The sequence below is a fragment of the Lysinibacillus odysseyi 34hs-1 = NBRC 100172 genome, assembly GCF_001591965.1.
GTDB classification, from domain to species: domain Bacteria; phylum Bacillota; class Bacilli; order Bacillales_A; family Planococcaceae; genus Lysinibacillus_B; species Lysinibacillus_B odysseyi.
The window spans coordinates 230,686-345,237 of the sequence record NZ_BCVX01000003.1 but is presented as its reverse complement, the minus strand read 5'-3'; the positions used below and the strand labels follow the sequence as shown (position 1 = coordinate 345,237).

The 114,552-nt window shown below is 41.4% G+C and carries 120 protein-coding genes, 1 pseudogene, 1 riboswitch and 1 other annotated feature (2 of these 123 cut by a window edge); of the genes and pseudogenes, 96 read left to right on the top strand and 25 right to left on the bottom strand.

The genetic code is table 11. The annotated features are described in order from the left end of the window. Positions 1 to 184, bottom strand: partial view of a DUF1189 family protein gene (locus BOD01S_RS06810; RefSeq protein ID WP_036157950.1) — the beginning only. It extends 323 nt beyond the left edge of the window; 184 of the gene's 507 nt are visible here — the first part of the coding sequence; it begins with the start codon at positions 182 to 184; the stop codon falls past the left edge of the window. 113 nt (positions 185 to 297) lie between these two features. Between BOD01S_RS06810 and BOD01S_RS06805 the strand changes: the two genes are divergently transcribed. After that, positions 298 to 777, top strand: a complete 480-nt coding sequence (locus BOD01S_RS06805; protein ID WP_036157952.1) for a DUF456 domain-containing protein — start codon at positions 298 to 300, stop codon at positions 775 to 777. 121 nt (positions 778 to 898) lie between these two features. Next, complete coding sequence (locus BOD01S_RS06800) at positions 899 to 1,504, top strand: superoxide dismutase (RefSeq protein ID WP_036157957.1); 606 nt, start codon at positions 899 to 901, stop codon at positions 1,502 to 1,504. A gap of 221 nt (positions 1,505 to 1,725) precedes the next feature. Here the strand turns inward: BOD01S_RS06800 and BOD01S_RS06795 are convergent, their stop codons facing one another. The 3 genes from BOD01S_RS06795 to crcB (BOD01S_RS06785) all read right to left on the bottom strand — a co-directional run bounded on the left by BOD01S_RS06795 (position 1,726) and on the right by crcB (BOD01S_RS06785) (position 3,764). Beyond that, positions 1,726 to 2,844, bottom strand: coding sequence for an S-layer homology domain-containing protein (locus BOD01S_RS06795; protein ID WP_036157961.1), 1,119 nt, complete (start codon positions 2,842 to 2,844; stop codon positions 1,726 to 1,728). Between the two features lie 222 nt (positions 2,845 to 3,066). Beyond that, positions 3,067 to 3,402, bottom strand: a complete 336-nt coding sequence (crcB, locus tag BOD01S_RS06790) for a fluoride efflux transporter CrcB (protein ID WP_036157964.1) — start codon at positions 3,400 to 3,402, stop codon at positions 3,067 to 3,069. Continuing rightward, the gene (gene crcB, locus BOD01S_RS06785; RefSeq protein WP_036157967.1) at positions 3,399 to 3,764 is read right to left on the bottom strand and encodes a fluoride efflux transporter CrcB; all 366 of its coding nucleotides are present in this window, start codon (positions 3,762 to 3,764) and stop codon (positions 3,399 to 3,401) included. The genes crcB (BOD01S_RS06790) and crcB (BOD01S_RS06785) overlap by 4 nt, the downstream gene beginning before the upstream one ends. Positions 3,765 to 3,962: 198 nt before the next feature. On the opposite strand from crcB (BOD01S_RS06785), the gene BOD01S_RS06780 reads away from it, so the two are divergent. Further along, positions 3,963 to 6,179 (top strand): peptidoglycan D,D-transpeptidase FtsI family protein, encoded by a 2,217-nt coding sequence (locus BOD01S_RS06780; RefSeq protein WP_036157972.1) that lies wholly within the window; start codon positions 3,963 to 3,965, stop codon positions 6,177 to 6,179. Between the two features lie 52 nt (positions 6,180 to 6,231). On the opposite strand, the gene BOD01S_RS06775 is transcribed toward BOD01S_RS06780, so the two are convergent. Continuing rightward, positions 6,232 to 7,020: a DeoR/GlpR family DNA-binding transcription regulator gene (locus BOD01S_RS06775; RefSeq protein WP_036157975.1), complete on the bottom strand. Its 789-nt coding sequence runs from the start codon at positions 7,018 to 7,020 to the stop codon at positions 6,232 to 6,234. A gap of 181 nt (positions 7,021 to 7,201) precedes the next feature. Between BOD01S_RS06775 and BOD01S_RS06770 the strand changes: the two genes are divergently transcribed. From BOD01S_RS06770 to rocF, 11 genes are all read left to right on the top strand, one after another. Continuing rightward, positions 7,202 to 7,954, top strand: a complete 753-nt coding sequence (locus BOD01S_RS06770) for an ABC transporter ATP-binding protein (protein ID WP_036157978.1) — start codon at positions 7,202 to 7,204, stop codon at positions 7,952 to 7,954. Then, entirely contained in the window at positions 7,947 to 9,656 is a 1,710-nt protein-coding gene (locus tag BOD01S_RS06765; protein ID WP_081978043.1) for an ABC transporter permease subunit, read from the top strand. The genes BOD01S_RS06770 and BOD01S_RS06765 overlap by 8 nt, the downstream gene beginning before the upstream one ends. Beyond that, positions 9,568 to 10,563: an extracellular solute-binding protein gene (locus BOD01S_RS06760; RefSeq protein WP_036157981.1), complete on the top strand. Its 996-nt coding sequence runs from the start codon at positions 9,568 to 9,570 to the stop codon at positions 10,561 to 10,563. The genes BOD01S_RS06765 and BOD01S_RS06760 overlap by 89 nt, the downstream gene beginning before the upstream one ends. A 1-nt stretch (position 10,564) precedes the next feature. After that, positions 10,565 to 11,656, top strand: coding sequence for a 2-aminoethylphosphonate--pyruvate transaminase (locus BOD01S_RS06755; protein ID WP_036157984.1), 1,092 nt, complete (start codon positions 10,565 to 10,567; stop codon positions 11,654 to 11,656). Further along, complete coding sequence (gene phnX, locus BOD01S_RS06750; protein WP_036157987.1) at positions 11,656 to 12,441, top strand: phosphonoacetaldehyde hydrolase; 786 nt, start codon at positions 11,656 to 11,658, stop codon at positions 12,439 to 12,441. Before BOD01S_RS06755 ends, phnX begins: the two co-directional genes overlap by 1 nt. Before the next feature lie 276 nt (positions 12,442 to 12,717). Further along, entirely contained in the window at positions 12,718 to 13,671 is a 954-nt protein-coding gene (locus BOD01S_RS06745; protein ID WP_036157990.1) for a PstS family phosphate ABC transporter substrate-binding protein, read from the top strand. Positions 13,672 to 13,730: 59 nt separating this feature from the next. After that, positions 13,731 to 14,657, top strand: coding sequence for a phosphate ABC transporter permease subunit PstC (pstC, locus tag BOD01S_RS06740; protein WP_036157992.1), 927 nt, complete (start codon positions 13,731 to 13,733; stop codon positions 14,655 to 14,657). A 28-nt stretch (positions 14,658 to 14,685) separates the two neighbouring features. Continuing rightward, positions 14,686 to 15,537 (top strand): phosphate ABC transporter permease PstA, encoded by an 852-nt coding sequence (gene pstA / locus BOD01S_RS06735; RefSeq protein WP_407655993.1) that lies wholly within the window; start codon positions 14,686 to 14,688, stop codon positions 15,535 to 15,537. Positions 15,538 to 15,549: 12 nt separating this feature from the next. Further along, complete coding sequence (pstB, locus tag BOD01S_RS06730; RefSeq protein ID WP_036158000.1) at positions 15,550 to 16,383, top strand: phosphate ABC transporter ATP-binding protein PstB; 834 nt, start codon at positions 15,550 to 15,552, stop codon at positions 16,381 to 16,383. Between the two features lie 16 nt (positions 16,384 to 16,399). Next, entirely contained in the window at positions 16,400 to 17,059 is a 660-nt protein-coding gene (gene phoU / locus BOD01S_RS06725) for a phosphate signaling complex protein PhoU (RefSeq protein ID WP_036158003.1), read from the top strand. A gap of 306 nt (positions 17,060 to 17,365) precedes the next feature. Beyond that, on the top strand, positions 17,366 to 18,253 hold the full coding sequence (gene rocF / locus BOD01S_RS06720; protein WP_036158007.1) for an arginase: 888 nt from the start codon (positions 17,366 to 17,368) through the stop codon (positions 18,251 to 18,253). Positions 18,254 to 18,290: 37 nt separating this feature from the next. Here rocF and BOD01S_RS06715 read toward each other — a convergent pair whose 3' ends face one another. Together BOD01S_RS06715 and BOD01S_RS06710 are read right to left on the bottom strand one after the other, a co-directional pair. Further along, positions 18,291 to 19,028, bottom strand: coding sequence for an alpha/beta fold hydrolase (locus BOD01S_RS06715; protein ID WP_036158009.1), 738 nt, complete (start codon positions 19,026 to 19,028; stop codon positions 18,291 to 18,293). 494 nt (positions 19,029 to 19,522) lie between these two features. After that, entirely contained in the window at positions 19,523 to 20,380 is an 858-nt protein-coding gene (locus BOD01S_RS06710; protein WP_052124973.1) for a DUF6612 family protein, read from the bottom strand. A gap of 194 nt (positions 20,381 to 20,574) precedes the next feature. On the opposite strand from BOD01S_RS06710, the gene BOD01S_RS06705 reads away from it, so the two are divergent. The 7 genes from BOD01S_RS06705 to BOD01S_RS06675 all read left to right on the top strand — a co-directional run bounded on the left by BOD01S_RS06705 (position 20,575) and on the right by BOD01S_RS06675 (position 26,062). After that, positions 20,575 to 20,766: a hypothetical protein gene (locus BOD01S_RS06705; protein WP_036158011.1), complete on the top strand. Its 192-nt coding sequence runs from the start codon at positions 20,575 to 20,577 to the stop codon at positions 20,764 to 20,766. A gap of 138 nt (positions 20,767 to 20,904) precedes the next feature. Beyond that, on the top strand, positions 20,905 to 21,672 hold the full coding sequence (locus BOD01S_RS06700; protein ID WP_036158014.1) for a hypothetical protein: 768 nt from the start codon (positions 20,905 to 20,907) through the stop codon (positions 21,670 to 21,672). A 146-nt stretch (positions 21,673 to 21,818) separates the two neighbouring features. Beyond that, positions 21,819 to 22,028 (top strand) — a binding site (T-box leader). Between the two features lie 49 nt (positions 22,029 to 22,077). Further along, a complete protein-coding gene (trpE, locus tag BOD01S_RS06695) occupies positions 22,078 to 23,463 on the top strand; it encodes an anthranilate synthase component I (RefSeq protein ID WP_036158017.1) in 1,386 nt (461 codons plus the stop codon). After that, positions 23,460 to 24,029 (top strand): anthranilate synthase component II, encoded by a 570-nt coding sequence (locus BOD01S_RS06690; RefSeq protein WP_036158020.1) that lies wholly within the window; start codon positions 23,460 to 23,462, stop codon positions 24,027 to 24,029. Before trpE ends, BOD01S_RS06690 begins: the two co-directional genes overlap by 4 nt. Positions 24,030 to 24,305: 276 nt before the next feature. Beyond that, positions 24,306 to 24,818, top strand: a complete 513-nt coding sequence (locus tag BOD01S_RS06685) for an RNA polymerase sigma factor (RefSeq protein WP_036158023.1) — start codon at positions 24,306 to 24,308, stop codon at positions 24,816 to 24,818. Continuing rightward, positions 24,802 to 25,653, top strand: a complete 852-nt coding sequence (locus tag BOD01S_RS06680) for a hypothetical protein (protein WP_036158026.1) — start codon at positions 24,802 to 24,804, stop codon at positions 25,651 to 25,653. The genes BOD01S_RS06685 and BOD01S_RS06680 overlap by 17 nt, the downstream gene beginning before the upstream one ends. Positions 25,654 to 25,675: 22 nt before the next feature. Further along, positions 25,676 to 26,062, top strand: a complete 387-nt coding sequence (locus BOD01S_RS06675) for a carboxymuconolactone decarboxylase family protein (protein WP_036158030.1) — start codon at positions 25,676 to 25,678, stop codon at positions 26,060 to 26,062. 218 nt (positions 26,063 to 26,280) lie between these two features. On the opposite strand, the gene BOD01S_RS06670 is transcribed toward BOD01S_RS06675, so the two are convergent. The 5 genes from BOD01S_RS06670 to BOD01S_RS06650 form a co-directional block, all read right to left on the bottom strand. After that, the gene (locus BOD01S_RS06670) at positions 26,281 to 26,751 is read right to left on the bottom strand and encodes a glutathione peroxidase (RefSeq protein ID WP_036158033.1); all 471 of its coding nucleotides are present in this window, start codon (positions 26,749 to 26,751) and stop codon (positions 26,281 to 26,283) included. Then, positions 26,748 to 27,191 carry a MarR family winged helix-turn-helix transcriptional regulator gene (locus tag BOD01S_RS06665; protein WP_052124974.1) on the bottom strand — a complete coding sequence of 148 codons (444 nt, stop codon included), beginning with the start codon at positions 27,189 to 27,191 and terminating at the stop codon, positions 26,748 to 26,750. Before BOD01S_RS06665 ends, BOD01S_RS06670 begins: the two co-directional genes overlap by 4 nt. Before the next feature lie 340 nt (positions 27,192 to 27,531). After that, the gene (locus tag BOD01S_RS06660) at positions 27,532 to 28,728 is read right to left on the bottom strand and encodes an MFS transporter (RefSeq protein WP_036158036.1); all 1,197 of its coding nucleotides are present in this window, start codon (positions 28,726 to 28,728) and stop codon (positions 27,532 to 27,534) included. Between the two features lie 169 nt (positions 28,729 to 28,897). Further along, positions 28,898 to 29,389 (bottom strand): MltG/YceG/YrrL family protein, encoded by a 492-nt coding sequence (locus tag BOD01S_RS06655; protein WP_036158039.1) that lies wholly within the window; start codon positions 29,387 to 29,389, stop codon positions 28,898 to 28,900. After that, positions 29,390 to 29,836, bottom strand: a complete 447-nt coding sequence (locus BOD01S_RS06650) for a hypothetical protein (RefSeq protein ID WP_036158042.1) — start codon at positions 29,834 to 29,836, stop codon at positions 29,390 to 29,392. A 157-nt stretch (positions 29,837 to 29,993) separates the two neighbouring features. Between BOD01S_RS06650 and rpmG the strand changes: the two genes are divergently transcribed. The 4 genes from rpmG (at position 29,994) to BOD01S_RS06635 (ending at position 33,206) form a co-directional block, all read left to right on the top strand. Beyond that, positions 29,994 to 30,143 carry a 50S ribosomal protein L33 gene (gene rpmG / locus BOD01S_RS22490; protein ID WP_008408521.1) on the top strand — a complete coding sequence of 50 codons (150 nt, stop codon included), beginning with the start codon at positions 29,994 to 29,996 and terminating at the stop codon, positions 30,141 to 30,143. A gap of 83 nt (positions 30,144 to 30,226) precedes the next feature. Next, the gene (locus BOD01S_RS06645) at positions 30,227 to 30,790 is read left to right on the top strand and encodes a 5-formyltetrahydrofolate cyclo-ligase (RefSeq protein ID WP_233153040.1); all 564 of its coding nucleotides are present in this window, start codon (positions 30,227 to 30,229) and stop codon (positions 30,788 to 30,790) included. 5 nt (positions 30,791 to 30,795) lie between these two features. Beyond that, positions 30,796 to 30,996: a YqgQ family protein gene (locus BOD01S_RS06640; RefSeq protein ID WP_036158048.1), complete on the top strand. Its 201-nt coding sequence runs from the start codon at positions 30,796 to 30,798 to the stop codon at positions 30,994 to 30,996. 305 nt (positions 30,997 to 31,301) lie between these two features. Further along, entirely contained in the window at positions 31,302 to 33,206 is a 1,905-nt protein-coding gene (locus BOD01S_RS06635) for an LTA synthase family protein (protein WP_036158050.1), read from the top strand. 119 nt (positions 33,207 to 33,325) lie between these two features. On the opposite strand, the gene BOD01S_RS06630 is transcribed toward BOD01S_RS06635, so the two are convergent. Then, complete coding sequence (locus BOD01S_RS06630; RefSeq protein ID WP_036158054.1) at positions 33,326 to 33,508, bottom strand: DUF2759 domain-containing protein; 183 nt, start codon at positions 33,506 to 33,508, stop codon at positions 33,326 to 33,328. A gap of 146 nt (positions 33,509 to 33,654) precedes the next feature. On the opposite strand from BOD01S_RS06630, the gene BOD01S_RS06625 reads away from it, so the two are divergent. Further along, on the top strand, positions 33,655 to 34,299 hold the full coding sequence (locus BOD01S_RS06625; protein ID WP_036158057.1) for an MBL fold metallo-hydrolase: 645 nt from the start codon (positions 33,655 to 33,657) through the stop codon (positions 34,297 to 34,299). Positions 34,300 to 34,379: 80 nt separating this feature from the next. Here the strand turns inward: BOD01S_RS06625 and BOD01S_RS06620 are convergent, their stop codons facing one another. Together BOD01S_RS06620 and BOD01S_RS06615 are read right to left on the bottom strand one after the other, a co-directional pair. Then, positions 34,380 to 34,622 (bottom strand): DUF2626 family protein, encoded by a 243-nt coding sequence (locus BOD01S_RS06620; RefSeq protein ID WP_036158060.1) that lies wholly within the window; start codon positions 34,620 to 34,622, stop codon positions 34,380 to 34,382. Positions 34,623 to 34,744: 122 nt separating this feature from the next. After that, positions 34,745 to 35,437: a helix-turn-helix transcriptional regulator gene (locus BOD01S_RS06615; RefSeq protein WP_036158064.1), complete on the bottom strand. Its 693-nt coding sequence runs from the start codon at positions 35,435 to 35,437 to the stop codon at positions 34,745 to 34,747. Positions 35,438 to 35,668: 231 nt separating this feature from the next. On the opposite strand from BOD01S_RS06615, the gene comGA reads away from it, so the two are divergent. From comGA to gcvPB, 10 genes are all read left to right on the top strand, one after another. Further along, a complete protein-coding gene (gene comGA, locus BOD01S_RS06610; RefSeq protein WP_036158067.1) occupies positions 35,669 to 36,664 on the top strand; it encodes a competence type IV pilus ATPase ComGA in 996 nt (331 codons plus the stop codon). Between the two features lie 4 nt (positions 36,665 to 36,668). After that, positions 36,669 to 37,718 carry a competence type IV pilus assembly protein ComGB gene (gene comGB, locus BOD01S_RS06605; RefSeq protein WP_036158070.1) on the top strand — a complete coding sequence of 350 codons (1,050 nt, stop codon included), beginning with the start codon at positions 36,669 to 36,671 and terminating at the stop codon, positions 37,716 to 37,718. A gap of 14 nt (positions 37,719 to 37,732) precedes the next feature. Beyond that, positions 37,733 to 38,047, top strand: coding sequence for a competence type IV pilus major pilin ComGC (gene comGC / locus BOD01S_RS06600; RefSeq protein ID WP_156117060.1), 315 nt, complete (start codon positions 37,733 to 37,735; stop codon positions 38,045 to 38,047). Beyond that, positions 38,038 to 38,475 (top strand): competence type IV pilus minor pilin ComGD, encoded by a 438-nt coding sequence (comGD, locus tag BOD01S_RS06595; RefSeq protein ID WP_143815015.1) that lies wholly within the window; start codon positions 38,038 to 38,040, stop codon positions 38,473 to 38,475. The genes comGC and comGD overlap by 10 nt, the downstream gene beginning before the upstream one ends. A 16-nt stretch (positions 38,476 to 38,491) precedes the next feature. Next, complete coding sequence (locus BOD01S_RS23225; RefSeq protein WP_143815016.1) at positions 38,492 to 38,791, top strand: hypothetical protein; 300 nt, start codon at positions 38,492 to 38,494, stop codon at positions 38,789 to 38,791. Beyond that, complete coding sequence (locus tag BOD01S_RS06585) at positions 38,788 to 39,195, top strand: competence type IV pilus minor pilin ComGF (protein WP_036158080.1); 408 nt, start codon at positions 38,788 to 38,790, stop codon at positions 39,193 to 39,195. The genes BOD01S_RS23225 and BOD01S_RS06585 overlap by 4 nt, the downstream gene beginning before the upstream one ends. A gap of 200 nt (positions 39,196 to 39,395) precedes the next feature. Continuing rightward, complete coding sequence (locus BOD01S_RS06580) at positions 39,396 to 39,908, top strand: shikimate kinase (protein WP_036158083.1); 513 nt, start codon at positions 39,396 to 39,398, stop codon at positions 39,906 to 39,908. Positions 39,909 to 40,036: 128 nt separating this feature from the next. Then, a riboswitch (glycine riboswitch) is annotated at positions 40,037 to 40,129 on the top strand. Between the two features lie 233 nt (positions 40,130 to 40,362). Then, positions 40,363 to 41,460: a glycine cleavage system aminomethyltransferase GcvT gene (gene gcvT, locus BOD01S_RS06575; protein WP_036158086.1), complete on the top strand. Its 1,098-nt coding sequence runs from the start codon at positions 40,363 to 40,365 to the stop codon at positions 41,458 to 41,460. A gap of 15 nt (positions 41,461 to 41,475) precedes the next feature. Then, positions 41,476 to 42,819, top strand: a complete 1,344-nt coding sequence (gene gcvPA / locus BOD01S_RS06570; RefSeq protein ID WP_036158088.1) for an aminomethyl-transferring glycine dehydrogenase subunit GcvPA — start codon at positions 41,476 to 41,478, stop codon at positions 42,817 to 42,819. Next, positions 42,816 to 44,282 carry an aminomethyl-transferring glycine dehydrogenase subunit GcvPB gene (gene gcvPB, locus BOD01S_RS06565; RefSeq protein ID WP_036158092.1) on the top strand — a complete coding sequence of 489 codons (1,467 nt, stop codon included), beginning with the start codon at positions 42,816 to 42,818 and terminating at the stop codon, positions 44,280 to 44,282. Before gcvPA ends, gcvPB begins: the two co-directional genes overlap by 4 nt. A 303-nt stretch (positions 44,283 to 44,585) precedes the next feature. Here gcvPB and BOD01S_RS06560 read toward each other — a convergent pair whose 3' ends face one another. Then, on the bottom strand, positions 44,586 to 44,969 hold the full coding sequence (locus tag BOD01S_RS06560; RefSeq protein WP_036158095.1) for a rhodanese-like domain-containing protein: 384 nt from the start codon (positions 44,967 to 44,969) through the stop codon (positions 44,586 to 44,588). Between the two features lie 94 nt (positions 44,970 to 45,063). Here BOD01S_RS06560 and BOD01S_RS06555 point away from each other — a divergent pair, with 94 nt between their 5' ends. Then, the gene (locus BOD01S_RS06555; RefSeq protein ID WP_036158098.1) at positions 45,064 to 45,894 is read left to right on the top strand and encodes a lipoate--protein ligase family protein; all 831 of its coding nucleotides are present in this window, start codon (positions 45,064 to 45,066) and stop codon (positions 45,892 to 45,894) included. A gap of 239 nt (positions 45,895 to 46,133) precedes the next feature. After that, positions 46,134 to 48,704 carry a vitamin B12-dependent ribonucleotide reductase gene (locus BOD01S_RS06550; protein ID WP_036158102.1) on the top strand — a complete coding sequence of 857 codons (2,571 nt, stop codon included), beginning with the start codon at positions 46,134 to 46,136 and terminating at the stop codon, positions 48,702 to 48,704. 191 nt (positions 48,705 to 48,895) lie between these two features. Here BOD01S_RS06550 and BOD01S_RS06545 read toward each other — a convergent pair whose 3' ends face one another. After that, complete coding sequence (locus tag BOD01S_RS06545) at positions 48,896 to 49,660, bottom strand: TSUP family transporter (protein ID WP_036158105.1); 765 nt, start codon at positions 49,658 to 49,660, stop codon at positions 48,896 to 48,898. A 220-nt stretch (positions 49,661 to 49,880) separates the two neighbouring features. On the opposite strand from BOD01S_RS06545, the gene BOD01S_RS06540 reads away from it, so the two are divergent. Continuing rightward, positions 49,881 to 50,255 carry a DUF4181 domain-containing protein gene (locus tag BOD01S_RS06540; protein WP_036158108.1) on the top strand — a complete coding sequence of 125 codons (375 nt, stop codon included), beginning with the start codon at positions 49,881 to 49,883 and terminating at the stop codon, positions 50,253 to 50,255. Between the two features lie 132 nt (positions 50,256 to 50,387). On the opposite strand, the gene BOD01S_RS06535 is transcribed toward BOD01S_RS06540, so the two are convergent. Then, a complete protein-coding gene (locus BOD01S_RS06535) occupies positions 50,388 to 51,326 on the bottom strand; it encodes a DUF1385 domain-containing protein (protein WP_036158111.1) in 939 nt (312 codons plus the stop codon). Between the two features lie 127 nt (positions 51,327 to 51,453). On the opposite strand from BOD01S_RS06535, the gene BOD01S_RS06530 reads away from it, so the two are divergent. Genes BOD01S_RS06530 through efp form a run of 4 tightly spaced genes read left to right on the top strand, consistent with a single transcriptional unit; the run spans position 51,454 to position 54,000 of the window. Beyond that, complete coding sequence (locus BOD01S_RS06530; RefSeq protein ID WP_036158115.1) at positions 51,454 to 51,891, top strand: hypothetical protein; 438 nt, start codon at positions 51,454 to 51,456, stop codon at positions 51,889 to 51,891. A 30-nt stretch (positions 51,892 to 51,921) separates the two neighbouring features. Continuing rightward, positions 51,922 to 52,353, top strand: a complete 432-nt coding sequence (gene aroQ / locus BOD01S_RS06525; protein ID WP_036158119.1) for a type II 3-dehydroquinate dehydratase — start codon at positions 51,922 to 51,924, stop codon at positions 52,351 to 52,353. Positions 52,354 to 52,366: 13 nt separating this feature from the next. Beyond that, positions 52,367 to 53,425, top strand: coding sequence for a M24 family metallopeptidase (locus tag BOD01S_RS06520; RefSeq protein WP_036158123.1), 1,059 nt, complete (start codon positions 52,367 to 52,369; stop codon positions 53,423 to 53,425). A gap of 17 nt (positions 53,426 to 53,442) precedes the next feature. Further along, positions 53,443 to 54,000 carry an elongation factor P gene (gene efp, locus BOD01S_RS06515; RefSeq protein ID WP_036158126.1) on the top strand — a complete coding sequence of 186 codons (558 nt, stop codon included), beginning with the start codon at positions 53,443 to 53,445 and terminating at the stop codon, positions 53,998 to 54,000. A gap of 476 nt (positions 54,001 to 54,476) precedes the next feature. On the opposite strand, the gene BOD01S_RS06510 is transcribed toward efp, so the two are convergent. Beyond that, the gene (locus BOD01S_RS06510; RefSeq protein WP_036158130.1) at positions 54,477 to 55,142 is read right to left on the bottom strand and encodes a vWA domain-containing protein; all 666 of its coding nucleotides are present in this window, start codon (positions 55,140 to 55,142) and stop codon (positions 54,477 to 54,479) included. Positions 55,143 to 55,508: 366 nt separating this feature from the next. Here BOD01S_RS06510 and BOD01S_RS06505 point away from each other — a divergent pair, with 366 nt between their 5' ends. The 27 genes and pseudogenes from BOD01S_RS06505 to BOD01S_RS06370 all read left to right on the top strand — a co-directional run bounded on the left by BOD01S_RS06505 (position 55,509) and on the right by BOD01S_RS06370 (position 80,354). After that, positions 55,509 to 55,718, top strand: a complete 210-nt coding sequence (locus tag BOD01S_RS06505) for an HAD family hydrolase (RefSeq protein ID WP_036158132.1) — start codon at positions 55,509 to 55,511, stop codon at positions 55,716 to 55,718. After that, positions 55,715 to 56,092: a hypothetical protein gene (locus tag BOD01S_RS06500; protein WP_036158135.1), complete on the top strand. Its 378-nt coding sequence runs from the start codon at positions 55,715 to 55,717 to the stop codon at positions 56,090 to 56,092. The genes BOD01S_RS06505 and BOD01S_RS06500 overlap by 4 nt, the downstream gene beginning before the upstream one ends. Before the next feature lie 9 nt (positions 56,093 to 56,101). Beyond that, the gene (locus tag BOD01S_RS06495; RefSeq protein WP_036158137.1) at positions 56,102 to 57,001 is read left to right on the top strand and encodes a stage III sporulation protein AE; all 900 of its coding nucleotides are present in this window, start codon (positions 56,102 to 56,104) and stop codon (positions 56,999 to 57,001) included. Beyond that, positions 56,998 to 57,159 carry a hypothetical protein gene (locus BOD01S_RS22880; RefSeq protein ID WP_156117061.1) on the top strand — a complete coding sequence of 54 codons (162 nt, stop codon included), beginning with the start codon at positions 56,998 to 57,000 and terminating at the stop codon, positions 57,157 to 57,159. Before BOD01S_RS06495 ends, BOD01S_RS22880 begins: the two co-directional genes overlap by 4 nt. Before the next feature lie 26 nt (positions 57,160 to 57,185). Continuing rightward, positions 57,186 to 57,560, top strand: coding sequence for a hypothetical protein (locus BOD01S_RS06490; protein WP_036158141.1), 375 nt, complete (start codon positions 57,186 to 57,188; stop codon positions 57,558 to 57,560). Next, the gene (locus BOD01S_RS06485) at positions 57,550 to 58,083 is read left to right on the top strand and encodes a SpoIIIAH-like family protein (RefSeq protein WP_036158144.1); all 534 of its coding nucleotides are present in this window, start codon (positions 57,550 to 57,552) and stop codon (positions 58,081 to 58,083) included. The genes BOD01S_RS06490 and BOD01S_RS06485 overlap by 11 nt, the downstream gene beginning before the upstream one ends. Positions 58,084 to 58,277: 194 nt before the next feature. Next, positions 58,278 to 58,772, top strand: a complete 495-nt coding sequence (gene accB, locus BOD01S_RS06480; protein ID WP_036158146.1) for an acetyl-CoA carboxylase biotin carboxyl carrier protein — start codon at positions 58,278 to 58,280, stop codon at positions 58,770 to 58,772. Between the two features lie 14 nt (positions 58,773 to 58,786). Next, the gene (accC, locus tag BOD01S_RS06475; protein ID WP_036158148.1) at positions 58,787 to 60,154 is read left to right on the top strand and encodes an acetyl-CoA carboxylase biotin carboxylase subunit; all 1,368 of its coding nucleotides are present in this window, start codon (positions 58,787 to 58,789) and stop codon (positions 60,152 to 60,154) included. A gap of 444 nt (positions 60,155 to 60,598) precedes the next feature. Further along, a complete protein-coding gene (locus BOD01S_RS06470; RefSeq protein WP_036158151.1) occupies positions 60,599 to 60,997 on the top strand; it encodes an Asp23/Gls24 family envelope stress response protein in 399 nt (132 codons plus the stop codon). A gap of 162 nt (positions 60,998 to 61,159) precedes the next feature. Further along, positions 61,160 to 62,788, top strand: a complete 1,629-nt coding sequence (locus tag BOD01S_RS06465) for a glycerol-3-phosphate dehydrogenase/oxidase (protein ID WP_036158154.1) — start codon at positions 61,160 to 61,162, stop codon at positions 62,786 to 62,788. Positions 62,789 to 62,816: 28 nt separating this feature from the next. Then, entirely contained in the window at positions 62,817 to 63,626 is an 810-nt protein-coding gene (locus BOD01S_RS06460) for an MIP/aquaporin family protein (RefSeq protein ID WP_036158158.1), read from the top strand. Continuing rightward, entirely contained in the window at positions 63,623 to 65,113 is a 1,491-nt protein-coding gene (glpK, locus tag BOD01S_RS06455) for a glycerol kinase GlpK (protein WP_036158161.1), read from the top strand. The genes BOD01S_RS06460 and glpK overlap by 4 nt, the downstream gene beginning before the upstream one ends. Positions 65,114 to 65,185: 72 nt before the next feature. Next, entirely contained in the window at positions 65,186 to 66,316 is a 1,131-nt protein-coding gene (locus BOD01S_RS06450; RefSeq protein WP_036158165.1) for a M20 family metallopeptidase, read from the top strand. Positions 66,317 to 66,631: 315 nt separating this feature from the next. Continuing rightward, positions 66,632 to 67,012, top strand: a complete 381-nt coding sequence (nusB, locus tag BOD01S_RS06445) for a transcription antitermination factor NusB (protein WP_036158169.1) — start codon at positions 66,632 to 66,634, stop codon at positions 67,010 to 67,012. A 33-nt stretch (positions 67,013 to 67,045) separates the two neighbouring features. Beyond that, positions 67,046 to 67,921 carry a bifunctional methylenetetrahydrofolate dehydrogenase/methenyltetrahydrofolate cyclohydrolase FolD gene (gene folD, locus BOD01S_RS06440; RefSeq protein WP_036158172.1) on the top strand — a complete coding sequence of 292 codons (876 nt, stop codon included), beginning with the start codon at positions 67,046 to 67,048 and terminating at the stop codon, positions 67,919 to 67,921. A 171-nt stretch (positions 67,922 to 68,092) separates the two neighbouring features. Continuing rightward, on the top strand, positions 68,093 to 69,436 hold the full coding sequence (gene xseA, locus BOD01S_RS06435; RefSeq protein ID WP_036158175.1) for an exodeoxyribonuclease VII large subunit: 1,344 nt from the start codon (positions 68,093 to 68,095) through the stop codon (positions 69,434 to 69,436). Next, on the top strand, positions 69,433 to 69,666 hold the full coding sequence (gene xseB / locus BOD01S_RS06430) for an exodeoxyribonuclease VII small subunit (RefSeq protein ID WP_174523067.1): 234 nt from the start codon (positions 69,433 to 69,435) through the stop codon (positions 69,664 to 69,666). The genes xseA and xseB overlap by 4 nt, the downstream gene beginning before the upstream one ends. A gap of 2 nt (positions 69,667 to 69,668) precedes the next feature. Beyond that, the gene (locus BOD01S_RS06425; RefSeq protein WP_036158182.1) at positions 69,669 to 70,553 is read left to right on the top strand and encodes a polyprenyl synthetase family protein; all 885 of its coding nucleotides are present in this window, start codon (positions 69,669 to 69,671) and stop codon (positions 70,551 to 70,553) included. A gap of 92 nt (positions 70,554 to 70,645) precedes the next feature. Beyond that, positions 70,646 to 72,535 (top strand): 1-deoxy-D-xylulose-5-phosphate synthase, encoded by a 1,890-nt coding sequence (dxs, locus tag BOD01S_RS06420; RefSeq protein ID WP_036158185.1) that lies wholly within the window; start codon positions 70,646 to 70,648, stop codon positions 72,533 to 72,535. Next, positions 72,532 to 73,350 (top strand): TlyA family RNA methyltransferase, encoded by an 819-nt coding sequence (locus tag BOD01S_RS06415; protein WP_036158189.1) that lies wholly within the window; start codon positions 72,532 to 72,534, stop codon positions 73,348 to 73,350. The genes dxs and BOD01S_RS06415 overlap by 4 nt, the downstream gene beginning before the upstream one ends. A gap of 252 nt (positions 73,351 to 73,602) precedes the next feature. Beyond that, entirely contained in the window at positions 73,603 to 74,052 is a 450-nt protein-coding gene (ahrC, locus tag BOD01S_RS06410) for a transcriptional regulator AhrC/ArgR (RefSeq protein ID WP_036158192.1), read from the top strand. A gap of 16 nt (positions 74,053 to 74,068) precedes the next feature. After that, positions 74,069 to 75,760: a DNA repair protein RecN gene (recN, locus tag BOD01S_RS06405; protein ID WP_036158195.1), complete on the top strand. Its 1,692-nt coding sequence runs from the start codon at positions 74,069 to 74,071 to the stop codon at positions 75,758 to 75,760. A gap of 91 nt (positions 75,761 to 75,851) precedes the next feature. Then, positions 75,852 to 76,787 carry a SpoIVB peptidase S55 domain-containing protein gene (locus tag BOD01S_RS06400; protein ID WP_036158198.1) on the top strand — a complete coding sequence of 312 codons (936 nt, stop codon included), beginning with the start codon at positions 75,852 to 75,854 and terminating at the stop codon, positions 76,785 to 76,787. A gap of 241 nt (positions 76,788 to 77,028) precedes the next feature. Then, positions 77,029 to 77,820, top strand: coding sequence for a sporulation transcription factor Spo0A (spo0A, locus tag BOD01S_RS06395; RefSeq protein WP_036158202.1), 792 nt, complete (start codon positions 77,029 to 77,031; stop codon positions 77,818 to 77,820). Positions 77,821 to 77,960: 140 nt separating this feature from the next. After that, the gene (locus BOD01S_RS06390; protein WP_052124975.1) at positions 77,961 to 78,299 is read left to right on the top strand and encodes a site-specific integrase; all 339 of its coding nucleotides are present in this window, start codon (positions 77,961 to 77,963) and stop codon (positions 78,297 to 78,299) included. Beyond that, a pseudogene (locus BOD01S_RS23665) lies at positions 78,292 to 78,930 on the top strand (tyrosine-type recombinase/integrase). Before BOD01S_RS06390 ends, BOD01S_RS23665 begins: the two are co-directional and overlap by 8 nt. 1,055 nt (positions 78,931 to 79,985) lie before the next feature. After that, positions 79,986 to 80,354: a hypothetical protein gene (locus BOD01S_RS06370; RefSeq protein WP_036158206.1), complete on the top strand. Its 369-nt coding sequence runs from the start codon at positions 79,986 to 79,988 to the stop codon at positions 80,352 to 80,354. Positions 80,355 to 80,635: 281 nt separating this feature from the next. Here the strand turns inward: BOD01S_RS06370 and BOD01S_RS23975 are convergent, their stop codons facing one another. Continuing rightward, positions 80,636 to 80,758, bottom strand: a complete 123-nt coding sequence (locus BOD01S_RS23975) for a helix-turn-helix domain-containing protein (RefSeq protein ID WP_143815018.1) — start codon at positions 80,756 to 80,758, stop codon at positions 80,636 to 80,638. A 1,164-nt stretch (positions 80,759 to 81,922) separates the two neighbouring features. Between BOD01S_RS23975 and BOD01S_RS06365 the strand changes: the two genes are divergently transcribed. The 3 genes from BOD01S_RS06365 (at position 81,923) to BOD01S_RS06355 (ending at position 84,846) form a co-directional block, all read left to right on the top strand. After that, entirely contained in the window at positions 81,923 to 82,159 is a 237-nt protein-coding gene (locus tag BOD01S_RS06365; protein WP_036158211.1) for a hypothetical protein, read from the top strand. Between the two features lie 384 nt (positions 82,160 to 82,543). Next, positions 82,544 to 84,109: a DUF342 domain-containing protein gene (locus BOD01S_RS06360; protein ID WP_036158214.1), complete on the top strand. Its 1,566-nt coding sequence runs from the start codon at positions 82,544 to 82,546 to the stop codon at positions 84,107 to 84,109. After that, entirely contained in the window at positions 84,109 to 84,846 is a 738-nt protein-coding gene (locus BOD01S_RS06355; protein ID WP_036158217.1) for a glycerophosphodiester phosphodiesterase, read from the top strand. The genes BOD01S_RS06360 and BOD01S_RS06355 overlap by 1 nt, the downstream gene beginning before the upstream one ends. A 12-nt stretch (positions 84,847 to 84,858) precedes the next feature. Here the strand turns inward: BOD01S_RS06355 and BOD01S_RS06350 are convergent, their stop codons facing one another. Further along, positions 84,859 to 85,128: a DUF2627 domain-containing protein gene (locus BOD01S_RS06350; RefSeq protein ID WP_036158221.1), complete on the bottom strand. Its 270-nt coding sequence runs from the start codon at positions 85,126 to 85,128 to the stop codon at positions 84,859 to 84,861. 284 nt (positions 85,129 to 85,412) lie between these two features. On the opposite strand from BOD01S_RS06350, the gene BOD01S_RS06345 reads away from it, so the two are divergent. The 10 genes from BOD01S_RS06345 (at position 85,413) to BOD01S_RS06300 (ending at position 98,125) form a co-directional block, all read left to right on the top strand. Next, on the top strand, positions 85,413 to 86,507 hold the full coding sequence (locus BOD01S_RS06345) for a Leu/Phe/Val dehydrogenase (protein WP_036158225.1): 1,095 nt from the start codon (positions 85,413 to 85,415) through the stop codon (positions 86,505 to 86,507). Between the two features lie 76 nt (positions 86,508 to 86,583). After that, complete coding sequence (gene lpdA, locus BOD01S_RS06340) at positions 86,584 to 87,999, top strand: dihydrolipoyl dehydrogenase (RefSeq protein WP_036158228.1); 1,416 nt, start codon at positions 86,584 to 86,586, stop codon at positions 87,997 to 87,999. 185 nt (positions 88,000 to 88,184) lie between these two features. After that, entirely contained in the window at positions 88,185 to 89,183 is a 999-nt protein-coding gene (locus BOD01S_RS06335; RefSeq protein ID WP_407655992.1) for a thiamine pyrophosphate-dependent dehydrogenase E1 component subunit alpha, read from the top strand. Continuing rightward, complete coding sequence (locus BOD01S_RS06330) at positions 89,183 to 90,166, top strand: alpha-ketoacid dehydrogenase subunit beta (RefSeq protein WP_036158234.1); 984 nt, start codon at positions 89,183 to 89,185, stop codon at positions 90,164 to 90,166. Before BOD01S_RS06335 ends, BOD01S_RS06330 begins: the two co-directional genes overlap by 1 nt. A gap of 12 nt (positions 90,167 to 90,178) precedes the next feature. Beyond that, on the top strand, positions 90,179 to 91,501 hold the full coding sequence (locus tag BOD01S_RS06325) for a dihydrolipoamide acetyltransferase family protein (protein WP_036158237.1): 1,323 nt from the start codon (positions 90,179 to 90,181) through the stop codon (positions 91,499 to 91,501). Between the two features lie 132 nt (positions 91,502 to 91,633). Continuing rightward, entirely contained in the window at positions 91,634 to 93,316 is a 1,683-nt protein-coding gene (locus BOD01S_RS06320; protein WP_244887286.1) for a methylmalonyl-CoA mutase family protein, read from the top strand. Further along, entirely contained in the window at positions 93,313 to 95,460 is a 2,148-nt protein-coding gene (gene scpA, locus BOD01S_RS06315) for a methylmalonyl-CoA mutase (RefSeq protein ID WP_036158245.1), read from the top strand. The genes BOD01S_RS06320 and scpA overlap by 4 nt, the downstream gene beginning before the upstream one ends. Continuing rightward, entirely contained in the window at positions 95,460 to 96,542 is a 1,083-nt protein-coding gene (meaB, locus tag BOD01S_RS06310; protein WP_036158248.1) for a methylmalonyl Co-A mutase-associated GTPase MeaB, read from the top strand. Before scpA ends, meaB begins: the two co-directional genes overlap by 1 nt. Before the next feature lie 124 nt (positions 96,543 to 96,666). Next, the gene (locus tag BOD01S_RS06305; RefSeq protein WP_036158251.1) at positions 96,667 to 97,107 is read left to right on the top strand and encodes a BrxA/BrxB family bacilliredoxin; all 441 of its coding nucleotides are present in this window, start codon (positions 96,667 to 96,669) and stop codon (positions 97,105 to 97,107) included. Positions 97,108 to 97,171: 64 nt separating this feature from the next. Continuing rightward, positions 97,172 to 98,125, top strand: a complete 954-nt coding sequence (locus BOD01S_RS06300; protein ID WP_036158253.1) for an aromatic acid exporter family protein — start codon at positions 97,172 to 97,174, stop codon at positions 98,123 to 98,125. 30 nt (positions 98,126 to 98,155) lie between these two features. Here the strand turns inward: BOD01S_RS06300 and prli42 are convergent, their stop codons facing one another. Next, entirely contained in the window at positions 98,156 to 98,251 is a 96-nt protein-coding gene (gene prli42, locus BOD01S_RS22870; protein ID WP_156117062.1) for a stressosome-associated protein Prli42, read from the bottom strand. 110 nt (positions 98,252 to 98,361) lie between these two features. Here prli42 and mce point away from each other — a divergent pair, with 110 nt between their 5' ends. From mce to BOD01S_RS06275, 5 genes are all read left to right on the top strand, one after another. Then, positions 98,362 to 98,778, top strand: a complete 417-nt coding sequence (gene mce, locus BOD01S_RS06295) for a methylmalonyl-CoA epimerase (protein ID WP_036158256.1) — start codon at positions 98,362 to 98,364, stop codon at positions 98,776 to 98,778. Further along, on the top strand, positions 98,778 to 100,337 hold the full coding sequence (locus BOD01S_RS06290; RefSeq protein ID WP_036158261.1) for an acyl-CoA carboxylase subunit beta: 1,560 nt from the start codon (positions 98,778 to 98,780) through the stop codon (positions 100,335 to 100,337). The genes mce and BOD01S_RS06290 overlap by 1 nt, the downstream gene beginning before the upstream one ends. A gap of 1,215 nt (positions 100,338 to 101,552) precedes the next feature. Next, positions 101,553 to 102,383 carry a hypothetical protein gene (locus BOD01S_RS06285; protein ID WP_143815019.1) on the top strand — a complete coding sequence of 277 codons (831 nt, stop codon included), beginning with the start codon at positions 101,553 to 101,555 and terminating at the stop codon, positions 102,381 to 102,383. 34 nt (positions 102,384 to 102,417) lie between these two features. Beyond that, positions 102,418 to 103,530 carry a M20/M25/M40 family metallo-hydrolase gene (locus BOD01S_RS06280; protein WP_036158265.1) on the top strand — a complete coding sequence of 371 codons (1,113 nt, stop codon included), beginning with the start codon at positions 102,418 to 102,420 and terminating at the stop codon, positions 103,528 to 103,530. Between the two features lie 15 nt (positions 103,531 to 103,545). Continuing rightward, positions 103,546 to 104,031, top strand: a complete 486-nt coding sequence (locus tag BOD01S_RS06275) for a chemotaxis protein CheW (RefSeq protein ID WP_036158268.1) — start codon at positions 103,546 to 103,548, stop codon at positions 104,029 to 104,031. 154 nt (positions 104,032 to 104,185) lie between these two features. On the opposite strand, the gene BOD01S_RS06270 is transcribed toward BOD01S_RS06275, so the two are convergent. Further along, positions 104,186 to 104,368, bottom strand: a complete 183-nt coding sequence (locus BOD01S_RS06270; RefSeq protein WP_143815020.1) for a hypothetical protein — start codon at positions 104,366 to 104,368, stop codon at positions 104,186 to 104,188. 216 nt (positions 104,369 to 104,584) lie between these two features. Here BOD01S_RS06270 and BOD01S_RS06265 point away from each other — a divergent pair, with 216 nt between their 5' ends. Next, positions 104,585 to 105,244 carry a reverse transcriptase-like protein gene (locus BOD01S_RS06265; protein ID WP_036158274.1) on the top strand — a complete coding sequence of 220 codons (660 nt, stop codon included), beginning with the start codon at positions 104,585 to 104,587 and terminating at the stop codon, positions 105,242 to 105,244. A 138-nt stretch (positions 105,245 to 105,382) separates the two neighbouring features. On the opposite strand, the gene BOD01S_RS06260 is transcribed toward BOD01S_RS06265, so the two are convergent. After that, positions 105,383 to 105,778: a hypothetical protein gene (locus BOD01S_RS06260; RefSeq protein ID WP_036158276.1), complete on the bottom strand. Its 396-nt coding sequence runs from the start codon at positions 105,776 to 105,778 to the stop codon at positions 105,383 to 105,385. A gap of 106 nt (positions 105,779 to 105,884) precedes the next feature. On the opposite strand from BOD01S_RS06260, the gene BOD01S_RS06255 reads away from it, so the two are divergent. The 4 genes from BOD01S_RS06255 to BOD01S_RS06240 all read left to right on the top strand — a co-directional run bounded on the left by BOD01S_RS06255 (position 105,885) and on the right by BOD01S_RS06240 (position 109,341). Further along, positions 105,885 to 106,805 (top strand): carbohydrate kinase family protein, encoded by a 921-nt coding sequence (locus tag BOD01S_RS06255; RefSeq protein ID WP_036158280.1) that lies wholly within the window; start codon positions 105,885 to 105,887, stop codon positions 106,803 to 106,805. A 15-nt stretch (positions 106,806 to 106,820) separates the two neighbouring features. Further along, positions 106,821 to 107,186 carry a DUF423 domain-containing protein gene (locus BOD01S_RS06250; protein ID WP_036158282.1) on the top strand — a complete coding sequence of 122 codons (366 nt, stop codon included), beginning with the start codon at positions 106,821 to 106,823 and terminating at the stop codon, positions 107,184 to 107,186. Positions 107,187 to 107,504: 318 nt separating this feature from the next. After that, the gene (gene lpdA / locus BOD01S_RS06245) at positions 107,505 to 108,842 is read left to right on the top strand and encodes a dihydrolipoyl dehydrogenase (protein ID WP_036158285.1); all 1,338 of its coding nucleotides are present in this window, start codon (positions 107,505 to 107,507) and stop codon (positions 108,840 to 108,842) included. 163 nt (positions 108,843 to 109,005) lie between these two features. Further along, on the top strand, positions 109,006 to 109,341 hold the full coding sequence (locus tag BOD01S_RS06240) for a hypothetical protein (protein WP_036158288.1): 336 nt from the start codon (positions 109,006 to 109,008) through the stop codon (positions 109,339 to 109,341). A 31-nt stretch (positions 109,342 to 109,372) separates the two neighbouring features. Here BOD01S_RS06240 and BOD01S_RS06235 read toward each other — a convergent pair whose 3' ends face one another. Beyond that, positions 109,373 to 109,900: a YdcF family protein gene (locus BOD01S_RS06235; RefSeq protein ID WP_052124979.1), complete on the bottom strand. Its 528-nt coding sequence runs from the start codon at positions 109,898 to 109,900 to the stop codon at positions 109,373 to 109,375. A gap of 160 nt (positions 109,901 to 110,060) precedes the next feature. Here BOD01S_RS06235 and BOD01S_RS06230 point away from each other — a divergent pair, with 160 nt between their 5' ends. The 3 genes from BOD01S_RS06230 to BOD01S_RS06220 form a co-directional block, all read left to right on the top strand. Continuing rightward, complete coding sequence (locus BOD01S_RS06230; protein ID WP_036158291.1) at positions 110,061 to 111,113, top strand: bifunctional glycosyltransferase family 2/GtrA family protein; 1,053 nt, start codon at positions 110,061 to 110,063, stop codon at positions 111,111 to 111,113. A gap of 349 nt (positions 111,114 to 111,462) precedes the next feature. Next, positions 111,463 to 114,249 (top strand): ATP-dependent DNA helicase DinG, encoded by a 2,787-nt coding sequence (gene dinG / locus BOD01S_RS06225; protein WP_036159605.1) that lies wholly within the window; start codon positions 111,463 to 111,465, stop codon positions 114,247 to 114,249. A gap of 75 nt (positions 114,250 to 114,324) precedes the next feature. Further along, positions 114,325 to 114,552, top strand: partial view of a cell wall elongation regulator TseB-like domain-containing protein gene (locus BOD01S_RS06220; RefSeq protein ID WP_036158294.1) — the 5' end (the start) only. The gene runs 255 nt beyond the window's last position; the window shows 228 of its 483 coding nt (coding positions 1–228); its start codon is at positions 114,325 to 114,327; its stop codon lies off the right edge, out of view.

Here is a 114,552-nt window from a genome sequence, read left to right as displayed (position 1 = left end):
CTATACCATCGATATTAAAAATGTCTTCAGAAAAGCCAGTCGTAAATTGTCCGAATGAAAATACAGTTACAACTGTAATAAGCAGGAAGACGTACTGAATGACCTTTCCAATCGGCATTATCCGGTAGGCCGCCAGCTTTTTAGGGTTGAATAAGCTATCAATAAATAACTGTGAATGTTTCATATCGTTTCTCCTCCAACCGAAAGTTTACCATGAAAAGGAGGGGAGGAAAATGGACATTGCTTGAAACCTTTTAGGAGATCAAAACGTAAATGGAGAGTTAGAAGGAGGTTATTATGGAGATTATTGCATGGACATTGATTGTTGTCCTTTTTATAGTTGCATTTATAGGATTAGTCTATCCTATTATTCCATCTGCTTTATTTATTTTAGGTGGATTTGTTGTCTATGGACTATTTTACAGCTTCAGCGATTTACCATGGTGGTTTTGGTTAATTGAAGTATTATTTGTTGCGCTGCTGTTCGGCGCGGATACTATTTCCAATCTTGTCGGCGTGAAAAGATTCGGCGGATCGAAGGCAGGAATATGGGGGAGCACTATCGGCCTCTTGATCGGCCCGTTCGTCATTCCGTTTGCTGGTATTCTCGTCGGCCCGTTTCTAGGGGCGGTAGCCGCCGAGCTGCTTGTGACAAAAACAACATGGCAGCAGGCGCTAAAGGCCGGGGTCGGCTCGCTTGTCGGTTTTTTAACGTCTATTGTGACGAAAGGAATTCTGCAGGCGCTCATGATTATACTTTTCTTTTTCGCGATTTAACCGGTTATTTTCCGCCAAAAGGCTGATTTGCCATATTCGGGGCTTTTTTAGTTGAATGCCCCAAAAATTTTTGATACTTTAGATATGGCATCATATTTATTTATCTCAAGGAGGAATTGTCATGGCTTACAAATTACCAGAATTAACTTATGCATACGATGCATTAGAACCACATATCGATGCACGTACAATGGAAATCCACCATTCAAAACACCACAACACGTATGTAACAAACTTGAACGCAGCAGTAGAAGGTACAGAATTCGCTGATAAAGATATCAACGAACTAATTGCTAACCTGGATGCACTTCCAGCAGACAAACAAACTGCAGTACGCAACAACGGTGGCGGTCACGCTAACCACACATTATTCTGGGAAGTAATCGCTCCAGGCGGTTCTAAAGAGCCTGTAGGGGAAGTGAAAGCTGCAATCGAAGCTAAATTCGGTTCATTCGATGCTTTCAAAGAAGAATTTGCAAAAGCTGCTACAACTCGCTTCGGTTCAGGTTGGGCTTGGTTAATCGTAGATGGTGATTCAGTTGCCATCACATCAACTCCAAACCAAGACTCTCCAGTAATGGAAGGGAAAACACCTATCCTTGGGTTAGACGTTTGGGAGCACGCTTACTACTTAAACTACCAAAACCGTCGTCCGGACTACATTGGAGCATTCTGGAATGTAGTAAACTGGGACGCAGTAGAGAAAAAGTTCCAAGAAGCTAAATAATAGCGAAATCTTTTTAGCATCTCATCTTTTACGGACAAAACTGCCGTACAGCAGAAATGCAAAGTAGTAAAAGCCCGCCTTGCGCGGGCTTTTATTATTTTTGTGAAAAAGAGAAGTACTGGATTTTCTCCATGCCCTTTTATAAAAAGAGAAAAACCAAGGGCCATTCGGATGATCCGATACAACCCATGGTTTTTCATGTAGGCATAGAACCATGTTTTTTAGATTGGATAGAGATCAAGTGTTGTTTCGAAATTCTCCACTGTCACGACTGCGGAGAAGGAGGCACTTGCTCCGCTCCCTGCTAATGTAACGATGTAATGACCAGGTGTATAAATGGCTAGTTCGAGACCATTTGCTGCACGGCCGATATAATAGCTGCCGGCAGGAGTTGTTTTCCCGTCTACTCCTTGTACTGTGACAGTTGTTGGAACAAAGCCGAGCTGTAAATCCCCAAATGTATAAAAATTAACATTATGAGTAAGTTCTTCAATCGGGTTTGTTTCTGTCATACTAATTTGCAGCACCCCATTAGTATTCTGGACCATTACTTTATATAGTGTATATTGCATTTGCTGCGTTGCCGAAAGCGAAGAGGGGCCAGCTATGAGCAGACGCGTGGAACCGGCTTTCTTAGCTAATAAATGAATTTCTCTTCCGGAGGAAACAACTTTGAGAACATCATTCTCTATCCCCCAATCTGTAATGGATGCCATCCCTATATTTTTCGAAGCTACCAATGTCCCTTTTTTTGGAGAGCTTTCTGCACGTGTGATAAACACTGCCAGTTGTCCTCTAGTCACATAGCCTCCAGGCGAAAAGGTAGCTGCTGTTGTCCCGGTTGTGATGGCATAGCTGTATAGCGCATTTACATGCCCAAATGTTTCAGAGTCTTCTGCGATGTCAGAGAACGGCAATGTGTGGAATACACCGGAAATACGAAAGGCATTTGTTAAGATTTTAGCCATTTGCGCACGAGTAATCGGGTTATTTGGCTTAAACGACCCATCAGCATAGCCATTCAGTATTTTTCGTTCGGCTAGTGCGGCAATCGCCCCGTAATGCTCATATGATTCATGTACATCTGAAAAATGGGCAGAAGCATTCTTTGTATCAAGTTTTAAGACACCGGCTAAAATCTTTGCTGCCTGTGCTCGTGTGACAACTTGGTTTGGACGATAAGTCCCGTCTGTATAACCGCTGATAACACCGCGGTCGACAAGATTAGTAACAGCTTTTCCTACCTCTGTGCCGGAAGGGACATCGCTGAATGTATCAGCTGCTACAGCTGGAAGTGGCGAGCTTACGATGAGAAACAGTGCTAGCAGCCATTTTTTCATAAAAATTCACTCCTTTTTAGGTCTTATCATAAGTTCGGGATGACAAACTCGTTTTTTACGAGTGGGTTGGAGTGGCGGCTGGGACTCTTCAGGGATGAGCACGTACGGAAAACCCAATGGTTTCGGGGGTTATTCCCAAAACCATTTAGCTGGAGCTGCGCCTCAGGGAAGCGTACACCTTAAGTGGAAATCACCCTCAGGGTACAGCTATGAACCTCCTTTTTACCATATAAAAGCTGCCATAAAGGCGGCGAAACCTAATACCAGGCTGCATGTAATATATAGACCGGCAGTAGAAAAGCGGCGTGCAAGCAGTAGCTGAAGTACTTCATAACTAAAGGTTGAAAAGGTCGTGAAAGCACCTAAAAAGCCAATGCCAATCAGCCTGTAGAAGGCAGTAGAAAGCTCGCTGTGAACGGCTAATCCAAGAAGAAAAGAGCCAAGAATGTTGACGGCAAGAGTGGAAACAGGAAAGCTGGTACTCCGCTGCGCGAGAATCTTTCCTATATAAAACCGGCTCATTGCACCGAAACATCCCCCTACCATAACAAAAATCATTGTCCACCTCCGTCTACCATTCTATAACCAGCATAGCTGCTTAATAAGCCACCGATGATGGATAGGCAGATATAGAGAAATGCCCATTTCAAAAATCCATTCTGAATGAGTGTAACCGTTTCGTAGCTGAAGGTAGAGAAGGTGGTAAAGGACCCAATTACCCCGGTTGTCAGTGCCAATTTTACATGAGGCTTTCCTTTTAAGATAGGCCCGCTTAAAAGAAGGCTTAACAAAAAGCAGCCCACGATATTGACAAGCAGGGTCGCGGCGGGAAATCCCGTATCATAGGAAATGAGGCTGCTCATATAAAAGCGAAGAAGGGCACCTACAGCTCCGCCTATTCCAACAGCGAAAAATTCCATTTTCTCCACCCCTTTTTGATGATATGTTTCTATTAAACAGGAAGAAGAAAAAAAATGAAACCTTTTACATGAAAATAGAGTCAAAGCTACGAAGAGTGATATAGCGCTGTACTTTTTTTAATGGGGTGATGGTGTTATACTAAAAGGCATGGGTTTTTAATAGTAAAAAGTAAATTCTTAAAGAAGGAAGGATATTAGATGCGAAAACCAATCCAAAACAAGCGCAATCAAAAACCGAAGGCGAAGCAGCGTGCAAGCCTGACATTCCGCATGAACGTCCTTTTCTTTTCCATATTCATGTTGTTTTCCGTGCTTGTTTTTCGACTCGGTTATTTGCAGATCGTAAAAGGGGAAGATTATGTACGGAAATTGGCGCTTACAGAGGAAGTAAGGGTGAATACGAGTGTTCCCCGCGGGCGTATTTACGACCGAAACGGTCGCATTTTAGTAGATAATGAGCCTGAAAACGCCATTACATATACGAAATTGCCGACAACGAAGACGGAAGATATGGTCAAGATTGCTAACAGCTTGGCTGCTCTAATTGATATGCCTACAGATCGGGTGACAGCTCGTGATAAAGAAGACTTCTGGATTTTGCTGCACGATAAGGAAGCAAAAGCCAAGGTAACAACAGAAGAAATGAATAAATTCCGTCAAGAGAACGAAGGAATTGAAGAAAAGGAAGTAAATAAGGAATACGATAAACGTATCCGGGAGCGCATTACAGAAGAAGAGCTAGCTTCATTAACAGAGCAGGACATGGAGGTACTGGCCATTTACCGCGAAATGACAAGCGGCTATAATCTTTCCCCGCAGATCATTAAAAGCGAGAATGTAACAGATCACGAATTCGCCCTCGTTTCAGAGCGGCTGTCCGAATTACCCGGTGTCAATACGACGACAGATTGGAAGCGTATCCGTCTAGCACCGGTAGCAGTACTCGGACGTACAACAACACCTAATAAAGGGATTCCAAAAAGTCAATTGGATCACTATCTGGCACGTGAATATTCCCGTAATGACCGGGTAGGGGAAAGTTATTTTGAAGCTCAGTATGAAGAGCTTCTGCAAGGTCAGAAATCAGTCGTTAAAAACATTACGAATAAAAAGGGCGAGGTAGTTGAAACGCTAACGACGTATGACGGGGAGCCTGGTAAAGACCTCGTGTCGACACTTGATATCGAGCTTCAGCAAAAAGCAGAGGAAATTGTAGAGAAATACTTGCTGCAGGCAAAAAGCGCTGGCAGTTCCTCGTTACTTGACCGGGCATTTTATGTAATGATGGATCCAAACACGGGAGAAATTCTAGCAATGGTCGGGAAGAAGATTGAATATGACGAAGAAACAGGGAAACGCTATCTTGCTGATTATTCATACGGGACATTTACGACAGCCTATGAAGCAGGATCTACTGTAAAGGCTGCAACAGTATTAACCGGATACAGTGAGGGCGCTATTACGCCAGGAACTGTACTGGTCGACCAGCCGATTACCGTAGCGGGTACACAGGCGAAGAGCTCTGTATTCAACCGTTCCGGTGCGATTCCTATGAATGATTTACGAGCACTCGAGCAGTCATCAAACTCCTATATGTTCCAAGTGGCAATGAAAATTGGGGGCCTAAATTATAAATATAATATAGGGCTTCGCTTGAAGGAAGGAACATTACAAACAATGCGTAATGGGTATGCCCAATTTGGCCTCGGTGTACAAACAGGGGTTGATTTACCAGGCGAGACAGCCGGTTTCCAAGGCTTTATGGATACACAGGCGAAAATTCTCGACTTGGCAATCGGGCAATTTGATACGTATACACCACTGCAACTGGCTCAATATATTTCTACTGTTGCTAACGGCGGTTACCGTATTCAGCCGCACTTGCTGAAAGAAATCCGCAATCCTTCTTCAGATGGCGAAACATTAGGGTCTCTAGTTGAGGAAATCCAGCCGAAAATTTTGAACCGTATCTCAAACTCAGAGCAGGAAATAGATCATGTAAAAGAAGGGCTTCGCCGAGTGTATATTGGTGCCCATGGTTCTGCAGCGAGATATTTCCGTAATACGCCATATACAGCTGCAGGTAAGACTGGTACAGCGGAAGTAAGATATTATAACCCTGAAAAAGGAATCAAAGGAATTGATGCATTGAATCTCGTCCATGTAGGCTTTGCTCCATATGAAAATCCAGAAGTGGCATATGCGGTAGTTCTTCCTTGGGCGACAACAAATTTCAATAGCTATCAATCATATAACAATATGATTGCACGTGATGTCCTTGATGCTTACTTTGAGCTGAAAAAAAATCGGACAGGTACGGAAATTTCTTCAAACACGGTTAATCAGAAAATTTTACCGGCCTTGTCGGAGGAAGTACTGAACGAGGATGAAGAAGAAAAAACAGTAAATGAATAATTAAGTAAAGAGCGGTTTCAGCAGGTAAAAACCTGTAGAAACCGCTCTTTTTTCAATCGAAAAAGGAGACTTCACTTTTTTCTGCAATATAAATTTCCACACCTTTTGTCCGATATTTAGCCGCTAGGGCCGGCAGTATTTGCCCATCCGTTACTATGCCGTCAATATCCTCTAGGCCACAAACTTTTACCGCAACATCTTTTTCAAATTTCGTATGATCTGTTACGGCAAAAATAGTTTTTGCTCGCTGAATAATCTGCTGACGCGTTTGAACTTCCTCCATGTTGTAGTCAGATAGACCGCTCTCAATCGATACCCCGCTTGTACAGATAAATGCCTTTGTTATATTTAGACGGTCAAAGTTAAATAAAAAGTTCAAGGAAGTAATGGAATTTTCAGATTGGCGTAATTTGCCGCCAATGATAATGACATTGAGGTCCGTATCCAGCAGCTCCAATAAAACAGGAATAGAGTTCGTCACTACGGTGATATGCTTAAACTTTTTAAGGTGTTTGGCAATATGAAGAGTAGTGGTGCCGCTGTCGATGAAAACTGTATCTCTTTCTTCGATTAAGTCTGCGCATAATAGACCAATTTCCTCTTTATGCGAGCGGTTTTCACTCATGCGGACTGATAATGATGTCTCTCTTATTGATGCTTCTCCTGCCAATTTAATACCACCATAAAACTTTGTAATTAGACCCTGCTGTGCCAATACATGAATATCTCTTCGAATTGTTTCCATCGATACGCCTAATCGGGTACTCAATAAATTAATCTTTGCTATTTTTTCCTCTGCTAATATTTCAAGAATTTTATTTTGTCGTTCAATCGGATACATTTCCCGTCCCTCTTTCTTTAATAGCTATTTATTAGACAGATTTTCCCTCTATTGATTTTCAGTATACTAAAACCACAACAGTTATACAAAAGGTGGTCATAATTTATTTATAATTTACAAAACAAGCAATCGATATTTACAATCAATTTCTATAATAAGTCTATAAAGGTGAGGTGAAAGTATGTTACTTGTTGAAAACATCTGTAAGAGTTTTGGTGGTAAAGAGGTACTGAAAGACATTAACTTTCAAATTGGAGAGGGGGAAATCCTTTCATTACTTGGTCCGAGCGGGTGTGGGAAAACGACACTATTAAATATCATTCTAGGACTAACAGAGCAATCAGAGGGCCAGGTGATTTACAAAGGTGAAGAAATAAGCCATATTCCAATGAATAAGCGGGGTTTTAATATCGTCTTTCAGGATTTCGCATTATTTCCACACTTAACAGCTTATGAAAATATTGTTTACGGTTTAAAAAACCGAAACGCAAAAGTCCAAAAGAAAGATGTCCAGGAGTATATAGACTTTCTAGAGCTTGAACCCCATCTGCATAAGCAGATCAATCAGCTATCGGGCGGTCAAAAGCAGCGAGTGTCGATTGCAAGGACGCTTGTTATGCAGCCGAAAATTTTATTACTTGATGAACCATTAAGCGCGCTTGATGGTGTGATTAAAGAATCTATTAAAAGCCGTATCCAGCAAATAGCCCAGGATTTTGGCCTTACGATAATTATTGTTACCCATGATCCAGAAGAAGCGCTGACAATCTCTAATAAGGTGCTCATCATAAATGAGGGAAAAGTGGCTCAATTTGGAACCCCGCAGCAAATAATGGCACAGCCTGCAGATCCCTTTATCGAAACGTTCATTTTAAAGCAGCTGCATATTAAACGAAAAAACATTTACCGATTATTTGGTGAGCGGCATGCTTAAAACGACAAAAACGATGCGTATTTTGTATGTATCTCTGCTGGCTATTTTCATCATCTTTCTTATTGTGCCGCTGATTTATATGATGTGGCTTTCATTTGATGATAAAGGTGCTTTGTCGGGAAGGCACTATCAGGAGGTTTGGCAATCCAGGGAGCTGCTAGCATCTGTCCTAAATAGTTTTCGGGTTTCATTCATAAGTGCTGCAATTACTACAATATTAGCGTTCATTATAGCTTACACAATATATTTCACGACCATTTCAGTGAATACAAAGAAGGTATTTCGTTTAGTCGTGACACTGCCAATGCTATTACCGACGATTACATATGGCTTTATTTTAATTTATGTATTCGGCAATCAAGGCTACATCACCCGGTTTATAGGAGAGCCATTGTTTTCTATCTATGGATTTAATGGACTACTTATCGGATATGTCATTTATACACTCCCGGCTGCTTTTTTACTTATTGCCAACGGAATGGAATATGTTGATCAGCGCTATGTACTTGTTTCTGTTTTAATGAAGGACCGACCGATGCGCAGGTTCTATCATACTGTACTGCGTCCGCTGTATGGAGCTATAGCGGGAGCCTTCATTTTATCATTCATTCTAAGCTTTACGGACTACGGAATCCCGGCATCAATTGGAGGGCAGTATCAAGTCATCGCAACTACGCTCTATCAGACAATGCTTGGGTCCATTCCTGACTTCTCCAAGGGAGCAGTCATAGCAATTATGATGCTGTTGCCGGCTATAATAGCCGGACTGCTTTTGCGGAAATTTGAGCGCTACACTGTCTCCTACCGTAGTACAGGAGACTACGAAACGGTTTCGTCAGCCATCAAAAATAGGACGTTTATGGTCTTATGCAGTATAATCGCGTTCTTTATCGTCGGTATCTTCTCGATATTGATTATTGTTCCATTTACATCTGCCTATCCATACGATATGAGCTTTACGTGGAAGCATGTTCAAAATGTGCTTGGGATGGGCGAGCTGATGCGGGTCTATCAGAACTCATTGCTGGTTGCATTTTTGAGTGCCGCAATTGGCATTACCATTTCCTTTACGGCAGCTATTATCAGTGTGAGGACAAGTATTACAAGCAGAGGCCTCATCCAGTGGATTTCGATTTTAACGAATACGGTACCAGGAATGGTGCTCGGTCTGGCGTATTTACTGCTATTTAATGGCAGCTCATTAAAAGGTACATTTCTTATCCTTATTATTTGCAATCTCGTCCATTTCTTCACTACTCCTTATTTAATGATGAAGAATGCACTTGAAAAAATGGATATGTCATGGGAGGTAACAGGGGCTCTGCTGGAGGATACCTGGCTGAAGACAGTTTGGCGAGTCATTATACCGAATATACGGAAAACAATTATCCATGTTTTTTCTTATTATTTTACAAATGCATTGGTAACAGTCAGCGGGGTCGTCTTCCTTGTCAGCACTAACACATCTTTGCTTTCCACAAAAATTAAGGAACTGCAGCATTACTCGAAATTTAATGAAATTTTTATTTTATCACTGCTTATTTTAATGATGAACCTCGTAGTTATGACGGGGGGGTATGTCTTAAATAAACCGAAAAAAAGGAGTGTTATCAATGAGAAAAAAATTTATTACAGTACTGGCAATGGGAAGCTTGTCTCTATTGTTAGCCGCATGTGGAGATGGAAAAACGAAAGCGGATGAGCAGGTCATTATTTATTCAAATGCTGATGATGAGGCTATCGCAGTAATCGAAGATATATTGGAAGACAGTAAATATAAGAACGATTATATTCTTCAGCCAATCGGTACATCTGAGCTGGGCGGCAAAATGCTGGCTGAAGGTACAGCCATCGAAGCGGATATTGTAACAATGTCTTCTTATTATATCGATAGTGCACAGCAGCAAAATAACATGTTTATCAAATTGCCTTCTTCGCAGAAACCGCTCGATCCATATTCAGAAGTCCAAATTCCATTGTTGGGTAATATGGGCTCGATTTTCGTGAACACAGAGCTATTAAAAGAAAAAAGTTTGGATATGCCGAAAACTATAAAGGACTTAACCGAACCGCAATATAGAAATCTCGTTTCAATTCCAAATGTGATGGATTCATCTACAGGCTGGCTGCTCATTCAAGCTATTATTGCCGAATATGGTGAAACGGAAGGAAAGCAGATACTAGCTGATCTACTGGAAAATGTCGGCCCCCATTTGGAAAGCTCGGGGTCGGGTCCCATTAAGAAAGTGCAGACTGGTGAGGTAGCCGTTGGGTTCGGTCTGCGTACACAGGCAGTTGATGCAAAGAAGAATGGATTGCCAATTGATAATATTGACCCGCTCGAAGGAAATTATACCCTTGTTGAATCGATTGCTGTAGTTGATAAGAAGGATGATGAAAAAGAAGCACTGGCGGCTGAGATAGCTCAGTATATCGCTGAGGAAGCGCGCAGCGGGATTATAGAATACTATCCGGTTCCTATTTTTGAAGACGAAGCAATCGATGAGCAATATATCCCTGCCCGATTAAAACGATGGAAATCTACCTTAACGGTGGATCTATTACAACAACATCAAGCCTTCTTTAAAGAAGCATTAGGAGGACAATAAGATGCAACAATATAAATTATTAACACCTGGCCCATTAACAACTTCAGATACAGTCCGTCAGAAAATGCTGCTGGATCGCTGCACATGGGATGATGAGTATAAGCAGACAACACAACAAATCCGCCGGGAACTGCTAGAGCTTGCTCAAGTTGGCGAAAAAGATTATACAGCAATCCTGATGCAGGGAAGTGGAAGCTTTGTCGTAGAAGCTGTACTGATGTCTACTGTCTCTGGATGCGGAAAAATCCTTGTTTTAACAAACGGTGCGTATGGCGAGAGATTGGCATCTATGGCTCGAACGATTGGATTACAGACAGTTGTAGAAGCTGCTCCATATAATTCCTACCATGATTTTGGTCATATCGAAAACATTTTGCAGCAAGACCAATCTATCACACATCTTGCTATGGTTCATTGTGAGACAACAACGGGTATTTTGAATCCGATTGATCAGGCGAGTGAATTAGCCAAGCAATATAATAAAACATTTATTGTTGATGCGATGAGCAGCTTCGGAGGTATTCCAATTGATGTAGAAGCACTGCAAATCGACTATTTAGTCAGCAGTGCAAACAAGTGTATACAGGGAGTACCGGGTTTTGGTTTTGTCATTGCCAAAAAAGCGGCTTTGGTAAATTGCCAGGGGATTTCGCGCAGTGTATCACTCGATTTATATGATCAATGGCAGGTGATGGATGTCGATGGAAAATGGCGTTTTACATCTCCAACACATGTTGTGGCAGCTTTCCTACAGGCAATCCATGAACTAAAAGAGGAAGGCGGTATCAAAGCCCGTTTTGAACGATATGCTTCGAACAATCGGTTATTACGTAAACAAATGGAGAAGCTTGGCTTTATAAGCTATATCTCCGAAGATAAGCAGTCACCGATTATCACTTCATTCTTATATCCGACTGAGCATTTTAACTTTCCAGCATTTTATGAAAGTATGAAGGAGCAGGGCTTTGTTCTATATCCAGGCAAGTTGACAGATGTTGATACATTCCGTATCGGCAACATTGGTGAAATTTATAAGGAAGATATACAACGTTTATGTCATGCGATTGAAAACTATATGGCGGTGATGAATTAATGACAAAAATTCAAGCGGTTATTTTTGATTGGGCAGGCACGGCAGTAGATTTCGGATGTTTCGCACCGGTTAATGTATTTTTAAGAATTTTTGAAGAGGCGGGAGTAGAGGTTACGTTAGAAGAAGCGCGTCAACCGATGGGGATGCTGAAGATTGATCATATTCGGTCCATGCTTCAAATGCCGCGTATTCAACAGAAATGGCAGAAAGTATATGGACGAAGCTCTACAGAAAAGGATGTAGCAGCTTTATATGAAAAATTTGAAAAGCAATTGATGGTTTCATTGGCAATGTATACAAACCCTATTCCCTATGTGCTGGATACTGTCCAGACTCTTCGTTCGGAAGGACTGAAGATAGGTTCTACAACGGGCTATACAAGAGAGATGATGGATATTGTGGTACCACATGCTAAAGAAAAGGGATACTTTCCCGATTTTCTTGTTACGCCTTCTGAGGTGCGGAATTATGGAAGGCCTTATCCATATATGATTTTTGAGAATATGAGAAAACTTGAATTACAGGATGTAAGAAAGGTAGTTAAAGTAGGCGATACATTATCAGATATAAACGAAGCATTAAATGCAGGAGTCTGGGCAGTAGGCGTTATTATCGGGAGTTCGGAGATGGGTTTGTCGGAAGCCGAATTTGCAGGATTAAGCGATATGGAAAAACAGCATGCCATTGAGAAGACACGCCAAAAATTTGAAAGAGCCGGAGCTCACTATACGATCGAAACAATGGCACAGCTGCGCAATGTTATTCACCAGATAAACATCATGTAAAAACTACAAACAGGAGCGGTATTCGTTCCTGTTTCTTTTCTTATATATCAATCGAAGAAAAGCTTAGTCGAATATAGTACGGCTTCCCCCCTAATAGAAATTTCTTGTACATAATAAATCTCCTTCGTTTCATTTGTAGCGACTTGTTTACAAAGTTTACAATCCTTCATACCTCTTTACATAGGATTAACAACCTATTCATACGTGCTCAATATTCAGAATCTATAGTTGGAAATGTAAGAAAGAATACTACCTTTGGTTTGGAGGACATTCACAATGAAAAAATGGAAGTACTTAGGCGCAACAGCATTAGTAGGTGCAACTTTACTACTAGGAGCTTGCGGAGATGACACAGATTCATCAAAAGCAAACGGAGCTGAAACAGAAGAAGGCACTGCACAGCTTTCGGGCGATGTAGTGGGAGATGGCTCTTCCACAGTAGCACCAATCATGGAAGCTATGGTTGAAGAATATGCAGGTGAACAAAGCGACGTACGTGTCTCTGTCGGCGTATCAGGTACTGGTGGCGGCTTTGAAAAATTCATCAATGGTGAAACAGACTTTTCAAATGCATCCCGTCCAATAAAAGATGAGGAAGCAAAAAGCTTAGCAGATGCAGGCATTGACTATACAGAATTCGAAATTGCATATGACGGTTTATCGGTTGTCATCCACCCAGATAATACATGGGCTAAGGAATTGACAGTAGATCAATTAAAACAGCTATGGGTAGAAGATGGCACGAAGAAGAAATGGTCTGATATTGATCCTTCATGGCCGGACGAAGAAGTAGTATTCTATTCACCGGGTACGGATTCCGGTACATATGACTACTTTGACGAGGTCATCTTAGATGGGGAGGACCTGGTGAAATCAGCGACTCTATCAGAAGATGATAATGTATTGGTACAAGGAGTTATGGCTGATAAAAACGCCATTGCATTCTTCGGATATGCATATTACATGGCAAACAAAGACAAGCTGCAGGTTGTTTCAATTGATGGCGTAGCACCAACGAATGAAACAATTGAATCTGGTGAATATTCACCGCTCTCACGTCCTCTATTCGTCTATGTGAAAAATGAAGCAATAAAAGAGAACGAAGCAGCCTATGATTTTATGAAATTTACGCTTGAAAATGCTGGAGATATGGCAGAACTTACTGGCTATGTCCGCTCACCACAGGAAAAATATGATGAAGATTTAGCAGCACTAGAAGCATTGCGTTAATCCTGAGACGTGTGGTAAGGCAAGCTTACCATACGTTTTTTATTAGAAAGGAAGATTTAATGAGCCAATCAGTCCAGTCTATGATTGCTGCTTCTCGTAATAAGAAAAGTAAGAAAATCATTGAAAAACTTGTACCGGTTGCCTTGTTTTTGGCAGCAGCTCTCTCTGTACTTACGACATTTGGAATTATTTTCACGCTCATATTTGAGACGTTTGAATTCTTTACCCGCATTTCCATTACAGACTATATCTTTGGAAAAGAGTGGCTTCCGTTCTCCGGCAAGGAGCCGCTATATGGTGTACTGCCACTTATTTTAGGAACTTTTAAAGTGACAATGATTGCCGTCTTGGTCGCCGTACCTTTCGGGCTAGGGGCAGCGATTTATTTAAGCGAGTATGCATCAGATAAAGCGCGACGTATTATTAAACCTATTTTAGAAGTTTTGGCGGGTGTACCGACAATTGTCTATGGATTTTTCGCCTTGACGTTTGTTACCCCATTACTGCAGGAAATTATTCCGGCATTAAAGATATTCAATGCATTAAGCCCTGGGATTGTAGTAGGAATCATGATTTTGCCGATGATCGTATCTATGTCGGAGGATGCTATGAGCTCTGTTCCTAATTCCCTTCGTGAAGGAGCACTGGGACTGGGGTCGACAAAATTTGAAGTCGCGGTCAAAGTCGTACTGCCTGCTGCACTTTCAGGAATTATAGCCTCCATTGTGCTTGCTGTATCCCGTGCAATAGGCGAGACGATGATTGTTTCCTTAGCGGGCGGTTCCACACCGACATTCGACTTTGGATTTACTAATTCCATTCAGACGATGACAGCTTACATCGTCCAAGTATCCACAGGGGATGCAGGTTATGGCACAACGATTTATTATTCAATCTATGCAGTAGGTTTCACATTATTTATCTTCACATTGGCAATGAATTTGCTTGCACAGTATATTTCGAAACGCTTCCGGGAGGAGTATTAATATGAAGTATTTGAATGATGTCCTTGTCATGAAACGGATGGGCTCACGTCTTACTTTCAATAAGGTGTGGAAAGCTGTCTTCCTTTTGGCAACAAGCTTTGCACTATTGTCCCTTATTGTATTGCTGTTCCGTATCTTCTCCCAAGGAATAGGGTATTTAAATATCGACTTTTTAACAAATTTCGCATCCCGTATTCCTGCAAAAGCAGGTATTAAAGCGGCATTGATCGGCTCTCTTTGGTTAATGGCAGTCGTGGCACCTGTATCGATCATTCTAGGAGTTTCTACTGCTATTTATCTAGAGGAATATGCGAAAAAAAATAAAATCAATGATTTCATCCGTATGAATATTGCTAACCTGGCGGGTGTACCATCAATTGTTTTCGGTCTGCTTGGACTAACGATATTCGTACGTATGATGGATCTCGGAAAAAGCATTTTAGCTGCCGGCTTTACAATGAGTCTTCTTATTTTACCTGTTATTATCGTAGCAGCACAGGAGGCAATTCGGGCGGTGCCCAATGAACAGCGCGAAGCATCGTACGGCATGGGGGCGACCAAATGGCAAACAATTGTCCGTGTCGTGCTGCCTGCAGCCATTCCAGGAATTTTAACAGGAAGTATCCTGGCACTTTCCCGTGCGATTGGTGAAACGGCACCGCTTGTCGTTATCGGTATCCCGGTCATACTGCAATTTCTTCCGACAGGCCTGCTGGATTCCTTTACAGCGTTACCGATGCAAATTTTCGATTGGGCGAAACGGCCTCAAGAGGAGTTCCAATATGTAGCGGCGGCCGGCATCGTTGTTTTGATGACTGTGCTTGTATTAATGAACTCTATTGCTGTAATAATTAGAAATAAGTTCCAAAAACGCTATTAAGGAGTGAATAGAATGATTCAAGTAGCCGAGAAAAAAACACCTAAAATTGTGGTGAGTAATACGAAGCAGGCACCGGTGAGCCGTCAGCAGAAAGAGTTCGTCTTCCAAACGAAAAATTTCGACCTATGGTATAGCGAGCATCATGCGCTGAAAAACCTTACAATTGATATTGCTGAAAATGAGGTAACAGCTGTTATTGGTCCTTCAGGGTGTGGGAAATCTACCTATGTGAAAGCTTTAAACCGGATGGTTGAACTCGTTCCTGGGGTGCGGACAACAGGGGAAATCAATTACCGGGGACGCAATATTTTCAGTGCCGACTATGAGGTGGAGGAGCTGCGTACGAAGGTAGGGATGGTTTTCCAAAAACCAAATCCATTCCCGAAGTCCATCTATGATAATATCGCCTATGGGCCTCGTATTCATGGGATTAAAAATAAGAAGATCCTTGATGAAATTGTGGAGAAATCATTACGGGGCGCTGCTATATGGGATGATGTAAAGGATCGACTTCATCAAAATGCTTACAGCCTCTCAGGCGGGCAGCAGCAGCGGATATGTATCGCCAGATGTCTTGCCATTGAACCGGATGTTATTTTGATGGATGAGCCAACATCTGCACTTGATCCAATCTCTACACTAAAAGTAGAGGAACTTGTTCAGGAATTAAAGGAGCAGTACTCTATTATTATCGTTACACATAATATGCAGCAAGCTGCACGTATTTCAGATAAGACAGCCTTCTTTTTAAATGGTGAAATTGTAGAATTTGATCAAACGGATAAAATCTTTTCTAATCCGACAGACAGAAGGACGGAAGATTATATTTCCGGACGATTTGGATAAGGAGGCAAGGAGGCACATGATGGTACGTGAACGATTTGAGAATGACCTAAAAGATGTTCAGCAGGCGCTGCTTGAATTAAGTACGAAAGCTATTAATGCATTTGAGCTTGCCTTTAAAGCCTTTGTAGAAAAAGATATCGATTTAGCTCTTGAGATAATTGAAATGGACACCGATATTAATCGGTTGGAGGAAGCAATCAATGACCGTGTTATACTCTTGATCGCGAAGCAGCAGCCGGTCGCAACAGACTTGCGAAGACTGATTGTGATGATCAAAGCATCAGCAGATATGGAGCGGGTAGGGGATTACGCCGTCAATATTGCAAAGGAAACAGTGCGAATTGGAAAAGATCCATTTATTACACCGATAGAGACGTTAGAAGATATGCATTTCCGTACGGCCTCTATGCTTCATCAGATTGTGAATGCCTTTATTGAGGAAAATACCGCAAAAGCAAAAGAAATTGCGGATTTAGACGATCAGGTAGATGAATTATACGGTGATACAATTCGACATCTTATCCGCCTATCAAGTGTTCAGACAGACAATCTTGCCCAAATCACTTACCTTTCCTTTATCGCCCGTTATATTGAACGCAGTGCTGATCATGCTACCAATATTGCAGAGCACCTGTTTTACCTAGTAAAAGGACAGAGGTATGAATTAAATAACTAAGCGGATAGTGAGTAAGAGAGGACAATTAGTGAACTTTCGCTCCGTGGTTGTCTGTTTTGCTCCTGCCCGTATAGTAACCTGACGCCAAGAGGATATCTCATAAAGTTTGAGATATGCCTTTTTTTGTTTTCTGAAAAATGACAGTTACATATGTTTTGGTTTGAAAAAATAAGTTACAATAATGGTTAGACGATGTCAAAGGGGCATGTGAGTTGTCCAATTTCTTTTGAAATTCGGTGGCTATATGTTAGGTAATCGTCTATAGGAATAATTTCAGCAGGATTTTTAGTAAGGGGGATGAAAGAAATGAACACAGTAGGAATAGTAGGGGTTCCAATGGACTTAGGCCAGGAAAGACGCGGTGTTGATATGGGGCCGAGTGCAATCCGCTATGCAGGATTGCAAGACCGGCTACTGAGCCTTGGCTATTCAGTAATCGATTACGGGGATATTCCGGTAAAGGGACGGTCTCCGGTGCAAATTGGAGACGCTAATCTAAAAAATCTTCAGTCAGTTGTAGAGGCAAGCCTTAATGTGAAGGAAAGCGTTATGAAAATGTTAAAGGATGATGTGTTCCCACTTATTTTAGGGGGAGATCACAGTATTTCCATTGGCACGCTTGCAGCAATCAATGAAAAGCGCCAAAATGTCGGCGTTATTTGGTATGATGCCCACGGTGATTTAAATATCCCTGAAACATCACCATCCGGGAATATTCACGGAATGCCGTTAGCTGTAAATTTAAATCTTGGCCATTCTTCTTTAACTTCGATCGGTGCACATAAAATCAAGCCTGAGAATATTGTATTAATTGGTGCTCGTGCGCTTGATGAAGGGGAGAAGGAACTTATTCAAAGGCTGGGAATTAAAGTATTTACGATGCATGAAATTGATCGGATGGGGATGACGGCTGTTATTGAGCAGACAATCAGCCATTTAAAGGATACAGACGGTGTTCATTTATCGCTGGATCTTGATGCCCTAGATCCGATGGAATGTCCTGGGGTAGGGACGCCGGTAAGGGGAGGAATTACATATCGCGAAAGTCATTTGGCGATGGAGATGCTTGCTGAAAGCGGACTTATTACATCCGCAGAATTAGTGGAAGTAAATCCTATACTAGATGATCGTAACCAAACGGCAGAAGTAGCGGTTGCATTAGCTGGTTCTCTTTTTGGTGATAAGCTTTTATAAAAACGGAAGAACTGCGCAAACCGCGCAGTTCTTTCAGTTATCCTAAAAATTGTTTGACTGCCTTTGCAAATGCTTTCGAATCTTCCAACATCCCTAGATGCCCTGTATCTGTAGTGATTTTTTGTACAGCAATATTTTCGGTTTCAATTGGTGCGACGATAGAATCCTGACTACCTTCAATCACAAGAATGGGGATGGAGACTTCATGGATGAAGGTTGTTTGATCGGGGCGGGACTTCATCGCATCTAAGGCAGCCTGCAGCCCTTCGGCAGTTGCTTCATAACCAACGCGGCTGGCAAACTCCACATCTTCCGAGTAAGGATTGTCTCCAAAAAATGCATTGATCCCATTATCTATATAGGCCTTTACGCCATTTAGTTCGATATCTGATTTCTGCTGGTCCCTTTTCTTTTGAGTTTCCGTTGAATCAGGCGCAGCGGATGAATAGGCCAGGATTGCTTTATCTATGTCGGCTATTCCTTTTTCCAACGCGGCAAGAGTAATATAGCCGCCCATTGAGTGCCCCAGCCAGGTAGCATTTGCAACCTTTTCATGCTTCAGTACTTCTGCAATGGCCTTGGCATAATCATATACTGTATAGGCATCCGATTCCATTTTACTTTTTCCATGTCCGGGCAGGTCGACGGAAATGATATCGTATTCCCCTTCCAGCTCTTTTATTGCTTTATGGAACATGTCCGATCCGCCAAGAAACCCATGGATCATAACAATTGTATCGCCGCCTTTATTGCCCATTCGTTCATAATGTAGCATAAAATACCCTCCTTCTACTTATCCCTCTTTTTGTAGTTCCCTTCCTAGGGAAAGCCCTAAACGTATTATCTCTGTTTCCATTGTTTTTTAGCAAAAAATATAGAAAGAAAACTGAAAATAGAAGGAAATATATCTTTTAGTGGTATGTCTGTATACTGCAGTAAAAATACATTAATGACAAAAGAATTTTAGTGAGCAAATACGCAATTAAAGGAAAAGCGATGATTGCTGGAGCAGAAAAATTTTCTTAATACATGGGGCAGTGAAAGTTGAATAAAGCAGCTTGTAACATACAGCTATGTTTATATAAAAGGGAAAAAGCTAACAGCCCATTTAGTGAAATCATGCAAAAACAGCATGCCACAATAGCCTGGCATGCTGCATGGCATGTTCACTTTTTTGGAAAAGAAAGGGTACCATTCTATATACAATAAGGAATGATACGGGTACACCGAGCGCCGCTTTTGGGGAGAATCATGCTGCTTTTTCTGAAACTATTGTAATACTTGCGCATTATCGATGACTTCCTGTGGAATGGTAATAGCATCGACATTATTAAAGTCGGAATAATCAACTGTTGCACTTTGATCAATTGTCATTTTTCCGTCTTCTTCCTCTAAGGTAATAATCATATCCATCTTCATGTTATTCATATCAAACGTCTTCTTATCAATCAGGAAGACATATTGTGCATCTTTGATTTTTAATCCTTCCATACTGCCAAGAGCCTGTGCTGCTTCTTCACCGCCTAACGCTTCTTTTGCCTGCTGAAGCACAAAGTCCATAAACTTCTCGCCATCAGCATTCAATGTTAAAATATATTCATCATCATTTTGTTCAAATGTAAAGTCCTCTACAAATTTCTCGAGTTGGCGGAGCTGCTCGGATGGGTCCTGCTGGATGCCAGCCTGACTCATCATGGCGTCAAATTGTTCTTCCGGAAGTTTAAACCAGCTGTCTGCTGATTCTTCATATAAATAATAGCCATCATTTTGAGTCATATACATTTTGGTTGGGACTTTTGTCTCTTCACCCGTTTCGCTCTCTTTCACCGCTGTCGTGCCTTCAACATACAGCTGCATTGGATCGATTATCATATCCATATTCAAATCTGAGGCAGAGGTCATTTCAAAGCTGCCTTCTTCTGAATCGACGTTTATTGCTTGGTCAACTTTCATCTTTGCCTTCATACTTTCCAATTCTTGCTGGCGTTCAATTGTTTTTTCATATACTTGCTCTAATGTTAAATCGGATTTTTTAGACGCATTGTCTGTTACGGTTGCTGAATCTCCACATGCTGCAACTATTACAGCAGTTCCTACTGTCATACCAATAAATAATGTTTTTTTCAAAAATGCCATCTCCTTTTCATATGTTCTTTTATTCATACGTTTATAACAGCAAAAATGTTTCAAAAAAATGGGGATTAAATAATATGCTGAATAATATGTATATATATACCGGTTGATAAAACCGAAGCATATTGTTTAAAACAGCCAATAAAAAGGAATAAATAAGATATCATTTCAGATAGGGGAGGATGCTTATGAAAGATAGTATTGCATTGCTGCTCATAGGAGGAATCATAGTAAGTGTAAGTATTGTATTGCTGCTGATGCATTATGTGATCCCGGGTCTTGTACTATTTGCCATGGCATCAATCCTTCTTATATCCGGTTTTTCGCTTGTTAAACTTCATGAAGGACAGCCAATTAATCGCCGATCACATATGGAATAACAGAGCTTCTCTTTTCTATTCACATTTTCGTGACATTTTAAACAGGCTGAAGTGATTTTCAGGCAACTTTACTATTTTTATTTTACTTTTTTCTATATACTAACAAGTACATTTGAAAATAAGGTGTGTGAATAGAAAGTGAAGACATTATTTTATGATGATGTTTTACGTTTTTTATATAGTAGTGAAATGTTTCAACAGCTCACTGAGGAAGCACAGCAATTATTTTTGAATCAATTTGCCCGGGATGAAGAATTTATAAAGTCCATTGCGGTAGCAGTTGATTTTCAAGAACGTCTGGGCAAGCTAGAAGGCTCCGTTCCACTGGTTACTCCTTATGAAGATGATGGTATACGAAATGTACGTGCCATCCAGCGCAAGCTAACTTTAAAGGATAAAGCAGTCACGAAAGGGAATGTGACATATATACCCTTTCATCAAAAAATAGATTTTGCTGCTCCATTAATTGTTGGGTTAGATACTTCCTGTGAAATGGAATTGTACGAAATTCAGGCAAAAGGGTTGATTTTGCCGTTATTGGAGCTTTGTGCTGAACAAAAAAGAGATTGTATTGTAGCAACAATTAATGATCGATGTGTATTCCCGCATGGAGAATTAACTCCAGAAGGAATACAGCGGCTGCAACATATAAAGATGCAGGACGAACAAGATATAGCCCTTCTCTTTAAGCAGGCATTATATTTATTTGATGCCTACCGGTTAAAAGAGGACGCAGAATTTATGCTTATAACAGCAAATACATTTGCTTCTTCTGATATTTCAGAACAGTTGATTGAAGAGTTTGGGATGAGGGGTATTGAGCTGTCAGCTATTGCGCTTGATTCAAAGCGTTTCGAGGAGGCACCTCTTGAATTTTTAAATAAGGTCTTTTTCCCAAACGGCTAGTGGCTGTCAACATAAGGGAACATTTGAACTGTATTTTCTCTACTTCAGAGAAAATACAGTTTTATTATTAGTACAGAATAGGGACAGAAAAAATAAAGACAAAAATTATTTGAATAATGAAAAAATGTGTTTTAAAATAGAGCTAGGTAAAAGCGAAGATGAAAAAATAGTAGTGCTATAAAATGCCTAAGAGAGCCGGTGGTTGGTGGGAAACTGGTGCGGAAGATAGCATGAATGGATTTTCTAGCTGCGAAGAGGAAATGCTTCGACGTCTGTCCCGCGTTATGGGAGTAGAGTGGACTATTTGTTTTTTTGAATAGTCAATGAAGGTGGCACCACGGCTCTCCGTCCTTTTTCACGGAGGGCCTTTTTTTGTGCAAAATGAGCTGAGAGAGGATAGTTGAGATGAGAGTAGAGACGAAAGATTATGCAGTTAGGACAATACAGGGAGATACATTAACCCCTGTGTCGATTTTTAAGGCACTGCAAGGAGCGCACAAAGTTTTATTTGAATCTAATGCGAAATATGAGGAGAGCGGACGGTATTCTTTTATTGCCGTTAATCCTATTGCAGAACTGCAGGGAGGAAAGTCAAGCTGTACATTCCGACTTGGAGAAAAAAAGACAGAACATGCCGTACCGGTAATGGAACAGTTGAAACGCTGTTTACCAATACGTGAAACAGCTTATCCATTTTCTTTCTTCGGAGGGGCGGTTGGTTATTTTGGTTATGAAACAGCCTTCCATTTTGAGAAAATCGGGGAAGTAATAAATGACAGTTATCAAATGCCGGATGTTCATGTATTCTTCTATGATACTTTTATTGTCATTGATCATGTGGAACAGCATGTTACAATAGCGGCTATTGATTTATTTCAGTTAGGCAGGCCTTACGAAGAGCTGGAGAAGGCAGTTGCCCAGCTAGAACAGCAGCTTTATCGTCCGCAGAAGCAAGCTCTAGAAAATCCACCTGCTGTTTCTTTTACTCCTACAATAGAAAAGCAACGATTTATCGACATGATTGAAACAGCAAAGGAACATATCCTTAACGGAGATATTTTCCAAGTAGTTCTTTCCCAGACTTTTGAAACGGAATATAATGGGGATCCGTTTGCCTTGTACCGGAAACTTCGTACAACGAATCCATCGCCGTATATGTTCTATATGGAGTTTGGACAGTATACCATACTTGGCACCTCACCGGAGAGCCTCGTAAAAGTTAAAAAAGGGATTGTAACGACAAATCCCATTGCGGGTACGAAGCCGAGGGGGAAAACCTCCGAAGAGGATGAGGCAATAGCAGCAGCTCTTTTAGCTGATGAAAAAGAAATAGCCGAACATAAGATGCTTGTTGACCTTGGTAGAAATGATGTAGGACGGGTAGCGAAAATTGGTTCTGTTGAAGTATCAAAATATATGGCAATTGAGCGTTATAAGTATGTCATGCATATTGTATCTGAGGTAACAGGCGAGCTTCGTGACGATCGGCATGTCGTTGATGTGCTGGCGGCGAGCTTACCGGCAGGGACGGTTTCAGGCGCACCGAAAATAAGGGCGATGCAAATCATTAACGCTCTTGAACAGAAAAAACGGGGCATTTATGCAGGTGCCATCGGTTATTTGTCTGTATCGGGTGATATGGATATGGCACTTGCCATCCGGACGATGGTTGTGAAGGACAAAAAAGCATATGTGCAGGCAGGTGCAGGCATTGTCCATGATTCAGTGCCGGAGTCAGAATATGTAGAAACACTCAACAAAGCACGGGCTTTGCTGGAGGTGTCACAATGATACTGATAATTGATAATTACGATTCCTTTACCTATAACCTATATCATCAAATTGCATTACAAGGACCGGAAGTAAAGATCGTTCGAAATGATGAAATAACAATTGAGGAAATCCGTTATATACAGCCAAAAGCGATTGTACTATCGCCAGGGCCGGGTACACCGAGTGAGGCTGGAATGACCGTCCAAATTATTAAAGAGCTGTATCGGGAGTACCCAATTTTAGGCATCTGTCTTGGACACCAAGCAATTGGGGAAGCTTTTGGCGGTAATATCGTCCGGGCAAAGACGATTATGCACGGCAAGACAAGCAGGCTAACATATGAAAAACGGGGATTATTTAAAAATCTTGAAAAAGAAGTGGAAGTGATGCGGTACCATTCATTAATTATCGACTCTGCTACATTGCACCCGGATTTTGAAATAACAGCAACATCCTCTGATGATGGGGAAGTCATGGCGATCCAGCATAAAACATATCCGGTTTTTGGTCTGCAATTCCATCCCGAATCGATCGGTACTGATACAGGAAAGCAGATGGTAGCGGCATTCCTGCAATATGTATAAGAAACATGGAGAGGAAGAAACGTTAGTAAACAAGTTTCATCAGAATATGCGGCTCATTCGACCGCTTATCAAAGACATGTAAAGTTTTATATTATAAGAGGGGGAGGTATACGTAATTTTTGCGTAGACCTCTTTTTTATATGTTGCATGATAGGCTGTTATACTGATAGGGCAAGAAAAACTTAAGTTACAGCAGGAAAGCGGAAAAATTTTTTTAAAAAATGAGTCCATGCTGCCACTTTTTCCGTCTGTAGGGTAAGAAAGGAGGCACCCAATTTGGAAATCGAACAGCTGATTCATACATATGGCGATTATTTGTACCATATCGCTTTCATTTATACAAAGGACGAACGCGCTGCAGAAGAGGTAGTACAGGATGTATTTTTTAAATTTCATCAAACGAGCCACCGTTTTGACGGACGTTCTTCTATAAAAACATATTTGACCAAAATGACTGTAAACCGGAGCTATGACTATCTTCGCAGCTGGAAGCAGCGGACATTTTCCTTATTAGAACAATTGACCGGAACGAGTACGGGGGCAGACCACCGTGTGCTGCAAAAAGAAGAGCGGGGCGAGATTACAAATGCAGTTTTAAAGCTTCCTGTTAAATATCGTGAAGTGCTGCTTCTTTATTATTATGAGGACTTGCAGGTGAAGGAAGTAGCGGAGTTCCTTCAAGTGCCTGTTTCTACCGTAAAAACCCGGCTCCAACGGGCAAGGGAAAAGCTAAAACAACTATTACCGGAACAGCAATGGGAGGTGTTGGCAAGTGACGATGCACGATGATTGGAAACGAGAATTAGAGCAGCTTCATCTAACAGAAATCCAAAAAGAGCGGATGATCGTTCATGTAAAATCAGGAAAGAAAAAGAAGAAATCCTATGTAGGAGTTGTTCTTCCTGCCTTTATTGTTTTAGCTTTATTTTCAATCCTGCTGGCCGTTCAGCCTAGCAAGATGGTTCAGCAGACGGCGTCTCCAATAGAAACGGCAAAAGAGGCAGGTTCAGTAGAAGAAATCATTTGGCTGACCCTTACATTGATTCTTATGATGTCAGCCTATTCACTAGCTGTTGCTTCACTGCTCAAAGTAAAGCGCTGGCAGAATTCGGCGTTCGTTCACCGGCTGATTGGATTTTTAAAATCTTATCGGATTATTTGGATGATCATAAGTCTGCTTGGCATTGGTTTTGCTATCGTAATGATTGCCTCCAGTTTGAAAAGCTCGTCAGCATTTTTGCAATCTCTCTTTGTTATTTTCTTATTCGCCAATACATCATTTATCCAAATTTTGCTCACGAAAAATGAGCAGCGTGCGCATTGTCCGCACTGCGAGGCAGAACTAACAAATAAGGAAATGTTGAAAAAAAGCTTCATGATTTATGATGCGAAATGTAATATTTGCAAAAAGAAAATGTACTTTGACAGAAAGAAAAATCAAAGCACATATCTTATTCAAACTCTCGGTATGCCGTTCTGTCTGCTTATGCCAAGTGTAGATATACCGTTTTACGTAATGGGTGTTTATTTTATCCTCTATATCGCCTTTACATTTGGCTATCTCCTCCCTTACACTGTACGGTTTTCAACCCAAAGTGAGGAACAGCAGCCACCACTATGGTAAAATTTAAAGGGGAGGGATAAAGATGGATCGTTTTAAAAAAGGCCTGGAAACAATGAAAGATTATGTGGCAGATGATACCCTGAAAAAGATGGTAGAATCGGATGCTTTGGCAGACATTGCTCCGGATCTGCGTAAAATGATTATTGAATTTGCCTACGGGGATATTTACTCAAGAGAAGGGCTGGGCAAGAAGAAGCGTGCTTTGGTTGTGATTACAGCGGTGGTAACACAGGGGGCTGCACCTCAGACGAAAACGCATATTACACGCGGTCTGCATGCCGGCCTCACGCCGAAGGAAATTGTGGAGGCGCTGCTGCAGCTTGTACCGTATATCGGTTTTCCACGCGTGCAAAATGCCTTGACTATCGCGCAGGAAATTTTTCGAGAACAGAAGCTATCGGTAAAATAGAATACGGAACAGGAATTTATTAAAAAGAGAGTGCATATTGGATAGATTATATGCACTCCTTTTTACATTGCCTGATCTATAATCATCACGGTACTAACAAAGGGTAAAATAATAAACATAGACATGTTCGATACAGAATGTACATATATAAATTCATTAAAAAAGACTGCCGACAGACCAAAAAATCACTTTTGAGTCTGCCGACAGTTTGCTCTGTTTTATAAATACTTTTCAATTTCCTTTTCGAATTTCGCTGGTTTATCTGTTGGACCGAAGCGTTTCACAATATTTCCTTCTTTATCCACCAGAAATTTTGTAAAGTTCCATTTGACGCTTTTTCCAAGCAAGCCTTTTGTCTCTTCTGTCACTAATTTGAATAAAGGATGGGCATCTTCACCATTTACTTTTACGATTTCATGCATCGGAAACGTAACACCGTAGGAAAGACGGCATGCTTGCGAAGCTTGATCGGCAGTCCCGACTTCCTGTTTAAACTGATTGGATGGAAACCCTAGGACAACAAAGTCACGTTTCGCATACTTTTGATAAAGCCTCTCCAAATCTTCGAATTGACCTACAAGTCCGCATTTTGTCGCTGTATTAACGATTAGCATGGTCTTTCCTTTATAGCGGTCGAGTGTGTATGTCTCTCCTGAATCCGCTGTTACCTTTATGTCGTAAATGTTCATACTGTTTCCTCCTTATTCATCATTTCTAAAAATTCATTCAGTTGTTGTAAACGTTCTTTTAATATCGGTCCCTCGGTAGGGAGGTAGTCGAAGCAGAAAAGCTTTTCGACGATTGCCTGTTCAATGGCGGGCTGCAATTTTTTCACCGCCTCGGTAAGAGAAAAATAGGAAGCACGTTTATCTTTTTTAGACGGCTCCTTTTTTAGCAGGCCTTTTTCCACCAACTTTTGCAGTACTGGGTTCAATGTTCCTATCCCAAGCCCTAATCTATCACATAGAGAGGACGTTGTTTGATTGTCTTCATCACCCAATGCTAAAATTACAAGGTATTGTGGATAGGTCAAACCGAATGGCTGCAATGTTTTCGCATAAAGTTTGGTAAATTGGTTTGCTGCTTTATACACTTCAAAGCAAAGTTGCTGCTCCAATTTTTGCATCATGCTTTCTCACCTCAATTTATATCGTATACGATATAAATTTGTTTGTAAAATAATTCAGTCTGTTAACCAGCAATATTTCTTCGAAGCCTATAAAAAAATTTTGCATAATTAACTATACCCGGCCACAGTAGCAATACATAAAGAACTCAGCGTTGGTAAATGTACAGCAAACAGTATACTTTACGGTATACGGGAGCGGCGCTGGTAGGTCTAGTTGAAACAAATAATAAAAAATAGAGCTGTCCATGACACTGGACGGCTCTATTTTTCTAATTGAATATAACTTCTTCCCTTAAAACTTTATCCGGCTGTAAGAACGATCATTAACAGAGGGTATGACTTACTTATTATTATCCTTTTTTGATATAAGCGTATAGCTGAGAGCTAAAGCTAGTGCGACGAGCAGCATAATAGAAATAAAGACGATAATGCCGTTCCATCCGTAGTAATGCCAGAAGAAGCCTCCGGTTGTGCCGCCTATGCTAGATCCGAAATAATAAGCAAAAAGATAAAGGGAAGATGCCTGTGCCTTGTCCCTTTTCGCGCGAAAGCTAACCCCTCCGCTGGCAATCGAATGGGCTCCGAAAAAGCCAAACGTAAAAATAGTTATACCGATAATTTTAATAACCAGATTTATAGGGATTGTCAGCAAGGCACCCGAGAACATAATCAGAATCCCGATAAAAAGGACACGCTGTCTTCCGAAACGATCGGAAAGGCTGCCGAACCATGCCGAACTGAAAGTACCAACGAGGTAAACGATAAAAATCCAGCCAACGATACTGGCGCTGAGGGAATAAGGCTCGTTGAGTAATTTATAGCTTATGTAATTGAAAAGTGTCACAAAGCTGCCCATTAACACAAAAGCTATACCAAACAAGCTGACAAGACCCGGATCTTTAAGGTGATGGAGTAATGTTTTTGTAAGCATCGGGAAATTCAGCGGGCGGGCTTTGAAATTTCTTGAAGGAGGCAGCGCCCATATAAAATAAAGACTAATAAGGATACTTAATATACCAAGTAAAATGATGCCGATCCGCCAAGTGAACAAATCTGTCATTGTTCCCATGAAAATTCGCCCAACGAGACCACCAACAGAGTTTCCGCTAATATATAGCCCCATTGCTGCTCCCAAACTAGAAGGCCCCATCTCTTCCCCAAGGTAGGCCATCGCAATTGCGGGCACACCAGCTAATACGAAACCTTGGATAGCACGTAAAATAAGCAGGGATTCAAAAGAAGGACTGCACGCCAATACAAGGGTTAGGATTGCCGAAGCAATAACGGATACTATCATAATGTTTTTACGTCCCCAAGCTTCTGATAGGGAACCAAATAAAATAAGGCTAAAAGCTAATACAACAGTAGCAACTGACAACGATAAACTTGCGGTAGCAGGTGAAATACCGAATTCCTCGGAAAATACAGGCAGTAATGGCTGTGTGATGTAGAGATTAGCAAACGTACATAATCCGGCAGCAAAAAGCGCCAAGTTTGCTTTAGTGAAATCCTTTGTTCCTTTCTTGATATGCATGATCGATTTCTTCTTTCTATAGTAAGTATCGTCACTATTGTTATATTATAATATTATTTGACGATTCAGTGAACAAAAAAGAACGTTCGATTTTTAAAACGAATATGTGTGCATGCAGCTGTATCAGAGTTGATGATACAGCGAAAGGCTGGACTGCTGTGAACAGCTGTCTTTAGTCTGGTTTCTTTCCGGTTAACGTCTTGGCCATTTCTTCCAGCGTCATCGTAGAAGAAAGCTCAAACTGTCCTTTTTGGATGGAGCGGGAATAATCGGGCTTTGATAAAAACAGCTCCAATTCCCGGCCGTTCGCGATAATCCCCGCATCCTCAGCCTGTTTACCGATATCGTATAGCGAAACACCTTCATAAATATAAATCGTACCAGAAATGGCTGTAGGCTCTGCTGTTTCCGGCTTATTTGCAGAAGGTTCCTGTTCGGCTGCCTTTTCGCTTTCATTTTGAGCAGTTGCTGACGGGGTAGAGGCTGCTTTCAATGATGCAATTTCTTTGTTAGCATCTGCAAGCTGCTGTTGAAGCGCTGAGATTTCTTTTTCATTTATTGCATTTGATTCCTGGGAAAGAGGGCTGTCCATCAAGTCCAGCACTGTCAAGGCAGCACCTGCTAAAAACAGACCTATGCCTATGCCACGCAGTAGTTTCTTCATTTATATGCCCCCATTTGATAAGATCGATCGCACTTGGTCAGGGGTTAGCGTGGATAGCTTGCTGATTTCTTCAATTGACAGCCCCTGTTTATCTAACTCAATGACCTGACTAACTAAAATGCTATGTATAGGTTTTGTATTGCCGCTTGCTTGTTGTCCTTGCGATGCAGAAGGATGTGTATTTTTCATTTGTGATGCCACTTGCTGAAATGTTTCCATCGGTGTTTTCTTTGGAGCGGGTTTTGGAGATTGAACTTTGAAATTAGGTTCAAGCAATAGTTCTTCCTCCACAATTTTTAAACGGCGCTTAATACCGTTTGTTTCCTGATAAATGCCAATTGATAGTTCCTCAACTTCTTTTTCGATGTGTTTTGTGCGGTCTTGTAAGAAAAAAGAAATGATGATGAGTACTATCCCGACACCCATAAGGATGAGCGATAAATCCATTTTTACTTACCTCCTATTCTCTGCAATGAATGTTTTCATTATATCAAAAGATATTATGAATTGATGCTAGATTTTTTTTTAGATTATGTTATAATGGGTTAGTCGTATAAATCATGCTCAATTTATTTATTCTTGATTTAGAGTGGGAGGGTTAATGATGCGCGTAAATATTACTTTAGCTTGCACTGACTGCGGCGAACGTAACTACATTTCTAAAAAGAACAAGCGTAACAATCCAGAGCGTCTTGAACTTAAAAAATATTGCTCTCGCGAGAAGAAATACACTCTTCACCGTGAAACAAAGTAATCGCTCAATTAGCCAAAGCCCGCTGTGGTTTTGGCTTTTTACTTCTTAGGGGAAAGGTTGCGGAACAGGTGGATAAAAAGGAAATGCGGAACATGGTCAGACGCCGCTTGATGGAAATGGACCATGAAACATATCTTTTAAGGTCTGGCCATATACAAAATAAATTAATGCAAGAACCTTCTGTTAAAGAAGGGGAAACGATTGCTGTGACGATGTCAAGATTTCCTGAAGTGGAGACACGCCGTATAATAGAAGCCTTTTGGAAAATGGGAAAAATGGTCTGCATTCCTAAATGCGACCCGGCTACAAAGGAAATGTCCTTTTATCATATTTCTGATTTTAGTCAGCTTGAAAAGGTATATATGGATATTGAAGAGCCGATCATCGAACGGACAGAACAGATATCGAAGGAACATATTGATACAATTATCGTACCAGGAGTCGTTTTTAATAATGCAGGATATCGGATAGGCTTCGGTGGGGGATATTACGACCGCTATTTACAACAGTTTGCAGGCGCCACGATTTCGTTAGCCTTCGACGAGCAGGTGAAGGATGGTATTCCTACCGCGGCACATGATATACCTGTAGATATTATCTTGACAGACAAAAAACGTATCCACGCATGTAGAATTCGGGAGGATTAGGGCATATGAAGACGATGATTGACATTTACGATCTTCTTAAACGGTTTGGTATTTATATTTATACAGGTGACCGGCTTGGGGATTTAAAATTAATAGAAGATGAAGTAAAGGAACTATATAAAACCCGTCTGCTAGAGAGTAATGATTACCAGACGGCTATGTTAATAATTAGGCAAGAAGAACGACGAGTAAAAACAGGAAAATAATATTGAATTGTAGTATAATAATGGAAGCGTTTTGGGAGAGCTTTTGTGTTTATGCGTATTTGTGCGGACGATAAATCGAGGGACAAAGGCATCTCTAAAGCATAAAAAACCTTACCCGCTATTATTATGAAACTTTACAGGAAGAAAAAACGTATGCATTTATGGAGAGAATGGGATCCCATTCTCTTTAAAGTATTTTTGTAATTTTTAGTAAAAAGAGCGGGGAGTAAGGGAATAGGGATTAACAAATTCATTGTTTTAATCCAATTAAAAACAATTTTTAAAAACTGGAGAGGATGTTTTGGATGAACTCATTTAAATGGCCTAAACATTCGATATTGACTTTTGCTATTGTAGCAGCATGGATCAAAACGGTAGTTGTATACTTGACGAGCTTTGAGATGGGTATTGAAAATGCAATGCAATATTTTATTTTAATCATAAACCCGTTGAGCTTCTTGCTATTCATTTATGGCATTTCACTGTTCTTTAAGACTGCAAAAGTAAGAAATCGATATATCGTCGGTACGAGTATTATTTTGTCCATCGTGCTGTATGGCAATGTGGCCTTTTACAGATTCTACAACGATTTTATAACACTCCCCGTACTGTTCCAGACAAGTAACTTTGGAGATCTGGGGACTTCAGCGGCAGCCATTATTAATTGGTATGATATTTTCTATTTTGTAGATGTTATTTTGCTTGTTTTACTCATGAAATTTATGCCTGCCGTAAACGAGCAGACTATTGTGCGCAAAGAGGTGCGCCGTGCTTACTTTGTCACGTCGGTGGCTGTATTATTCCTGAATCTCGGTCTTTCGGAAACTGAGCGCCCCCAATTATTAACACGCAGCTTTGACCGTGAACTGCTTGTAAAAAACATCGGAACGTACAATTATCATTTATATGATATTTACGTCCAATCCAAATCTTCTGCACAACGGGCGCTTGCAGACGGCAGCGAGCTTGTGGAAGTTAATAACTATGTGCGGGCAAATCAAGCGTCCCCGAATAAGGAGATGTTCGGTAAATACGCGGGTCGTAACGTCATTCTGGTATCGATGGAGTCGCTGCAAAGCTTTGTTATCAATAATGAAATGAATGGGGAGGTAGTTACACCATTCTTGAATTCATTGACGAAAGATCCTGATACGTATTACTTCAGTGATTTCTATCACCAAACGGGTCTCGGGAAAACATCAGATTCTGAATTTATCGTGGAGAATTCCTTGTTTGGTTTAGGCCGCGGGGCTGTATTCTTTACACACGGGGAAAATACGTACAACTCGATGTCAGAAACTTTAGGGGAAAACGGCTACCATACGAGCGTTATGCACCCGAATAATAAATCGTTCTGGAATCGTGACCGTATTTACCAATCATTTAATATCGAAAAATTTTATGACATTGACTCCTATACAGTAAATGAAGGGGAAGAAGTAAACTGGGGAATGAAGGATATTCCATTCTTCAACCAATCAGCCGATTTAATGAAAGATATTCCCCAGCCGTTCTATACACGTATGATAACATTGACAAACCACTATCCATTCTATCTAGATGAGGAAGATAAGTACATCAATGAGTATACGTCAAATTCAGGAACTTTGAACCGTTACTTCCAGACGGTACGCTATATGGATGAAGCGCTTAAATTGTTCTTTGAAGATTTAAAAGAGCAAGGTCTGTATGATAATTCTATTATTGTATTATATGGTGATCATTATGGTATTTCTGAAAACCATAATAAAGCGATGGCTATGTATTTAGAAAAAGAACACATTACACCATACGACAGTGCATTGCTTCAATCGGTACCACTATTTATCCATATCCCTGGATCAAAGGACGGGCGGGAAATAACGGAAACTGCTGGACAGATCGATTTGCGTCCGACAATTCTACACCTGCTAGGTATTGATACATCAAAAGATATGCAGCTTGGAGCAGACCTGTTCTCTGAGGAACATGATGGGTTTGTCATTTTCCGCGACGGCCGCTTTATAACAGATGAGCTTCTTTATACAGATGAGGTTTGTTATGACCGGGAGACAGGAGAGGAAACATCTATTGATGCCTGTCAGCCTTATATTGACCGTGCGACGATTGAATTGGAGCATTCCGATAAAATTATTAATGGAGACTTGCTGCGGTTCTATGATCAAAAAACAGGAAACTTAACTGCTGGAGCCGGAAAATCCGGAAAATAATGAAAAGGGCTGCCCGGCTACGGGTCAGCCCTTTTTCAGTTCGATTCTATTTTCTGCTTAGGGAGGCAAAACAAAAAGACGGCCCGGCATCTGCCAAGGTCGTCTTTTTGTGTTAGCTATTAGTGGTGTACCGGTGGGTAACCAGAGTTTAGCACTGTCATTACTACAAACCATCCGAAGATAGCTGCAGCAGCGACATTAAATACTACAGAAAGAAGATTCTTTTCTTTGATTGCTTGGAATGTGCCGACCACAGATAAAATAGCTATAAGTCCGAAAATGATCATTAAAATCCAACTCATGATATAGACACTCCTTTCGACATAAGAATGTCGTAAACAATATTCCTTCTATATTGTATAGCTTATTCAGAAATTTGTCGAGCGGAAAAAATGACGTTTGTTTGAACATCTCTTCCTGTATAATAAGAGAGAGGTGATATGAGAAGATGTTAAATATCAGAATATACAGTCTTGGACCCGTTCAAACAAATTGCTATATCATAAGCAATAAAAAGAAAGAGTGCCTGATTTTTGATCCAGGAGAAGAAGGAGCACGGCTTGTAAAAGAAATCCGTTCCCAGGGTATGAAGCCGCTTGCTATTTTTTTAACCCACGCGCATTTTGATCATATCGGTGCTGTCGACATTTTGCGAGAGACATTTAATATCCCCCTTTACATTCATGCAAAGGAAGTTGATTGGCTTTCAGACCCATTGAAGAACGGTTCAGGAAAGTATGCGGAACTTCCGGATTATACTGTAAAGGCACCACTTGATGAGCATATTATTCGTAAGGAGCAAACGTTTGAGATAGGGGAGTTCGTTTTTAAAGCGATTTTTACACCCGGACATTCACCGGGCAGTGTAACGTACGTATTTGAAAAGGATGGTTTTGCCATTGTAGGGGATACATTATTTGAGCGGAGCATCGGCCGTACAGACTTGGTCGGAGGAAATATGAAGGAACTGCTTCAATCTATTCATAATAAGCTGCTTATATTGCCTGAGGATACAATTATTTATCCGGGACATGGGAGCTACACAACGCCGGCAGCTGAAATGGAAAATAATCCATTTTTAAATGGGTTTTAACCTAGCGGCTGACTGATTTGGAAACAAGGGTATAAAAGAAGCGTATCGCTTACGCGATACGCTTATTATAATGGACGGGATTAATGGCCGCCGCCGGGTACGTGCATGAAAGTTGTATAATAAGTAAATCCTGCGAAGAAGATAGTTAAATACGCACCGAAAATGTACATGTACATACGTTCTGAAAGGTTTAGGAAGCCTAATAATAAGAATAAACCTGTATTACCTACGAATAATAGCGAAACCTCGGGCATGTGACCAAGATAGAACATAACGGCGAAGACACCTGTCCAGAAAGCCATAACTTTATACATATTGCTCATGAAAATTCCCCTCCTTTTGCGAGTGAATACAATAGTCTCCCGTATATTATAAATGATGTTTATATATAATGTAAACTGCAACTTAAGTGAACTTTGTGACAATCAGGTAAAATTTCCAAGCGCTATTTTACATGGATTTCATAATGACAGCTTTCACACTCATGCAGCATGTTACCTGTTTGAATTAATTCATGTTCTTCAACAAAAAGGGCATCAGTTTGACCGCGAAGGTAGGCTTCGTGCAAAGCGCAAACCATTTTCGAGTGGGTAGAGAGCTGAGCATGGAAAGGACAGTTGTAAATAGTATAGTGAATAATTGTTTTTTCCTGCCGTTTTTCAAGAGAAGGAACGTAGCCGATTAATGCAGCATGTTCTGTTAGGATTGCCACTTTTTCTTCAAAACTATTCGTTCTTTTTACATTAACGGTTTTTTCTTTCATTTCTTTGTAGCCCTGATTGTAGGCAATTTCTTTTCCTTTATTTACTGCTTCTTTCCCTAGGCTGTCTGTTAACTCCAATAATATATGTAATAGCATTGATTCCTCACGCTTAGGGAATGTTAATGCAACCCCTTCCTTCGTCGCACGGTACACACGCCCTGGACGGCCGCCTTTCCCTGTTTTAATAAACTCAGCAGAAATGACGTTAATTTCCGATAGCTTTGTTAAATGGAGTCTAGCAACGTTAGGGTGGATATGAAATTGATCAGCTATTTCCTGTACTGTGAATGATTGTTTATGTTGCAGCATGAATTCATAGATATGATACCTTGTTTCATCGGCTAATGTTCCTGTTATTTTTAATGGATGCAGCACAGTATTTCACCTCTTTCTCTTATATAGTATATGCTAAATCAATAGTGAAGCCTATCAATTTGGCGTTTGAATAAAAGCATCCCCTCAATACATACGAAATGTCATCAAAAATGTTCCGATGGTAGCCAAAATTAAATTTTCGCACTTATTGTTCCATTTCAAGAGTCCACTCATTATAATGAGGCCATAGATAGCGATATGCCCATTACTTATACGAAAGAGGTGTATAAAATGGAGCATGAAACAGTTATTGCGTCACAAAGCGAACAGCTGCTGCTAAAAGCTTGCCACTTCGGTGCTTCCGATCTTCATCTGATCCCTAAAAAAGGCCATTATTCGATTTTGCTTCGCAAATTCGGCAGGCTTGTTGAAACAGGGACTTTGCCAGATGAAATGGCCGTCCGCATCATTTCCTACCTTAAGTATTTATCCTCCCTTGATATTAGTGAGAAGCGTAAACCACAAAGCGGTGCCTTTCAAAAAGAAATTGAGGAACACCTTTATGCATTCCGGATATCCACGTTGCCCTCTGTATTTGCCAAGGAAAGCATGGTAGTGCGTGTGCTGCGTCAACATTATGCCTATCCAATCGCCTCCCTCTGCTATGATCCTCAGCATGCCGAAAGCTTATCCCAGCTTGTCCATCAACGTCAGGGTCTTTTATTGCTATCAGGAGCAACCGGCTCGGGCAAGACGACTACTCTTTATTCACTCATTCAATATTGCCGGACGGCGCTTTCTCGTCATGTAATCTCGTTAGAGGATCCTGTGGAGAGCAGCCAAGAGGATTTACTGCAAATTCAAGTCAACGAACGGGCAGGTGTTACATATGCCGCAGGACTGAAGGCTATTCTCAGACATTCACCCGATGTCATTATGATCGGAGAAATCCGGGACAGGGAAACAGCCAAGATTGCATTGGAAGCCTCACTTACGGGTCACCTCGTGTTAACCACTATTCATGCCAAGGATACTGTAAATTGTCTTTACCGCTTACTTGATTTAGGGATCTCATTTGATGAAATGAGACAGGCGTTGGTAGGAATTGCGGCACAGACACTTATAGAATTAGAGGAACAGGAAGAAAGAAAAGCGATCTTTGAAATATTAAGTGATGAACCTTTGTCTGAGGCAGTATGTCAAGCAATGAATGGGAACTATTATAAAATGCAGACGGGAACGACATTAGCCGGCCAAATCCAACATATAAAGGGGAGCTGGAGGTGATGATGTGGCTTTTTTGTCCTTATTTCCAAAAAGAAAAATGCGTATTGTCCAATTGCCGCAATTGCTTTTTCGGACAAGCACACTCCTTGACGAAGGATACACCTTTGCTGAATGTATTGAAATGCTTGTTCCCTATCATATAAAAAATGCCCCTCAATGGGAAAGTGTATTAGATAGGGCATTCAAAGACGGTGCAGGGCCGAGTGTTATTTTTAGTTTAATGGGCATGAAAAAACAGCATTTATTATCACTGGAGTTAGCTGAGATGACAGGCAGTCTTTCCAAAACTTTGTATACCGTCGGAGAGCAAATTCGCTTCTCTGAAGAGACGAGAAACCGGATGGTAAAGCTGCTTGTCTACCCAATATTCCTGTTTATTTTGATTGTAGGGCTATTTATTGCCTTTAGAATAAAGTTCTTGCCAAATATCCAAGCGATGCTTTTGACAAGAACAGGATACAGTGAATCATCGAGCATTCAATGGTCGAAGTTTTTTCTGCATATGCCTGATTATATTATTATGCTGGCATTAGGAATGGGAGGATTATTAACAGCAGGCTCTATTTATATAAGCCGTAAAAGAGTTGATTTGCAGTTGGCCATTTTTTTAAAAGTGCCATTTATCCGGTATTACTGGCGCTTGTTAATTACAAGGCAGTTTTCAAGAACGCTTGGAGAGCTGCTGTTAACAGGTTTTTCCCTCCAGGCAGCGTTAGAGCATATGGCACAGCAGCCCCATCAAAAGCAGATTGCTTATATTTCAGCGTTTGTTCGTCAGCGCATTGTCTACGGTGATTCTTTAGCGCAGGCAGCAGTCATAACCGGCTTTTTTTATCCAAGGTTCGAGCAGTTTATCACCCATGGGGAATTAAGCGGGTTACTTGGAAGAGAAATGATTTTGTACGCCGAACTTTTGGAGAGTAAGCTGCAGAACGGTATTAAAGTTATATCTAAAATGATTCAGCCATTATTATTTATCATCATTGCACTTTGTATTGTGGCCGCATATTTAAGTATACTGCTGCCTATGTATAATATGCTCGATGTCATCTAGGAGGGGGAAGAACAGTGAATGAGAAAGGCTTTACATTAATTGAGATGCTTATTGTGCTACTGATCATATCAGTCCTTATATTAGTGACAATACCCAATGTTACAAAACACTTTTCTACGATCGATGAGAAGGGATGCAGCGCATATGTCAGTATGGTACAAGGTCAGGTGGAGGCATATCGTGTGGATAAGATGGAATACCCGACAGTTGCCCAACTGATTGAAGAAGGATACATTTCAACGGATGAAGCAAAATGTCCAAGCGGGGAGAAAATAACGATTGACCAGGCCGGAAAGGCGGCGGTGGAAGGAACGGATAAATCATCGTAAAACATAATGCAAGAGGCTTCACCCTGATCGAGACAATGCTTGTGTTACTTATTCTTATGGTAGTGATTGCAGTTGTTATGTCCTTTTCTTATAGCCAATGGAAAGAAGCCCAGTATGAGCAGGCAATCGAAAAATTTAAATTAACATTGCACCAAGCACAAATGACAGCCATACAGGAACAAGCAGTAGTAAACGTTCATATCACGGAAAAAAAGTACGTAAAAGTGAGCAGGTCCTCCTTTAATTATGATACGACGTGGGAGATTCCAGACGGTATGACTATAAACATTTACACGAAGAAGACGTTTATTACGTTTACGTCATCAGGACATGTAAGGGAGCTGGGAAAGGTCGAATTCCTGCTCCCTGACAGGAAAATTGCCTATTCGATTAATATGTCGAAAGGAAGGTTGCGGCTAATTGAGTGAACAGGGGATTACATTGTTGGAAACAGTGTTGAGTATAGTGATTTTATCGCTGGTAACAGTTACGCTGCTGCCAGCTGTAAACAGCCTGCAAGAAAGACTCCAAAATGAGAAAATAGCCTACCGCGCGAGTGAAGCCGCATATAACGGAGTGAAGGAGGCGGCTTATCTTGGGACCACGAAAGGGATGATCAAAATTGATGATACCGAATATAATTGGCAATACAATAGCGGAGAAATATGTGTTACGTACAGCGATTTAAAAGGCCAGCAGAAAATGTGTGTCGATTTACAGGGCAAGAGCGGGGGTTTACGTTGATAGAGGCATTGCTGCAACTGATATTGTTAATAGTTTTCAGTCATCTTCTTTATTTGATTTTAATGCAATACCACAAAATGACAGATATAAAGAATGTACGGCTAGAGGCAGATTGGGAGCTGTGTGTAAATGACATTAATCAATATTTACCATATGGGATCAGCCAGGTTGCCGTATCGGAAGACGGATTGATAGCTACTGTGACAACCCCGGATAAAGTATATACTATTCAGTTTCTCAATAATGTTATATGGAAAAGAGAGAACAATGGAAATGAAACGATACTGACAGGTGTGACAAGTGCACTGTTTACGCTGTATGGAAATAGACTGCTGTTACAAGTGAAATTGGAGGACGGTGTTGAAAGGGAGAGGAGCTTTGTTGTGGAGCCATATTCGGAGTGAGCAGGGGGCCCTTTTTCCGCTGGCCATCGTTTTACTATTTTTAGTAACGGGTGCCTGTTTAACTTACGCCCTTACTTTTCAGATGGAAATAAAAATTTATAATTCATTGGAATTGTCGAATGTTCGTGCTACGATTGATATACTACAAATATTAATCAGTGAGAACTAATTTTTTTAAGCGACAAAGAAGGTGATAGGCCATGCGGAAAATTTATTTAGTCGGTTTTATGGGTTGCGGAAAAAGTGCTATTGGACGGAGACTAAGCTACTTTTTAAAAATGCCCTACTATGATATGGATCATGAAATTGTACGACAAATGGGGATGACCATTCCGGAGATTTTTGAAAGGTACGGAGAAGAGCGCTTCCGGGAAATAGAAACCGAGTTTCTAGAAAACTTCCGTAATGAGGCATGCATTATTGCAACGGGCGGCGGTGTAGCGATGAGAGAGGAAAACCGCCGGATTATGCGCCGGACAGGTCTTGTCTTTTTTTTAGACGCCGTATTTGAAGATATTTATGTCAGAATACGAAATGATAAAAACCGCCCGATTGTACAACGATTAACAAAAGAAGAATTGCATGAGTTATACCAAAAAAGAAGAAAATTTTACAGAGAGGCCGGACACATCCAGGTTTTAACAGAGGACAGACCTATCAGACAAATCGTGGAATATATAGCATTCCAAGTGAATAGATTAAAAGGCGAATAATTAATAAAAATTAGTGTTTAATGTTCGTTTTATGCCTGTTTTTAAAAAATGTTTGCCTTTATATCCTATTCAATGTTAGGATATGGCTAAGAACATCTAGATAGTCTGGAATGTTGAATAAGAAGCGGATGAGTGTACGGGGAGAGAACGTAATGTTGCGTCGCCGAAGGAGCAAGTAGAGAAGCTATGAATCTCTCAGGCAAAAAGACTCGTACAGGACGCAACTCTGGAGAGTGCCGTCTAGTCGGCCACCAAAGGGGAAAGCCTATATATGTGGCTTGAAGCCAATAGTAGGTGTAACTTTCAGGTGCAAGGACAGAGAATTCCAATCAAGGGATTCGTCTGTCCTTTTTTGATGGAGAAAACTATTTTCCATTCCACAATGTAAGATAATTAAGAGTGGCCTGAACAACGTAACAAGTTTTTGAACGACCTACATCGAAGGAGGATTTTTATGAGCGATTTAAAACGCACACCACTATTTGATTCATATAGCAAATATGGTGGAAAAACAATTGATTTTGGCGGCTGGGAGTTACCTGTACAGTTTTCTTCTATAAAAGAGGAGCATGAAGCAGTACGGAACCGTGCAGGGCTTTTCGATGTTTCCCATATGGGTGAAATTTTTGTAGAAGGACCGGATGCCTCGGCATATTTACAAAAACTTTTATCAAATGATATTTCTAAAATCCAAATTGGCAGTGCCCAGTATAATGCGATGTGCTATGAAACAGGCGGAGTTGTGGATGATTTACTAGTCTATTGTCTAGATGATAATCGATACCTGCTGTGTGTGAATGCCGCTAATATTGAAAAGGATTATGAGTGGATGCTCTCTCAAAAAAGTGGAGATGTAGACATTATAAATAAATCAGACGAGTATGCCCAAATTGCGCTGCAAGGCCCGTTAGCAGAAGAAATCCTGCAAACATTAACGTCAGAAAAATTAAACGATATTAAATACTTTAAATTCAAAGACAATGTGGATATCGCAGGACATAACGTATTAGTATCCCGCAGCGGCTATACAGGAGAAGACGGATTTGAAATCTACGGCCAGCCGGAAGCGATTATTGACCTATGGGATAAAATTTTGGAAGCAGGTAAAGAAAAAGGCGCGGTCCCTGCTGGACTTGGGGCCCGGGATACGCTGCGCTTTGAAGCCTGCCTGCCGCTGTATGGCCAGGAATTATCAAAAGACATCACACCTCTAGAAGCGGGGATTGGTTTTGCGGTAAAGCTGACTACTGACTTTATCGGACGAGAGGCTCTGGCTGTCCAAAAGGAAGAAGGGTTAAAACGCAAGCTCGCAGGAGTGGAAATGATAGGTAAAGGTATTCCGCGTCATGGCTATAAAGTTTTCAAAGATGGCCGGGAAATTGGTGAAGTAACAACTGGTACCCAGTCACCGATGACAAAACGGAATATCGGTTTAGCATTACTTGAGACTTCCAAAGCCGTAATTGGCACGGAAGTAGAGATTGAAATCCGCGGAAAGCTTATTCCGGCGGTTGTGGTAGAAACACCATTTTATAAGCGTGTAAAAAACTAGAAAAGAGGGTCAAACATGAAACATCGTTATTTACCAATGACGGAACAAGATCAAAAAGAAATGCTGGAAACGATTGGCGTTTCTTCGATTGATGAACTATTTTCTGATATTCCAGAAAAGGTCCGATTCCAAGGGTTATACAATATAAAAGAGGCAAAATCTGAAGCTGCTTTAATGAAAGAGCTTGCAGCACTGGCAGCCAAAAATGCTGATACGACAAATAATGTATCCTTCTTAGGAGCTGGTGTATACAACCATTATAAGCCGGTAATTGTTGACCATGTCATTTCTCGTTCAGAATTTTACACAGCTTATACACCGTATCAGCCGGAAATCTCGCAAGGTGAACTACAAGCAATATTCGAATTCCAAACAATGATTGCAGAGCTGACAGGAATGGATTTAGCGAATTCATCTATGTATGACGGCGGGACAGCACTTGCAGAGGCAGGTATGCTTGCTGCTGGGCATACGAAACGGAAAAAACTGCTTGTCTCCGGGTCAGTACATCCGGAATATAAGGATGTTGTGACAACATATGCATATGGCCAGTCAATTGAAGTAGTAACGATCCCAACAAAAAATGGGGTAACTGATATAGAGGCTTTAAAAGACCTGATGGATGATCAAACAGCTGCGGTAATCGTTCAGTATCCGAATTTTTATGGACAAATTGAAGATTTGAAATTGATGGGTGAAATTGCGCATGATCACAAAGGATTATTTATCGTATCTGCTAATCCATTGGCACTTGGTGTATTGACGCCTCCTGGTAAATTAGGAGCTGATATTGTAGCTGGAGATGCACAACCGTTTGGTATTTCTGAGAACTTTGGGGGTCCGCACTGCGGCTTCTTTGCTGTAACAACAAAGTTAATGCGTAAAGTGCCTGGGCGCCTTGTAGGTGAGACAGTAGACCAAGAGGGACGCCGTGGTTATGTATTAACATTACAGGCACGCGAACAGCATATTCGCCGTGATAAGGCAACTTCTAATATTTGTTCGAACCAAGCTTTACTTGCGCTTGCGGCTTCAGTGGGAATGACGGCGCTAGGTAAGCAGGGCGTACGGGACATGGCTAAACAAAATATCGTAAAAACGCGCTATGCAAAAAATGCATTTGAAAGCGCTGGGTTTACTGTTCCGTTCCAGGGCGCTCATTTCAATGAAATTGTCGTGAAAACTAATAGATCAGTAACAGAAATAAATAAAGGACTGCTGGAAAAGGGCATCATCGGCGGGTTCGATTTAGGGCGTGTAGATCCAGAAATGGCCAATCATGCATTGATCGCTGTCACTGAACTGCGTACAAAAGAGGAAATCGATGCGTTAGTAGCAGAAATGGGGGCATTACAATGAGTCACGAAAACCAACCATTAATTTTTGAAATAACAAAAGAAGGGCGCATCGGTTATAATCTTGAGCCGCTGGATGTACCGGATATTGATTTAGGGGAGCTTTTACCTGCCGGCTATATCCGTGAGGAGGCTGCAGAACTGCCGGAAGTATCAGAGCTTGATATTATGCGTCACTATACAGCATTATCTCGCAGAAATCACGGGGTGGATTCAGGCTTCTATCCTCTTGGCTCTTGTACGATGAAATATAATCCGAAAATCAATGAAAATGTAGCACGCTATAATGGTTTTGCTAATATCCATCCTCTTCAGGACGAAGATTCTGTGCAAGGAGCAATGGAACTTTTATATGATCTACAGCAATCCCTTGTAGAAATTACTGGGATGGATGAAGTAACACTCCAACCGGCAGCCGGCGCCCATGGTGAATGGACGGCTCTTATGATGATCCGTGCGTTCCACGAAGCAAATGGGGAAGGGCACCGCAATAAAGTGATTGTGCCTGACTCTGCCCATGGTACAAATCCTGCTTCTGCTACAGTAGCGGGCTTTGAGACAATTACCGTAAAATCAAATGAAGACGGCCTTGTAGATTTAGATGATCTTCGCCGGGTTGTCGGAGAGGATACAGCAGCATTAATGCTGACAAATCCCAATACATTAGGATTATTCGAAGAGAATATTTTAGAAATGGCCGAAATTATTCATGGTGTCGGTGGTAAAGTATACTATGACGGGGCCAATTTAAATGCTGTTATGTCCAAGGCACGCCCTGGGGACATGGGCTTTGACTGCGTCCATTTAAACCTTCATAAAACATTCACAGGTCCGCATGGCGGAGGCGGCCCCGGTTCTGGTCCTGTTGGTGTGAAGGCCGAGTTAATTCCATTCCTTCCAAAGCCAGTTCTTGTTAAAACAGAGGAAGGAAAATATCATTTTGATTACGAACGTCCACAATCAATCGGTCGAGTTAAACCATACTACGGCAACTTTGGTATCAATGTACGTGCCTATACGTATATCCGTACAATGGGTCCAGACGGGCTTAAAGCCGTGACGGAATATGCTGTGTTAAATGCAAACTATATGATGCGTCGCCTTGAAGAGTATTTTGACCTGCCGTATAACCGTCATTGTAAGCATGAGTTTGTTCTATCAGGGCGCCGCCAGAAGAAGCTTGGTGTACGCACACTTGATATTGCGAAGCGTCTGCTAGACTTTGGCTATCATCCACCGACTGTTTACTTCCCGCTGAATGTGGAGGAGGGCATCATGATCGAGCCGACAGAGACAGAGTCAAAAGAAACATTGGATGCATTCTGTGATGCCATGATTCAAATTGCCAAAGAAGCGGAAGCAACACCTGAAATCGTCCAGGAGGCTCCTCATACAACAGTTATATCCCGATTGGATGAAACACGAGCTGCCCGTACACCAGTACTTCGCTATACAAAGCAAGCTTAAAAATAAGTGTCATATCACTGGGAAATGCTAAGTAAATAAAACGCACAGGGCTTGCTCTGTGCGTTTTTTTATGAAAAATAACGTATTTTGTTTGAAAAACGGAGGAGCAAAATGTTTGACTTCATAGCGTTTTATATTATATAAGAAGAAACTTAAAAAATTTGTCAATGAATCTTCTCTTTTCTAACAGGGCTTCGACAATAAAATGTGATAAAGCGAGAAGAGACGCAGTGATCGACAGTTCATTCATGCAATAGAACTGGCGGCCATAGAAAAAAGCCCCCAATGGGAGCTCTCCATATGCTATGCTTTCGATTTTACTTTACCTGTCCAAGTTTTAAAGCCGCCTTGTAATTGGTAAATTTGATTATAGCCTTTTTTCTTCAGCATTAAAGCAGCACGTGCACTGCGACCTGTGTTTTGACAGTACAGGTATACTGGCAAGTCCGGCCGGATTTCTTTATGTCGCTGTTTCATCTGCGTCATTGGGACATTGCGTGCGCCTAGAATATGACCAGCTTCGAATTCTTTTGGTTCTCTAAGATCAATTAATTGCGCTTTACGGTAGCCTTTGATGAATTCTTCCTGTGTCAAACCTGTCACGGCCTTTTTTAAACGGAATGAATTGATCAACACATAGGCGATAATGACTCCTAGGATGATGGCGATGGTAATTAATACTTGCACGTTATTATTTCCCCTTTCTATCTATCAGGTATATTATAAAAGAGAACAGGACGTTAGTCGAGTAAGTAAACTAAATACTTTATGGAGGCACAAAATGAAACAATGGTATTTTATCAACTCCGGGCCTTGCAGCCCTTCTTTTAATATGGCGATGGATGAGGCGCTGTTAAATTGGCATAGCGAGAAACTTATTCCTCCGGTAATCCGTTTTTATGAATGGAATCCCGCGACATTATCGATTGGTTATTTCCAACAAGTACATAAAGATATAAATTTTGAAGAAGTTCAGCGTCAAGGATTAGGGTTCGTTAGAAGACCTACAGGTGGACGTGCAGTATTACATGAATATGAGCTTACCTATTCCATTATTGTCGAAGAGGGCTACCCCAATATGCCAAAAACCGTGACAGAGGCATATCGCGTGTTAAGCGAAGGGTTGCTTCTTGGATTCCGCAATCTCGGGTTAGATGCTTATTTCAGCGTACCGGATACAGAAGAAAAGCAGGAAGATCTAAAGAAACCGAAAAGTGCAGTTTGTTTTGATGCACCGAGCTGGTATGAGCTTGTTGTAGAAGGAAAGAAAGTAGCAGGAAGTGCCCAAACGCGCCAAAAAGGTGTCATACTACAGCACGGGGCTATTTTATTGGATTTAGATGAAGAAAAATTATTATCCTTATTTCAATTTGCAAATGAGGAAGCCCGTGAAAAAATGCGTAAAAAGCTGCCTGAGAAGGCTGTGGCAATGAACAGGCTGGTAGATAAGCCTTTTACAGTTGAACAGTGTATAGAGGCGTTTAAAAACGGTTTTCAGCATGCTTTAGGCATTGAATTAGTTCCTTACGAATTATCAAAAGAGCAATTAGCATATATAGAACAATTGGAAAAAGAAAAATATGCGAATGATGCCTGGAATTTCAAAAAGTAGGAACGTTTGTTTGAAAAAAATTTTAGTTTAAGAAACGTTGATATATGGACGGTTCCTAAAAATAAAAAAAAATCAAGCCCTTGTTTGAAAAAAAAATCTGTTGTAATCTTTTAAAAGTGTATAAAATGTACCCATATATAGTTCAGAGCGTATAAATCAAACACAATATCTTGTGTTTGATTTCCGTTTTTGCGGGTACAGATTGAGAAAGCTTTATAATGATAAAGGGGGCTAAGGTGATGGCAAATGTGTTGGAGCAGACCATCCAAGTAGATCAGCTCAATAAAGATATTGAGCAATTCCCGCAAGTGCATCCGATTACGCCAGATATGCATATTACGCATAAAGGTGTATCACGTCTTGTGATGATTGACCGTTATTCATTTAAGGATACGGAGAAGAAAACGTTAAAGCCGGGGGACTTTGTTGTACTGACGGTAAAGGAAGATCCCAAATTTCCTGCACGCGGTCTCGGCATCATTCAATCGATTGATAAGGAAGGTAAAAAAGCCGCAATCTTGATTGAAGAAGATTTCCGCCATGTGTTGGAAGACGACCAAGAACAAGCAACAGGTATTATTACTCGTTCATTAGATATTATTGAAAAACCGCTTGAAATTTATTACGAGCAAATTGCAAAACGTAATGCGACAGGCTTAGCCGCCGTAGAAAAAACAGAAAAGGCAAGAAAAGAATGGTTTGAAAAATTTTATGAGCAGCTTGTTGACCTGAAATTTATTCCAGCCGGCCGTGTTATTTACGGTGCGGGCTCTGAAACAGATGTCACATTCTTCAATTGCTATGTAATGCCATTTGTACCTGATTCCCGTGAAGGAATCAGTGATCACCGCAAGCAGGTAATGGAAATCATGAGCCGCGGAGGCGGTGTCGGAACGAACGGTTCCACACTTCGACCAAGAAATACACTTGCCCGTGGAGTAAACGGTAAATCTTCCGGATCAGTCAGCTGGCTTGACGACATTGCGAAACTGACACACCTGGTTGAGCAGGGCGGTTCGCGTCGTGGAGCGCAAATGATTATGCTGGCAGATTGGCACCCAGATATCGTAGAATTTATCATTTCGAAAATGCAGAACCCGCGAATTCTTCGTTATTTGATTGAAAATACAACGGACGAGTCCATTATTCGTCTGGCGAAAGAAAAATTGAAATTCAAGCCTTTAACATTGCAGGATGAAGCGATGTATCAAGGTATCGTAAACTATAAAAACATTCCGGGTATGGGCGGATTTGATGAAACAATTATCCGTGAGGCAGAAGCGAAACTTCGGGATGGCGGTACGTATTCAGTCCATAATCCTGACTTCCTGACAGGGGCTAACATCTCAGTCACATTGACGAATGACTTCATGCATGCTGTTGAAAATGACTTGGATTATGAGCTGCGCTTCCCTGATGTAGCGAATTATTCACCGGCTGAAATGGATGTCTATAACGAGGAATGGCATAAAGTAGGCGATGTGCGCGAATGGGAAAAACTTGGCTACAATGTTCGTGTTTACCGTAAAATCAAAGCGCGTGAACTTTGGAACTTGATTAATGTATGTGCTACATACGCGGCAGAGCCAGGAATTTTCTTCATCGATAATGCAAATGACATGACGAATGCCAAAGCATACGGCCAGCAAGTAGTTGCGACAAATCCGTGTGGTGAACAGCCGTTAGCTCCGTACAGTGTATGTAACCTAGCTGCTGTTAACTTAGCGCAGTTTGCTATAAAAGAATCAAAATCTGTCGATTATGAAGCACTGCGCCAAACAGTGAAAATCGGCGTAAGAATGCAGGACAATGTCATTGATGCAACACCATACTTCTTAGAGGAAAACCGTAAGCAAGCGCTAGGGGAGCGTCGTGTAGGTCTTGGCGTTATGGGTCTTGCCGACTTGCTTATTTACTGTGAAAAGGAATATGGTTCAGAAGAAGGCAACAAACTAGTAGATGAAATCTTTAAAACGATTGCTGTGGCAGCGTATGAAGCATCGCTTGAACTTGGAAAAGAGCGCGGCAGCTTCCCGTTCCTTGAAGGAGAAACAGAGGAAGAGACAAAGCGTTTGCGTGAAGCATTTATCCAAACAGGATTCATGAAAAAAATGCCGGAACATATTCGGGAAGGTGTTTTGGCAAACGGTATTCGTAACTCCCACCTGCTGACAGTGGCACCAACTGGTTCAACTGGCACAATGGTTGGCGTTGCAACTGGGCTGGAGCCATATTTCAGCTTCACATACTACCGTTCAGGCCGTTTAGGAAAATTCATCGAAGTAAAGGCAGAAATTGTGCAGGAGTATTTAGCTGCACATCCTGAAGCTGATGAAAACAACCTCCCTCATTGGTTCGTGTCTTCAATGGAGCTTTCACCGGAAGCGCATGCTGACGTCCAATGTATTATCCAAAACTGGATCGACTCATCTATCTCCAAAACGGTAAATGCACCAAAAGGCTATACAGTAAACCAAGTAGAGAAGGTGTACGAGCGTCTGTACCGTGGTGGTGCCAAAGGTGGTACGGTCTATGTAGATGGAAGCCGTGATACGCAAGTATTAACGTTAAAAGCAGAAGAAGCTCATTCTGATGAGCAGCTTGAATTTGAAGAACTGAAACAGCAGGAAGAACAAACAAAACGCGGTGTTGTATTAGTCGATACAATTGCACCATTATCCCAAACGAATGTAACGATCGGCTCAGAGGTAGGAAATACTTGCCCTGTCTGCCGAAAAGGTACAGTAGAAGAAATGGGCGGCTGCAATACATGTACGAACTGCGGCGCACAGCTAAAATGCGGTCTTTAATATAAAAGAGAGGCTACAGGGAATCCCTGTAGCCTTTTTGTTTGCAAAAACATGGAATTTTTATCATAGAGATTGGCAGGTGTCCGAGTAGCTAAAACATCTGTTTAAAAATTATCAATCTCAACTACAGGAGCAGCATGTAAAACTATGATAAGGTTTTCCAGGGAAATCAGAGACCACAGGCAATGCCTCTAGGAAAAGAAATAATCATAACCGTTTTTCAAAATTAAAATGGTCGTAACAATGATGAATAGGACACGTATAAATTCGGTCCCTTTGCTCAAAGCAATTTTGGAGCCTACATAAGCACCTAAAATCATCGCAAATCCCATAATAAAACCGTATGTAAAGTTAACCGCTCCTAAAAATAAGAACATGATGAGCGCAGCCAGGTTACTTGTGAAATTGAGCAGTTTTGAGCTGCCTGAAGCCTCGATAAAATTGAAGCCCATAAATAATAAAACGAAGATCATAAAAGAACCGGTGCCCGGTCCGAAAAATCCATCATAAAACCCTAATCCGATTAAAAGAAGGAGTCCCGCGAGCTTCTTCTTGCCAATTACCTTTCCGACATCCTTGACTTTACCAAAGTCCTTTTTTATAGATGTATAGATGAGGACAGCAATCAGTAAGATAAGCACGAGCGGACGTAAGATTTCCGAGTCTACATGATGGACAGTAAAAGCCCCTAGCATTGAACCGATAAAGACAAAAGGTACAATCGGTCCTAACATTTTTACATCAATTTTACCCGCACGCAGGAATGTCATCATGCTTGTGAAATTACCTAGTGAAGCAGCCAGCTTGTTTGTTGCAATAGCTGTGGCAGGTGGAAGGCCGACAAATAGCAGAGCAGGTAAAGTAATAAGACCTCCACCACCAACGATTGAATTGATAAAAGCACCGATAAAACCAAACAGGAAAAGTGCTATGACTGAAAGAAGCTCTATATCCATTATTAAAACCTCGCAATCTAATATTCAAATCATATAGCAGTGAAAAAGTAATGTAAATAGAGAAAAACAACACATATTCTACTGTTTAAAGAGAACTTCATCATAAAGAACATCCACTATAAATAACAAAAGGAAAGAATACCGAATATCAAGAGGGGGTTTTGCATACTTAATCCTTTTTGTGGTACATTTAGGGAAGAGAGAAAGTTAGGGTGTTTATATGGAATTTATTTTTTTAATTGTACTTGTTGCACTTTATCAATTTATGTTTATACCGGTATTAAAAAAGAAGACAGGCTATATTAGACCAAGTGAGCCAAAAATATTTTATGATTATAAGACGAAGTGGCAGCTGCCATTTGAATTAGCAGTTATCGCACTGTGTATCGGAGGGGTTCTTTTATTAACACCAGCATTAGGTCTGGTAACGAGTGCCTTTGTTCTTATTGCCTTTGTCATTATTTTAGTGACACGTGGAATATTGGAAAAGCGTTATGAATCTGATTTTCGTCATTATATAGTCTCGTTTTCCCATGCTATTGCTTTGACGATTGCCTTTGCAGGTATCTTTATTTATGCGTTAATTCTAAAATAATCGGTCGGTCAGAATGGCTTCTGAAAAAAGCTAAAAGGGCAGCCCTCATGCAGGGCTGCCCTTTTTAAGCAGGAAAATAATGATAAAGATTTGTTCGTTATAAATATTTCACTGCTCACCGAAAAGCTAAGATTAGCTATGGTTTAATGTGCAGGCGATTTCCGGATTTTTTTCGACTTCATGCAATTTATTGAATGAGGCGATGGCAACTTCGACCTGATCGTCTTTCGGTTCCTTTGTTGTCAACAGCTGCAGCCATAGACCAGGATAGCCAAGATAGCGAAGAACCGGTACGTTTCGCAGTTTATTTGTAGCCTGCAGCACCTCAAAGGAAATGCCGATGACTACCGGGATTAGTAAAATACGTGATACAAGACGGACCCAAAGTGGATCAGTAGGCACGAAGAAGTACACGAACAGGCCGACAATAACAGTAAATAAAATAAAGCTTGAACCGCATCGGTAGTGCAGACGGGACTGCTTTTGCACATTTTCAACTGTTAATGGCATACCTGCTTCGTAGCAGTTAATGACTTTATGCTCGGCTCCATGGTATTGGAACACTCGCTTAATGATCGGTGCCATTGAGATAAAATACAAATAAACGAGCAGTAAAATTAACTTAAAGCCTGATTCAAGTAAGATCTGTACCGTTTTACCGGGAAACCAAGGCTTTAAAAATTCAGCTAAAAACATCGGTACCAAGGTGAAAATGAATTTACCGAATAAAAATGATAGAACCCCAACTACTGCTACACCGAGAATCATCTGAAGCTTACTCATTTCCTCGCCTTCTCCCGATTCCTCTTCGCCGGGTGTGACCTCGTAGCGGGAGCTGGCAAAATCTAAATGACGCGAACCGAATCCAGCAGACTCGATCAGTGCCACTACTCCGCGTACAAACGGAATTTTTTTCAGTTTTTGAAAAACAGGCTTCTTCTCTTTTTTCAAATGATAATAATCAATTGAGTCGTCATTACGACGGATGGCAGTTACCATATGATCCTGCCCGGCAAACATGACTCCTTCAAGAAGTGCTTGCCCCCCATATACAGGTGTTTGCTTGCTCAATATTGACACCACTCTCTATTAATCTCAAAATCTTTTCTTTTATATTGTACTAAATTTTTCGAGAAATCACTACTTGTCTGCATAGATTATGCAGATTTGGATAGGCTGAAGTAATAGAGGTGATGATATGATTAAAGTTGTGCATAGTACAAGCATTGCGGGAAGCCTATATACTACTGTCATGCTAAAGATTCTACAGATGTTCAGCTGGATTAATTGGCATCCTACAAAATTTTTGCATCGTATAGATGATGGTCTTACACGATGGATTGTTCTTTTTGTTATATTATATATAGCTTCATTTGCATTCATGATGATCGTTCAATATATTCAAATGGTTCCACCACTTCTGATAGCCATTCTTTTGGGGCTTGCGATAGCATTTGTCGCAGAGTGGGTAATCTATGATCTCCCTGCCGAAGCAAAGTCCTTTAAAAAATTATCTATTCCTTTTATTGTTGTCATGCTGACAACATCCCTGTTCCTTTCAGATACCGCTATTTATCACCGGGCACAGATGCACAAACGAAATGAGTTGCCGTACAAGCCGACTGTGATAAAATAAAGGAAATAGGCTGGGAAAGAAGGTGGAGGGATGAAGCTTTTTATTTTAAATGGTCCGAATTTAAACCGTCTGGGAAAACGTGAGCCGGAAATCTACGGCTCCGAAACACTGGATGATGTAAAAGAGAGATGCCGGCTATTGGCAGAAGAATACGGGGCAGCTATTGATTTCCGACAGTCAAACCATGAAGGGATCTTAATTGATTGGATTCATGAGGCAGAAGATAGTGGTGTGGAAGGAATTGTTTTTAATCCGGGAGCTTATACGCACACAAGCATCGCTTTACGTGATGCTATCGCATCAGTGAATGTGCCGGTCATTGAAGTACATATTTCTAACATTCATAAACGTGAAACATTCCGACATGAATCAAAACTTGCAGCAGAATGCATAGGCCAGATTTGCGGGCTTGGAACAGCGGGATATGAATTAGCAATGAGAAAGTTTTTACAAAGAGGATAAGGGGAATGGGACAATGAAACTAGTAAAATTAAGAGAAAGTTTAATCGAGAAGGGGCTGGATGCCATTCTCATCACTAATGAATACAACCGTCGTTATATGACAGGCTTTACCGGTACTGCCGGAGTGGCGCTCGTCTCTCAAAATGACGCAGTGTTTATTACTGATTTCCGTTATACAGAACAGGCTGCTGAGCAAGTAAAGGATTTCCGCATTGTACAGCATACAGGTACGATTATCGCAGAGGTGGCAGCTCAGGCTGAAACGATGAAAATTAATACCCTCGGCTTTGAAAAAGAGGCAATGACATATGGTATGTACGAATTGTATAACAAAGAGGTAAAGGCGGAGTTCGTGCCGGTTTCCGGGCTGATTGAAAAAATTCGCTTGATTAAGACAGAGCAAGAGATTAATATTATTAAGGTTGCATGTGAAATAGCAGATCATGCATTTACACATATTCTGGATTTCATCAAGCCTGGCAGAACAGAGCTTGAAGTGTCGAATGAACTTGAATTTTTCATGCGTAAACAGGGTGCTACAAGCTCATCTTTTGATATCATCGTAGCAAGTGGAGTCCGCTCGGCACTTCCACATGGTGTTGCGACAGATAAAGTCATTGAAAAAGGTGATTTTGTAACGCTTGATTTCGGTGCATTATATAACGGTTATATTTCAGACATCACACGTACCGTAGCTGTCGGGCAGCCTTCAGAGAAGCTTGTGGAAATGTACAATGTTGTACTTGAATCCCAGCTGCTGGCACTTGAGAAGGTAGGTCCGGGGATGACAGGAATCGAAGCAGACGCAGTAGCGCGCGATTATTTAAAATCAAAAGGCTATGGCGAAGCTTTCGGTCACTCGACTGGTCACGGAATTGGTCTGGAAGTTCATGAAGGGCCTGGTTTATCATTCCGTTCAGAAGCGATTCTGGAGCCGGGAATGGCAGTTACAATTGAACCGGGTGTTTACCTGCCTGGCATCGGCGGCGTTCGTATTGAGGACGATATTTTAATCACGGAAACTGGTAATGAAATATTAACGCATTCGACGAAGGAATTAATTATCTTATAATAGTTGGAGGAATAAAAATGATCTCAGTAAACGATTTCCGTACTGGCTTAACGATCCTTGTGGAAGGAAACCTATATCGCGTAATTGATTTCCAACACGTAAAACCAGGAAAAGGTGCAGCTTTTGTACGTTCTAAATTGCGTAACCTACGCAACGGCAACGTAGTGGAAAAAACATTCCGTGCCGGAGAAAAAGTAGAAAAAGCAATGGTGGAAAACCGTAAAATGCAATACCTTTACGCACAAGGCGATGAGCATGTATTCATGGACATGGAGTCTTATGATCAAACAACTCTTTCAGCTGCACAAATTGAAGATGAGTTAAAATACTTGTTAGAAAACATGGAACTGCATATCCAATCATACCAAGGTGAAATGATTGGAATTGAATTACCGAACACAGTAACATTAGTTGTTGCTGAAACAGAGCCTGGTATTAAAGGCGATACAGCTTCAGGCGGTTCTAAACCGGCGAAAATGGAAACAGGCTTAATGGTAAACGTACCATTCTTCGTAAATGAAGGCGACAAATTGATCATCAATACAACAGACGGCTCTTACGTATCCCGTGCATAAGATGCTTAATGCAACGAACGGCACCCGCTTTAGCAGCGGGTGTTTTTTAGTTGGTAATTGAGAAAAATAAACAGAGAAGTGAGCTGTGCTGCGTATAATTTTTGACTGTCCTGAAACACGGTGGACAATCTAATGAGAAACGAAAGAGAAGAATTATTATATAGATCAACGCCGTATTTTAAGTGACATGTACCTGCTTTTAATACATGATACGATGATCCTGTTCCCTATAAGGAAATCATTAACCGGATGTTTCACAAACTCACAGTCGATAAGAAACAACTATTTTACAGTCCTGGACTTTCTGGACGTATACAGGATGGGGAATTTAGGAGATTATCGGGTGATAGGAATACCCTTACTAAAGGCTAGCCGCCCGAAAAAAGGAATCCGGCCATTTCTCCGAAGCCTCTTGTTACAGGCTAGCCAGGAGGAATCCAGATTCCAAATGATTAACAGAAAGATACTTAAATTGATTATGACAGAATGCCTTGTCCCTTTGCTTCTTCAAGCCAGCTAGGAAATTCATCAAGCAAGGAGTTGTATAGATCTTCATCCGATGTATGTTCAAGTGATTCTAAATGGAAGAAGTTTGCGTTATCCACTACCCGGCCTTCCATCGTATCCAATTTGCGAAGTACATCGAAATTTGAGTTGCCGATCCCGACAAACTGCCAAAAGATAGGCTTGTTGGAGGAGCTTACAATCCATTTTTTTATACCGCTTCTACATCCACCGTCGTTGACAAAGATAATGAAAGCCGGCTCTTTGCTAGGTTCTTCATTTACATATTTATTAACGACATCCTTCATGACGAGCGGTTCATCATTGCGTCCAAACTTATGAACAGCCTCATTTTGCAATATGGCACGTTCTACATATCCAGACAGATCCTTTTCAGAAACAGCTGGCAACCGGGAGAATGTATTATCGTACACCCAGACATCAAGCATGCCATCATCATCAAACTGACTGGCAACCGCCAGTACACGCTCAACAGCCTCCTGAACAACCCCCTCACTGTATAGCCTGCGCATAGACCCCGAAATATCAAGAACTAACGCAACCCGGGCCTTTACTCCGAGTAACTTCTTTTTTTCTAGAATAACCTTTACTGTTTTTTTACGTAGATCGATGGACATAAATTCCTCCTCCTTAAAGCGAAGGCAATGACTATTCATTGTGTTCGCCTATTTTCCCACTGTTTAATCCTTATATAAGCGGACCCCGGATGGAGTCTGCTCTGGAAAAAACGATCATTCTTTCATTATTGTAGGAATAAATAAGAGCTAAATCAAATATTCCCCCATATATTTTGAAGTTTATAGAAAAATAGGCAACGAAAAAACAATAAAACGAATGATACTGCTATGCCTAGTGAAGAGAGAGATAAAAAAATACCTATTAATTATAGCAACTAATAGAAAGCAGCTAGCTGTTTTTCGTTTAAGGTTCTGTTTTTAACTACCCTTTCATATATTGCGGTACGGGAGGAGGGGAGAGTTGCTGTGGAGTTACAAGATGTACTACGGGTCGCTGCGGTCGGCTTGATTGTGGCGCTGCTGCATATATTTTTTGAGCAAACCGGGAAAAAGGAGTTTTCATTTTTTTTGTTTTTTATCGCCTATCTATATATGACAATCGAACTGATTCGCTTTTTGCAATTGTTTTTCGATGAGCTGGCGCAGTTCTTGAAATGGCTCTCCTTTTCAATATGAAATACCTGATTTTCACTGTCGTCTGCATGGTGCTCTTAAACTTTATTAAAGGAGCAATGGGAAAGCTTCATTCTATCATTAGTATCATTTTCTTTTTCTTGTTCCTTACACAAGTTTACCAGTTTGTTCTTTACCCGTTATTTTCAGAGCTTGCTTCCGTTACAAATGTTCTTCCTTATAGCAAGCTGATCCTGTATACGGCACTGCTTCTCCTGTTCAATCAGTTGATAAAGGCGATATTGGAGGAGCAAGAATATGAGGCGCTTTCAAAAGGAGTCGACATTGCTGTTCGGGGATCGTTGATTTTACTGTGGATTCAACAACTGAAACCTGCCATGTCGCAATTGACTGTGCTATTACAAAAGTTGAGCTAGAGGGATGCTATGTCCGCATTATTAAAGCCACTAACTGAATCTATATCGATGTTGATTATGTTGCTTTTTTTATTCCTTCTCATAGTGATAATTGAAGGAGTGGCCAAGCAATCAAAGCAGTTTTTGTCAACTATTTTTCTGTTTCTCATTCTTGTCATTGTCACAAAGCACCTGGTAGAAGCATTTACATTAATGAAAGATCTCGCTTCGATGTTTTCCCACTTTTTTTTAGGATTCATTCCTTTAGTAAGCACGGTGCTGGTTATTGTTCAGTCGGTCATTTCCTTTGTTGCCTGGAGCCCGGCGATTGTATTTGTTTTGCAGCTGCTCGTTTACGTTTGTGACAAGCTGCTGATTCCATCACTCTTTACGGCGCTTGTCTTTGATGTTTGTACGAGATTATATCCACAAGTATCCTTCTTAAAAATTGCCGAGCTTATTCGAAAGACTGTATTTAGTATTATTGCAGCTTCTATTTTACTGCTTTCTTCTATATTAACGTTTTCCAGTGTTGCCTTTTTTTCCATTCAGGAAACACTTTCTACACCACTGAAAAAAGTCATCGAACAAAATGTCCCAATTATCGGCTCGCTATTAGTTGAGGGAATGTCTCTGCTGAAAAATTTTCAGTCGACTGCCACGACGATTACTGGCTTTACAACCATTACAGCACTCGTCCTTATGTCTTTTTATCCAGCGGCTACGCTGCTGATCAAAGCTTTTACATTTAAACTGGCCGGTGCTATTGCCGAACCGTTTGTAGATTCCCGTATTAGCCAGCTGCTTGATGACATCGGCAAAACGCTCTTTATCCTCTGTGCGATAGGACTAGTACTGGCAATCGGGTTTATTGTGATCTGGCTTATTTTATTTTTCATTGTTCAAATCGGAACGGGGAAATCACTATGAAGGAACTGTTATATATCATTCTTTTCTCGGTCGTCCTCCAGGCAATACTTGGGAAAGAGGATTTTTCTACCTTTGTGAAACTAGCGATATTTTTATGGATGTTTGAATTTATTGCAAGCAATATCAAGTATATTGGTGCAATATTTCTCATAGGATAAGTTGACAGAAAGGGGGCAAGCAATATGTGGCAACAAAAAAGGCGAACATAATCGCGTTGCTTGTCATGGCCCTCGTCGGTTTTATGCTTCTGAAACAGGACTCAAGCCCATCGCAACAGCAATCGATTGAGGAGCAACTGGCTGCAACGCTGGCAAAAATTGAAGGTGTCGGACAAGTATCCGTATATCTGCATACGGACGCGTCAAAGGAGTCATCGTTATTTTCATTCAGTCCAGAAAAGGACACTTCGACGTACACAGGGGTTTTAATAGTTGCCGAAGGGGCAGGATCACCTTCAGTGAAGAGAAAATTGGTGCAGACTGTTAGCTCGGTCCTCCAATTATCTCCGCACAGAATCGTTATTTTACCTATGGAAAAGGGGGAGCTTCATGAAAGTTAAAAAGAGAACGGTTTGGTTTTTGACACTAGTGTGTCTAACAGCAGTAATATCAGTTTATTATTTATTTGAAAAACCGGGTGATTTTAGCTTTACTACTATTTTTACAGATGATTCCTTGGATGGAGCAATTCTGACAGGGGTGGATGAAGCAGAAACAACTCAAACTGACAGTTATGCATTTGAAGAATTCCGTCTGGAAATGAGCAATGAGCGCAGTCAATTAAGAGAACAGCTGACACAGAAGATGGCATCGGATGAATATACGGCTGAAGAAAAAAGCGCTGCATTCGACGAAATGAATGCACTGATCGAGCAGGAGTCAAATGAGGCGATGCTTGAAATGCTGGTTAAATCACTTGGTTATTCAGATGCACTTGTCCGCATTGATGACAAAAAAGTAAATGTCACTGTTATGTCAGAAGAGATGTCAAAACAGCAGGCGAATGAAATTGTTCATCTTGTGATGACGGAACTTGATTCTAGCATTCAGGTATCTGTAGATAATTCTCCTAAGTACTACTAAATATAGAAAAAGTAAATTGCATCTCTTGCCAACGTGTTATATAGCAGAGGATGCAATTTTGCATACAAAATGTAAGCGTTTGACCTCACTTATGTGCAATTAATTTAATTTTTTAAATATCTATTTCAAAATAGCAGATTTAATTATAAAATAAATAACGTAGTTTAAAAATTACATACAAGGGAGAGTTACGAATGTTCAAAATCCAAGAGATCCGTGAAATTATTAAACTAGTGGATGCTTCTTCAATCGATGAGTTCGTGTATGAAGCTGACGGCTCTAAAGTAAAGCTTAAGAAAAACGGCGGTGCTGTAGAGATAGTGGCACCTAAGGCTGCAGCTCCGGCACCAGCTCCTGTTGTAGAACAAACAGCGGCACCAGCTCCGGCAGCACCAGCTCAAGCAAAAGAAGAAGCGGCTCCAGCAGCTCCAGTAGTAGCAGATGCAGATCTTCACAAAATTACTTCACCTATGGTAGGTACATTCTATCAAGCTCCATCACCGGATGCACCTGCATATGTAAAAGTAGGGGACAAAGTGGGGGACGAATCCATCGTATGTATCGTTGAAGCAATGAAACTATTCAATGAAATTGAAGCTGAAATTAAAGGTGAAATTGTAGAAATACTAGTTAAAGACGGACAATTAGTAGAATACGGTCAACCATTATTCCTAGTAAAACCTGAGTAAGGAGCGCTGCTGACATGAAAAAAGTATTGATTGCAAACCGTGGTGAAATCGCAGTACGCATCATTCGTGCATGTAAAGAACTAGATATTCAAACAGTTGCAGTATATTCAGAAGCAGATGCAGAGGCCCTTCATGTAAAATTAGCTGATGAAGCATATTGTATCGGTCCAAAATTATCGAAAGATTCCTATTTAAGTTTCCCAGCTGTATTAGGTGTGGCTCAAAAGACAGGTGCTGACGGCATTCACCCTGGCTATGGCTTCCTGGCAGAAAATGCTGATTTTGCGGAGGCATGTGAAAACGCCGGAATTAAGTTCATCGGTCCATCATCACATTCCATCAAAATCATGGGAATTAAGGATGTTGCACGTACAGAGATGGAAAAAGCAAATGTACCACTTGTTCCTGGTACAGGCATTGTTCCCGATATTGCAACAGCAAAAGAATGGGCAAACGAAATCGGATACCCTGTCATCATTAAAGCTACTGCCGGCGGCGGCGGTAAAGGGATTCGTGTTGCCCGGACGGAAGAAGACCTTGTAAAGGGTATTGAAATTACACAAAAAGAAGCAGCGGCGGCATTCGGCAACCCAGGCGTCTATTTGGAGAAATTCATTGAATACTTCCGTCACTGTGAAATTCAAGTGTTGGCAGATAGCCATGGCAATGTAGTCCATCTTGGCGAACGCGATTGTACAGTGCAACGCCGTATGCAAAAACTTGTAGAGGAAGCGCCATCTCCGGCATTATCACCAGAACGCCGTGCAGAAATGGGAGAAGCAGCGGTTAAAGCTGCGCTGGCTTGTAATTATGAAGGTGCTGGTACGATCGAGTTTATCTATGATTATCAGGATGACAAATTCTACTTCATGGAAATGAATACTCGTATCCAGGTAGAGCACCCTGTTACAGAAATGATTACAGGTGTAGATCTTGTTCAGCAACAGCTGAAAATCGCTGCAGGTGCAGAGCTTCCATTTAAACAGGAAGACATCAAAATCAATGGCTGGGCAATCGAGTGCCGTATTAATGCTGAAAATGCATATAAAAACTTTATGCCTTCTGCAGGTACAGTAGATACGTACATTACGCCAGGAGGATACGGCGTACGGATCGATTCCGCTGTATATGCCGGCTACACAATCCCGCCGTATTATGATTCAATGGTGGCAAAGCTTATTGTACATGCGGACACGCGTGAAGAAGCAATAGCAAAAATGAACCGTGCACTTTCAGAGTTCGAGGTATCAGGCCCAGGGATCAACACGACGATTCCATTCCACCTGGCATTGATGAACAATGAAGTATTCAAATCAGCGAAGTTCAATACGAAGTTCCTTGAAGAAAACGATGTATTGGGTATAGCTGAAAAAGCTAAATAACGGCTGGAAGGGGGTTGTCATGAAAGCAGATACTTTCATGGCAGCCCCCGTTTTTTATAACGGGCAGCTAAAATTGCCCTGTTGGAAGCTTCCCGCAATACTGCGTGTTTATCATAGAGGAACCTCCTTAAAAAGGGGGTTTCACCTGCTCTTTTTTCCTGCCAGCCAAACTATTTACAAATAGCTTTCTTTTACGTAAGGTACCGAGGCTTGATTGCTAGTGGTTGTAAGCTTCCAGACACTCCATTTAGCACTCTTTCCCCCTTAGTGATTAGGAAGATACATATGTATGTATCCCTTTTTAAAAGAAATGGAGAGTTTCAAAATAGGCGGGGTTTTCATCTCACATTAACAGGAAAATGGTGTATAATAAGGGGCGAGAAAGTAGAAATTTGACGTATATGACCGGACTTGTCCGGTAATTGTAAAGAGAGGATGTTAATTATGGCTGAAAAACAACCAACATCATTTGTACAACCTACACCAACAGGCAAAGAGGAACTTGGCCGTATCGAAGTAGCTTCGGAAGTGCTGGAAGTCATCGCCGGTATTGCGACTACGGAGGTCGAAGGTGTAGCTGCGACGCGCGGTAATTTTGCGTCTGGTGTTGTAGAGCGCTTTGGTAAAAAAGTGCATTCAAAAGGCATTAAAGCTTCAATGACAGAAGAGGGACTCATTGCGGTTGATGTATTTTGTTCAGTAAAATACGGCTACTCGATTCCAAAAGTAGCTAAAGGCGTCCAAACATCCATCAGACAAGCGATTCAGAATATGACAGCGATCGAAACGAATGAAGTGAATGTACATATTACAGGCATTCAGTTCGAAAAAGACGAAGCTTAATCATACAATAAAAAAGCAGGAAATGTTGAAGTAAGACATTCCCTGCTTTTTTATTTTTATTCGGCTGAATAGGCGCATCAAACTGAAAAGTAATGAGTTTTTGTTTAGGATATTTAGGGAATGCTCAATATGTATGGAAATTGACGAAAGGATTGATGACACATGAATTTTTCAGTACTGAATCGTCACGAACAAATAGATCGGGCAACTGATGAAACATTTGATTTACTTGTTATTGGAGGAGGTATTACAGGAGCAGGTATTGCTCTTGATGCAGCTGCACGGGGCTTATCTGTAGTGTTACTAGAGATGCAGGATTTTGCTGAGGGGACATCCAGCCGCTCAACGAAGCTTGTGCATGGCGGACTTCGATATTTAAAGCAATTCGAAATAAAAGAAGTAGCAGAGCTAGGTCGTGAACGTGCGATCGTTTATGAGAACGGGCCGCATGTGACGACACCTGTATGGATGCTTCTTCCGTTTCATAAGGGAGGAACATTCGGGAAGTTTACGACTGCTCTTGGACTAAAGGTATATGATGTGCTCGCAGGTGTGAAAAAAGGTGAGCGCCGCTTTATGCTTTCACAGGAAGAGACGATGGAGAGAGAGCCGCTTGTAAAGAAAGACGGCCTTTTAGGCGGCGGTGTCTATGTAGAGTATCGGACAGATGATGCCCGCCTCACAATTGAAGTCATGAAGGCTGCTAATGAACGGGGAGCGGTGCTTTTTAATTACATGAAAGCAGTGGGCATCAATACAACTAACCTTGCATTTAAAGAGGTTGTCGGTGAAGACCAACTAACAGGTAAAAGCCATACATTTAAAGCAAGAAAAGTAGTTAACGCAGCAGGCCCATGGGTGGATGAAGTTCGCAAAATGGACGAAGAAGTAAGCGGTAAGCATTTGATTTTATCAAAAGGTGTCCATGTTGTATTTGACCAGTCCGATTTCCCATTGAAGCAAGCTATTTATTTTGATACGGAAGATGGGCGAATGGTATTCGCGATACCACGGGAAGGAAAGGCGTATGTCGGTACAACGGATACATTTTATGAAGGAGATCCGAAAGACATCAAGGCTGAGCAGTCCGACATTGATTATTTGTTAAAAGCTATTGCCTATATGTTCCCGACAACTAATTTGACTCAGGAGCATATTGAATCTACATGGGCTGGGGTGCGTCCGCTTATTCATGAAGAAGGAAAAGGACCTTCTGAAATATCCCGCAAGGATGAAATATGGCAATCTGCCGGCGGTGTTATTACAATAGCAGGTGGAAAACTGACAGGATACCGTAAAATGGCTGAAAAAATCGTCAATTTGATTGTAAAACAGCTTGAAGGTGAATACGGTAAAACATACCGACCATGCACTACGAAAAAGATACCAATTTCCGGAGGAGATTTGAGCGGCTCCAAACATTTTGAAGCCTATATTCAGCAGAGCATCAAAAAAGGAATGGCTCATGGCCTGACGGAGAAGGAAAGTGAGCGCCTTGCGAGATTATACGGGACGAATATTGATACTGTATTAAGTTATACAAAGAAAGCAAAAGGCTTGCCGCCTATGATTTATGCAGAGCTTCTTTATGGCATCCATCATGAGAGTGTAGCAAAGCCGGAAGATTTCTTTGTGAGACGGACAGGTACGATGTTCTTCAATATCGCAACAGTGGAAACTTATAAAGAAGCGGTTATAGAGGAGATGCAGCGTATATTCGGCTGGAAGGAAGAAGAAAAAACTAAATATACAAATGAGCTTGAAGCAGAACTAGCAAAAGTAAAAGTATAAATGATACGACAGCAGGGGAGGACCATGTATGTCAGAATTTTTGGGAGAAATTATCGGAACAATGATCCTTATTTTGTTCGGCGGCGGTGTTGTGGCGGGAAGTGTGCTAAGATTTTCCAAAGGGGAAAATAGCGGATGGGTTGTCATAACAATTGCATGGGGATTAGCAGTTGCTATGGCCGCCTATGCAGTGGGCGATTATAGTGGTGCACATCTGAATCCGGCCCTTACGATTGGTCTTGCTTCAATTGGCGATTTTCCGTGGGCGGATGTTCCTATGTATATTTTAGCGCAGATGATTGGAGCCATTATTGGGGCAGCACTAGTATATATTATGTATTTGCCGCATTGGGGTGTGACGGAGGATGCAGATTCAAAACTTGCTGTATTTAGTACAATTCCAGCAATCCGTCATCCACTATCCAATTTGATTGCTGAGCTGATCGGTACGTTTGCCCTTGTACTTGGAATTTTAGCAATTGGTGCAAATGAATTTACAGAAGGGCTGAACCCTATCATCGTTGGAGCACTTATTATCGCCATCGGAATGAGCCTCGGAGGTCCAACGGGCTATGCAATCAATCCGGCCCGGGACCTTGGCCCTCGTATTGCTCACTTTTTACTCCCCATTCCTGGAAAGAGGGATTCTGATTGGTCTTATGCCTGGGTACCGGTTGTAGGACCGATTCTAGGAGCAGTTTTCGGCGCTCTATTTTATAAGCAGTTTTTTCGGGGTGAAAATTCAATCGCATTTTGGATATGCCTCATTATTGTGCTCGCAATCTTTTTTGCTGCACAAGTGTCCATGTCAAAGAGGAAGGTAGGGGATCATATATGAAGAAATATATTATGGCGCTTGACCAAGGAACAACGAGCAGCCGTGCAATTTTATTTGATGAAATGGGGAATCCTGCTCATATGGCACAGCAGGAGTTTAAACAGTATTTTCCAAAGTCGGGGTGGGTTGAACATAATCCGGTAGAAATTTGGAGTTCTATTTTATCCGTCATCGCTCAAATATTATCCAAAAATAACATTGCTGCTGAGCAAATTGAAGGAATTGGCATTACTAACCAGCGTGAGACAACGGTTGTATGGGATAGAAAGACTGGCGAGCCTATCTATAATGCAATTGTTTGGCAGTCACGACAAACAGCGGGTATTTGTGATCAGCTTAAGCAGGAAGGATATGAAGAGCTGTTCCGCAATAAGACGGGGCTATTGATTGATGCATACTTTTCCGGAACAAAGGTAAAGTGGATACTCGACAATGTTGAAGGCGCCCGTGAAAGAGCTGAAAAAGGGGAGCTTCTTTTCGGCACAATCGATACATGGATTATTTGGAAGCTGACGGATGGCGCGGTACATGTAACTGATTATTCAAATGCTTCGAGAACGCTGATGTATAATATCCATGACTTAAAATGGGATGAAGAACTGCTGCAAATTTTAGATGTCCCTTCTTCTATGCTTCCTGAAGTACGTCCGTCCTCGGAGGTATATGGTGCGGTAGTGGGCAAGCACTTCTTCGGTCATTCAGTCCCGATTGCCGGTATTGCAGGTGACCAGCAGGCAGCTCTGTTTGGCCAGGCATGCTTTGAAAAAGGAATGGCTAAAAACACGTATGGCACAGGCTGCTTTATGCTGCTCAATACTGGAGAGGAAGCGGTAAAGTCTGAACACGGTCTCCTGACGACCATTGCATGGGGAATTGATGGTAAGGTTAATTATGCATTGGAAGGAAGTATTTTTGTGGCCGGATCAGCTGTCCAATGGCTGCGGGATGGGTTAAGGATGTTCCGTAAGTCAAGCGATAGCGAAGGCTATGCGAAACGGGTAAAGAATACAGACGGTGTTTATGTTGTACCGGCATTTGTAGGGCTCGGCACACCTTATTGGGATAGTGATGTACGGGGAGCCGTATTCGGTTTAACACGTGGTACGAGCAAGGAGCACTTTATCCGTGCAACATTAGAGTCACTGGCTTACCAAACACGCGATGTATTTGGAGCTATGACATCTGACTCGGGTATTGATATGAAAACTTTACGTGTAGACGGAGGGGCTGTTGAAAATGATTTCCTTATGCAGTTTCAGGCAGATATCCTCAATGTTCCTGTAGAACGTTCTACTGTTAATGAAACGACAGCTCTTGGCGCAGCATATCTTGCCGGGCTTGCTGTAGGATTTTGGGAAAGTAAAGACGCTGTACAAAAAAACTGGCAGCTAAATCAGAAGTTCGAGCCGAAAATGGGTGAAGATGAGCGGGAAACTTTGTTTGAAGGATGGCATAAAGCGGTAAAAGCAGCGCAAGCTTTTAAATAATCTAGTGGTCTCTATTCTTTGAGGATGGAGACCTTTTACATTGGGTAAAAAAAGAAAAAAGGGGCTGGCAGTATGGAGATGCAACAGTACTTTCGTTCTAATGAAAGAGAGATAATCGAAGATATGAAACGCCTTGTAATAGCCGAATCTCCTTCTCTTCAAAAAGAATTAGCAGATCAGTGCAAAGATGTACTCCAAGGAATGTTTAAATCATACTTCGGTAAAAAGGCAGAGGAAATAGAAATGGCAGAAGTGGGGAATCACTTAAAGTTCACATACGGGAATGCAACAGAGCAGGTGCTGCTTGTAGGTCATTATGACACGGTATGGGACCAAGGTGTTATTGCATATAGAGAGACTTCAGATAAAATCTATGGCCCTGGTATTTTAGATATGAAGGCAAGCTTGATCAGTGCTATTTGGCTGCTGAAATATGTGGATGAATTTAATTTATCATTGAGCAAAAAAATTGTGCTTTTTATTAATAGTGATGAGGAAATCGGCAGCACAACATCCCGTCCCTTTCTGGAGGCAGAAGCTGCAAAAAGCATAGCGGCATTTATTTTAGAGCCGCCTGTTGTCGGCTCGGGTGATGTAAAGACAGCTCGGAAAGGAACAGCAAAATATTTGCTTACGCTAGAAGGGCGTTCAGCGCATGCTGGAAACAACCCACAAGAAGGTGTCAGTGCTATTAAAGAAGCGGCAAAGCAGATTTTGGATATTGAAGGGTTGACGGACTATGACAAAGGAACCACTTTGAATGTTGGAATGATCCAAGGTGGAGGCAAGTTAAATGTAGTACCGAACGAAGCACATTTAGGTATAGATGTACGGGCTGCAACAACGAAGGAGCAACGCAAAATTGATGATTATTTTGAAGAAATAAAGCCCCATGATGAAAGAGTACACATTAAAGTAGAAGGCGGTATTAATAGACCTCCGATGGAAAGAACAAAACAAACGGCTCAATTATTTGGCATAGCTAAAGAGGAGGCGCATGAAATTGGAGTAGACCTGCATGAGGCAAAGGTAGGCGGGGCAAGTGATGGGAACTTTACAGCACCTCTTGTCCGGACGCTGGATGGATTAGGGCTTGTCGGAGAGGGCATCCATGCGGAGAGTGAGCACATTGAAAAAGAGCATATCATTGAACGCTTTACCCTCTTAACGAAAACGGTATTGGAAGTAATAGAGGAGTGCTAGAAATGGGCCAAAAAAAATGGCAAAGAGAAGTGGGCGATTATATGATGCGTTCACTTTTTTTATACGTTTAATTTTTAGCAGCATTAGTGTAAGCAGTAGAAGGTCAAATACATGAGCTATTTCAGAGGATAGGTACTTCTTTTCTCTGCTGTTCAAATTTTAGCTAAGCATTGATAAATCTGTCATACTTGTCTAAAAGGAAGGGTTTTTGCTAAAATGAGACGTTATTCGTAGGAAAAGTTTATGGTAGCGGTGTACCACAACAGAAAATATGCTATCATAAAAAGTAATGTAAACAAGAAGGAGATTTAATGTATGAAACGACATGAAGCGCGCGCTAAGGCGTTGCAAGTACTGTTTCAATTAGACAGCACCGAGCTTTCAATCGAGGAAGCAATCGAACATGTTCTAGAAGAGCAGGAGACAAATGCTTTTTTTGAACAGCTTGTACGCGGGACAATTGAACATAAAGAGAAAATCGACGCAGCGCTGGAAGAAAAGCTAGAAAACTGGACACTGAGCCGTCTACCAAAAATTGAAAGAACTGTTTTACGCTTATCCGTTTACGAACTGTTATATATGCAGGATGCACCCGAACGAGTAGTATTGAACGAAGCAATAGAGCTTAGTAAAGTCTACGGGGACGAAAAATCAAGCAAGTTTGTAAACGGTGTACTTTCTAAATTTACACACTAAAAAGATTCGGTGAACATTGGAAGGAGTAACAACATGTCAAGTGCAATCATTAACGGTAAAGAAATTGGTCAAGAAATTCGTAAGTCAGTAGAAAAACGTGTGGAAAAACTGAAGGAGCAAGGCATCATCCCTGGCCTTGCGGTGGTTCTTGTCGGAGAAAACCCGGCGAGTAAAACATACGTTGCGAACAAACAAAAATCCTGTGAAGCAATCGGTATGTTTTCGGAATTAATCAAACTGCCGGAAGATGTGACACAGGAAGCCTTACTAGATCAAATTCGAGGTTTAAATGAACGTGAAGATATTCACGGTATTCTTGTACAGCTGCCTCTCCCAAAACATATTGATGAAGAAGCCGTTATCGCAACGATTTCTCCAGAAAAAGACGTAGATGGCTTTTCACCGGTAAGCGTAGGGAAAATGATGCTAGGACAAGATACGTACTTGCCATGTACTCCATTTGGTGTCATGAAACTTTTAGAGCATTCAGGAATTGAAGTAGCAGGAAAACATGCCGTGATTGTTGGGCGCAGCCATATTGTCGGCAAGCCGATGGGACAGCTCCTTCTTCAAAAGGATGCGACAGTCACATATACACATTCAAAAACACCTGATCTGCCTTCTTTCACAAAACAGGCCGATATTTTAATTGCAGCAGTAGGCCGTGCCAACTTTATAACAAAAGAGCATATTAAGCCGGGTGCTGTAGTCATCGATGTAGGCATCAACCGTGATGAAAACAATAAGCTATGCGGTGATGTAGATTTTGCGGATGTGGCGGATGCAGCATCACATATTACACCTGTTCCGGGCGGTGTGGGTCCTATGACGATTACAATGCTGCTCGAAAACACTGTCCAAGCTGCAGAAAAAAAGTTGGAACAGGACAAAGCAGAAAAAAACATGTAAAATAGATGGAGTATTGATAAGGGTGTCTAAATGCCAAAAAGACACCCTTTTCTTTTGGTACAGAATAGAAAAGGATGGCGCACAAGCCCATCTTGGGAAAAGTGCATGTAGCTTTGATAGCATCTATTCAACCAAAACTAGCAAATACATAAAAGTAAAGGGGGCGCAGACATGTCGTCTTCATACTTGACCGTAAAAGCGCTGACAAAATATATTAAACGAAAATTTGAGGCTGACCCGCACCTCCGGGAAGTATATGTAAAAGGGGAGTTGTCGAACGTCAAGATCCATACATCTGGACATATATATTTTACATTGAAGGATGACGGAGCGCGTATTAATGCGACGATGTTCCGCAATCAGGCAGCGAGGCTCTCATTCCGTCCTGAAGAAGGCATGCAGGTCTTCATACGTGGGGACGTTAATGTATATGAAGTAGGGGGCACGTATCAATTATACGCGCAGACGATGGAACCGGACGGAGTAGGCGGCCTATTCATTGCGTTCAATCAATTGAAGGAACGTTTACAGAAAGAAGGCCTTTTTAATCCTAATTTTAAACAGCCGATTCCGTTGTATCCTCAAACAATCGGTGTTTTGACAGCGACGACAGGGGCAGCCATTCGTGATATTTGTACGACGATTGGGCGGCGTTATCGACAGGCTGAGATTTGCGTATATCCCACACTTGTTCAAGGTGCAGGCGCAGCTGCGGATATAGCGAAAAACATTCAATTGGCTAATAAACAAGCGATGTGCGATGTGCTGATTGTCGGTAGGGGCGGCGGTTCCATAGAGGATTTATGGGCATTTAATGAGGAGATTGTGGCACGGGCTATTTTTGAAAGCCGTATTCCAATCATCAGTGCGGTTGGCCATGAAACAGATACGACCATTGCCGATTTTGTTGCTGATTTACGGGCACCAACGCCTACAGCAGCGGCAGAAATGGCTGTTCCGAATCGCCAGGAGCTCTATCAACGTGTACTCAAAGGGCAGTCACATATGCACCAGATGATGACTGCAAGACTTCATTTTGAGCGGACCCGTCTGACAAAGCTGCAAAATGCTTATCCACTCGCAATGCCGGAACGGCTATATCGGCCATTTACGGAAAAGCTGGCTCAAATGGATACACAGCTGCAGAATAGTACGTCGCTTTATTTTATGAAGCAGCGGAATGTTCTAGAACGATTGCAGTCCCATCTTCGCATGCAGTCGCCACAGCAACAGGTATCTTATGAAAAAAGGCAGTTGGATACTATGACCCAACAGCTTACAAAGGCAGTTTTTGCCAATATTCAGCAAAATAAGCAGCAGTTTGATAGTGTAATCCGAACACTTAGTGCGTTAAATCCATTAGCGATTATGCATAAAGGATTTAATGTTTCCTATAAAAATGGACAGGTAGTAAAGTCAGTTGAACAACTGTCTCCGGACGATGTAATTGATGTTACGTTTCATGATGGAGCAGCAAAGGCTAAAATACTTGAAGTAGAGAAAAAGGGGGAATGATGATGTCACAGCAATCATTTGCGGCAGCGATGACAGATTTAGAAGAAATTGTCCGTAAATTAGAGCAGGGAGACGTACCTCTTGAAGAGGCAATCGATTTATATAAAAAAGGAATGGAGCTTTCTCAATTTTGCCATGAAAAGCTTACGAATGCGGAACAGCAACTTATTTCAATAGTAGGTGAGGATGGATCAAAGCAGCCATTTTCATCAAATATGGGTGAGGGATAAATATGAGTGCACGCTTACAGGATTTTATAGAGGAGCATATACCGAATATTGAATCACATATGTATGGATTGGTGAAGGAAGTAGCTGGACCTCAAGCCTTAAAGGATTCCATGATTTATTCACTTGAAGCTGGCGGAAAGCGTATACGCCCGTTATTTGTTGCCGCTGTGTGTCATACATTCAATCAGCCGCGGCAGGCAATGTATACAGTAGGAGCAACGGTTGAGATCATCCATACTTACTCATTGATACACGATGATTTACCATGTATGGATAATGACGATTTGCGTCGGGGAAAACCGACGAACCATAAAGTATTTGGGGAAGCTTTAGCTGTATTGGCTGGAGACGCACTCAATTCACTTAGTTTTGGTATTCTTGCAAGGATGGAAGATGTCTCTTCTGAACAACGTTTGGAGCTAATTCGTATGTTAAGTGAAGGGGCAGGTTCAGAAGGAATGGTTGGCGGGCAGGTGCTCGATATGGAAGGTGAAACACGCCAGTTGAACCTGGAAGAGCTTGAAAACGTCCATATTAATAAGACGGGTGCCTTACTCCGATTCAGTATCGAATCGGGAGCGGTACTATCCAATGCAACAAAAGACGATCGGGAGGCATTGGCGGAGTATGCTCACCACATGGGCCTTGCCTTCCAAATACAGGATGATATTTTAGACATTGAGGGAACGAGCGAGCAGTTAGGCAAAACTGCCGGCAAAGATGTGGCCAGTGATAAGAGTACGTACCCGGCGCTGCTGACGATAGAGGGAGCAAAAAGCAAGCTGGAGGATCATTATCAGGCGGCTGTAGATGCTTTAAAGCGTCTCTCTGTGGATAGTGCACTGCTGCAAGAGTTTGCTACGTATATTGTCCGCCGAAATAAGTAAGAAGTATAACGTTTTATTCTCACGTTTAACACTGTTATAATAGTGAGTATCGCAAACACGGTGAATAAATAGATGAAAAGGTGTGTGTAGAGATGGATTTAAACAAAATTTCTAGTCCATCCTTTTTAAAGGGCTTGAACAACAAACAGTTAGAGGCACTAGCAAAGGAAATCCGTGCATTCCTAATTGAAAAATGTTCTGTCACTGGAGGTCACATCGGTCCGAATTTAGGTGTAGTAGAGCTAACAATCGCTTTGCATAAAGCGTTTAATAGTCCAACTGATAAACTTTTATGGGATGTAGGGCACCAAGCCTATGTTCATAAGATTTTAACAGGCCGGGCGAGTCAGTTTGATACATTGCGCCAATTTAAAGGATTGTGTGGATTCCCTAAACTTGTCGAAAGTGAACATGATGAGTGGGAAACAGGACATAGTTCAACTTCATTGTCAGCTGCAATGGGGATGGCTGCGGCACGGGATATTCGTAAAGGAAAAAACTTTGTCGTACCTATTATAGGAGATGGAGCATTAACGGGCGGTATGGCGCTAGAAGCGTTAAATCATATTGGTCATGAAAAAACAAATATGATCGTTATTTTAAATGACAATGAAATGTCGATCGCGCCAAACGTTGGTGCCCTTCATGGCGTATTGGGCCGGTTACGTACAGCCAAGGAATATTCAAAAGCAAAAGAGGAACTTGAGCGTCTCATGCTTAAAATTCCAGTGCTTGGAGACAAATTGGCTTCAACGGCTGAACGTGTGAAGGACAGCTTAAAATATCTCGTTGTATCTGGAGTATTTTTCGAGGAAATGGGCTTTAAATATCTTGGACCGATTGATGGGCATGATTTTGAAGCACTTGAAGATACATTAGAATATGCAAAAAAAGTAAATGGTCCTGTTCTTGTTCATGTTATTACGAAAAAAGGGAAAGGCTACAAGCCGGCAGAAGAGGATACAATCGGTACTTGGCATGGTACAGGTCCGTATAAAATGGAAAATGGTGAATTTGTTAAATCCACTGTAAAAGGGCCTGCATGGAGCAGTCTCGTTGCTGAATCTGTACGGAAATGCATGAAGGAAGACGAACGCATTGTGGCCATTACGCCTGCTATGCCTGTTGGTTCAAAGCTTGAAGGCATTCAAAAGGACTTTCCACACCGTTTCTTCGATGTTGGGATTGCCGAGCAGCATGCTGCTACAATGGCAGCAGGTCTTGCTACACAAAAAATGAAGCCGTTTTTGGCTATCTATTCAACATTCCTGCAGCGGGCATATGATCAGGTGCTGCATGATATTGCCCGGCCGAGCCTGAATGTCTTTATCGGGATTGACCGCGCAGGCCTTGTCGGTGCAGATGGTGAGACACATCAAGGTGTGTTTGATATTGCATTTTTACGTCATATTCCTAATATGGTACTGATGATGCCAAAGGATGAAAATGAAGGGCAGCATATGGTAAAAACAGCCCTTGAGTATAATGACGGTCCAATTGCGATGCGCTACCCGCGTGGTAATGGATCAGGAGTAGAAATGGATGCAGAAATGAAGACATTGCCAATCGGTTCCTGGGAGGTATTGCGAAATGGGAAAGATGCTACAATTCTCACATTCGGGACAACTATTCCAATGGCACTGGAAGCCGCTGAATTGCTGGCAGCCCAAGGGATCGATATACAGGTAGTAAATGCACGCTTTATTAAACCGATGGATGAGAATATGCTGCATGCATTAATGAAAAAGGGAGCACCAATTTTGACAATTGAGGAAGCTGTCCTGCAAGGCGGCTTTGGAAGCGCTGTCCTTGAATTTGCAGCAGATCATCACTATCAAACAGCTATTGACCGAATTGGTATTCCGGATGAATTTATTGAACATGGAAATGTAGACCAGCTCCTAGCAGAAATAAATGTAACGACGGAAGAAACAGTTAAACGGATAAAAGCTTTATTACAAAAACAGGTAGGAACAGTATGACAAAACAACCAAAAGAGCGTGTAGACGTTCTATTAGTAGAGCGCGGACTGTGTGAAACACGGGAGAAAGCAAAGCGCTCTATAATGGCAGGCCTTGTTTATTCGAATGAAACACGTATCGATAAGGCAGGCGAAAAAATTCCTGTTGATGCACCCCTCCAAGTAAAAGGCTCTGATTTAAAATATGTTAGCCGCGGGGGGCTGAAGCTTGAAAAAGCCTTGCAGATCTTTGATATGGATGTGGAAGGGAAGCTCATGCTCGATATCGGCTCCTCAACAGGCGGCTTTACAGACTGCGCCCTGCAAAACGGGGCACGTCATTGTTACGCGCTGGATGTTGGTTCCAATCAGCTCGCATGGAAAATCCGCTCTGATAATCGGGTAACAGTAATGGAAAAAACAAATTTTCGCTATACAAAACCGGAAGATTTAACTGAGGGTCTTCCGGAATTTGCAACAATAGATGTTTCCTTTATATCGTTATCGCTCATTTTGCCCGTTTTAAAAACGGTATTAATGCCAGGTGGAGACGTCATGGCACTTGTCAAACCCCAGTTTGAGGCGGGAAAAGAAAATGTCGGGAAGAAAGGGATCGTACGTGATCCAAAAGTGCATTTAGCAGTACTGGAACAAACAGCTGATATGGCGACAAAAGTTGGCTTTGTCGTAGTGAATGCCTCTTATTCGCCAATTACCGGAGGAGAAGGAAATATTGAATTTCTCTTCCATTTAAAAAATCCGCAAGAGGGCGAGACACTTGTACCGTTTATGGATTTTTCCAAAGTTGTAGCTGAAGCGCACGCCCAATTGACATAGCTGTTTCTTGTAAGAAACACTACTTCGGTATTTTAAAAGCGGGAAAAGTTCTAGCTTGATAGAGGAAATACAGAGGAATAAAAATAGGAAAAGGCAAAACCTTATACGTAAGGTTTTGCCTTTTTAATTTATTTAAAAGGCTGAATTGTCGATAATGAAGGGATCCGAGCGGTACATTTCCAATTTTTCTTGTATTTCTTTTATGCAAATGTTAGTGTAAAAATACAATCAATAAATTTATGAGGTGAATATATGAATAAAGGTCAACGTCATATTCGAATTCGTGATATTATTACAAATAATGAGATAGAGACACAGGATGATTTAGTCGAGCAGTTAAAAAAAGCAGGTTATAACGTAACACAGGCGACAGTTTCGAGAGATATTAAAGAATTGCATTTAGTGAAAGTACCTCTTCAGGATGGACGTTATAAATACAGTTTACCCGCCGATCAGCGGTTTAATCCTATTCAAAAACTGCATCGTGCATTAGCGGATGCATTTGTTTCAATCGATGGGGCCTCACATTTTTTGGTGATGAAAGCGCTGCCGGGGAATGCCAATGCTATTGCTGCGCTGCTGGATCATCTGGAGTGGAATGAAATCCTTGGAACAATTTCAGGTGATGATACAATTCTGATTATTTGCCGTACCGAAAATGATAGGGAAGATATTAAAAATCGATTATTAGATATGCTTTAATTCGAGGTGGAGATTATTGTTACGAGAGCTGAGTATTCGAAACTTTGCCATTATAGATGACTTAACGGTCAGCTTCTCAGATGGTTTAACAGTATTAACGGGAGAAACAGGTGCAGGGAAATCGATTATTATCGATGCAGTGCATTTACTGGCTGGCGGCCGCGGTTCGCAGGAATTTATCCGTCATGGTGCAAGAAAGGCCGAGCTGGGTGGTTTGTTCCAAATTACGAGTGAGAGTCATCCTATTTATGCAAAGCTTGAAGAAGCTGGACTGGAAGCGGAAGAAGGAACTATTATCCTGCGGCGGGATTTAAATGATAATGGAAAAAGTGTGTGCCGCATTAATGGCAAGCTTGTCCCATTATCTGTGTTACGTGATATCGGCGGTAGTCTTATAGATATTCATGGGCAGCATGAAAATCAGGAATTGATGGATGAAAAGCAGCATGTTCATTTACTTGATTATTTTGCTTATGATGAACTTAAAAGTATTCAGGAGAGGTACAGCGAGCTTTACCATTCATACCGAGAGCTGAAAAGAGAAGTACAAGCTTTAAATCTCGATGAGCAGCGTACAGCCCAGCGTATTGACCTTTACCAATTTCAAATTAATGAATTAGAAGAAGCTGGCCTTCAACTAGACGAGGAAGAGCGGTTATTGGAAGAACGCCGGCGCCTTATGAATTTCCACAAAATTTTCGAGCGGGCAAATGTCGCATATGAAGCAATTTCTGGAGAGTCAAAAGGTCTGGATTATATTGGAAATGCAATGAATGCATTAGAAGATATTGTTGATCTGGACATGAATTTTAAAGAGACTTCAGAGGCGGTAGCTTCAAGCTTTTATGCTCTGCAGGATGCTGCCTATCAAATCAAGCATGTGCTGGACGATCTGGAATTTGATCCTGAACGAATGAATGAAGTGGAACAGCGTTTGGCACAATACCAAGCAATGAAACGCAAATACGGAACAACGGTGGAAGAAATTTTGGCGTATCAGGCAAAAATTGAAGAAGAACTGATGCAGCTTATTAATCGGGATGAAACGATTCAGCAAAGCGAAAAGCAATTGCGTGAAATGGAAGAGCAGTTAACGATTCTTGCTGAGGAGCTTTCATCTATTCGTAAAGAAAATGCTCAAAAACTGAGCGATGCTATTATGAATGAGCTGCGGGTGCTCCATATGGAAAAAGCGCAATTTATCGTTAAGTTTGAGACACTTGAGCAATTTGATGCTAATGGAAAGGATGATGTGGCATTTTATATTTCGACAAATGTCGGAGAACCGCCAAAATCACTTCCAAAAATTGCGTCGGGTGGAGAACTATCCCGAATTATGCTGGCGTTAAAAACGATTTTTTCTTCTTCGACAGGTATTACTTCCATTATTTTTGATGAAGTGGATACAGGTGTCAGCGGCAGAGTTGCACAAGCAATTGCTGAAAAAATCTCGGATATCTCGGTAAATTCCCAGGTTTTATGTATTTCACATCTACCACAGGTTGCCGCGATGGCTGATCATCATTATTATATAAAAAAGCAAGTGGAAGATGACCGTACATTTACAACAATTACGGAAATCGAAGGAAATGAACGTATTGAAGAGCTGAGCCGGATGATGAGTGGAGCGGAAATTACCGATTTAACGCTGCAGCACGCTTCTGAGCTAATTGAAATGGCAAGACAGCGCAAAATGGAAATCCAATAAGCAATTCAGGATGTGTCTTTGGACACGTCCTTTTTTTTCCGTTCATAATCGATAAAAAGTGCAACATCATAAAGAAAAAAGGAGGTGGAGTATGAAGAAGAAGCTCATCTATTCTGTAGTGCTTATTTGGCTAACGTTTTTCACATTTGCTATTCCGATCGAAGCGAAAAAACTCATCCCAATGGGAAACACCATCAGTGTTCAATTAGAGATGCCTCATTATTATGTACTGAATGATATTCTTTTGGACAGCGGTGAATGGCTCCGTAAAAAAGATCAAATATTGGAAATAGATGGCCAGGAAGTACGGGAGCTGTCTGAAGAGGATCCTCCGTTTAAAGATGCAAAGCTTCTTGTGAAACGGGGTGGAAAAGAGCATACTATTCAGATCAGCAGTTCAGAACTGCAGCATTTGACGAGCTTCATTAAAAATGAAACAGATGGTATCGGTACGTTAACATATATAGACCCCGATGATATGGAATATGGGGCGCTTGGCCACCAAATCATCGACCATTCACTCGATATAAAGCCGAAAGTGATGAAAGGGTCCCTGTATCTCGCCAGCATCTCACAAATTAAAAAAAGCCGCCCTGGAGAGCCCGGTTATAAGATCTCGAGTAGTGAGCGGCATGAAGCTCAGGTAGGCAGTATTTTAGAAAATGAAGTGTACGGCATTTTTGGCAAATGGCAACAACCTCTACAACCAAGTTTGTATCCTCCGCTAGAAATTATACATGGGAAAGAAATTAAGACAGGTCCGGCACAAATGATTACTTCAATTGAAGGAAACACCATTGAAAAATTTGATATTACAATCCACAAAGTGACAGAAGAAACATTCCAGTTTATCGTTACAGATAAACGACTATTAGAAAAAACAGGCGGGATTATACAGGGAATGAGCGGTAGCCCTATTATACAAAACGAGCAATTTGTCGGAGCCGTAACGCATATGTTCGTGGAGGAACCGACAAAAGGAGCGGCCATCACCATTGTAGAAATGATAAAGAAATCTCCCGAATAATGATTAATTGACTACACTTTTTAGAAAAGTGTAGTTATTTTTCCATTTTTTTATTAAAATAAGAGTAACGAAAAATCGACAAAATGAGAAATTCAGGAGTGGCTGTCGAAATAGACGTTTTTTGTATGACTACTTAATCATTTTAAAAAATTTTAAAGGTTTTTTTTCTGAACTGTCGAAATAGCAGAATTGTGTCAGTAGGCATAAATTTCAGGGGAAATTGTAAATAGGGGGAAAAAGAATGGCAAAAATTAAAGTTGCAATTGCTGATGATAATCGTGACCTTGTAAAAATGATGGAAACTTTTTTTGACAACCATGAGGCGATTGAAGTAATTTTTACTGCCTCAAATGGTAAAGTTTGTATTAAAATGTTAGAACAGTATCAACCGGATGTTCTACTGCTGGATATCATTATGCCGCATCTTGACGGAATGGGCGTATTGGAAGCTATGTATAACGATGATCAATTAGCAGATATCCCTGTTATTATGCTCACTGCTTTTGGACAAGACGATGTAATGAAAATGGCCGCAAATTATGGCGCCTCTTACTTTATGCTGAAGCCATTCGAATTTGAACAGCTCGTACAGAAAATTCTCCATGTTGCCGGGGCGAAAATGGAAGGACCAAAAAGAAAAAGCATTCTACAGCCTGTACAAAATCAAAAGATGGACCAGCGTCAGCTCGATACGACAATTACAGGCATTATAAAGGAAATTGGAGTACCGGCTCATATTAAAGGTTATTCTTATCTGCGAGAGGCCATTCAAATGGTGTATTATGATATCGAATTACTAGGTTCAGTGACGAAAATTTTATATCCTGAGATAGCCAAAAAGTTTAGTACAACTCCTTCTCGCGTGGAACGTGCAATCCGCCATGCAATTGAAGTAGCATGGAATCGGGGAAGTTATGAAACGATCTCCGAAATGTTCGGCTATACAGTGCATCATATGAAATCAAAACCGACAAATAGTGAATTCATCGCCATGATTGCGGACAAGATCAGGATTGAGATGGTGGCTAGCTAACCGTTAATTTGACGGCATTTGCGGCGTAGGTTTGTAGCGGAAAATGACTAGTAAACTTATTATAGATAACGATTATATTACGAAAATTAGAGCGCCTTCTAGGACAGTTTTTAACGACTGTTTTGGGAGGCGTATTTTTTATGACATTAAGCCTGTTTTTAATCGGAATTGACCGTTACATGCTCGATTGCAGCGCAAAAGGATTATCTAAAAAGACGTTAAGTTCGTATGAGCAGACGTTAAAGCTGTTTGTCCGTTATATGTTGGACACATTTGCTATTGACGATGTGAAAGACGTTACGGCGGACCATTTACAAGCTTATATCCGTTCAATCGAGGATCGAGGCAAGTTTCAAGCAAGTTTTGCGAAGACGCCAGTGAGTTATCCGGGCGACGAGCAGACTGTGGCAAGCCGGTCAGTAGGACGACTGTTGCGAATTATATCCGCAATACAAGGCGTTCTATTCACATTTGTATAACGAGCGAGTCATCCGGAAGAATCAGCTAAAAGACTTGAAAAATGTCAAGTCGGAGCGAAAAGTAAAAGTAATACTCGAAGATAACGAGTTAAAACAGTTTTTTAGGACATTCGACGTCACGAAGTTCGATCAATATCGCGACTGGATAATTGAACGGCTAATATTCGATACAGGCGCTAGGATAGGCGAGTTATTAGAAGTGGTGCCGGCTGATATCGATTTACGCAGTAACGCGCTTCTTTTGCGTAAAACGAAGTCGGGTAAGCAGCGCTTTGTGTATTATTCGCAAAAGACTCGTAATCATTTGAAGTCGTGGCTGACATATAAGGACCGATATGCCGACAGTCCATATCTATTTTAGACGAATAGAGGAACTAAATTGCGGATTGAAGGTGTGGAGCGTTCATTCAGACTTCGGAGTAGAGATATAGATTTGCAAGTGTCACCTCATTTGCTGAGGAACAACTTCGCCAAACGTTATTTAATCAACGGGGGAGATTTTGCTACACTTTCTCGCTTACTTGATCACGCCAACGTCGAAGTAACAAGCGCAATTTATTTGGATTTTGCTGATAAAGAAATTATGCACAAATATAGGCAGCATAGCCCATTGGAGAATTTAGATATTTAAACAAAAAAAGCCGCCAGTATTTTCGGTACTGACGACTTCTTACAACTGAATATCTACGCTGAAAATTGCCTGGTGGTAATAGCGTTGTTACTATGTACTTTAACATTTTTAAAAATGAGGTCACATACGCTTATCTAGCAATGCCATTTTTCGGCAGTAGCGTCGAGGTCGCCCACTAATTCGAAGTTAATCTAACCTGGTCAGTGCCGTCCGTCACACCGCCAAAATACGGAATATATCGCTGATCCAGCCATTTCCCGTTATGGTAGAAATGAAGGGCGAGCTCTGCCATTAAAGGAGCAGTAGGTTTATCCAGGCATAAGGAGCCGGTAAATATACACAAGCGGATAGAAGTACGATTACCGCACGTTTAGGACGATAATTAAACGAGTGTATATGCATTGAAAGCTGCCGACCAACGGGAAGCATACGAAGAAACCTCGGACGTCCTCATGACGCTGAAATTATATGGTCGCTACTTATTGTCGCTTGATACGTTTTCCTTCGTGTCTTGCGACAGTAGGTAACGACTGTGCGCCGATTTCCTGGAGCGAGCAGCCATTCTGCTAAAATTTGAAGATATAAACCAATCGTAAATAATATAAAATACTATTTCATTATGGTAAATTAGTATATTATTCGAAATATAGTTGTATCTAAATTTATAGAGGGGTAATGGAGTTAGTGAAGTTGATTACAGGATATGTAAAGGATCATAAAATTCAATACCAATCATTTATTGAAGGGTGTCCAAATTGTTGAAGAAGTGTATCTCCGTATTTAATAGACAATCGAGGAACCTATGATGAGGATTATAAGATGCCGGTATGTTCTTTTGTGCTACAGTGTAACAGAAATGAGTGGGGTAAATATTTTATCGTTGAACTAGCCGTGCAAAAGGGGTCTTCAAACTATTGGAAGATTATATCAGAAAAATGCGGATTTACAATGTTAAGAGCAAAAAATCGCCAAATGACGTTTTGGGAAGGTTATAATTCAGCTGAAGATTATATGCCTACGTACAAGATTAGTGAATATAAAAAGAGGAGGTATAAATGATGCATACATATTGGTTAGGTGGAGGGCTTTTTCCTCTTGATTGGGAGTTTTGTTTTTTAACAGTTTCTGAATACAAAGAGAAATTAATTGAGAAGAGAGAGAGCAACCCTGATTATTTTGATTTGAAAACAGGTGGAGTGGATAAATTGTTTGCTCTTATAGACAAACGTGTGACGTTTGCTCTAAATAACTTTAATGAGGAATTAAAAAAATATAGTAATGAATTGAGATGCCCTGCCATGATTATTCCAATTCCTAGAGGGGATGCAAGTAATGGGGCAGATTTTATTATCATTTTAAAGAGAGAGGAAGATGGAGATACAGCAGTGTATTCTCCGTATCCAATTTCCTATTTAGAAAATTGATAGCTTTTACCATCAATCTTTTCTGACTTTTGTACACTCAGACTAATTGACGTCGAGCAGTTGCTTTCCCGTAAGTCCAACACATTTTCCACACTTACACCACCAGTATAATTAACGGCCATGCGGCTCACAAAAAAACAAAAACAACGAGGTGGATCGCGATGCATATGGTTGTCGCGATTGGAGCAGGTGTTGGACTGTATTATGTGCTGCATCAAGTAGTACCCGCAATTTTTTCTAAATATTGAAGATTAGCGTTTCCTTTTGTTGGAGGCGTTTTTTTATTTTTCAACTAGTTGTATGAGCTCGCTAATCTCAACCATTCCAAGAGCGTTGCAAATTTTCTCGATATGCTCAATAGATAAGCGATCTACATAGCCTCGGCAAAAGGTTGCTGATTGCATTTGGTCGTACTTCAGCTAATTCGGCAAGTTGAGCCTGGGTCATATCTCAAGATTTAAAAATTTTAACTAAGTTTATTTTTGCTTTTTTATGGGTGTGCCGCCTTTCCTTCACTCTATTATACGCAAATTATATCGCTGTACAATTTTTCGTAAATAAGTGTTAATGCTATATTGCATGTACGATATGATGATATAAGCAGTTGAAAACAGGAGGTTGAAATGCATGGTAATCGAGTTAAGTGAAGGAGTGTACGTCATCATAAACGATTTCTACGCTGATTATAACTTCTATTAGTTATTAGCCTTCAACTAGGAAATGAAGTTTACATTTATGAAAAAACCATAAAATCATCTTAAGTAATAACTTTAGAGGGTATCCATATTTGCTGCCCCAAAAGCCCCCATACGGAGTATGCTGTAAAAGGGATCCTAACAATCCACGGAATATTTTTTCACTTGGGGGAGATATAAGTGGGGAAATGGACGCGAAACTAACGGAAACTTTTTGCATAGGAAGTCAGTTATGTACCGAGTAATGATCCGCTGGCAGCAATTTTATTGTATAAAGGTCGAGTAGACGAAATACGTGACCAAGGTGCTATTAAATACGCATAAGAAATGATTTACCAAATACGGATTGATTAACAGACTTATTTTCGCTTACTATCTGGAACGACGTCAATATTCGACGTAAACGTGACGCAATCAGACTTAGAGCCCCAACGGATTCGACAATTTTCGTTCTTGCGTTTTATTTATCGGTCATGTATATTTAAACCATCGCGAAGCAAGTAGTACCGGTACAAAAGTATATAAGTATATCAAACGATACTATCAAATGTCTTAGATATCGGAGGTTTATTTAGGTATTGCGAGTGTAAAATGATCGGTAAATAAAGAACGTTAAAAACTGCGAAGGTTGGCCTAGAATGACCGCTAAACTTACGTAGTATGATCGTTAACTATAATAATACGGGATTTCGAAATTTCTTTCTCTACGACAAATAGTGAATTCATCGCCATGATTGCGGACAAGGTCCGGATTGAGATGGCGGCGAGCTAATTTCGCTAGTTTAAAAGTGTAGGTATCTGGATAAAAACATATTAAAGTGGATCGTGCATAATTCTTGTTTCATCTTGGACACTTCTCTAGGAGGGATTGGATTGAACACAGGCGGCTTATTACGTGCATTTGATTTGGCAAAACATCACAAAATGGATATTCGGACATTTACGAACATTCAGCGCATCGTACAAGATGAAGTGAATTGTAAAGGTCTTGTAGCTGATGAAATTACGGAACAAATTATCATGTATTTACGATATTGTAAAGCAGCGATGTTGGATATTACCACGGTGCAAGACTTAAAACGAGAGATTACGATTATAGAACACCAATAATATGAAAGATCCAAATAACGGGTTTAAAATAGGTAACAGGGGGTAAATGTAGACTAGTAAGCTATCTTGATACGTTTTACCTCCTTTCTTTATGTTGTTTATGTCATGTTGCTGATATAAACATTTTAGCGCTCACTTTAAGTGGAGCGCTCTTTTTTTCTTTATCAGCGGGTTGATATTAACAGTGCATAAAAATCTTTCTAATACTTTTGTACTCCCAAAAAGCATCTTTTAGAAAATTAAGATACTTTTTGAGAGGCGAAAGAGGGAAAAAGAGAAAAGCGAAAATGAGAAAAAAGCAATATGTTCTGAAAATTGCCGTTTATTTCTAAACAAACCATTTTTGATTGTATATACTAATCTATAAGGGAAAGGAGGATTCGCGTGCTCGTATATAAAAATGACTATATTGAAATTACTGAAAAGAACGGAAAAGTATATTTATTAACTGCTCAATCGGGATACCCCCTTAAGGAATTTGACGGCATTCTACGTAGTTTTCCCCGGATTAAATTAACAAATTTTGCGCTTTTAAAAAATGTACTAACAAAGGTTGGCTCAAGTCCTATAGAGGTCGGACAGTGGCTTCCGCAGATCGAAATTGAAGTTTCCCGCGATAAAATGACGGCTTCTCTCTTTATTAACGAGACAGCAGAATATATTCGCTCTCATAAGGAAAAATTAGCTAGTGAAGTGACTAAGTTATTACAGGACAATCGGATTATTCACGGGACTTTACCTCTACATACGGACAAGATTATTCCGGCAAAGGCGATATTAATTGCTCAAGGTACGCCACCAGTAAAGGGGGCAGATGCACAAATTACTTATTTAGAAATTCCAGAACGAAAACCTGTTATCCGTGAAGACGGAAAAGCGGATTATTATGATATGAATTTTATACATGAAATTAAAGAAGGATCTTGGTTAGGAGAAAAAATTCCACCCCAGCCGGGTATTGATGGCATGACGATTCATGGAGAAGTCATTCCTGCCCCGCCGGGAAGGGATGCTAGTTTAAAATATGATAGAAAATCAGCTTATGAGGTAGAAGAGGAAGGCAAAATCATTCTCCGTTCACGTATAGGAGGGGTACTTGAACACAGCCAGGGACAGATTTCTGTCAATCACCATCTTCCTGTTAACGGTGATGTAGGAATAGAGACAGGTAATATAGATTTTGAAGGATCCATTAGTATCCGGGGATCAGTTCAGCCTGGCTATTCTGTTATTGCCAAGGGAGATATTTCGATTGAAGGGCCGGAGGGTGTTTCAGGAGCAAAGCTGATCAAATCGATTGAAGGGGATATTTATATTCGGGGTGGGATTTTTGGTTTAGGAGAAACACGTGTAGAAGCTGGAGGTAATATTTTTGTGAAGCATGTGAATGAAGCAAATTTATTAGCGGGACAGAGCATTAGTATAGGATTTTATGCAATCGGTTCCAATTTAAAAGCCACTTCCATCCTTGTGGATGAACGCAAGGGTAAGATTATAGGGGGGAAGGCGGTAGCAAAAAAACAAATTGTTACTTCAATTTCCGGAAATCGCCTAGAAAGACGTACCGAACTTATTATCAATAGTGTGAATAAAGAAGAGGCATATGCACATATTCAAGATAAAGCAACATACTTAAAAGGTTTGCATGAAGAAACAATGAAACTTGAAGAACAGGTGAATCGGCTAGATAATGTTCAGTTGAACTCCCAGCAGCTGGCTGCATTAGAACAGGCGAAGCAGAATTTGCAGCGCCAAAAGGATGAAGCGGCATATATTGACCAGGAAATTAAGCAGATGATGAATGATTTGCGAAATGTAGGGAAAGAGGAAATTGTCGTAACGAAAACAGCTTACCCTGGCACGTTTATTCAAGTTGGCAGAAAGGCATCAATTTTGTCAAAAGAGACGAACGGCAAATTTCTACTGGAGTTTGGAGAGTTGAATGTCTAATGGTAAATAATATCCCGGTATACGCGCATAGAGGTGCCTCCGCTTATGTACTGGAAAATAGTATGGAGGCTTTTGAAAAAGCCATTGCTTTACATGCAGATGGCATTGAACTGGATGTCCAATGCTCGAAGGAAGGCACAGTGTTTGTGTACCATGACTTGAACTTAAAAAGGCTAACAGGAGTCGATAAATTCATTCATGACTGTACGGATGAAGAGCTTTGTAACTTTCGGATTGGCAGAAGGACCTTTTTCCGCTTCATTGGCAACAAACGCATACCCACCTTTGAAAAAGTTCTTGAGTGGGCAAATAAGCATAATGTGAAGCTGAATATCGAGCTGAAAGAGTCATTGATCGACAATCTAGACCCCATGATTCGCCTATTAAAATCCCAGAGCTTACCTAAAGGGAGTCATGTATCATCGTTCCATGATGTCTTACTGGAAAAGATAAAAAAGGAATGCCCACACGTAGAGACGGCCATCATTGTCACTAGGAAATTTGATTGGGCAGCATTGGATGCTATGAAACATATTGATGCTGTCCATGCACACAAAAGATATTATAAACCCCGCTTTCTGCAAATTTGCGAGAAAGCAAAAAAACCTATGCGTTTTTATGCCATTGATGGAAAAGAAGCATTCCTGCAGCGGCCGCACCCAGTGGTTGCCGGCTGGATTACGGATTTTCCGGACCGTCTTGCTAAAAAGCAGCCTAACCGAAAGAAAAAGGTGTAACCATATTGACGGTTACACCTCTTTGCGTTCCTCCACGGAAGGGACAGTTTTTTTTTGCCATCGTGCAGCCACCTTTCCCTTTTTTCTGTCACGGTGAAGCAGGAATCCTGCAAAAAAGCCAAAGCCGGCAAGGAAAAAGATAATGCCTACAATAAATTGGAGCCATAGCCATGGGAAAGGAAACAGTAGATTGCTAAATAATGTATCGCGCATAAACTTAATGCCCGCAGCTGCCATTAAGCCGGGAATAAGTAGTACGATAAACGCTGCCATACGAGCCATACAGAAACCTCCTAATCATATACTTATTTTACAATGACACATTGGAAAGTCAAGAATCCGCTATTTAACAATAACAATGGCCAATAGTTGTTTTGTTTAGAAAAATTGGAATATTCTCAATAAGGGGTATGTGCGTTTTTTTAGTTGCGTTCTTCCACAATTGAAAGTATTGTAAATTTATAAGGTGAATTATTATTGCTCAACAAACATAATAATCGCTTTAAGTAGAAAAATGATATATTTAAGAGAAAAAACGTTCTTAAAGGCGAAAGGGGATATAGGTTATGGAGATTTTTAAATACATGGAAAAATATGATTACGAACAACTTATTATGTGCCAGGATAAAGAATCTGGTTTGAAGGCAATAATTGCCATTCATGACACTACATTAGGCCCGGCGCTTGGGGGATGCCGCATGTGGACTTATGCTTCAGAGGAGGAGGCAATTGAAGATGCATTGCGCCTTGCTAGAGGGATGACTTATAAAAATGCAGCTGCCGGACTAAACCTCGGTGGTGGTAAAACTGTTATTATTGGAGATCCGTTCAAAGATAAAAACGAAGAAATGTTCCGTGCTTTAGGAAGATTCATTCAAGGATTAAACGGCCGATACATAACGGCAGAAGATGTCGGTACAACGGTAACAGATATGGATATGATTCATGAAGAAACAAATTATGTAACAGGTATTTCACCAGCATTCGGCTCTTCTGGAAACCCTTCCCCTGTTACAGCATATGGTGTTTATTTAGGAATGAAAGCAGCTGCCAAAGAGGCATTCGGTGAAGAAAGCCTAGAAGGAAAAAAAATAGCGGTTCAAGGATTGGGGAACGTAGCGTATACATTATGTGAATACTTACATAATGACGGAGCGAAGTTAATCGTGACAGATATCAATCAAAAAGCAATTGATCGGGTTGTAGAAAATTTTGGTGCTACAGCTGTTGCTCCTGACGAAATTTATAAGCAAGATGTAGATATTTTTGCACCATGTGCTTTAGGAGCAATCATCAATGATGAAACAATTCCCCAATTAAAAGCTAAAGTGATTGCAGGATCTGCAAATAACCAGCTTCAGGAATCACGCCACGGCCAAATTTTACATGAACAAGGAATTTTATATGCCCCTGATTATGTAATTAATGCCGGCGGTGTTATTAATGTAGCGGATGAGCTGTACGGCTATAACCGTGATCGTGCTATGAAACGTGTGGAAACAATTTATGACAGTCTGACAAAGATCTTTGCTATTTCAAAAGAAGAGGATATTCCGACATATGCAGCAGCTAATCGCTTAGCAGAGCAGCGTATAGCCCGGGTAGCAAAATCACGCAGCCAGTTTTTAAAAGACGAAAAAAACGTTTTAAATGGCAGGTAAACTCCTGGTATCTATGCGAAAGTAATGAGAAGGGGAACGAGGCTTCCCCTTCTCCTATCTGTAAGGAGGTTCGTTTATGGCAAAAGACTATGATGTGGTAATATTAGGTGGAGGGACAGGAGGCTATGTAGCAGCTATCCGTGCCTCTCAATTAGGATTAAAGACAGCAGTTGTTGAACGTGATAAGCTAGGGGGCACTTGTTTACATAAGGGCTGTATCCCGAGTAAGGCCCTGTTGAGAAGTGCAGAGGTATATGCTCAATCAAAAAATGCGGCTGATTATGGGATAGATGTCGGTGGCATTAAGTTAAACTTTACACAAGTACAGTCGAGAAAAAACGCGATTGTTGATCAACTTTATAAAGGTGTTCAGCATTTAATGAAAAAAGGGAAAATTGATGTTTTTCATGGCACAGGAAGAATACTGGGACCATCTATTTTTTCACCAATGCCAGGGACGATTTCCGTAGAAATGGATGATGGCTCGGAAAATGAAATGCTTGTACCGACGAACGTCATTATTGCCACGGGATCCAGACCGCGTATACTTGATGGCATACCGGTAGATGGCCGCTCCATTCTTACATCTGATGATGCTTTACTTCTTGAAGATTTACCAAAGTCTATCATTATTGTTGGTGGAGGAGTGATCGGTATAGAGTGGGCATCTATGCTGGCGGATTTTGATGTGGAAGTAACGGTACTTGAATACGGAAACCGTATCCTTCCAACAGAAGATGAGGATATTTCCTCGGAAATAAACAAATTGCTGAAAAAGCGCAATGTGCATATTGTAACAGGAGCCAAAATGGATGTTTCTACGCTCGTTTCTTCAGAAGAAGGTGTATCTATAGCGCTGGAAAGTGGAGAAGTCTTTAAAGCGGATAAAATGCTCGTTTCTGTCGGCCGTTCCGCCAACATTGAAAATATCGGGATAGAAAACACTGAAATCGAAATTGAAAACGCTTGCATAAAAGTGAATAGAAACTATCAAACACGTGAGAGTCATATATATGCCATCGGAGATGTTATCGGAGGAATGCAGCTGGCCCATGTAGCTTCTCACGAAGGAATCAGAGCGATAGAACATATTGCAGGAATTAAGCAAGATAGTCTGCAATATGAAAATATTGCACGCTGTGTTTATTCAAACCCGGAGGTAGCGAGTGTTGGGTTAACGGAACAGCAGGCGCGTGAAAGAGACTTTAAAACGAAGGTCGGTAAATTTCCTTTTAAGGCTGTCGGAAAAGCGCTTGTCCACGGAGATACAGAAGGCTTTGTGAAAATTGTTGCCGACGAGGAAACGAATGATGTGCTAGGTGTCCATATAATAGGTCCGCATGCTACGGACTTGATTTCCGAAGCAGCTCTTGGTATTTTCCTGAATGCTACACCATGGGAGATAGGAGCGGCTATTCATCCGCATCCATCCTTAAGCGAAGTCATCGGGGAAGCAGCTTTGGCTGTTGAAGGAAAAGCGCTCCATTTTTAACTTTTTAGCTGAGGGCTGTGTCTTTTATTGGCAGGCAAGATAAAGCGTTTTTTTAATTGTACACCTGCTGTACGTAGTGAAAGCTTTTCGCCCTCATACGGGTTTGATTTAGTATGACTTAAATCAAAGCCATTGAAGTGAGAAAGCATAGTCGATAAGGGAAAGGGGATGTTCGCATGGAAGAGATGCTGCATCATGAAAGTTTAGGTTTAACAAACGAAGATGTTCTAAAAATGTACGAAACAATGCTTCTTGCCAGAAGATTAGATGAGCGTATGTGGCTGCTGAACAGAGCAGGGAAAATCCCATTTGTAATTTCTTGTCAAGGACAGGAGGCAGCACAAGTCGGAGCAGCCTTCGCATTAGATCATACAAAAGATTATATTGCCCCGTACTATCGTGATATGGGAGTAGTGCTGCATTTTGGCATGACAGCAAAGGATCTGATGCTGTCGGCATTCGCCAAAGCAGAAGACCCGAATTCCGGCGGCCGTCAAATGCCGGGTCACTTCGGTCAGAAAAAGAACCGTATTTTAACAGGTTCTTCTCCAGTAACGACGCAGGTGCCGCATGCAGTTGGAGTAGCGCTTGCAGGGAAAATGCAGCAAAAGGATTTCATTACCTTTACAACACTCGGAGAAGGTTCCTCCAACCAAGGTGATTTCCATGAAGGGGCAAACTTTGCAGGAGTGCACAAGCTTCCTGTAATTATCATGGTTGAAAATAATCAGTATGCCATTTCGGTGCCTGTCGAACGTCAATTGGGCTGTGCGAAAGTATCTGATCGTGCAATCGGTTATGGTATGCCCGGCGTAACAGTTGATGGGAAAAATCCACTTGAAGTATATAAGGTCGTTAAAGAAGCTGCAGACCGGGCACGCAGGGGAGAAGGGCCGAGTTTAATTGAAACGGTCACGTACCGATTAACTGCCCATTCCTCAGATGATGACCACCGCCAATATCGTACAGCGGAGGATATTGAAGAAGGCCGTGCTAAAGATCCTATTCTTCTTTTCGAAAATTATTTAAAAGAAACGGGTACAGCGACAGAAGAAATGCTGCAACAGCTTAATGAGAAAATTGCTGAAATCGTCAATGAGGCGACTGATTATGCAGAAGCAGCGCCTTATGCCGTTCCAGAGCATGCGCTTAAATATGTATATGCTGAAGGGAGTGGCGAGTAATGCCGGTAATGTCCTATATTGATTCTATTAATCTAGCAATGAAAGAAGAGATGGAACGCGACGAACGCGTTTTTATATTAGGTGAGGACGTTGGGCGTAAAGGTGGCGTCTTTAAAGCGACAATGGGCCTGTATGAGCAGTTTGGAGAACAGCGTGTACTTGATACACCGTTAGCTGAAAGTGCTATCGCGGGTGTCGCCATCGGTGCTGCTATGTATGGTATGCGGCCAATTGCCGAAATGCAGTTCGCCGACTTTATCATGCCTGCAGTGAACCAGATTGTATCTGAAGCCGCAAAAATCCGTTACCGTTCCAATAATGACTGGTCATGTCCTTTAGTCGTACGTGCTCCGTTCGGAGGTGGGATACATGGGGCTTTATACCATTCGCAATCCGTTGAAGCTTTATTTGCCGGTACACCAGGATTGAAAATCGTTATTCCATCAACTCCTTACGATGCAAAAGGGTTGCTGAAAGCAGCAATTCGCGATGAAGATCCTGTATTATTCTTTGAGCATAAGCGTGCATACCGCCTTATTAAAGGGGAGGTGCCGCTTGATGATTACACACTGCCGATTGGAAAAGCAGATGTAAAACGAGAAGGAGACGATGTAACAGTCATCACCTATGGTCTTGCCGTTCATTTTGCACTGCAGGCGGCAGAGCGCCTTGCTGCTGATGGAATTGAAGCGCACATTCTTGATTTACGTACGGTATATCCGCTCGATCGGGAGGCAATTATTGAAGCGGCTTCAAAAACAGGAAAGGTTCTACTCGTAACAGAGGATAATAAAGAGGGAAGCATCATGAGCGAAGTGGCGGCTATTATTGCTGAGCATTGTCTGTTCGAGCTTGATGCACCAATTCAGCGTCTTGCGGGTCCGGATGTCCCTTCCATGCCATATGCACCAACTATGGAGAAATTCTTCATGATCAATCCAGAAAAAATAGAACGAGCAATGCGTGAACTCGCAGCGTTTTAGGAGGGAACCGTTATGATACAAAATATTACGATGCCTCAACTTGGAGAAAGTGTAACTGAAGGTACAATTGAACGCTGGCTCGTTAAAGTGGGCGATAAAGTCAACAAATACGATCCACTGGCGGAAGTGAATACAGATAAAGTACAGGCAGAAATTCCGTCCTCATTTACAGGGGTAGTGAAGGAACTGCTTGCTGAAGAAGGAGAAACGCTGCCGGTAGGAGCTGTCGTATGCTCTATTGAAATTGAAGGTAAGGAGGAGCTGCCTGCCGCTCCTGAACCAAAGAAGTCCAATGTAAGTGATGCTATTATGAATGCAGGTGTTCATAAGCCACTTCCGCAAAAGGAAGAGGCACAGCCAGCCCGTGAACTGCGTAAACCGAAAGGAAAAGCGAGATATTCTCCGGCGGTTCTGGCACTTGCGGCTGAGCATGACATAGATTTAAACAGCATCCAAGGTACAGGTCAAGAGGGACGTATTACCCGTAAGGACGTGTTAGCCTTTATCGCTTCAGGTAAACAGACTGTAAGCGTACAGCCAGTTCAGCAGGAAATGGCGGCTCCTGCTCCAGCAGCGGAAGCAGTAAAACCTGATTTACAGGTGGAGAAGGATGCAGCAGTAGGTTCTTCATCGGGGGATATCGAAATTCCAGTCACAAATATCCGGAAAGTAATCGCAAACAACATGGTAAGAAGTGTTCAGGAAATTCCGCATGCATGGATGATGATGGAAGTGGATGTGACGGATTTAGTAGCATACCGTGATTCCATTAAAGACGAATTTAAGAAGAAGGAAGGATTTAATATTACGTATTTCCCTTTCTTCCTAAAAGCAGTCGCACAGGCGCTTAAAGAATTCCCTATGATCAACTCTACGTGGGCAGGCGATAAAATCATCCAGAAGAAGGATATCAATATGTCCATTGCTGTCGCTGCAGAGGATCGTTTATTCGTGCCTGTTATAAAACATGCTGATGAAAAATCAGTGAAAGGAATTGCTAGAGAAATTCAGGAGCTTTCTTCTTTAGCAAGAGCCGGAAAGCTACGTCCAGAGCATATTGCTGGTGGTACTTTCACTATTAATAACACAGGTTCATTCGGATCGGTTCAATCAATGGGAATCATTAATTACCCACAAGCTGCTATATTACAAGTGGAAAGTATTGTTAAAAAACCGGTAATTATTGGCGATAATATGTTCGCCGCAAGGAATATGGTAAATCTTTGTTTATCATTAGACCACAGAATACTAGATGGACTGATCTGTGGGAAATTTCTAAAAAGAGTGAAAGAAATACTCGAAAACACGAATAAAAATACGATGTCAGTCTACTGACAACTTCAAGGAAGCCCGTTAATATAGGCTTCCTTTGGTTTTTTATGCTTTCGTGTAAGCGCATTCTCATGTAAAATAATGAGTATAAAATAGTAAGGGGGGAAGCTGATTAGCGTCCACATGTCAACTAACATGAAAGAAATTGAATTTCAGACAGCTAGTTATGAGCAATGGGAAGAACAAGCGATTAAAGCATTAAAAGGTAAACCGTTTGAATCATTGTTCACAAAAACGATCGAAGGGGTAACATTAGAGCCACTCTACACACAAGAAATGCTGGTAGAAAAGCTTGGTGATCAGCTTGAAAAACAAGTAGCGACTATCCGTGCGTTATCGGCGACGAATGGAGTACAAATCGCACAGCAAATTACGGGAGACTCACCTGATCAATTTTTCAGTAACTTGGACGAGAGCTTAAGTCGAGGAAATAATATTATCACTATAGACAGTCGTCTACCTTTTACAGTAGACGGGCAATTTACAGCAAAACTATCAGATTATTTAACTGAATATTCTTTTAAGCTTATGGTGGAAAATGAAAACGACCCTCTTTTAAAAGTGTTTAATGGAATAGAAGAGAATAAACGAGATAGTGTGGAAGGATTTATTATCAGTAAAGGGGCCGTTAATTTAAAGGGCTATTCAAAAGTGCGTACTTTAGGAGCAAATACGATTCCCTATCATAATGATGGAGCAAATGCCGTACAGGAGTTGGCCCTAGCTCTAGCTCTTGCAGCAAAACAGTTAAAAACAGCTGACTCTTATGAAGCATTCGCTTCAAAGTTCTTTGTGAACTTTGCCATCGATACACAGTTTTTTGCTGAGATTGCGAAACTGCGCGCGTTTAAAGTACTATGGAAGGCCTTTGCTGCTGGAGTTGGAGTACAGGCAATTGCAGTACCGATTGTTGCAGAAACTTCTGTACGGAGCTTCTCAAAGGTAGATGTTTATGTCAACCTATTACGCGCCGGAAACGAAGCCTTTGCAGGTGCAATCGGCGGAGCGGATGTATTGACCGTACACCCTCATGATGTATTAACGAAACCTACAGCTACTTCAACACGGATTGCCCAAAATGCATTGTTAGTCATTAATGAAGAATCACATGTACTAAATGTACTGGATCCAGCTGGCGGTTCTTATTTCATCGAATCATTAACAGCTGATTACGTAAAAGCTGCTTGGGCCTTATTCCTGGAGATTGAGGAAGCAGGCGGCATTGAAGCCTATAAAGAGACAATCTCCACACAAATTGAAGAGGTTTACAAACAGCGGATTACAGAAGTGGAAACACGTAAACATTCATTAATTGGGACAAATATTTATGCAAATCCTGTCGATGAATTGCCTATCGAAGAAAATCCGCAATTTAGTGACGTAAAGCGTTTAGCTATTCCGTTTGAAAATTTACGCAAGGAATTTGCAGCAGCGAATGCTAAAATTGCGATGTTAACTTTTGGGGAGCTTAAAAACTTTAAACCACGCGCAGACTTTGTAGCTGGTTTCTTTAATACAGCAGGTATCTCTCCTGAGCAATCAGGTGCTTTGGATACAATTGACGCAGCAAAAGCATGGCTGGCGCAAGCAGATGCTGATTATGTTTGTATAGTAGCAACAGATGATGATACGAAAGAGCTGGTTCCTGCTTTACTTGCTGACAAACCTTCCCACATCGTGCTGGACGCAGCGGGCAAATTTAAAGAAGAAGCAGATGCATGGCTATCAAAGGGCTTGAACGGCTTTATTTTCGCGGGTCAAAACATCATTGAAAAATTAAGAGCTGTCACTGCCAGCATGAAGGAGGTACAACGATGAGCGCAGACTTTAAATCAGTTGTTATCGAAGATGTGCTAAAGGCAGAGCAAGTAGAAGCAAACGGCACGTTTTTGACGAATGAAGGAATCGAAGTAAAATCTGTATACACGGCAGAGGATATTAAAGATGTTAAACATACAAAAGACGTAGCAGGTATTGCACCAAATACGCGCGGACCATATCCGACAATGTATGTGGCTCGTCCTTGGACGGTACGGCAATATGCAGGATTCTCGACAGCGGAAGAGTCCAATGCATTTTACCGCCGCAACTTAGCGATGGGACAAAAGGGTCTGTCAGTAGCTTTCGACTTAGCAACACACCGCGGCTATGATTCGGATCATCCGCGTGTAACAGGCGACGTGGGAAAAGCCGGGGTGGCAATTGACTCAGTGGAAGATGCAAAGATTTTATTTGATGGCATCCCTCTTGACCAGATGTCCGTTTCGATGACAATGAATGGTGCTGTATTACCGGTTCTTGCATTCTATATTGTAGCGGCAGAAGAGCAGGGTGTAACACCGGACAAGCTTGCAGGAACGATACAAAATGATATTTTAAAAGAATATATGGTGCGTAATACGTACATTTATCCGCCGGCAATGTCGATGAAAATTATTGCTGATATTTTTGAATACACATCCAAATTCATGCCGAAATTCAACTCCATTTCTATTTCAGGCTACCATATACAAGAAGCAGGTGCGACAAACGATATCGAGCTTGGTTACACGCTTGCTGACGGTCTCGAATATGTGCGCACAGGTTTACAGGCAGGCATTGAAATTGACAAATTCGCACCGCGCTTGTCGTTCTTCTGGGCAATTGGCATGAACTACTACATGGAAGTAGCAAAAATGCGTGCAGGACGCCGTATTTGGGCACAAATGATGTCGACGTTCAATCCGCAAAACAGCAAATCGCTGGCATTACGTACACACTCTCAGACGTCCGGATGGTCATTAACAGAACAAGATCCATTTAACAATGTGACCCGAACGTTAATCGAAGCAAACGCTGCGGCAATGGGACATACGCAGTCTCTTCATACAAATGCGCTAGATGAAGCAATTGCGTTGCCTACAGACTTCTCGGCCCGTATCGCCCGTAATACCCAGCTGTTCTTACAGGAAGAAACGGGTATGACGAAAGTGATCGATCCATGGGGTGGTTCTTATTATGTGGAGAAGTTAACAGAAGAACTACAGGAAAAAGCATGGGCGTTAATCGAAGAAATCGAAGAGCTTGGCGGCATGGCAAAAGCAATCGACACAGGTTTGCCGAAAATGAAAGTCGAAGAAGCTGCGGCTAAACGTCAGGCGAAAATCGACTCGAAGGCAGAAACGATTGTTGGTGTTAACCGATACCGGCTAGCGGAAGAAGAGCCGATTGATATTCTCGATATTGATAATACAGTCGTACGCCAAAAACAAATCGAACGCTTGGAAAAAATGAAAGAAGAACGCAATGAGGAAGAAGTTCAAAAACATTTGGCCCGCTTAACAAAAGCTGCACAGGATGGTTCTGAAAACTTGCTTACTGTAGCTGTCGATGCGGCACGCGCCCGTGCTTCATTGGGGGAAATTTCCGACGCAATCGAAAAAGTTTCAGGCCGTCATAAAGCGGTCATTCGGTCTATCTCTGGTGTTTACTCATCGAATTTTGCAGATGACGAGCAAATTGCGGAAGTAAAACAAATGACGGAAGAATTTTTAGAAAATGAAGGGCGCCGTCCTCGTATTCTAGTTGCAAAAATGGGGCAGGATGGCCATGACCGGGGTGCAAAAGTGGTAGCGACAGCTTATGCCGACCTTGGCTTTGATGTAGATATTTCGCCATTATTCATGACACCGGCTGAAACAGCTCAAATGGCTGTGGAAAATGACGTACACTGTGTAGGGGTATCCTCGCTTGCTGCAGGACACAAAACATTAGTACCGGAACTGATTGCTGAACTGAAAAAATTAGGGCGTGAAGACATCATCGTAATTTGCGGCGGTGTCATTCCTGCACAGGATTATGACTTCTTATATGAAGCCGGGGCAAAAGCAATCTTCGGACCTGGCACAGTTATTCCGGTAGCGGCTCAAAAACTAATTGAGGAAATCTATAAACAGCTGGGCTACGAGGAAGTGGCCAACTAATGGAATACTTCAAGGGGATGGAAGATAAAGGCTTAATTGTAATGGAAGGTGTGAAAGGTGGTCATGATGGTATGAATCAGTCATCACCGAAGCGATTCCGGAAGAAAAAGCAAGAGCAGCTTGATATCCCTGCCCTGGCAAATGACGTGCGCACAGGGAAACGTACTTCGCTTTCCAAGGCAATTACGCTTGTTGAGAGTTCCAATACCGCGCATAAGGAGCAGGCACAAACTTTATTGCAAGAGCTGCTGCCTTTTACAGGAAACAGTATTCGAATCGGTATTACGGGTGTTCCAGGAGCCGGAAAATCCTCTTTTATTGAGGCTTTTGGTACGATGCTTTGCAAGATGGGAAAAAAAGTAGCCGTACTTGCGATTGACCCAAGCTCCTCTCTATCGGGCGGGAGTATTTTAGGAGATAAAACCCGGATGGAAGAACTTGTTCGTCAGGAAAATGCTTTTGTCCGTCCATCACCCTCAGCCGGTACATTGGGCGGTGTCCATAAAAAGACACGTGAAACGATGCTTCTCTGTGAAGCAGCCGGCTATGATGTCATACTAATTGAAACGGTTGGCGTCGGCCAAAGCGAGACATATGTCCGTGGAATGGTTGATTTTTTCCTGCTGCTTGTCCTTACGGGGGCAGGAGACGAACTGCAAGGGATGAAAAAAGGGATTATGGAATTGGCAGACGCCATTTTAGTCCATAAGGCAGATGGCGATAATATGCGCCCTGCCCGCAGGACTGTCCAGGAATATAAACAGATTTTACACTTTCTGCAGCCATCTACACCTGGATGGGTCAGCGCATCGCTTGCTGCTTCTTCATTGGAAAAAACAGGGTTGGACGAAGTGTGGAAGATGTTGGAGACCTTCGAGGAAACAACAAAAAAATCAAATTATTGGACAGTGCGCCGCCATGAGCAAACCCGTGATTGGTTCCATACGATGATTACGGATCATTTGGTTGATTCGTTTTACAATAATCCATCACGTAAAGTGCAGGTGAGGGATTTAGAAAAGGCTATTTTAAATGGCCAGTTGACTGTCACACAGGGTGTGAATCAGCTATTTCAAGAATAGGGTCTCCTTTTGTCGGCGATGGGGAATAAATTGTATGAAAACATTTCATTCTTTCCGATAAGCACTTTGCAAGGAATGCCGAACTTGCTATGATAAAATGGTATTGTGAAAGGAGCGATAATCGATGAATATGGACTACGATTTATTCATGCAGCAAATTACAACAACAGCTCGTGCAGAAATGGACGCTGCAGGTTATGAGCAATTACGTACACCTGAAGAGGTAGAAGAAGCGTTTGCCCGTCCAGGAACAACGCTTGTAATGGTGAATTCAGTATGCGGATGTGCAGGAGGGATTGCCCGTCCGGCAGCAACATCATGTGTTCACTACGACAAACGTCCAGACCATTTAGTGACTGTTTTTGCAGGACAAGATAAAGAAGCGACAGCAGCGGCACGTTACCATTTTGGTGAAGAGCATCTGCCATCATCTCCGTCTTTCATACTGTTAAAGGATGGACAGGTAGTAGCAGAAGTTGGCCGTCATGAAATTGAAGGGCATGATCCTGTCAGCGTTGTAACAAACTTACAAGGCTATTTTGAAGAATACTGCGACGAAGTATAATCGTTTATTGCTGTGGGCCCTGCATAAGCAGGGCTTGCACCAATAGCATGAGGGAGAGCGATCAATGAAAAAGTTTTCAATCGGCTATCGTACGCTGAAAACAGCAGTTGGTGCTTCCATAGCGATAGCAATCGCTCAGTATTTTGATCTACAGTTTTTCAGCGCTGCCGGAATTCTCACCATCTTATGTATACAGCCTACTAAGAAAAAATCTATCCATGCGGTATATACCCGTGTTGTGGCAAGTTCTGTAGCGATCATTCTTGCATATTTATTTTTCGAAATATTTGGATATCGCCCGGTTGTACTCGGCTTGATGCTTCTGTTGTTCATTCCGACAATTGTTTCGCTGAAAGTCTCAGCAGGGTTTGTTTCCAGCGCCGTGATTATCATGCATCTTTATTCTATCGCAGATTTTACGCTGGCCATTCTTTATAATGAGCTAGCGCTGATGGCAATCGGCTATTCAGTGGGGCTGCTAGTGAATATGTATATGCCGGATATCCAGCCGGAGCTGAACTATTACCGTCTGAAAATTGAGGATCTTTACAAAAAAATATTTTTTGAAATTGCGAAATATTTAAAAGAGGGCGATACTCTTTGGGATGGTAAGGAACTTGTAGAAGCCTTGCAAGTATTAAATAAAGCAAAGGCGCTCGCTTTTCAGGATGTTGAAAATCATCTTACAAGAAAAGAGAACCTGTATTATCTTTATTTTGATATGAGAGAGAAACAGCTGGAGATTATCGAAAGGGTATTACCGAAAATTACTGCCCTGCCTGTTATAGTACAACAAGCGGAATTAGTATCTGTCTTTATGGAGGAGTTAAGCAGGAATATACATTCCGGCAATACAGCAAGTTTTTACAGAGAAAAGCTGGAAGAAGTAAAAGTGGAGTTTGCTAAAATGCCATTGCCTGAAGATCATCCTACATTTATAGCAATGGCTGCCTTGTATCAGTTTATGGAGGAGATGGATGCTTATCTAGCAATTAAGCAATCTTTTAAGGGGATGTAATAAAAAAGACGGATGCTTTTCGCATCCATCTTAGCTGATCATCGCTACACCCATCGCAATCGTTGAAATTAACATAATGATTATCATCGCATAAACAACGATCTTTTGAAATTTCTTATTGCTCATTCAACTCGCTCCTTCTTTTATCTTTAAATAGTGTATCAAATTTCTAAAAATTCTCAAGTAGTATCGTTAAGTCTAGGTGGCAGCAGCCGCTTTTAAGGGGAGTATTTAACATGGAAAAAGTAGACCACATTGGTATCGCAGTCAAAAATCTTGATGAACGTATTACATATTACACGGAGACGCTTGGACTCAAGCTATTAAAGGTAGAGGAAGTGGAGTCTCAGCAGGTAAAAGTGGCATTCATTGATGCAGGTAACGTGAAGTTGGAGCTTTTGGAGCCGATGAGTGAAAAAAGTGCCATTTATGGCTTTCTAGAAAAACGGGGGGAAGGCATCCATCATGTTGCATTTGGCGTAACAGGCATTCGTGAACGTATGGCTGAGCTGAAAGAAAAAGGAGTACGTCTCCTTTCTGAAGAGCCTGGTCCAGGAGCAGGAGGCGCTGAAGTGGCGTTTTTACATCCGAAAGATTCCTTCGGAGTGCTATACGAATTATGTGATAAAAGTGGAAAAGGGGAACAAAAATAATGACGATTACTTTAGACATGTTTGATAAAATTAACGAACTGTATGACCGTAAAGGAATTATTGAATTAGGCGGCGGTGACGCACGTATTGAAAAGCAGCATGAAAAAGGAAAAATGACTGCCCGTGAGCGTATCGACCTGTTACTTGATGAAGGTTCTTTTGTTGAAATCAACCCATTTATTACACACCGTACTGTCGATTTTGGTATGGAAAAATTAGAAGGACCGGGAGATGGCGTTGTTACAGGTTTTGGTAAAATCAACGGTCGTAACGTCTATTTATTTGCACAGGACTTCACAGTATTTGGCGGGGCGCTTGGTGAAATGCACGCGAAGAAAATCGCTGCAGTGATGGATTTAGCAGCGAAAAATGGTACACCATTCATCGGCATTAACGATTCTGGCGGTGCCCGTATCCAAGAAGGTGTACTTTCATTAGACGGATACGGCCACATTTTCTATCGCAACTCTATTTATTCAGGCGTAATCCCGCAAATTTCTGTCATTATGGGGCCTTGTGCCGGCGGAGCGGTATATTCACCTGCCATCACTGACTTTATCCTTATGGTGGATAAAACATCTCAAATGTTTATTACTGGACCAAAAGTAATCGAAACAGTAACAGGAGAAAAAATTTCTTCAGAAGGTCTTGGCGGCTCGAAAGTGCACAACGCTGTATCAGGGAATGCTCATTTCCGCGCAGCAACTGAAGAAGAAGCGATTAAACAAATTCAGGATCTGCTTTCTTACTTACCGCAGAACAATAAAGAAAAAGCGCCAAAAGTTGAATATACGATGGGAGACGAGTATCGTTCAGAGCTTGTTGATGTAGTGCCGATCGACCAAACAAAATCGTACGATGTTCGTAAAGTAGTTGAGCTTGTAGTAGACGAAGGCTCATTTATGGAAGTTCAAAAAGAATTTGCAAAAAATATTGTTGTTGGATTTGCCCGTATCGCTGGAGAATCGGTAGGTCTTGTATGTAACCAGCCAAAATTCCTTGCAGGCGGTCTAGATATCGACTCCTCTGACAAGCTGGCACGCTTTGTCCGTACGTGCGATGCATTTAATGTACCAGTCATTACGTTTGAGGATGTATCTGGATTCTTCCCAGGGGTTAAACAAGAGCATGGCGGGATTATCCGCCACGGTGCGAAGATCCTTTATGCTTACTCAGAAGCAACAGTACCGAAAATTACTGTCATTTTACGTAAAGCATATGGTGGAGCATACGTAGCGCTGAACTCAAAGGCGATCGGTGCAGACTTAGTATTTGCTTGGCCAAACGCAGAAATTGCTGTAATGGGAGCAGCAGGTGCAGCTAATATTATCCATGCAGGAGAAATTGCAAAATCGGCTGATCCAGAATCAACACGCGCCCAAAAAATCGAGGAGTACAAAGAAAAGTTCGCCAACCCGTATGTTGCAGCATCACGCGGCATGGTAGATGATGTAATCGACCCTCGTGAAACACGTATCAAGCTGATCCAGTCATTAGATATGCTTTCTACAAAACATGAAGACCGTCCGTACAAAAAACACGGTAATATTCCTCTATAAAAATAGACAATGAACCGCCCTTGGACTAGGGGCGGTTCATCCTGTTAACAAACGCTTGCATCCAGCGTTGCTTGCCTCGCTCGTCTGCTCCTGTCACAAATAAAAGGAGCTTAGGTTCTTTTCAGCCGGCGTGCCTTTTCTCCTGACACTACGCTATCGTTGCAAAAATGCGTCTGTCTGGCAAGCATTTTCAAGACAGGCTAGGTAAAACTTCTTTTTGCGTCATTATATAAAAATACGTGACGACAAAGTCATAAAACGGCTTTGTCTTCACTCTAAGACCTTGAGAGGTAAAACTCTCAAGGTTTTTTGTCATTTTTGAAAGTTGTTGTATCCACCTTTTCTGTTAATTTTAGTTGAGGCTCGTCTCATATTTGAAAACTTACCACTTGGACATCGTGCTTTTCCTTTGTATTAGTAAAAACACGTTTAATCGTTAGCTATTTAAGGTGTTCGCGTTCATTGATTTAGTTTTTCGTTATAATAATATTTTGTGGTGTTAGGAAATTATGTATTTTTTAGTTAACACTAGTCGATAGGAGTGGAAGGGGCAGAGACTCCTACGGGAACAGTACGAGCCGAAGCACCTGGAAAGAGCGTAGTGAGGGAGAAGGCTGAGGCTGTGCCTGTAGAAAGCATAGTACCTGTAGTGGAAATCGACGAGTTCATAGTATGTATTATAAATAAAAAAGACTGATGGCGGTTTTCATTTATAAGAAATGAAGAAAAGTGTCTGGTTCAATTGTAAATCATCGTTTCCGCAAAAATGGTGTAAGCAATTTTTAGGGCGGTTTCATTACAGTAAATTTTACTTTTAAACTACAATTATCCATATTGAAGGAATGACAAAGTATTATTATTTGGAATTGATTGAAGTGATGGCGGGAGATTCCTAGAGGATGAGCAAGTGAAGAAAATCCAGTGTTTTGAAACCATTTAGTTGGAGGCGTGCCTTCAGGAAAGCATCCAGCCAACCCGAAAATCAGCGCTTAGTTACAGTGATTAAACTCTTGTATGGAGAAAAAGTACGAGTAAAAAAGGTGGGATAGACATGCAATTAATAGAAATGCAGCAGGAGCTTCAAGAAAAAAAAAAGGCCAGCTTCGGGCACTTGGTAAACTGAAAAAGCAAAAGGAAATAATAGATGGACAGCTTCGTCACGCGGAGGAGGATATAACAAAGTATAAACAGAGCTTGGAAGAAGCGCGTAAAAGGTTGAATAAATTAGATCATTTCTCCTTTGTCAATTTATTCAGGACATGGACGGGGAAGCAAGATGAGCTAGTGGAAGAAGGATATGACCGTGTTGCAGAAACAGAGCTCAAATTAATTGAATCCCAGCTTACTTTCGAAGATTTACAGAAGGAAGCCATTGCTCTTCAACATAAAATAAGTACGATTCAGGAAGCCGATGTAGCAGAACAGGTGAAAAGTCTGGAAATGAAAATTCAGATTTATTATATGGTAAATGATCCGCAAATGGCGGATAAATTAAATCATCTTACAGAGCAGGAATTGCTGGCGAATCACTTAATCATTGAAATAAATGAAGCATTAGAGGCGGGAAGAAACGCACAGCAAAAGCTGGCAGAAGCGGCTAGTACGTTACGTACAGCAAGTGGCTACTCTACTTGGGACACGTTTTTCGGCGGTGGAGTTATTGCTACAGCGTTAAAGCATCAGGAGCTGGACAAAACAAACAGCTATATACATGAGGCGCAGCGAGCATTGCAGCGTTTTCAGAACGAACTGCTTGATATCCAGGAAATGAGGCATCGTACACTTCGAATAGAAACAGATGGATTTGTAAAATTTGCTGATTACTTTTTTGATGACATTTTCTCTGCTTGGTCCATTCATTCGAAAATTGCCACGTCAACGAACCAGATTAGACGAGTTTCAGATGATGTGGCAAACACGCTCAATGAGTTGAAAAAGAAATTGCAGCAGGCAGAAGAGAAACTAAAACAATTAGCCGACGAAAAATCGCAATTAATTTCAAACAGAGGGAAAGATTGTGTTAACAAGGCGACAGGAGTAAAATAGTTCCGTATGTAATAAAAGAAAAGGAGAGTATGATATGACTACTCGATTAGTGGAAGAATTTTTAGAGCTTGTGCAAATTGACTCAGAAACAAAGCATGAGGAAATCATTGCACCAATTATCGTGAAAAAGTTAGAGGAGATGGGCTTTGAGGTTGTACAGGATGACGCTCACCTGCGAAACGGCCACGGTGCTGGAAATATCATTGCCACATTAAAAGGCTCATTTGATGTGGAGCCGATTTATTTTACAGTGCATATGGATACTGTTGTTCCTGGTAAGGGCATCAAGCCTGAGATTCGGGAAGACGGCTATATTTATTCGGATGGCACAACAATCTTAGGGGCGGATGATAAGGCTGGTATGGCTGCATTATTTGAGATGGCACGCCGATTGAAAGAGCAAAATATCGAACATGGTACAATCCAATTCATCATTACAGCAGGTGAGGAAAGTGGTCTTGCAGGTGCAAAAGAGCTGGACCCATCTATGATTATGGCAAAATACGGTTTCGCTGTAGATAGTAACGGGGAAGTCGGGGGTATTGTGACAGCGGCGCCGTTCCAAGCCCGCATTGAAGCGAAAATCATTGGCAAGACAGCGCATGCTGGGGTAGCGCCTGAAAAAGGAATTTCCGCTATTACTCTTGCTGCAAAGGCAATCAGCAAGATGCAGCTAGGACGCCTTGATGAAGAAACAACTGCTAATATTGGACGCTTTGAAGGCGGCCAGGCAACAAATATTGTTTGTGATGAAGTATTGATTTTAGCAGAGGCCCGTTCCATTGACGAAAGTAAGTTAAACGCACAGACAAAACATATGAAAGAAACATTTGAATCCGTTGCAGAGCAGTTCGGTGGTCGAGCGGAAGTAGATGTAAAATTGATGTACCCTGGCTTCCGTGCAACTGAATCGGATAAAGTCGTGCAGGTTGCAATGAATGCAGCCCGTGCAATTGATCGTAAACCGGTCCTAGGCATTTCAGGCGGAGGAAGCGATGCGAACGTCATCGCAGGATTTGGTATTCCAACAGTCAATCTGGCAGTGGGCTATGAAGAAATTCATACGACAAATGAGCGGATGCCGATTAAAGAACTTGAAAAGCTTGCCGATTATTTAGTAGAGATCGTAAAATTTGCTGCGAAATAAGAGAGGGGGATTGCAGTGGGGTTTGAAAAATCTGTTGTGTTTGCGTGCGGGCAGGAGGAATATGCTGTCCCTGTAGAGCAAGTTGTCTCAATTGAAAAGCTGGAGCATATTACACCGATTCCACATTTACCGAACTACCTGCTTGGATTTACAAGAGCGCGCGGGGAATTAATTCCTGTTATTGACTTCCAGCGTATTTTATATAATCGTTCAAGCACTGGTGAACACGTGCGCATGATTATTTTAAATACAGATGTAGTCAATTATGGACTTGTCGTATCAGAAGCGCGTGAGATATTGGATTTTGAGCCGCAGATATTAAAGCAGGTTGGCCTTGTCAACTATGCAAAAACTGCCTATTTTACGGCAGTAGCGAACTTGGAGAACCGGATGATTACATGTGTCGAGCCAAAGGTACTTGTCAATTCCTTGGAAGGGATAAGAGAGATTATCGCCTATTTACATGAAATGCTGGCAGAAGAAAAGGGCGTAAATGCATAAATTCCGTAAAGTGTAATAGTTTACGAAACATATTTGTGAAAGCATAATATTTAAATATCACGAAAACTAAAAAATATAAAAAGACCGGGTCAACTCCTCCAATCGGGAGACTGACCCGGTTTTATCATGATGTGAACGTACTATGTAAAGTGAGTTAGTTTTTTGCCTCAATTGCCTTCCAGTTAATACGCTCGATTACTGCTTTAATAATCGCTTCATTCTCTGCGGACGGCTTTACATTTTGAGGAGTCGCTATATGAAAAACACCGGGAATATCAGTTTCCTTCGCAACGAGTGTTCTTTTTTTAGGGGTTCTTTCACTGTTAAAAGATTCCATATCTCTGTTCCTTTCCATTTTTACTTCTCTCAGTTTAGCGTATCATATACCAAATGAATATTATTTTGCTTCAAGGCATTCCGTTATTATATACAGTTCTTTCCGAACTAACTGCGTAAGAAAAGCTACCTCTAGGCAGTATAGACAGCTCTCCTTTACGTATGAAAATTGACTTTTTTGCTATAATAAAGAAAATATACGAAAGGTGTGCATCTTATGAAACTAATCCTGGAATGGACATACAAAACACCAAAGGGAGCAGTTGCAGTATTACGCTCAGAAGCAATGACACCGGCACAGGCACTGATGATTGCCGAAGATATCGAGAAAACCGGCCGTGTGCAATCATTAGAAATCATCGATGAGTATGACAGCACCTGGATGATAAAAGAGCTGAAAAAGTATTTAAAAGAAATGGAGACGGAGCCCCATCATATTACGATTTATTTTGACGGAGGTTTCGATATCCAGACTAAAGCATCTGGTCTTGGTGTAGCCATTTATTACGAAAAGGATGGGAAGTCTTTCCGACTACGTCATAATGCCTATACAGCAGGGCTGGATTCCAATAATGAAGCTGAATATGCGGCTCTCCATCTCGCACTTGTCGAGCTGGATCTGATGGATGTCCATCATCAGACTGTACGTATAATTGGAGATTCGCAAGTAGTCATCAATCAGCTGAATGGGGAGTGGCCGGCATATGAGAAAACCCTGTCCGATTGGGCTGATAAAATCGAGAATAAATTACAGGCACTTGGTTTGAAAGCTGAATATGAGCTTGTACCGAGGAAGGAAAATACTGAAGCAGATCGGCTAGCTACCCAGGCGCTTCAAGGGACAGAAATTTCCGGCGTCATAGAAATTCAGTCATAGAAGCGCATTTGGTAAATAAGCAAGCAGAAATAATAGCTGTAGGAAGAAGCCATATAGCGATTTTTATCTTTATAAGATAATACAGATTACGAAAACAATTCCTGTGTCAGTAAGGAAGGAAAAATGCGCGTTACTTCTTTAAGGCAATGGTCTTTTTGATACAGTAACCTGGCCTAGACTTGACAGGAACCGCTCTTTTATTATTTTTGTTATGACGGTCAGCTTTTGCTGGCAAGCTGAATGAGCAGGACTGTTTGTTTGAAAGCTCGTCTGCTGGTAACAGACGAGCTTTTTATGTAGATCTTTTTCAGAAAAAAGGATTTGCTTAGATGTTTCAATCTTTCGGGTTTCCTGTTGTTGTGGAGGTATTTCTATATTATCTTCACTATAAATTTCTTTTCCGTCTGCTTGTCCATACATGCTGCTGAGCCTGCTATCATTCGTTATCGTCTCTTCCGTTCCTTCAGCAGCAGCAGACAATCCAGCACTCCCAAGAAGAAGAGAAGCGGTAAGCATAATTGTTTTCTTAGACATGGACACACCCTCTTTTTCCTAGTCATTTCCCTAATTAAAATATTTTAAACCTGCTATTCTATCTAAATTTTGAATCAGGAGGTAAGATGGAAGAGGAGGCGAGTAAATGAAGAAAATAGTATGTATAGGTGAACTACTGGTTGATTTCTTTTGTACGGAGACAAATAAAAGTCTGACAGATGGCAGTTATTACATAAAGCAAGCGGGTGGGGCGCCTGCCAATGTATGCGCTGCTATTGCTAAGTTGGGAGGGCATGCGGCATTTTGCGGAAAAGTAGGAAACGATGCATTCGGGGACTATTTGGAGCAGGTGATGACAGAAGCAGGTGTTGATATGTCGCTTCTTGTAAGGGGAAAAGAACCTACTACGCTGGCATTTGTATCCCGGACAGCAGGGGGTGAACGGGATTTTATGTTTAATCGGGGAGCAGACGAAATGCTCACGATGGAGGAAGTGAACATCGAACAATTGGATATGCGGATTGCCCATTTCGGCTCTGCCACTGCTCTCCTTTCCAGTCCTTTCTATGAAACATATATGGAAAGTATGCGGATGATGAAACAACGGGGCGTGTTTATTTCCTTTGACCCTAATTTCAGAGCTGATCTATGGAAAGGCAGAGAAGAAACGTATGATCTGCGGGTAAAGGAGTGTGTCGACTTAGCCGATTTTATTAAAATGAGCGAAGAGGAATTCACCCGTTATGGCCAGCAGGTACCAAATTGCAAATGGTTTGCCGTGACGAAAGGGGAGCAGGGAACGTGGATTTCAAATGGCCTAGAGGAAGCTCTTATTGAGAGTATCTCCATTCAGGCAGTAGATACGACAGGTGCTGGCGATGCTTTTGTAGGTGCCATGCTGAAACAAATTTCTGATTATCCGACACTAAGTGACATCAGTTTTAAAGAATTTAAGCAGCTAACAGCGTTCAGTAACATTGTAGGAGCACTTGTTTGTACAGAAGTTGGAGCTATGACTGCACTCCCTTCTATGAAGGATGTGCTATCATATATAAAGCAGAGTTAAAAGGAGTGTTTTGACATGAAGTTAGCGATACTATTAGGTGCCGCCATGGCCTTTGTAGCAGTTGCATTCGGTGCATTCGGAGCGCATGCGTTAAAGGATAAGTTTAAGGAACAGAAATATGCTGATAATTGGGAAACTGCTTGCCGCTATTTGATGTATCATGCACTAGGTCTTATCTTAACTGGTCTTCTAATACATACTGTCGGTGAATCAGGTCTCTTGACTGCAGCTACATGGTGCATGTTCCTCGGGTCGGTGATATTTTCTGGAAGCCTATATATATTGTCCTTAACAGGAATCCGCAAGCTCGGGGCTATAACGCCAATTGGAGGGCTTCTTCAGCTTGCTGCATGGATCTGTGTGATTATCGCCGTAATTTAAAATAAATGAACTGACTAGGGAGTCGAAATCCTTTAGTCAGTTTGTTTTTTTCGAGGTATATCCAGCTATTGTTCCAATTTGTATGCCGTTTTTTTTAAAATGCTGCCATACCATAAAATATTTGTGAATGCAGTAAATTGCCGCAAGTGTTCGATTATAGGCCGAAATAGAGGGGAATATGTTGGTAAAGGAAGGGAATACAAGAGATTCAACAAAGATTGTTTAAAAGAAGTAATGAATAATTTTATTCAAATTATTGGTAAAAATGTTGTCTGTTGGGTTTTGCTGATGTATCGTTAAATGGGAGGTGATGTTAACATGAATGATTATGATTTAGCGGTCATTGGGGCTGGACCTGGTGGATATGTTGCGGCTATTCATGCAGCTAAAAGCGGTATGCGAGTAGCACTAGTAGAAAAAAATAAAGTAGGGGGAGCATGCTACAATGTAGGGTGCATTCCATCAAAAATTATGCTGGAGCATAGTAAATTGGTGCAGGAAATCAGACGTGGAACAGATTGGGGTATCACGGTGCCGACCATCAATATTGATTTTCCAAAATTAATGAATCGCAAAGATACAGTAATAGAGCAATTACTGTGCAATATTGAAGGCTTTGTTGAAAATGCCCAAATTGATTTAATATATGGTGAAGCATCCGTGTCAGAAGAGCGCGTCATATCAGTGGGCAGCCGATCGTTCGAAGCGAAAAATATTATTCTTGCCACAGGCAGCCATCCTTTCGTACCTCCATTCAAAGGGGTTGAGGCAGCTTATTACTATACAACAGATACGTTTTTCAATATAACAGAACTGCCAAAGCAGCTAACAATTATCGGCGGAGGGGTTATTGCTATTGAAATGGCATTTGCACTGGCACCAATGGGGACAAAGGTAACTGTGCTGAATCATAGTACTGATATTTTACAGACGGAAGAACCTGATGCTCGGCCGATTATTAAAGAAAACATGAAAAAACTCGGAATCGAATTAGTGACAGATTTTACATTCGAGGAGATACGAGATCATGAGATTCATACATCACGAGGCATTCATACTTATGAGAACCTTTTATTTGCTACGGGACGCCGGCCAAATATCGAGATAGCGAAGGAACTAAATCTTGCAATGGATGGTCGCCTGGTTGCTGTTAATAATCATTATGAGACGAGTGTACCGGGTATTTTTGCTATTGGCGATCTAGTTGGAGGCTTCCAACTGGCACACTCAGCAAGTGCGGAAGGGGTGCATGCTGTCGATTATATTTTAGGCAAATACCCACGTGTCATCAATCAGCAGGAAATTCCAAGATGTGTGTATACACATCCGGAAATCGCAACTTTCGGCATGTTGGAGCACGAAGCACCGGCAGACGCCATTGTAACAAAAATGTATTTACCGACAAACCCAAAAGCCCTATTAGAAGGTAATATTCAAGGGTTCATGAAATTTGTAGCAAGTCCTGAAGGAGATATTTACGGGGCCTGTGTTGTAGGAGATGGAGCTACGGAGATGATTAATGCTATGCTAGCCGCTAAAGTTGCCGGTGGTTCTGTTAAAGACCTAGCGCGTATGATTTTTCCGCATCCCACAGTGAGCGAACATATTGGTGATGCAGCGAGTGCTGTGTTCGGCAAGGCGATTCATCAAAAGTAAAAGGCGATGGAAGAGTAACAATTGAACAGGTGAATGAATAGGAAAGGGGATGCTAATATAAAGAATGCCATCCCCTTTTAATCATTGTTTTTCGTTTAGCAGACAATTATTTGCTATAATAAATTACTGTGAATTAATAAGAAAGGCTTGTGGGAGGGGTAGAATGGAAGAGAAGCTAATAGCATTAGAAAAAGAAATAGAAGACACGTTATTTCGGCTGATGGAACTGGAAGTGGAAGAGAGAATCATAGAAATGGGGCAATTATTTGCCAAACTGCTTGCCTCTGTCCAAAGTGCCGGGCTCATCAACTTTACACTGGATGTGCTGGTAGAGCCGAACGAATGTCTGCCGGAAACACGGATGCTTTTAGAAAGTTTACTGGATGTAAAGAGAAGATTCCAGCGTCGGCGTAAATTATTGACCCACCGTGATATTCTAAAAATTTGGCTTCGCAAAAATATCCGATTCAAATCTGAATTCCTGCCTGGGATGTTTTAAAGGCTGTTTGACGTAACGTTCAAACAGCTCTTTAAGATCCCGTCATCCAAAATTTTGCCAGTGCAGCCACTTCTCTTATTTGCCAATAGAGCCGGTCTAAAAAAGGTGTTTCGGCACTTATGACATGGACATTATACCCTAAAGAAGAAGCCATAGCCTGGGCCCGGTAAACATGAAAATCACTGGAAATAATAGTAAAGGAAGAGCTGTCATCGGGTAATAGTTTTGCTGAAAACAAGATATTTTCATATGTATTGACCGCTTTATCCTCCACTTTAATTTGTTTCTCGTCAATTCCATTTTCCATTAGATATTCTTTCATCACCGCTGCCTCTCCAGCCCCACTTACAATATAGGTAATACCCTCATCGATATTTGCATAAGCAAGAGCGGCATCCAAACGGCTTTTTAATAATGAGGATGGCGTTCCGTCTTCATTTAATTTCGTCCCTAAAACTATGACAATCGGGTCTTCATGCCCGTTACTTGGTAACCAGCTGGCTAGTAGCAACGGCAGGCTAACTAGTAAAAGCAGGAGATAAGTTAAGTGAATGCGCATAATATTCCTCTAAATTTAATGAACTTTTTACTAGTGTATCACCATACTATAGATCAGAAAATAAGAAATTAGATATATAAACCAATAAGTTGTCACCTAAGGAATATGTTTTAAAGAGGAGGGGTAATAGGAGGGTACAGTATGGAAAGATGGTGACAAAATGAAGGAAATCGGAATTCTAATGCCGGCATATCAACCAGATGAAAAAGCTATCCGAGTAATAGAGGAACTTATACAAGTTCATACAGGACCGATTTTTGTGGTGGATGATGGCAGTGATACGAGCTATATATTTAATAAGCTTAATACATTTCGACAAGTAACTATATTGCGTCACGCTGTCAACCAAGGAAAAGGGCGGGCACTTAAAACAGGCTTTCATCATATTTGTAACGAGCATCCCGAATTGCGTGCGGTCGTTACAATTGATGCTGATGGACAGCATTTGACAAAAGACATTCTAAACATTGTACAATCGCTGGACGAATCGGATGATGCACTGGTTTTAGGGTCTCGGAACTTTTCCGGGAAAGACATCCCGCTACGCTCCAAGTTTGGCAACCAATGCACCAAAATTATTTATCGGTTCGTGACAGGTACGCGATTAAATGACACACAAACAGGCCTTCGTGGTATTCCGACAAAGTATTTGCCGCAGCTGCTGTCAATTGAAGGAGAACGGTTTGAATATGAAATGAATGTGCTGGCAAAGCTGAAGGAATTAAACATCCCGATTGCCGAAGTCCCTATTGATACGATGTATTTAGAGGGGAATAAATCATCGCATTTTCGTCCATTTCATGATTCTTTTCAAGTCTACAAAGTCTTTTTACTTTATGCTTTAACAAGCAGTGCCTCCTTTTTAATTGATTTGGCATTATTTATGCTGTTTGCAAAAGTATTCAAGATTGTTGCGCCAATGTCGTTTCTTATCATTGCCACTATTTTGGCAAGGCTCCTATCATCATTTTTCAATTACTATATAAACCGTCACACAGTATTTAAAAGCGGTTCACGGAAGTCACTATACAGGTACTATTTATTAGCTGCCTTTATTATGGTTACTTCGGCTGGTTCAGTTCAATTGCTTTATAGCGAATGGCTTCAAAATGGTGAAATTGTTTTGAAAGTTCTCGTTGATACAGCCTTATTTATATTGGCATTTGTAGTGCAGCGGAAGTGGGTTTTTAAAAAGGAAAAGCAAATTTTATAATAATGCCGTACTCGGCTAGACCAGAGGCAGCCACCTTAATAGGAGATTGCTGATAGAGTATTTCTATGGTACAATAATAAATAGGTGCCAAACAACCTATGTAAAGCTTATGCTTTACAACAAAAGCATCCATTTACAGCACGGATTTGCTGGGAAGCTTTTGCTATAGAGCAGGGAGGATGAGCCCCTGCTCGATTTATATACATACTAGCACGTGTTACCTTTAGGTAATGCGTTTTTTGTTGTCCGTGTCCGCTCTTTTCACTTTTGGATGGATGTATGGCATGACCGGAGAAAGCTTTCTATGATAAAATGCGCATATAATTATGAGAACTGTGAGTTGAGAAAAATGATGGAAAGTCAAAAATACGCAATTGTCGATTTAGAAACAACTGGCCACAATCCAGCTAATGGAGACCGAATGATTCAAATCGCGATCGTGATAATGAAGGATTGGTGTATTGAGAAGACTTTTACATCATTCATTCACCCCGGTCGGCCAATCCCGCTTTTTATTCAGGATTTAACAAATATTACAGACGAAGATGTACGGGAGGCCCTGCCGTTTGAGGCACATGCCGATAAAATCTATGAACTGCTTGACGGCGCTGTTTTTGTGGCTCATAATGCCGACTTTGATCTGCCGTTCCTGCAGGCTGAATTTAAACGTGCAGGTTTGTCACAGTGGCATGGGAAAACAATTGATACAGTGGAACTTGCGAAAATCGTTTTTCCGACGGCTTTAGGCTATAAGCTAGGAGATTTGGCAAGCGAGCTTGGTATCACTTTGGAAAAAGCACATAGAGCTGATGATGACGCAAAAGCAACCGCCATGCTTTTAAAAGCATGCTGGCAGGAGTTGTTAAACTTACCACTCCTAACGTTACAACAAATGCACAAGCGCTCATTCAGGCTCAAGTCGAACCTTGCGCAATTATTTTTCGATGCTTTGCAGCTGAAACGCAGTAAGGTCGATCATTATGAACACCATATTTTTTATCAGAAATTGGCGATAAAAAAACCTGTCCGGAATATGGAACCTATCGGGGAGAGCTTTCCTTATCCAGCTACACGTGCAGAAAAAATAGAGAGATTGCAGACGAAAGTCCCGAATTTTGAAGAGCGCCCCGAACAATTTCAAATGATGGACTATGTGTGGGAAAGTTTGAATGATAAGAAAGAATTGGTGATTGAAGCGTCTACAGGGATTGGAAAGACACTTGCCTATCTTCTTCCAGTTTATCACTATGCCCGTAAATCTCGCCATAAGGTAGGCATTAGTACATATACGTCTCATTTAATGGATCAGCTTATTCAAGAAGAACTTCCCCGTTTAGAGCGTATTACAGGAGACAGAGTACGAGTGGCGCTTTTAAAAGGCATGAGGCATTATGTGGATGTTGCCCGTTTTTCACAGCTTTATATGGCCCGTGAAGACTCCTATGACGAAACATTAGTTATTCTGCAGGTGCTTGTCTGGCTTTCAAAAACAGAAACAGGAGACCTAGATGAATTAAATGTCTCTGGAGGCGGACAGCTATTTTTGGAGAAAATCCGGAAAACAGAAAACTCCCGTGTAATCCAACGAGAATTTGATTTTTATGAACGGGCTGTGGCGAAAGCAGAGCAGTCGGATATTATTTTAACGAACCATGCGATGATGCTGGCAGATCTAGTGCGTCAAACACCATTATTTAAAGAGATTGGCGGATGGGTAATCGACGAAGCACATCAATTTATCCAAGCAGCAATTGCCCATGATGAAAAATTATTCTCTTTTAAAAGCTGGAAATATATTTTTGGACAAATAGGTTTGGCTACAGATGAAGCACAGTTTACAAGACTCCAGCGTGCTGCAGTAAAATCACACCGTGTCCCTTTACAAGTCATGCAGCGTCTAGAAAAGAACTTTATGCAAATGATGACTAAATTTGATCAAGTAATGCAACACTTTATGCAGTTGCTTACACAAAAGCTCAAATCAACCAGTAAGCGTGAAATGAAAATGTCGTTTTTTTTAGACGAGCTTGCAATTGACCGAACACAATTCGAGCAATTTTCATCAGCTGTGCAACGCTGGATTGATCTGGCAGAGGAAGTGGCAACACAATTTGAAAGCAGTGTGGATGATTTGGCGCCGGAGCATATTTATCTCTTGGATGAATGGCGTTTTTGGATTCGTGAATATAAACTGGCAATTGTCCAGTGGGATGATGTGTTCCTGCGTTCAAATGACCACTACTCTACGTGGGTGGAAGTCGATAAACGCAGCATGCCAAGCTCCATTCAGCTGATGAAAAAACCAATTCAGGTAACATCCATCATTGAACGTCTATTTCATCATTATCGAAACCGTGTAGGGATTGTCTGGACTTCGGGGACGATGACCGTTCCCCACAATACGAATTTCATTACAGACCAGTTGGGTATTTCAAGAAATGTGAAATTAGAGGTGCTGCAGGCTCCTCCAGCCTATTTCAGTGGAGCAAAGGCCTTTGTTGTAACGGATATGCCTGATATTCAATCTGTCAGCCAATCGGATTATATTGAAGCGGTTGCCCATGCTGTCACTCAAACAGTTAGGACAACAGAAGGAAGATGCTTTGTGCTCTTTACTTCTCAGCAGATGCTGCGGGAAACAGTAGAGCTTATTCAAGAGAGCGGTCTTCTCGAAGATTATATGTTATTTGCCCAAGGGGTAACTGCGGGCAGTAGAATGCGTTTATTAAAGGCCTTTCAAAAATTCAATCAGTCAGTGCTTTTTGGGACAAACAGCTTTTGGGAAGGTGTTGACGTGCCGGGTGACGGATTGGCTTCTGTTATTGTTGTACGTCTGCCATTCTCTTCGCCTGATGAACCTACATTCCGTGCAAGAGCGGGTTACTTGCAGGCGAATGGGCAGAATTCATTTGCAGAATTGTCTCTTCCTGAAGCCATTTTACGTTTCAAGCAAGGGTTTGGCCGCCTTATCCGTTCGTCGCAAGATAAAGGGGTATTTATTGTACTTGATCGCAGAATCGAAACAAAATCATATGGAGCCGAGTTTATTCGGGCGTTGCCGCCGATTTCTGTGCAAAAACTATCACTAGCCACTATGGTATTGGAACTTGAAGATTGGTATAATAATGAACGATGAGGAAGGAAAGCAGGTAAGCAAGATGATACGAATTTATAAACAATATGCATCAGCAGTACAGAAGAAGGTGGCAGAGTGAAAAACTGGATCATTTTCGGCGTTATTTTCACCCTCTCGCTGGTACTTGTCATTACCTCTTTCGTACTCTGGAAAGCCGATGCGCCATTTAATGAGAAGGAACAGCAGGCGGAGGACTTGGCTATCAGTTCCAGGTCTTTGGCGGTTGTTTCGGACAGTTATGTCTACAATGGTAATAAGCCGTATGTTACGGTATTCGGGGAAGACGAATACGGTAAGGAAAAA

What these genes read in the sequence shown, in the direction of transcription:
- BOD01S_RS06805 (WP_036157952.1), top strand. Translation starts at nt 298, where the DNA reads ATGGAGATTATTGCATGGACATTGATTGTTGTCCTTTTTATAGTTGCA.
- BOD01S_RS06800 (WP_036157957.1), top strand. Translation starts at nt 899, where the DNA reads ATGGCTTACAAATTACCAGAATTAACTTATGCATACGATGCATTAGAA.
- BOD01S_RS06795 (WP_036157961.1), bottom strand. Translation starts at nt 2,844, where the DNA reads ATGAAAAAATGGCTGCTAGCACTGTTTCTCATCGTAAGCTCGCCACTT.
- crcB (WP_036157964.1), bottom strand. Translation starts at nt 3,402, where the DNA reads ATGATTTTTGTTATGGTAGGGGGATGTTTCGGTGCAATGAGCCGGTTT.
- crcB (WP_036157967.1), bottom strand. Translation starts at nt 3,764, where the DNA reads ATGGAATTTTTCGCTGTTGGAATAGGCGGAGCTGTAGGTGCCCTTCTT.
- BOD01S_RS06780 (WP_036157972.1), top strand. Translation starts at nt 3,963, where the DNA reads ATGCGAAAACCAATCCAAAACAAGCGCAATCAAAAACCGAAGGCGAAG.
- BOD01S_RS06775 (WP_036157975.1), bottom strand. Translation starts at nt 7,020, where the DNA reads ATGTATCCGATTGAACGACAAAATAAAATTCTTGAAATATTAGCAGAG.
- BOD01S_RS06770 (WP_036157978.1), top strand. Translation starts at nt 7,202, where the DNA reads ATGTTACTTGTTGAAAACATCTGTAAGAGTTTTGGTGGTAAAGAGGTA.
- BOD01S_RS06765 (WP_081978043.1), top strand. Translation starts at nt 7,947, where the DNA reads ATGCTTAAAACGACAAAAACGATGCGTATTTTGTATGTATCTCTGCTG.
- BOD01S_RS06760 (WP_036157981.1), top strand. Translation starts at nt 9,568, where the DNA reads ATGAGAAAAAAATTTATTACAGTACTGGCAATGGGAAGCTTGTCTCTA.
- BOD01S_RS06755 (WP_036157984.1), top strand. Translation starts at nt 10,565, where the DNA reads ATGCAACAATATAAATTATTAACACCTGGCCCATTAACAACTTCAGAT.
- phnX (WP_036157987.1), top strand. Translation starts at nt 11,656, where the DNA reads ATGACAAAAATTCAAGCGGTTATTTTTGATTGGGCAGGCACGGCAGTA.
- BOD01S_RS06745 (WP_036157990.1), top strand. Translation starts at nt 12,718, where the DNA reads ATGAAAAAATGGAAGTACTTAGGCGCAACAGCATTAGTAGGTGCAACT.
- pstC (WP_036157992.1), top strand. Translation starts at nt 13,731, where the DNA reads ATGAGCCAATCAGTCCAGTCTATGATTGCTGCTTCTCGTAATAAGAAA.
- pstA (WP_407655993.1), top strand. Translation starts at nt 14,686, where the DNA reads ATGAAACGGATGGGCTCACGTCTTACTTTCAATAAGGTGTGGAAAGCT.
- pstB (WP_036158000.1), top strand. Translation starts at nt 15,550, where the DNA reads ATGATTCAAGTAGCCGAGAAAAAAACACCTAAAATTGTGGTGAGTAAT.
- phoU (WP_036158003.1), top strand. Translation starts at nt 16,400, where the DNA reads ATGATGGTACGTGAACGATTTGAGAATGACCTAAAAGATGTTCAGCAG.
- rocF (WP_036158007.1), top strand. Translation starts at nt 17,366, where the DNA reads ATGAACACAGTAGGAATAGTAGGGGTTCCAATGGACTTAGGCCAGGAA.
- BOD01S_RS06715 (WP_036158009.1), bottom strand. Translation starts at nt 19,028, where the DNA reads ATGCTACATTATGAACGAATGGGCAATAAAGGCGGCGATACAATTGTT.
- BOD01S_RS06705 (WP_036158011.1), top strand. Translation starts at nt 20,575, where the DNA reads ATGAAAGATAGTATTGCATTGCTGCTCATAGGAGGAATCATAGTAAGT.
- trpE (WP_036158017.1), top strand. Translation starts at nt 22,078, where the DNA reads ATGAGAGTAGAGACGAAAGATTATGCAGTTAGGACAATACAGGGAGAT.
- BOD01S_RS06690 (WP_036158020.1), top strand. Translation starts at nt 23,460, where the DNA reads ATGATACTGATAATTGATAATTACGATTCCTTTACCTATAACCTATAT.
- BOD01S_RS06675 (WP_036158030.1), top strand. Translation starts at nt 25,676, where the DNA reads ATGGATCGTTTTAAAAAAGGCCTGGAAACAATGAAAGATTATGTGGCA.
- BOD01S_RS06670 (WP_036158033.1), bottom strand. Translation starts at nt 26,751, where the DNA reads ATGAACATTTACGACATAAAGGTAACAGCGGATTCAGGAGAGACATAC.
- BOD01S_RS06665 (WP_052124974.1), bottom strand. Translation starts at nt 27,191, where the DNA reads ATGATGCAAAAATTGGAGCAGCAACTTTGCTTTGAAGTGTATAAAGCA.
- BOD01S_RS06655 (WP_036158039.1), bottom strand. Translation starts at nt 29,389, where the DNA reads ATGAAGAAACTACTGCGTGGCATAGGCATAGGTCTGTTTTTAGCAGGT.
- BOD01S_RS06650 (WP_036158042.1), bottom strand. Translation starts at nt 29,836, where the DNA reads ATGGATTTATCGCTCATCCTTATGGGTGTCGGGATAGTACTCATCATC.
- rpmG (WP_008408521.1), top strand. Translation starts at nt 29,994, where the DNA reads ATGCGCGTAAATATTACTTTAGCTTGCACTGACTGCGGCGAACGTAAC.
- BOD01S_RS06645 (WP_233153040.1), top strand. Translation starts at nt 30,227, where the DNA reads ATGCGGAACATGGTCAGACGCCGCTTGATGGAAATGGACCATGAAACA.
- BOD01S_RS06640 (WP_036158048.1), top strand. Translation starts at nt 30,796, where the DNA reads ATGAAGACGATGATTGACATTTACGATCTTCTTAAACGGTTTGGTATT.
- BOD01S_RS06635 (WP_036158050.1), top strand. Translation starts at nt 31,302, where the DNA reads ATGAACTCATTTAAATGGCCTAAACATTCGATATTGACTTTTGCTATT.
- BOD01S_RS06630 (WP_036158054.1), bottom strand. Translation starts at nt 33,508, where the DNA reads ATGAGTTGGATTTTAATGATCATTTTCGGACTTATAGCTATTTTATCT.
- BOD01S_RS06625 (WP_036158057.1), top strand. Translation starts at nt 33,655, where the DNA reads ATGTTAAATATCAGAATATACAGTCTTGGACCCGTTCAAACAAATTGC.
- BOD01S_RS06620 (WP_036158060.1), bottom strand. Translation starts at nt 34,622, where the DNA reads ATGAGCAATATGTATAAAGTTATGGCTTTCTGGACAGGTGTCTTCGCC.
- comGA (WP_036158067.1), top strand. Translation starts at nt 35,669, where the DNA reads ATGGAGCATGAAACAGTTATTGCGTCACAAAGCGAACAGCTGCTGCTA.
- BOD01S_RS06580 (WP_036158083.1), top strand. Translation starts at nt 39,396, where the DNA reads ATGCGGAAAATTTATTTAGTCGGTTTTATGGGTTGCGGAAAAAGTGCT.
- gcvT (WP_036158086.1), top strand. Translation starts at nt 40,363, where the DNA reads ATGAGCGATTTAAAACGCACACCACTATTTGATTCATATAGCAAATAT.
- gcvPA (WP_036158088.1), top strand. Translation starts at nt 41,476, where the DNA reads ATGAAACATCGTTATTTACCAATGACGGAACAAGATCAAAAAGAAATG.
- gcvPB (WP_036158092.1), top strand. Translation starts at nt 42,816, where the DNA reads ATGAGTCACGAAAACCAACCATTAATTTTTGAAATAACAAAAGAAGGG.
- BOD01S_RS06555 (WP_036158098.1), top strand. Translation starts at nt 45,064, where the DNA reads ATGAAACAATGGTATTTTATCAACTCCGGGCCTTGCAGCCCTTCTTTT.
- BOD01S_RS06550 (WP_036158102.1), top strand. Translation starts at nt 46,134, where the DNA reads ATGGCAAATGTGTTGGAGCAGACCATCCAAGTAGATCAGCTCAATAAA.
- BOD01S_RS06545 (WP_036158105.1), bottom strand. Translation starts at nt 49,660, where the DNA reads ATGGATATAGAGCTTCTTTCAGTCATAGCACTTTTCCTGTTTGGTTTT.
- BOD01S_RS06540 (WP_036158108.1), top strand. Translation starts at nt 49,881, where the DNA reads ATGGAATTTATTTTTTTAATTGTACTTGTTGCACTTTATCAATTTATG.
- BOD01S_RS06530 (WP_036158115.1), top strand. Translation starts at nt 51,454, where the DNA reads ATGATTAAAGTTGTGCATAGTACAAGCATTGCGGGAAGCCTATATACT.
- aroQ (WP_036158119.1), top strand. Translation starts at nt 51,922, where the DNA reads ATGAAGCTTTTTATTTTAAATGGTCCGAATTTAAACCGTCTGGGAAAA.
- BOD01S_RS06520 (WP_036158123.1), top strand. Translation starts at nt 52,367, where the DNA reads ATGAAACTAGTAAAATTAAGAGAAAGTTTAATCGAGAAGGGGCTGGAT.
- efp (WP_036158126.1), top strand. Translation starts at nt 53,443, where the DNA reads ATGATCTCAGTAAACGATTTCCGTACTGGCTTAACGATCCTTGTGGAA.
- BOD01S_RS06510 (WP_036158130.1), bottom strand. Translation starts at nt 55,142, where the DNA reads ATGTCCATCGATCTACGTAAAAAAACAGTAAAGGTTATTCTAGAAAAA.
- BOD01S_RS06500 (WP_036158135.1), top strand. Translation starts at nt 55,715, where the DNA reads ATGAAATACCTGATTTTCACTGTCGTCTGCATGGTGCTCTTAAACTTT.
- BOD01S_RS06495 (WP_036158137.1), top strand. Translation starts at nt 56,102, where the DNA reads ATGTCCGCATTATTAAAGCCACTAACTGAATCTATATCGATGTTGATT.
- BOD01S_RS22880 (WP_156117061.1), top strand. Translation starts at nt 56,998, where the DNA reads ATGAAGGAACTGTTATATATCATTCTTTTCTCGGTCGTCCTCCAGGCA.
- BOD01S_RS06485 (WP_036158144.1), top strand. Translation starts at nt 57,550, where the DNA reads ATGAAAGTTAAAAAGAGAACGGTTTGGTTTTTGACACTAGTGTGTCTA.
- accB (WP_036158146.1), top strand. Translation starts at nt 58,278, where the DNA reads ATGTTCAAAATCCAAGAGATCCGTGAAATTATTAAACTAGTGGATGCT.
- accC (WP_036158148.1), top strand. Translation starts at nt 58,787, where the DNA reads ATGAAAAAAGTATTGATTGCAAACCGTGGTGAAATCGCAGTACGCATC.
- BOD01S_RS06470 (WP_036158151.1), top strand. Translation starts at nt 60,599, where the DNA reads ATGGCTGAAAAACAACCAACATCATTTGTACAACCTACACCAACAGGC.
- BOD01S_RS06465 (WP_036158154.1), top strand. Translation starts at nt 61,160, where the DNA reads ATGAATTTTTCAGTACTGAATCGTCACGAACAAATAGATCGGGCAACT.
- BOD01S_RS06460 (WP_036158158.1), top strand. Translation starts at nt 62,817, where the DNA reads ATGTCAGAATTTTTGGGAGAAATTATCGGAACAATGATCCTTATTTTG.
- glpK (WP_036158161.1), top strand. Translation starts at nt 63,623, where the DNA reads ATGAAGAAATATATTATGGCGCTTGACCAAGGAACAACGAGCAGCCGT.
- BOD01S_RS06450 (WP_036158165.1), top strand. Translation starts at nt 65,186, where the DNA reads ATGGAGATGCAACAGTACTTTCGTTCTAATGAAAGAGAGATAATCGAA.
- nusB (WP_036158169.1), top strand. Translation starts at nt 66,632, where the DNA reads ATGAAACGACATGAAGCGCGCGCTAAGGCGTTGCAAGTACTGTTTCAA.
- folD (WP_036158172.1), top strand. Translation starts at nt 67,046, where the DNA reads ATGTCAAGTGCAATCATTAACGGTAAAGAAATTGGTCAAGAAATTCGT.
- xseA (WP_036158175.1), top strand. Translation starts at nt 68,093, where the DNA reads ATGTCGTCTTCATACTTGACCGTAAAAGCGCTGACAAAATATATTAAA.
- xseB (WP_174523067.1), top strand. Translation starts at nt 69,433, where the DNA reads ATGATGATGTCACAGCAATCATTTGCGGCAGCGATGACAGATTTAGAA.
- BOD01S_RS06425 (WP_036158182.1), top strand. Translation starts at nt 69,669, where the DNA reads ATGAGTGCACGCTTACAGGATTTTATAGAGGAGCATATACCGAATATT.
- dxs (WP_036158185.1), top strand. Translation starts at nt 70,646, where the DNA reads ATGGATTTAAACAAAATTTCTAGTCCATCCTTTTTAAAGGGCTTGAAC.
- BOD01S_RS06415 (WP_036158189.1), top strand. Translation starts at nt 72,532, where the DNA reads ATGACAAAACAACCAAAAGAGCGTGTAGACGTTCTATTAGTAGAGCGC.
- ahrC (WP_036158192.1), top strand. Translation starts at nt 73,603, where the DNA reads ATGAATAAAGGTCAACGTCATATTCGAATTCGTGATATTATTACAAAT.
- BOD01S_RS06400 (WP_036158198.1), top strand. Translation starts at nt 75,852, where the DNA reads ATGAAGAAGAAGCTCATCTATTCTGTAGTGCTTATTTGGCTAACGTTT.
- spo0A (WP_036158202.1), top strand. Translation starts at nt 77,029, where the DNA reads ATGGCAAAAATTAAAGTTGCAATTGCTGATGATAATCGTGACCTTGTA.
- BOD01S_RS06390 (WP_052124975.1), top strand. Translation starts at nt 77,961, where the DNA reads ATGACATTAAGCCTGTTTTTAATCGGAATTGACCGTTACATGCTCGAT.
- BOD01S_RS06370 (WP_036158206.1), top strand. Translation starts at nt 79,986, where the DNA reads ATGATGCATACATATTGGTTAGGTGGAGGGCTTTTTCCTCTTGATTGG.
- BOD01S_RS23975 (WP_143815018.1), bottom strand. Translation starts at nt 80,758, where the DNA reads ATGCAATCAGCAACCTTTTGCCGAGGCTATGTAGATCGCTTATCTATT.
- BOD01S_RS06355 (WP_036158217.1), top strand. Translation starts at nt 84,109, where the DNA reads ATGGTAAATAATATCCCGGTATACGCGCATAGAGGTGCCTCCGCTTAT.
- BOD01S_RS06350 (WP_036158221.1), bottom strand. Translation starts at nt 85,128, where the DNA reads ATGGCTCGTATGGCAGCGTTTATCGTACTACTTATTCCCGGCTTAATG.
- BOD01S_RS06345 (WP_036158225.1), top strand. Translation starts at nt 85,413, where the DNA reads ATGGAGATTTTTAAATACATGGAAAAATATGATTACGAACAACTTATT.
- lpdA (WP_036158228.1), top strand. Translation starts at nt 86,584, where the DNA reads ATGGCAAAAGACTATGATGTGGTAATATTAGGTGGAGGGACAGGAGGC.
- BOD01S_RS06335 (WP_407655992.1), top strand. Translation starts at nt 88,185, where the DNA reads ATGCTGCATCATGAAAGTTTAGGTTTAACAAACGAAGATGTTCTAAAA.
- BOD01S_RS06330 (WP_036158234.1), top strand. Translation starts at nt 89,183, where the DNA reads ATGCCGGTAATGTCCTATATTGATTCTATTAATCTAGCAATGAAAGAA.
- BOD01S_RS06325 (WP_036158237.1), top strand. Translation starts at nt 90,179, where the DNA reads ATGATACAAAATATTACGATGCCTCAACTTGGAGAAAGTGTAACTGAA.
- BOD01S_RS06320 (WP_244887286.1), top strand. Translation starts at nt 91,634, where the DNA reads ATGAAAGAAATTGAATTTCAGACAGCTAGTTATGAGCAATGGGAAGAA.
- scpA (WP_036158245.1), top strand. Translation starts at nt 93,313, where the DNA reads ATGAGCGCAGACTTTAAATCAGTTGTTATCGAAGATGTGCTAAAGGCA.
- meaB (WP_036158248.1), top strand. Translation starts at nt 95,460, where the DNA reads ATGGAATACTTCAAGGGGATGGAAGATAAAGGCTTAATTGTAATGGAA.
- BOD01S_RS06305 (WP_036158251.1), top strand. Translation starts at nt 96,667, where the DNA reads ATGAATATGGACTACGATTTATTCATGCAGCAAATTACAACAACAGCT.
- BOD01S_RS06300 (WP_036158253.1), top strand. Translation starts at nt 97,172, where the DNA reads ATGAAAAAGTTTTCAATCGGCTATCGTACGCTGAAAACAGCAGTTGGT.
- prli42 (WP_156117062.1), bottom strand. Translation starts at nt 98,251, where the DNA reads ATGAGCAATAAGAAATTTCAAAAGATCGTTGTTTATGCGATGATAATC.
- mce (WP_036158256.1), top strand. Translation starts at nt 98,362, where the DNA reads ATGGAAAAAGTAGACCACATTGGTATCGCAGTCAAAAATCTTGATGAA.
- BOD01S_RS06290 (WP_036158261.1), top strand. Translation starts at nt 98,778, where the DNA reads ATGACGATTACTTTAGACATGTTTGATAAAATTAACGAACTGTATGAC.
- BOD01S_RS06280 (WP_036158265.1), top strand. Translation starts at nt 102,418, where the DNA reads ATGACTACTCGATTAGTGGAAGAATTTTTAGAGCTTGTGCAAATTGAC.
- BOD01S_RS06270 (WP_143815020.1), bottom strand. Translation starts at nt 104,368, where the DNA reads ATGGAATCTTTTAACAGTGAAAGAACCCCTAAAAAAAGAACACTCGTT.
- BOD01S_RS06265 (WP_036158274.1), top strand. Translation starts at nt 104,585, where the DNA reads ATGAAACTAATCCTGGAATGGACATACAAAACACCAAAGGGAGCAGTT.
- BOD01S_RS06260 (WP_036158276.1), bottom strand. Translation starts at nt 105,778, where the DNA reads ATGTCTAAGAAAACAATTATGCTTACCGCTTCTCTTCTTCTTGGGAGT.
- BOD01S_RS06255 (WP_036158280.1), top strand. Translation starts at nt 105,885, where the DNA reads ATGAAGAAAATAGTATGTATAGGTGAACTACTGGTTGATTTCTTTTGT.
- BOD01S_RS06250 (WP_036158282.1), top strand. Translation starts at nt 106,821, where the DNA reads ATGAAGTTAGCGATACTATTAGGTGCCGCCATGGCCTTTGTAGCAGTT.
- lpdA (WP_036158285.1), top strand. Translation starts at nt 107,505, where the DNA reads ATGAATGATTATGATTTAGCGGTCATTGGGGCTGGACCTGGTGGATAT.
- BOD01S_RS06240 (WP_036158288.1), top strand. Translation starts at nt 109,006, where the DNA reads ATGGAAGAGAAGCTAATAGCATTAGAAAAAGAAATAGAAGACACGTTA.
- BOD01S_RS06235 (WP_052124979.1), bottom strand. Translation starts at nt 109,900, where the DNA reads ATGCGCATTCACTTAACTTATCTCCTGCTTTTACTAGTTAGCCTGCCG.
- BOD01S_RS06230 (WP_036158291.1), top strand. Translation starts at nt 110,061, where the DNA reads ATGAAGGAAATCGGAATTCTAATGCCGGCATATCAACCAGATGAAAAA.
- dinG (WP_036159605.1), top strand. Translation starts at nt 111,463, where the DNA reads ATGATGGAAAGTCAAAAATACGCAATTGTCGATTTAGAAACAACTGGC.